This window comes from Colwellia sp. Arc7-D (assembly GCF_003061515.1).
Classification (GTDB): Bacteria; Pseudomonadota; Gammaproteobacteria; order Enterobacterales; family Alteromonadaceae; genus Cognaticolwellia.
Genome location: NZ_CP028924.1, coordinates 230,686 through 346,028, shown reverse-complemented (window position 1 = coordinate 346,028; position 115,343 = coordinate 230,686). Strand labels below are relative to the sequence as shown.

The 115,343-nt window shown below is 37.4% G+C and carries 95 protein-coding genes and 5 tRNA genes (2 of these 100 only partly in view); 44 read left to right on the top strand and 56 right to left on the bottom strand.

Going from position 1 to position 115,343, the window contains the following annotated elements; all coding sequences use genetic code 11:
* The 10 genes from DBO93_RS01485 to tsaE all read right to left on the bottom strand — a co-directional run.
* On the bottom strand, positions 1 to 503 hold the start of the coding sequence (locus DBO93_RS01485; protein ID WP_108454749.1) for an adenylosuccinate synthase. The gene continues 796 nt to the left of window position 1, outside the view; only the first 503 of its 1,299 coding nucleotides appear in the window; it begins with the start codon at positions 501 to 503; the stop codon falls past the left edge of the window.
* 126 nt (positions 504 to 629) lie between these two features.
* Entirely contained in the window at positions 630 to 815 is a 186-nt protein-coding gene (locus tag DBO93_RS01480; RefSeq protein ID WP_108454748.1) for a DUF2065 domain-containing protein, read from the bottom strand.
* 81 nt (positions 816 to 896) lie between these two features.
* Positions 897 to 1,781 (bottom strand): protease modulator HflC, encoded by an 885-nt coding sequence (hflC, locus tag DBO93_RS01475; RefSeq protein ID WP_108454747.1) that lies wholly within the window; start codon positions 1,779 to 1,781, stop codon positions 897 to 899.
* Between the two features lie 3 nt (positions 1,782 to 1,784).
* A complete protein-coding gene (hflK, locus tag DBO93_RS01470) occupies positions 1,785 to 2,936 on the bottom strand; it encodes an FtsH protease activity modulator HflK (RefSeq protein ID WP_108454746.1) in 1,152 nt (383 codons plus the stop codon).
* Positions 2,937 to 3,017: 81 nt separating this feature from the next.
* On the bottom strand, positions 3,018 to 4,304 hold the full coding sequence (gene hflX, locus DBO93_RS01465) for a ribosome rescue GTPase HflX (RefSeq protein WP_108454745.1): 1,287 nt from the start codon (positions 4,302 to 4,304) through the stop codon (positions 3,018 to 3,020).
* Between the two features lie 33 nt (positions 4,305 to 4,337).
* Positions 4,338 to 4,586, bottom strand: coding sequence for an RNA chaperone Hfq (hfq, locus tag DBO93_RS01460; protein WP_108454744.1), 249 nt, complete (start codon positions 4,584 to 4,586; stop codon positions 4,338 to 4,340).
* Between the two features lie 118 nt (positions 4,587 to 4,704).
* Complete coding sequence (gene miaA / locus DBO93_RS01455; protein WP_108454743.1) at positions 4,705 to 5,661, bottom strand: tRNA (adenosine(37)-N6)-dimethylallyltransferase MiaA; 957 nt, start codon at positions 5,659 to 5,661, stop codon at positions 4,705 to 4,707.
* 12 nt (positions 5,662 to 5,673) lie between these two features.
* Complete coding sequence (gene mutL, locus DBO93_RS01450; protein ID WP_108454742.1) at positions 5,674 to 7,632, bottom strand: DNA mismatch repair endonuclease MutL; 1,959 nt, start codon at positions 7,630 to 7,632, stop codon at positions 5,674 to 5,676.
* Positions 7,633 to 7,639: 7 nt separating this feature from the next.
* The gene (locus tag DBO93_RS01445) at positions 7,640 to 8,959 is read right to left on the bottom strand and encodes an N-acetylmuramoyl-L-alanine amidase (RefSeq protein WP_108454741.1); all 1,320 of its coding nucleotides are present in this window, start codon (positions 8,957 to 8,959) and stop codon (positions 7,640 to 7,642) included.
* A gap of 66 nt (positions 8,960 to 9,025) precedes the next feature.
* Positions 9,026 to 9,511, bottom strand: coding sequence for a tRNA (adenosine(37)-N6)-threonylcarbamoyltransferase complex ATPase subunit type 1 TsaE (gene tsaE, locus DBO93_RS01440; RefSeq protein WP_108454740.1), 486 nt, complete (start codon positions 9,509 to 9,511; stop codon positions 9,026 to 9,028).
* A gap of 364 nt (positions 9,512 to 9,875) precedes the next feature.
* Here tsaE and queG point away from each other — a divergent pair, with 364 nt between their 5' ends.
* The gene (gene queG / locus DBO93_RS01435; protein ID WP_108454739.1) at positions 9,876 to 11,021 is read left to right on the top strand and encodes a tRNA epoxyqueuosine(34) reductase QueG; all 1,146 of its coding nucleotides are present in this window, start codon (positions 9,876 to 9,878) and stop codon (positions 11,019 to 11,021) included.
* A 41-nt stretch (positions 11,022 to 11,062) separates the two neighbouring features.
* Here the strand turns inward: queG and DBO93_RS01430 are convergent, their stop codons facing one another.
* The 5 genes from DBO93_RS01430 to DBO93_RS01410 form a co-directional block, all read right to left on the bottom strand.
* Complete coding sequence (locus DBO93_RS01430; RefSeq protein ID WP_108454738.1) at positions 11,063 to 12,712, bottom strand: response regulator; 1,650 nt, start codon at positions 12,710 to 12,712, stop codon at positions 11,063 to 11,065.
* A 30-nt stretch (positions 12,713 to 12,742) separates the two neighbouring features.
* The gene (locus DBO93_RS01425; RefSeq protein WP_108454737.1) at positions 12,743 to 12,940 is read right to left on the bottom strand and encodes a DUF1289 domain-containing protein; all 198 of its coding nucleotides are present in this window, start codon (positions 12,938 to 12,940) and stop codon (positions 12,743 to 12,745) included.
* Positions 12,937 to 16,560, bottom strand: a complete 3,624-nt coding sequence (locus tag DBO93_RS01420; RefSeq protein ID WP_108454736.1) for a hypothetical protein — start codon at positions 16,558 to 16,560, stop codon at positions 12,937 to 12,939. The genes DBO93_RS01425 and DBO93_RS01420 overlap by 4 nt, the downstream gene beginning before the upstream one ends.
* A 260-nt stretch (positions 16,561 to 16,820) precedes the next feature.
* Positions 16,821 to 17,300 carry a DUF4442 domain-containing protein gene (locus DBO93_RS01415; RefSeq protein ID WP_108454735.1) on the bottom strand — a complete coding sequence of 160 codons (480 nt, stop codon included), beginning with the start codon at positions 17,298 to 17,300 and terminating at the stop codon, positions 16,821 to 16,823.
* A gap of 219 nt (positions 17,301 to 17,519) precedes the next feature.
* Positions 17,520 to 22,766, bottom strand: coding sequence for a S8 family serine peptidase (locus DBO93_RS01410; protein WP_239059066.1), 5,247 nt, complete (start codon positions 22,764 to 22,766; stop codon positions 17,520 to 17,522).
* Between the two features lie 328 nt (positions 22,767 to 23,094).
* Between DBO93_RS01410 and DBO93_RS01405 the strand changes: the two genes are divergently transcribed.
* Genes DBO93_RS01405 through DBO93_RS01390 form a run of 4 tightly spaced genes read left to right on the top strand, consistent with a single transcriptional unit; the run spans position 23,095 to position 26,271 of the window.
* The gene (locus tag DBO93_RS01405; protein ID WP_108454734.1) at positions 23,095 to 23,934 is read left to right on the top strand and encodes a MipA/OmpV family protein; all 840 of its coding nucleotides are present in this window, start codon (positions 23,095 to 23,097) and stop codon (positions 23,932 to 23,934) included.
* 5 nt (positions 23,935 to 23,939) lie between these two features.
* Positions 23,940 to 24,365, top strand: coding sequence for a DUF3019 domain-containing protein (locus tag DBO93_RS01400; RefSeq protein WP_108454733.1), 426 nt, complete (start codon positions 23,940 to 23,942; stop codon positions 24,363 to 24,365).
* On the top strand, positions 24,365 to 25,063 hold the full coding sequence (locus DBO93_RS01395) for a response regulator transcription factor (protein WP_108454732.1): 699 nt from the start codon (positions 24,365 to 24,367) through the stop codon (positions 25,061 to 25,063). The genes DBO93_RS01400 and DBO93_RS01395 overlap by 1 nt, the downstream gene beginning before the upstream one ends.
* Entirely contained in the window at positions 25,060 to 26,271 is a 1,212-nt protein-coding gene (locus DBO93_RS01390; protein ID WP_108454731.1) for an ATP-binding protein, read from the top strand. The genes DBO93_RS01395 and DBO93_RS01390 overlap by 4 nt, the downstream gene beginning before the upstream one ends.
* A gap of 52 nt (positions 26,272 to 26,323) precedes the next feature.
* On the opposite strand, the gene orn is transcribed toward DBO93_RS01390, so the two are convergent.
* Positions 26,324 to 26,869 carry an oligoribonuclease gene (gene orn / locus DBO93_RS01385; RefSeq protein WP_108454730.1) on the bottom strand — a complete coding sequence of 182 codons (546 nt, stop codon included), beginning with the start codon at positions 26,867 to 26,869 and terminating at the stop codon, positions 26,324 to 26,326.
* Positions 26,870 to 27,082: 213 nt separating this feature from the next.
* Between orn and rsgA the strand changes: the two genes are divergently transcribed.
* The 5 genes from rsgA to DBO93_RS01360 all read left to right on the top strand — a co-directional run bounded on the left by rsgA (position 27,083) and on the right by DBO93_RS01360 (position 32,485).
* On the top strand, positions 27,083 to 28,120 hold the full coding sequence (rsgA, locus tag DBO93_RS01380; protein WP_108454729.1) for a small ribosomal subunit biogenesis GTPase RsgA: 1,038 nt from the start codon (positions 27,083 to 27,085) through the stop codon (positions 28,118 to 28,120).
* Positions 28,121 to 28,179: 59 nt separating this feature from the next.
* Positions 28,180 to 29,025: an archaetidylserine decarboxylase gene (asd, locus tag DBO93_RS01375; protein ID WP_108457698.1), complete on the top strand. Its 846-nt coding sequence runs from the start codon at positions 28,180 to 28,182 to the stop codon at positions 29,023 to 29,025.
* A 45-nt stretch (positions 29,026 to 29,070) separates the two neighbouring features.
* A complete protein-coding gene (locus tag DBO93_RS01370) occupies positions 29,071 to 29,847 on the top strand; it encodes a glycerophosphodiester phosphodiesterase (RefSeq protein ID WP_108454728.1) in 777 nt (258 codons plus the stop codon).
* A 258-nt stretch (positions 29,848 to 30,105) separates the two neighbouring features.
* Positions 30,106 to 30,492 (top strand): BlaI/MecI/CopY family transcriptional regulator, encoded by a 387-nt coding sequence (locus tag DBO93_RS01365; protein WP_108454727.1) that lies wholly within the window; start codon positions 30,106 to 30,108, stop codon positions 30,490 to 30,492.
* Between the two features lie 34 nt (positions 30,493 to 30,526).
* On the top strand, positions 30,527 to 32,485 hold the full coding sequence (locus DBO93_RS01360) for a M56 family metallopeptidase (RefSeq protein ID WP_108454726.1): 1,959 nt from the start codon (positions 30,527 to 30,529) through the stop codon (positions 32,483 to 32,485).
* A 3-nt stretch (positions 32,486 to 32,488) separates the two neighbouring features.
* On the opposite strand, the gene DBO93_RS01355 is transcribed toward DBO93_RS01360, so the two are convergent.
* Positions 32,489 to 32,977 (bottom strand): Spy/CpxP family protein refolding chaperone, encoded by a 489-nt coding sequence (locus tag DBO93_RS01355; protein ID WP_108454725.1) that lies wholly within the window; start codon positions 32,975 to 32,977, stop codon positions 32,489 to 32,491.
* Between the two features lie 175 nt (positions 32,978 to 33,152).
* Between DBO93_RS01355 and DBO93_RS01350 the strand changes: the two genes are divergently transcribed.
* The 3 genes from DBO93_RS01350 to DBO93_RS01340 are packed head-to-tail and all read left to right on the top strand — an operon-like array spanning position 33,153 to position 36,320.
* The gene (locus tag DBO93_RS01350; protein WP_108454724.1) at positions 33,153 to 33,854 is read left to right on the top strand and encodes a response regulator; all 702 of its coding nucleotides are present in this window, start codon (positions 33,153 to 33,155) and stop codon (positions 33,852 to 33,854) included.
* Positions 33,854 to 35,260 (top strand): ATP-binding protein, encoded by a 1,407-nt coding sequence (locus DBO93_RS01345; RefSeq protein ID WP_108454723.1) that lies wholly within the window; start codon positions 33,854 to 33,856, stop codon positions 35,258 to 35,260. The genes DBO93_RS01350 and DBO93_RS01345 overlap by 1 nt, the downstream gene beginning before the upstream one ends.
* Positions 35,261 to 35,309: 49 nt before the next feature.
* The gene (locus DBO93_RS01340) at positions 35,310 to 36,320 is read left to right on the top strand and encodes an alpha/beta fold hydrolase (RefSeq protein ID WP_162533692.1); all 1,011 of its coding nucleotides are present in this window, start codon (positions 35,310 to 35,312) and stop codon (positions 36,318 to 36,320) included.
* A 31-nt stretch (positions 36,321 to 36,351) separates the two neighbouring features.
* Here DBO93_RS01340 and DBO93_RS01335 read toward each other — a convergent pair whose 3' ends face one another.
* The gene (locus DBO93_RS01335; RefSeq protein ID WP_204100637.1) at positions 36,352 to 37,278 is read right to left on the bottom strand and encodes a cation diffusion facilitator family transporter; all 927 of its coding nucleotides are present in this window, start codon (positions 37,276 to 37,278) and stop codon (positions 36,352 to 36,354) included.
* Between the two features lie 111 nt (positions 37,279 to 37,389).
* Between DBO93_RS01335 and trmL the strand changes: the two genes are divergently transcribed.
* A complete protein-coding gene (trmL, locus tag DBO93_RS01330; protein ID WP_108454721.1) occupies positions 37,390 to 37,854 on the top strand; it encodes a tRNA (uridine(34)/cytosine(34)/5-carboxymethylaminomethyluridine(34)-2'-O)-methyltransferase TrmL in 465 nt (154 codons plus the stop codon).
* A gap of 81 nt (positions 37,855 to 37,935) precedes the next feature.
* On the opposite strand, the gene gpsA is transcribed toward trmL, so the two are convergent.
* The 4 genes from gpsA to DBO93_RS01310 all read right to left on the bottom strand — a co-directional run bounded on the left by gpsA (position 37,936) and on the right by DBO93_RS01310 (position 40,232).
* Positions 37,936 to 38,943, bottom strand: coding sequence for an NAD(P)H-dependent glycerol-3-phosphate dehydrogenase (gene gpsA / locus DBO93_RS01325; protein WP_108454720.1), 1,008 nt, complete (start codon positions 38,941 to 38,943; stop codon positions 37,936 to 37,938).
* A 3-nt stretch (positions 38,944 to 38,946) separates the two neighbouring features.
* Positions 38,947 to 39,456: a protein-export chaperone SecB gene (gene secB, locus DBO93_RS01320; RefSeq protein ID WP_108454719.1), complete on the bottom strand. Its 510-nt coding sequence runs from the start codon at positions 39,454 to 39,456 to the stop codon at positions 38,947 to 38,949.
* Between the two features lie 65 nt (positions 39,457 to 39,521).
* Positions 39,522 to 39,782 (bottom strand): glutaredoxin 3, encoded by a 261-nt coding sequence (gene grxC / locus DBO93_RS01315; protein WP_108454718.1) that lies wholly within the window; start codon positions 39,780 to 39,782, stop codon positions 39,522 to 39,524.
* A gap of 24 nt (positions 39,783 to 39,806) precedes the next feature.
* Complete coding sequence (locus tag DBO93_RS01310; RefSeq protein WP_108454717.1) at positions 39,807 to 40,232, bottom strand: rhodanese-like domain-containing protein; 426 nt, start codon at positions 40,230 to 40,232, stop codon at positions 39,807 to 39,809.
* A gap of 264 nt (positions 40,233 to 40,496) precedes the next feature.
* Here DBO93_RS01310 and gpmM point away from each other — a divergent pair, with 264 nt between their 5' ends.
* The 3 genes from gpmM to DBO93_RS01295 all read left to right on the top strand — a co-directional run bounded on the left by gpmM (position 40,497) and on the right by DBO93_RS01295 (position 44,116).
* On the top strand, positions 40,497 to 42,038 hold the full coding sequence (gpmM, locus tag DBO93_RS01305) for a 2,3-bisphosphoglycerate-independent phosphoglycerate mutase (RefSeq protein ID WP_204100636.1): 1,542 nt from the start codon (positions 40,497 to 40,499) through the stop codon (positions 42,036 to 42,038).
* Positions 42,039 to 42,165: 127 nt separating this feature from the next.
* Positions 42,166 to 43,254, top strand: a complete 1,089-nt coding sequence (locus tag DBO93_RS01300; protein ID WP_239059065.1) for a peptidoglycan DD-metalloendopeptidase family protein — start codon at positions 42,166 to 42,168, stop codon at positions 43,252 to 43,254.
* A gap of 97 nt (positions 43,255 to 43,351) precedes the next feature.
* Entirely contained in the window at positions 43,352 to 44,116 is a 765-nt protein-coding gene (locus DBO93_RS01295; protein ID WP_239059064.1) for a divergent polysaccharide deacetylase family protein, read from the top strand.
* Positions 44,117 to 44,166: 50 nt separating this feature from the next.
* On the opposite strand, the gene DBO93_RS01290 is transcribed toward DBO93_RS01295, so the two are convergent.
* Positions 44,167 to 44,931 (bottom strand): serine protease, encoded by a 765-nt coding sequence (locus DBO93_RS01290; protein ID WP_108454715.1) that lies wholly within the window; start codon positions 44,929 to 44,931, stop codon positions 44,167 to 44,169.
* 115 nt (positions 44,932 to 45,046) lie between these two features.
* Between DBO93_RS01290 and DBO93_RS01285 the strand changes: the two genes are divergently transcribed.
* The 3 genes from DBO93_RS01285 to DBO93_RS01275 all read left to right on the top strand — a co-directional run bounded on the left by DBO93_RS01285 (position 45,047) and on the right by DBO93_RS01275 (position 47,152).
* Positions 45,047 to 45,871 (top strand): patatin-like phospholipase family protein, encoded by an 825-nt coding sequence (locus DBO93_RS01285; protein ID WP_108454714.1) that lies wholly within the window; start codon positions 45,047 to 45,049, stop codon positions 45,869 to 45,871.
* 150 nt (positions 45,872 to 46,021) lie between these two features.
* Complete coding sequence (locus tag DBO93_RS01280; protein ID WP_108454713.1) at positions 46,022 to 46,828, top strand: PEP-CTERM/exosortase system-associated acyltransferase; 807 nt, start codon at positions 46,022 to 46,024, stop codon at positions 46,826 to 46,828.
* 87 nt (positions 46,829 to 46,915) lie between these two features.
* A complete protein-coding gene (locus tag DBO93_RS01275; protein WP_275403662.1) occupies positions 46,916 to 47,152 on the top strand; it encodes a ThiF family adenylyltransferase in 237 nt (78 codons plus the stop codon).
* A gap of 457 nt (positions 47,153 to 47,609) precedes the next feature.
* On the opposite strand, the gene DBO93_RS01270 is transcribed toward DBO93_RS01275, so the two are convergent.
* Complete coding sequence (locus DBO93_RS01270) at positions 47,610 to 48,677, bottom strand: glycosyltransferase (RefSeq protein WP_108454712.1); 1,068 nt, start codon at positions 48,675 to 48,677, stop codon at positions 47,610 to 47,612.
* Positions 48,678 to 48,812: 135 nt separating this feature from the next.
* Here DBO93_RS01270 and DBO93_RS01265 point away from each other — a divergent pair, with 135 nt between their 5' ends.
* The 4 genes from DBO93_RS01265 to DBO93_RS01250 are packed head-to-tail and all read left to right on the top strand — an operon-like array spanning position 48,813 to position 52,609.
* A complete protein-coding gene (locus DBO93_RS01265; RefSeq protein ID WP_162533691.1) occupies positions 48,813 to 49,916 on the top strand; it encodes a glycosyltransferase family 4 protein in 1,104 nt (367 codons plus the stop codon).
* A gap of 31 nt (positions 49,917 to 49,947) precedes the next feature.
* Entirely contained in the window at positions 49,948 to 50,940 is a 993-nt protein-coding gene (locus DBO93_RS01260) for a hypothetical protein (protein ID WP_108454710.1), read from the top strand.
* Entirely contained in the window at positions 50,941 to 51,780 is an 840-nt protein-coding gene (locus tag DBO93_RS01255; protein ID WP_108454709.1) for a glycosyltransferase family A protein, read from the top strand.
* Between the two features lie 13 nt (positions 51,781 to 51,793).
* Entirely contained in the window at positions 51,794 to 52,609 is an 816-nt protein-coding gene (locus DBO93_RS01250; protein ID WP_108454708.1) for a glycosyltransferase family 2 protein, read from the top strand.
* A 100-nt stretch (positions 52,610 to 52,709) separates the two neighbouring features.
* Here the strand turns inward: DBO93_RS01250 and DBO93_RS01245 are convergent, their stop codons facing one another.
* The 5 genes from DBO93_RS01245 to DBO93_RS01225 all read right to left on the bottom strand — a co-directional run bounded on the left by DBO93_RS01245 (position 52,710) and on the right by DBO93_RS01225 (position 56,567).
* On the bottom strand, positions 52,710 to 53,546 hold the full coding sequence (locus DBO93_RS01245; RefSeq protein ID WP_108454707.1) for a polysaccharide pyruvyl transferase family protein: 837 nt from the start codon (positions 53,544 to 53,546) through the stop codon (positions 52,710 to 52,712).
* Positions 53,547 to 53,629: 83 nt separating this feature from the next.
* Positions 53,630 to 54,595: a glycosyltransferase gene (locus DBO93_RS01240; protein WP_162533690.1), complete on the bottom strand. Its 966-nt coding sequence runs from the start codon at positions 54,593 to 54,595 to the stop codon at positions 53,630 to 53,632.
* Between the two features lie 31 nt (positions 54,596 to 54,626).
* Positions 54,627 to 55,727 carry a DegT/DnrJ/EryC1/StrS family aminotransferase gene (locus DBO93_RS01235; protein WP_108454705.1) on the bottom strand — a complete coding sequence of 367 codons (1,101 nt, stop codon included), beginning with the start codon at positions 55,725 to 55,727 and terminating at the stop codon, positions 54,627 to 54,629.
* On the bottom strand, positions 55,724 to 56,173 hold the full coding sequence (locus DBO93_RS19075) for an acyltransferase (RefSeq protein WP_108454704.1): 450 nt from the start codon (positions 56,171 to 56,173) through the stop codon (positions 55,724 to 55,726). The genes DBO93_RS01235 and DBO93_RS19075 overlap by 4 nt, the downstream gene beginning before the upstream one ends.
* Entirely contained in the window at positions 56,163 to 56,567 is a 405-nt protein-coding gene (locus DBO93_RS01225; RefSeq protein ID WP_108454703.1) for an FdtA/QdtA family cupin domain-containing protein, read from the bottom strand. Before DBO93_RS01225 ends, DBO93_RS19075 begins: the two co-directional genes overlap by 11 nt.
* A 527-nt stretch (positions 56,568 to 57,094) precedes the next feature.
* On the opposite strand from DBO93_RS01225, the gene DBO93_RS01220 reads away from it, so the two are divergent.
* From DBO93_RS01220 to DBO93_RS01200, 5 genes are all read left to right on the top strand, one after another.
* Positions 57,095 to 58,186, top strand: coding sequence for a GNAT family N-acetyltransferase (locus DBO93_RS01220; protein ID WP_108454702.1), 1,092 nt, complete (start codon positions 57,095 to 57,097; stop codon positions 58,184 to 58,186).
* Positions 58,187 to 58,283: 97 nt separating this feature from the next.
* Positions 58,284 to 58,694 carry an oligosaccharide flippase family protein gene (locus DBO93_RS01215; protein ID WP_108454701.1) on the top strand — a complete coding sequence of 137 codons (411 nt, stop codon included), beginning with the start codon at positions 58,284 to 58,286 and terminating at the stop codon, positions 58,692 to 58,694.
* The gene (locus DBO93_RS01210) at positions 58,691 to 59,791 is read left to right on the top strand and encodes an oligosaccharide flippase family protein (protein WP_162533689.1); all 1,101 of its coding nucleotides are present in this window, start codon (positions 58,691 to 58,693) and stop codon (positions 59,789 to 59,791) included. Before DBO93_RS01215 ends, DBO93_RS01210 begins: the two co-directional genes overlap by 4 nt.
* A gap of 18 nt (positions 59,792 to 59,809) precedes the next feature.
* Positions 59,810 to 61,144, top strand: coding sequence for an O-antigen ligase family protein (locus DBO93_RS01205; protein ID WP_108454699.1), 1,335 nt, complete (start codon positions 59,810 to 59,812; stop codon positions 61,142 to 61,144).
* 2 nt (positions 61,145 to 61,146) lie between these two features.
* Positions 61,147 to 62,229, top strand: a complete 1,083-nt coding sequence (locus DBO93_RS01200; protein WP_108454698.1) for an acyltransferase — start codon at positions 61,147 to 61,149, stop codon at positions 62,227 to 62,229.
* Positions 62,230 to 62,277: 48 nt separating this feature from the next.
* Here DBO93_RS01200 and DBO93_RS01195 read toward each other — a convergent pair whose 3' ends face one another.
* From DBO93_RS01195 to DBO93_RS01180, 4 genes are all read right to left on the bottom strand, one after another.
* A complete protein-coding gene (locus tag DBO93_RS01195; RefSeq protein WP_108454697.1) occupies positions 62,278 to 63,480 on the bottom strand; it encodes a polysaccharide pyruvyl transferase family protein in 1,203 nt (400 codons plus the stop codon).
* Between the two features lie 768 nt (positions 63,481 to 64,248).
* The gene (locus DBO93_RS01190) at positions 64,249 to 64,944 is read right to left on the bottom strand and encodes a glycosyltransferase family 2 protein (RefSeq protein ID WP_108454696.1); all 696 of its coding nucleotides are present in this window, start codon (positions 64,942 to 64,944) and stop codon (positions 64,249 to 64,251) included.
* A 129-nt stretch (positions 64,945 to 65,073) separates the two neighbouring features.
* On the bottom strand, positions 65,074 to 67,044 hold the full coding sequence (locus DBO93_RS01185) for a tyrosine-type recombinase/integrase (RefSeq protein ID WP_108454695.1): 1,971 nt from the start codon (positions 67,042 to 67,044) through the stop codon (positions 65,074 to 65,076).
* 104 nt (positions 67,045 to 67,148) lie between these two features.
* Positions 67,149 to 68,084 carry a glycosyltransferase gene (locus tag DBO93_RS01180; protein WP_108454694.1) on the bottom strand — a complete coding sequence of 312 codons (936 nt, stop codon included), beginning with the start codon at positions 68,082 to 68,084 and terminating at the stop codon, positions 67,149 to 67,151.
* A gap of 233 nt (positions 68,085 to 68,317) precedes the next feature.
* Here DBO93_RS01180 and DBO93_RS01175 point away from each other — a divergent pair, with 233 nt between their 5' ends.
* The 8 genes from DBO93_RS01175 (at position 68,318) to DBO93_RS01140 (ending at position 76,557) form a co-directional block, all read left to right on the top strand.
* Positions 68,318 to 69,658, top strand: a complete 1,341-nt coding sequence (locus DBO93_RS01175) for a phenylacetate--CoA ligase family protein (RefSeq protein ID WP_108454693.1) — start codon at positions 68,318 to 68,320, stop codon at positions 69,656 to 69,658.
* Positions 69,648 to 70,793, top strand: a complete 1,146-nt coding sequence (locus DBO93_RS01170; protein ID WP_108454692.1) for a glycosyltransferase — start codon at positions 69,648 to 69,650, stop codon at positions 70,791 to 70,793. Before DBO93_RS01175 ends, DBO93_RS01170 begins: the two co-directional genes overlap by 11 nt.
* Before the next feature lie 117 nt (positions 70,794 to 70,910).
* Complete coding sequence (locus tag DBO93_RS01165; RefSeq protein WP_239059062.1) at positions 70,911 to 71,510, top strand: polysaccharide deacetylase family protein; 600 nt, start codon at positions 70,911 to 70,913, stop codon at positions 71,508 to 71,510.
* A complete protein-coding gene (locus DBO93_RS01160; RefSeq protein WP_108454690.1) occupies positions 71,510 to 72,703 on the top strand; it encodes a glycosyltransferase family 4 protein in 1,194 nt (397 codons plus the stop codon). Before DBO93_RS01165 ends, DBO93_RS01160 begins: the two co-directional genes overlap by 1 nt.
* A gap of 1 nt (position 72,704) precedes the next feature.
* Positions 72,705 to 73,229, top strand: a complete 525-nt coding sequence (locus DBO93_RS01155) for a serine acetyltransferase (protein ID WP_108454689.1) — start codon at positions 72,705 to 72,707, stop codon at positions 73,227 to 73,229.
* Positions 73,229 to 74,401, top strand: coding sequence for a glycosyltransferase family 2 protein (locus DBO93_RS01150; RefSeq protein WP_108454688.1), 1,173 nt, complete (start codon positions 73,229 to 73,231; stop codon positions 74,399 to 74,401). Before DBO93_RS01155 ends, DBO93_RS01150 begins: the two co-directional genes overlap by 1 nt.
* Positions 74,402 to 74,472: 71 nt before the next feature.
* A complete protein-coding gene (locus tag DBO93_RS01145; protein ID WP_239059061.1) occupies positions 74,473 to 75,567 on the top strand; it encodes a hypothetical protein in 1,095 nt (364 codons plus the stop codon).
* Positions 75,568 to 75,570: 3 nt separating this feature from the next.
* Positions 75,571 to 76,557 carry a polysaccharide deacetylase family protein gene (locus DBO93_RS01140; protein WP_108454686.1) on the top strand — a complete coding sequence of 329 codons (987 nt, stop codon included), beginning with the start codon at positions 75,571 to 75,573 and terminating at the stop codon, positions 76,555 to 76,557.
* A gap of 142 nt (positions 76,558 to 76,699) precedes the next feature.
* Here the strand turns inward: DBO93_RS01140 and DBO93_RS01135 are convergent, their stop codons facing one another.
* Positions 76,700 to 78,109 (bottom strand): TIGR03013 family XrtA/PEP-CTERM system glycosyltransferase, encoded by a 1,410-nt coding sequence (locus DBO93_RS01135; protein ID WP_108454685.1) that lies wholly within the window; start codon positions 78,107 to 78,109, stop codon positions 76,700 to 76,702.
* Positions 78,110 to 78,349: 240 nt separating this feature from the next.
* Between DBO93_RS01135 and DBO93_RS01130 the strand changes: the two genes are divergently transcribed.
* The 5 genes from DBO93_RS01130 to DBO93_RS01110 are packed head-to-tail and all read left to right on the top strand — an operon-like array spanning position 78,350 to position 84,086.
* Positions 78,350 to 78,973, top strand: coding sequence for an XrtA/PEP-CTERM system exopolysaccharide export protein (locus DBO93_RS01130; protein ID WP_239059060.1), 624 nt, complete (start codon positions 78,350 to 78,352; stop codon positions 78,971 to 78,973).
* A gap of 38 nt (positions 78,974 to 79,011) precedes the next feature.
* Positions 79,012 to 80,604 (top strand): XrtA system polysaccharide chain length determinant, encoded by a 1,593-nt coding sequence (locus tag DBO93_RS01125; RefSeq protein ID WP_108454683.1) that lies wholly within the window; start codon positions 79,012 to 79,014, stop codon positions 80,602 to 80,604.
* A gap of 3 nt (positions 80,605 to 80,607) precedes the next feature.
* Complete coding sequence (locus tag DBO93_RS01120; protein WP_108454682.1) at positions 80,608 to 81,465, top strand: XrtA-associated tyrosine autokinase; 858 nt, start codon at positions 80,608 to 80,610, stop codon at positions 81,463 to 81,465.
* On the top strand, positions 81,428 to 83,050 hold the full coding sequence (locus DBO93_RS01115; protein WP_108454681.1) for a TIGR03016 family PEP-CTERM system-associated outer membrane protein: 1,623 nt from the start codon (positions 81,428 to 81,430) through the stop codon (positions 83,048 to 83,050). Before DBO93_RS01120 ends, DBO93_RS01115 begins: the two co-directional genes overlap by 38 nt.
* Positions 83,051 to 83,054: 4 nt before the next feature.
* Entirely contained in the window at positions 83,055 to 84,086 is a 1,032-nt protein-coding gene (locus tag DBO93_RS01110) for an XrtA/PEP-CTERM system-associated ATPase (protein ID WP_108454680.1), read from the top strand.
* Between the two features lie 63 nt (positions 84,087 to 84,149).
* On the opposite strand, the gene prsR is transcribed toward DBO93_RS01110, so the two are convergent.
* The 4 genes from prsR to DBO93_RS01090 are packed head-to-tail and all read right to left on the bottom strand — an operon-like array spanning position 84,150 to position 91,616.
* Entirely contained in the window at positions 84,150 to 85,499 is a 1,350-nt protein-coding gene (gene prsR, locus DBO93_RS01105; protein WP_108454679.1) for a PEP-CTERM-box response regulator transcription factor, read from the bottom strand.
* A 13-nt stretch (positions 85,500 to 85,512) separates the two neighbouring features.
* Positions 85,513 to 87,570 (bottom strand): XrtA/PEP-CTERM system histidine kinase PrsK, encoded by a 2,058-nt coding sequence (gene prsK, locus DBO93_RS01100; RefSeq protein WP_108454678.1) that lies wholly within the window; start codon positions 87,568 to 87,570, stop codon positions 85,513 to 85,515.
* A gap of 3 nt (positions 87,571 to 87,573) precedes the next feature.
* Positions 87,574 to 90,618, bottom strand: a complete 3,045-nt coding sequence (locus DBO93_RS01095; RefSeq protein ID WP_108454677.1) for an efflux RND transporter permease subunit — start codon at positions 90,616 to 90,618, stop codon at positions 87,574 to 87,576.
* Positions 90,619 to 90,620: 2 nt separating this feature from the next.
* Complete coding sequence (locus DBO93_RS01090) at positions 90,621 to 91,616, bottom strand: efflux RND transporter periplasmic adaptor subunit (protein WP_108454676.1); 996 nt, start codon at positions 91,614 to 91,616, stop codon at positions 90,621 to 90,623.
* Between the two features lie 354 nt (positions 91,617 to 91,970).
* Between DBO93_RS01090 and DBO93_RS01085 the strand changes: the two genes are divergently transcribed.
* Positions 91,971 to 92,047: transfer RNA gene (locus DBO93_RS01085), tRNA-Arg, on the top strand.
* A 707-nt stretch (positions 92,048 to 92,754) separates the two neighbouring features.
* Here the strand turns inward: DBO93_RS01085 and tuf (DBO93_RS01080) are convergent.
* The 13 genes from tuf (DBO93_RS01080) to DBO93_RS01020 all read right to left on the bottom strand — a co-directional run bounded on the left by tuf (DBO93_RS01080) (position 92,755) and on the right by DBO93_RS01020 (position 109,969).
* A complete protein-coding gene (gene tuf, locus DBO93_RS01080; protein WP_108454665.1) occupies positions 92,755 to 93,939 on the bottom strand; it encodes an elongation factor Tu in 1,185 nt (394 codons plus the stop codon).
* Between the two features lie 68 nt (positions 93,940 to 94,007).
* Positions 94,008 to 96,104, bottom strand: coding sequence for an elongation factor G (gene fusA / locus DBO93_RS01075; protein WP_108454675.1), 2,097 nt, complete (start codon positions 96,102 to 96,104; stop codon positions 94,008 to 94,010).
* 140 nt (positions 96,105 to 96,244) lie between these two features.
* Positions 96,245 to 96,718 (bottom strand): 30S ribosomal protein S7, encoded by a 474-nt coding sequence (gene rpsG, locus DBO93_RS01070; protein WP_081151031.1) that lies wholly within the window; start codon positions 96,716 to 96,718, stop codon positions 96,245 to 96,247.
* Between the two features lie 110 nt (positions 96,719 to 96,828).
* On the bottom strand, positions 96,829 to 97,203 hold the full coding sequence (gene rpsL / locus DBO93_RS01065; RefSeq protein ID WP_011045492.1) for a 30S ribosomal protein S12: 375 nt from the start codon (positions 97,201 to 97,203) through the stop codon (positions 96,829 to 96,831).
* Positions 97,204 to 97,409: 206 nt separating this feature from the next.
* Positions 97,410 to 101,612, bottom strand: coding sequence for a DNA-directed RNA polymerase subunit beta' (rpoC, locus tag DBO93_RS01060; RefSeq protein WP_108454674.1), 4,203 nt, complete (start codon positions 101,610 to 101,612; stop codon positions 97,410 to 97,412).
* A gap of 105 nt (positions 101,613 to 101,717) precedes the next feature.
* Entirely contained in the window at positions 101,718 to 105,746 is a 4,029-nt protein-coding gene (gene rpoB / locus DBO93_RS01055) for a DNA-directed RNA polymerase subunit beta (protein WP_108454673.1), read from the bottom strand.
* A gap of 198 nt (positions 105,747 to 105,944) precedes the next feature.
* The gene (gene rplL / locus DBO93_RS01050; RefSeq protein ID WP_108454672.1) at positions 105,945 to 106,313 is read right to left on the bottom strand and encodes a 50S ribosomal protein L7/L12; all 369 of its coding nucleotides are present in this window, start codon (positions 106,311 to 106,313) and stop codon (positions 105,945 to 105,947) included.
* A gap of 114 nt (positions 106,314 to 106,427) precedes the next feature.
* A complete protein-coding gene (gene rplJ / locus DBO93_RS01045) occupies positions 106,428 to 106,922 on the bottom strand; it encodes a 50S ribosomal protein L10 (protein ID WP_108454671.1) in 495 nt (164 codons plus the stop codon).
* 299 nt (positions 106,923 to 107,221) lie between these two features.
* Complete coding sequence (gene rplA, locus DBO93_RS01040) at positions 107,222 to 107,917, bottom strand: 50S ribosomal protein L1 (protein ID WP_108454670.1); 696 nt, start codon at positions 107,915 to 107,917, stop codon at positions 107,222 to 107,224.
* 3 nt (positions 107,918 to 107,920) lie between these two features.
* Positions 107,921 to 108,349 (bottom strand): 50S ribosomal protein L11, encoded by a 429-nt coding sequence (gene rplK, locus DBO93_RS01035; protein WP_108454669.1) that lies wholly within the window; start codon positions 108,347 to 108,349, stop codon positions 107,921 to 107,923.
* A 463-nt stretch (positions 108,350 to 108,812) separates the two neighbouring features.
* On the bottom strand, positions 108,813 to 109,391 hold the full coding sequence (nusG, locus tag DBO93_RS01030) for a transcription termination/antitermination protein NusG (RefSeq protein ID WP_081151019.1): 579 nt from the start codon (positions 109,389 to 109,391) through the stop codon (positions 108,813 to 108,815).
* Positions 109,392 to 109,400: 9 nt separating this feature from the next.
* Entirely contained in the window at positions 109,401 to 109,784 is a 384-nt protein-coding gene (gene secE / locus DBO93_RS01025) for a preprotein translocase subunit SecE (protein ID WP_108454668.1), read from the bottom strand.
* A gap of 108 nt (positions 109,785 to 109,892) precedes the next feature.
* A tRNA-Trp gene (locus DBO93_RS01020) sits at positions 109,893 to 109,969 on the bottom strand.
* 266 nt (positions 109,970 to 110,235) lie between these two features.
* Between DBO93_RS01020 and DBO93_RS01015 the strand changes: the two genes are divergently transcribed.
* Positions 110,236 to 111,198 carry a 2OG-Fe(II) oxygenase gene (locus tag DBO93_RS01015; protein WP_108454667.1) on the top strand — a complete coding sequence of 321 codons (963 nt, stop codon included), beginning with the start codon at positions 110,236 to 110,238 and terminating at the stop codon, positions 111,196 to 111,198.
* Positions 111,199 to 111,355: 157 nt separating this feature from the next.
* On the opposite strand, the gene DBO93_RS01010 is transcribed toward DBO93_RS01015, so the two are convergent.
* The 5 genes from DBO93_RS01010 to DBO93_RS00990 all read right to left on the bottom strand — a co-directional run.
* Positions 111,356 to 113,089, bottom strand: coding sequence for a potassium/proton antiporter (locus DBO93_RS01010; RefSeq protein WP_108454666.1), 1,734 nt, complete (start codon positions 113,087 to 113,089; stop codon positions 111,356 to 111,358).
* A 766-nt stretch (positions 113,090 to 113,855) separates the two neighbouring features.
* The gene (gene tuf / locus DBO93_RS01005) at positions 113,856 to 115,040 is read right to left on the bottom strand and encodes an elongation factor Tu (protein ID WP_108454665.1); all 1,185 of its coding nucleotides are present in this window, start codon (positions 115,038 to 115,040) and stop codon (positions 113,856 to 113,858) included.
* A gap of 82 nt (positions 115,041 to 115,122) precedes the next feature.
* Positions 115,123 to 115,198: transfer RNA gene (locus DBO93_RS01000), tRNA-Thr, on the bottom strand.
* 16 nt (positions 115,199 to 115,214) lie between these two features.
* A tRNA-Gly gene (locus DBO93_RS00995) sits at positions 115,215 to 115,289 on the bottom strand.
* Positions 115,290 to 115,316: 27 nt separating this feature from the next.
* Positions 115,317 to 115,343: transfer RNA gene (locus tag DBO93_RS00990), tRNA-Tyr, on the bottom strand; it runs 58 nt beyond the window's last position.

Below are 115,343 nucleotides of genomic sequence, written 5' to 3'. Positions count from 1 at the left end.
TATTCCATAATTTCTTTTAATTTTACAGCAAATGACTCTGCGCAAAATAAATCACCAACACGTAAACCGCGACGAGCAGCTTTATCTTCATAAGCTGGACCGATACCACGACCTGTAGTGCCGATAGCTTTGCTACCACGAGCTTTTTCACGCGCTGCATCTAATGCATTGTGGTAAGGAAGAATTAACGGACATGCATCACTAATTAAAAGACGATCACGTACAGGTACGCCACGTTCTTCTAACATTGCCATTTCTGTCATAAGTGCTTTTGGACAAAGAACTACACCGTTGCCAATTAAGCATTTTACGTTATCACGTAACACGCCAGATGGAATAAGGTGTAAAACGGTTTTTTCACCGTTAATGACTAGTGTATGACCCGCATTGTGGCCACCTTGATAGCGCACTACGTATTTTGCTTTATCAGTAAGTAAGTCGACGACTTTACCTTTACCTTCGTCACCCCATTGGGTGCCTAGAACTACGACGTTTTTACCCATGTTCACATATTGGTAAGAAAATTAGGCGGGGATTCTATCAAATATCAATATTGAGTCCAAGCAAAAGTTGGTGATTTTTAGCGCGATATAAAAAAAGCGAGTGGTAGTGCACAGTTAGCAAGATAATTAATTTGCCGCCCAAAAAATTAAAAGCCCAATTATCACCAAAAAAATACCAACCTGACGAATAGCGCCAATAGGTTCATTGGCTAATTTTAAAACATAAGCGCGCCATTTATTCGGAAAAAGCGCAGGGATCAAGCCCTCAATAATGAACGCAATCGCGATAGCCATTAATAATGTAGTTAGCATTTTTCGCCCTGTTATTTTATTTTAATTACAAAAAAGCCATGACACTGTCATGGCTTTTCAATACTCGATTAAACGCTAAGCTTACTTCGCTTTTTTACTATCTTTTAGATAATTAAAGAAGTTGCTATCAGGTTTAACGACTAAGATATCACTCTTATCACTGAAACTTTTCTCGTAAGCTTCTAAGCTACGGAAAAAGCCATAGAACTCAGCATCTTGACTGTAAGAGTCAGCATAAACTTTCGCTGCTAAGGCATCGCCTTCACCACGAATTTCTTGTGCTTCTTTTTGTGCTGTCGCTAACATTACAGTAACTTTAGCATCAATTGTTGCACGAATGATTTCAGCTTGCTCTTGACCTTGTGAGCGATGTTCTTTCGCCACAGCGGTACGTTCAGCACGCATACGCTCGTATATCGACGTACTAACTTCAGTAGGTAAGTTAATCGCCTTGATACGCACATCAATGACTTCAATACCTAAATCTTCACGGCTACTTGCAGCACTTTCAAGTGCTTTCGCCATAATGTCATCACGTTCACCAGAGACTATATCTTTAATAGTACGCGTACCAATTTCGGTACGTAGACCATTGTTTACTTTCTGTTTAAGTAATGCACGTGCATTCTCAATTGAACCTGAGGTACGTAAATAGTAAGTAGAAAAGTCAACGATGCGCCATTTTACAAATGAATCGACCATTAAATCTTTCTTTTCAGATGTAACGAATCTATCCGGTGCATCATCTAACGTTTGAATACGTGCATCAAGTTTACGTACTTGGTTAATAAACGGAAATTTAAAGTGTAAACCAGGCTCATAAACTTTCATGTCGCCGGTATCACCATCACGTTTAATTTTTGAGAATTGGAAAACAATGCCACGTTGACCTTCAATTACCACAAAAACAGACGAAACCGTTAGCACAAGTATTAAGGCAATAATTGCCAATAGAAAATTCTTCATGGCTTAGTCTCTCCCATTATTGAAACGGTCATTACGACCGGATAATGTTGGTGCAGTATTATTGCTATTTGACGATTGATTTATCGTCGTCGGTGATGATGATTGTTGAATAGTACGTTGACCACCAGATTGCTGTTGCATTATTTTATCTAATGGTAAGTAAATCATGTTATTACCACCTTCAACATCAACCATAACTTTACTGGTGTTACTGTATACTTTTTCCATCGATGTAATGTACATACGCTGACGAGTTACTTCAGGCGCTGCTTTATATTCAGGTAATAGCTTGTTAAAACGAGCCACGTCACCTTCAGCATCGAGAAGTATTTGCGATTTATAAGCTAAAGCTTCTTGCTCTAAACGCTTAACACGACCACGGGCACGAGGTTCAATACCACGAGCATAAGCTTCAGCTTCTCGTAAAAAGCGAACTTCATCTTCTTGTGCAGAAATAGCATCATCAAATGCATCTTTAACTTCGTTTGGTGGACGAGCATCCTTGAAGTTAACATCAACAATGATCAAACCTAAATTATAAGGCTCGATAATTTTTTCTAGTTCTTTCCAAACAGCTTGACGAACAGCCTCACGACCACTCGTTAAAATGTCGTCCATGTTTGCGTGACCAACAACATAACGCAAAGCACTATCAAGCGATTCACTTAAACTTTCATCAGCATTAGTAACACTGAAAATATAGTTACGTGAGTCAACAACACGGTATTGAATTTCCATTTCAACACGCACAACATTCTCATCTTTCGTCAGCATAAACCCTGAAGAAGGAAGGTTACGTGTTGTTTGCATATCAACTGGAATAATACGTTCAGCGAACGTCCACTTCCAACGCAAACCTGGTTCTACCGTACCTGCGTATTGACCAAAGCGTAAAACAATACCTTTTTCAGCTTCTTTAATCGTAAAGAAACCTGCAAATACATAAACCAATATTGATATGATGAGTACAACCATGATGCCAATACTGGAGAAACTTTTTCCAGAACCGCCTCCTGATTTGCCACCACCGAATATACCGCCAAATTTATTGCCGATATCTTTTAATAAATCATCTAGGTCAGGTGGACCTTGGTTTTTGCCACCTTTATTTTTCCAGGGGTCTTTCTCATTATTCCCCGGTTCATTCCAAGCCATGCTATTCTCCGCTATAAAAATTAATGCGCTAACTGCTACACTAACGATAAAACACTGCGTTTCACGTAATATATCAGTCTGTTAAGTTTGAATAAAGTGCTCTATTTCAGCTTCATCTTGTTTTAGTAACTGATTCCACTCTCTGATAGGTAATTTTATGTTGATTAAACAATTACCTTCTTCATCATAATGTTCATTAGTAATACAATTTAACTCGTAAAGTTGACCACGAATTTTACCTGCAGATGGCGGTAAACACAGTAAATGTTGGATAATTTCTTTTCCTAATCGCTCTGAAAGCGCTTGGAATAATAATTCAATACCAACACCTTGTTGCGCTGAAAGCCACACACGAATAGGTAATCCTTGATCGTCACGGTCAATTCGCGGCTCTACATCATCTAACTGGTCTATTTTATTACAAATTAATAGTTGTGGGACTTCGTCCGCTTCTATCTCTTTTAAAACTTCTTCTACTTGTTCAATATTTTCACTGCGTCGCTCATCTGCGATATCAATGACGTGGAGTAATAACTCCGCTTCGCGTGTTTCGGTTAACGTGGCTTTAAATGCAGCAACTAAATCATGAGGCAAATGACGAATAAAGCCTACCGTATCGGCAAGAATAACACGACCAACATCTTCAACTTCAATTTTACGTAAAGTTGGATCTAAAGTGGCAAATAATTGATCCGCGGCATAAACACCCGCTTGGGTAATTTTATTAAATAGGGTCGATTTACCGGCGTTGGTATAACCGACTAAAGAAATTGTTGGGATCTCAGCTCGAGTTCTTGCTCGACGACCTTGCTGCCTTTGCTTTTCAACTTTACCTAAACGTTTACGAATATTTACCATACGTTCGTGAAGTAAACGACGGTCAGTTTCAAGTTGTGTTTCACCAGGTCCGCGTAAGCCAATACCGCCTTTTTGTCGCTCTAAGTGAGTCCACCCACGAATTAGGCGGGTACTCATATGACGTAATTGCGCTAACTCTACTTGCAATTTACCTTCATGAGTTCGAGCTCGCTGAGCAAAAATATCTAAAATCAATGTAGTGCGATCAACCACACGACATTCGCACAAAGCTTCAATATTTTTTTCCTGAGAAGGCGATAAACTATGGTTAAATAAAACAATATTCGCATCGAACATACGTACAGCATCAGCAACTTCTTGTACTTTACCTGTGCCAACAAAGTATTTTGGGTGCGGAGTATTGCGTTTACCCGTAACGGTATTTAACGCAGTAATACCAGCAGAATCAACAAGCATTTCGAACTCTTGTATATCTTCGCGGGTGTTATCATCTGGAAAATCTAAATGAACAAGTATCGCCTGCTCACCTGCTTGATACCTATCAAACAAATGAGCGACTCCATACAATACTAGCTTTTTGCATTAATCTTCTAATTCCTGATTCGATTGTGGGGCTGGCATAGTAGTTACTGCTCGCGCTGGCACTACCGTTGAAATGGCGTGCTTATATACCATTTGGCTAACGGTATTTTTAAGTAAAATTACAAATTGATCAAATGACTCTACTTGCCCTTGTAGTTTAATGCCATTAACTAAATATATTGCTACCGGAATACGATCACGACGTAACGCATTCAAAAACGGGTCTTGTAAAGATTGCCCCTTTGCCATTATTTGGCCCCTTTTGTTATTTTTAGTAAAAAATTAAATATTCAGTTCAAATATTTTATTAGAATAATTCAATAAACTAGCTGGTTACTGCGCAACTAATTTAATTATACATTAATGTCTACAGTTTGCTTACTGCCGATAAAATAAGTTTTAAATTATTTTCGTCTTCCATATGCAACCAATGTAGGTTTTGCCAACTTCTTAACCAAGTCAGCTGTCTTTTTGCTAATTGACGCGTTGCACAAATACCTTTAAAAACCATATCTTCATGAGTAAAGTCACCTGCCAAGTGTTGCCACATTTGCCGATAACCAACACAACGAATTGCAGGTAAATCAAGGTGTAAGTCGCCTCTTTCTTTCAAAGCGATAACTTCTTGTTCAAAGTTTTGCGCTATCATTTGCTTAAAACGAAGTTCAATGCGTGCATGCAAATCACTACGCTCTTTTGGTGCTATAGCAAACTGTAAAACATTTCCACTGACTATATCACCTTTTATTGCAGTTAATTGTGTCAAAGTATTACCAGACTTTCGATATACTTCGATCGCACGCGCAAGTCTTTGCGGATCGTTAGGGTGAATTCGCTCTGCAGAAACAGGATCAAAGCTTTTTAATTCTTCATGCATCGCCAGCCAGCCTTTATCTGCAGCTTCTAACGCTATGGTATTTCGAATATCTTGATCCGCTTCAGGAAGTGGCGAAATCCCTTCAATTAAACTTTTAAAGTACATCATAGTACCGCCGACCAATAACGGTATACGACCATTGGCTCGACTTTTTGCTATTGCCTTAAGTGCGTCATGACAAAAGTCAGCCGCACTATAGCTTTCGCTTGGATCCCTAATGTCGACCAATTGATGTGGATATGCTGCAAGTTCTTCTGCAGTCGGTTTCGCGGTGCCAATATCCATACCTTTAAAAACTAACGCTGAATCAACACTAATAATGTCACAAGGCAGCGCATCACATAATGCCATCGCCAATGCGGTTTTACCCGAAGCTGTAGGCCCCATTAAACAAATAACGGGAGGCTGCTGCTGGTTAATGTTTTGTTGGTTTAACACCTTGGTCATTATGGTATAAATTTACGCTAGCTGATTTATGTAAGATGTGAGGTCTATAGGGACAGAATTCAAGCGTAGTTGCTGCTCAAATTGACAATTAAAGTGACTTTCGCCATTTCGCCAGACTTGTAATGCATGGGCTTGTGTTAATTCGTCACTTACCATAAGTGCAGCCAATGCCATTTGCCAGCTAATTTCTGCATGCACTTCGTCACAGTGCTCAACATCTAACTGTTTAATTAACTTATTAAAACTATTGGCAATATCTTGATTTCTCAGTAAAGCAGGGAACTGTCGAATTTGAATTGTACTAGCGTTAATCTGGCGAATGTCCATACCAATATGTTGAAATTGATTTTCATTCATTTGTACGAATTGGGCGACTTTTTCACTAACCGATATTTTTATAGGAAGTAATAATGGCTGACTCACTAATTTTTCATGCCAGCGTTGCTTAATAGCCTGTAACTTAATTTGTAAATCAAGCTTATTTACCGACAACAAACGTAATGATTCACGCTGTTGAAAAACTAAATAATGTGGTGCCTGCCAAAACAATATTTTTGTATCGTTAGTTATTTCATTTTCCGCTGTAGTTAGATTACTCTCAGGTATTGGCATTGCTGAACTGGCTGACGCTGAGGAAGCCGTTTCTTGTATAATTGCCGGCTCTCCTACCTGTGAGTCTAACGCTATGGGTGTCATTAAATCACTGTAAGCCTTACTGGCTTGAGGGTTAACCCTATTAGTGTAATGCTGTCCTCTACTGCGCTGGTCTTGATGCTCATGATGATATTGAGGCGTTTGACTTGCCGGTTTATTACGGTCTGAAGTAGCGATGTCTTGACGTGAATCAGGTGAATCAGAGCGTGCCTTTAAAGGCGTAATAAAGCTCGAGGGTTGAGTGTCAACCTGCTGATGCACTTGTTCATTACTTGAAACAGGAAGTATTTCACCCGTAGAATTATCTACATTAAGCTCGAGCTCACTATGTAAAGCTCGGTTACAAACAGAATAAATAAAATCATGCACATAGCGCCCTTGATGAAAGCGCACTTCATGCTTTGCTGGATGCACATTCACATCTACTTCACTGAAATCGAGCTGTAAAAATAAAACAAATGCAGGGAAACTATCGCTGGGCAATAAGTCAGCATATGCTTGACGAATAGCATGATTAATAAGTTTGTCACGCATCATGCGTTCATTTACATAACTGTAACTTAGGTCATTTTGGTTACGAAAATAACTTGGCTGAGCAATCCAACCATGTAAATGTAAGCCTTCATGCTCACAGTTTATTTCAATAGCGTTATCAATAAATTTTTGCCCACACACTTGCGCTACACGTTTACTGCGCTGAGTATCTGTATTGGCACTACGAAATTGTTTAATAATTTTATGGTTATGTGACAAAACAAAGGTAATATCAAAATTTGCAAGTGCGATACGCTTGATAACTTCTTCAATATGAGCATATTCTGTTTTTTCAGTGCGCATAAATTTTCGTCTAGCAGGCGTATTGAAAAATAAATCGCTGACATCTATAGTTGTGCCGTTCGGGTGAGCAGCAGGCTTAACCGATACGGCCATATCGCGCCCTTCTGCATTCGCTTGCCATGCGGATTCTTGATTCTCAGGTTTCGACGTTAATGTTAAACGCGATACAGAACTTATACTGGCTAGTGCCTCACCACGAAATCCTAAGCTACTTATAGCCTCCAGATCATCAAGATCTTTAATTTTGCTGGTAGCATGTCGACTCAACGCTAAGGCTAACTCGGCTTTGGCAATGCCTTTGCCGTTATCAATAATACGAATACGCTTGGCGCCGCCTTTCTCGATTTCAATTTTAATACTGGTTGCGCCAGCATCAATACTATTTTCGACAAGTTCTTTAACAACAGAGGCTGGGCGTTCAACCACTTCGCCTGCGGCAATTTGGTTAGCGAGGCGAGCGGGTAATATTGCGATGGTCATACGAGCGTTAGTCTGCCTGTGGTATTTTGAGTGTTTGGCCAATTCTAACGACATTTGATTTGAGGTTATTGGCAGATTTTAATTGTCTGATAGAAACTTTGTAGCGTTGTGCAACAACAGAAAGCGATTCACCACGACTCACTTTGTGTTCACGAACACGTGTTGCCGCCATTAATGTGCCGTCAGGAGGGTTGCGAGAAAAATAATCATCAACAGCAATATATATCGCATTAGCTAGCTTTTGCTGATGACTACTGTTATTCAACCGTCTTTCTTCTTGATGATTAGAAATAAAGCCAGTTTCGATGAGTACAGACGGAATATCAGAAGACTTTAACACCGCTAAACTTAAGCGTTCAGGCTTATGCTTGTGTAATTTGGTTACTTTTTTTAACTGTTTAACCACATGCTCAGCAAAATCATAGCTACTGGCCATAGTGTATTCTTTTTTCATATCGCCAAGGGCAATGGCTAAGTTATTATCTTTGGTACTTCTAATGGTTTCTCCTGCACCGCCGAGTAACTCTGAATTTTTTTCTCTGTTTTGAATCCAACGAGCAAATTCAGAATCAGCACGACGCGTTGCTTGAACTAACACTGAAGCGCCGTTAGGTTTTGATGAGGTAAATGCATCAGCATGAATGGAGATAAGTAAATCCGCTTTTGACTTTCTCGCGAGTTCAGTTTTACGGTTATGATCAACATAATAATCGCCGCTGCGGATCATCACCGCTTTTAGCCCTTGCTTTTTATTGATCAAATGAGCAAGTTTTTGCGCTATTTTTAGGGTGACATGCTTCTCATAAGTACCTGAAGCGCCTATTGAACCGGGGTCTTCACCGCCATGACCAGCAACAATAGCAATAACAATATCGCGTTTACCTTTGCTGTTATCGTATGTAGCAATCGGTTGGCTATTCTTGTCATAAAGATCAATAACTAAGCGGTCACTGTACTGCCCTGCTGGCGCTAATGGAAATACCGACACTCTGTAGTCTTCAGCTAATTCCAATACTAATCGGGTAGTGCCTTTTTCTTTTGAACGACTGGTGCGAATTTTCTGGACTCGGCGATCCGCTTTAATGGCTGACATTAATTCAGCATTATTTGTACTATTTTTAAAGTCGATAACTAAGCGTTGTGGGGATTTTAATGAAAAATATTTAAAGTCAGGTTTATTGCTCAGATCAAAAACAATACGAGTATTTTCTGGCGCAGGCCATATTCGTACACTTTCAATACTGTTGTTTGCGTTAACCGTCGTTGCATAAACAAGCCAAAGCATGAATACAGCGGTTAATTTTTTTACAATACTGCTTAAGTGCATCGAATCTATTCCTTCGTGTATCTGCTTAAATTCTAATGCTGTTGAAACCAATGCATTAAAAGTGTTTTATTTTACCAAAAATGATAACAGTAATTCACCTAATGGCGTATTGGCTTGTAGTGACACTTGACGTTGCTCATCAAGATAAGCTAAATCAATAGTCATGTCAGCTTTTGGCAGCATACCTTGACCTTTTTCAGGCCACTCAATAAAACTACAACAATGGCTACTAAAGTAATCTCGAATACCCATGTACTCTAACTCTTCAGCGTCAGCTAAACGGTATAAATCAAAGTGGTAAACTTGCCAATCTTGCAAATCATAAGGTTCAACTAAGGTGTATGTTGGGCTTTTAACATTACCAACATGTCCCATTCCTTGCACAAAGCCACGCGTTAATGTGGTTTTTCCTGCGCCAAGATCACCATTTAAAAAAACAATAATACCTTGTTTAAGCTCTATTTTTACAATATCAGCGAGTTGTTTACCTAAAGCAATTGTCGCCAATTCATCGGCTAATATAAACGTTTGTTTTGTCACTATATTATTCATCATTTTGTTATGAGATATAAAGTATCTTATCTACTGCACAATTACCATTAATTAGCAGGTCAATTTAGGCACTATAACTCACGTTTTTGTCAGCATGTAGCCATCAGTGTTGGTAATAATATCAGCTGTATCGCTGTGAATACAGTCACACCTTTGTGACCTTGGAGAAAATATGGATTGATTTAATGCTTACACACTCAATTCTAAAAGCCCTGATCGCGAAATCATTAACTTTATATGATTTGTTTGCTATTTTATCTTCATATTTTTAGCACTAAAGCTCACTTAAATTAATCTTATAAGCGCGATGTGTTAATCTGTCACACTTTCAATATCACCTAAATTTTTTTAATATTCTGCAGCCATGACAACATCTGTTATTAATTATCAAACATTAACCGAAAAAATTAAACTTTGGGGCGAAGCGCTCGGCTTTTCACAGGTGGGCATTAGCGATGTTGACTTGTCTGAGCATGAAGCTGCTTTAACGCAGTGGTTAGAAAATAATTATCATGGCAACATGGATTATATGGCGCGTCATGGTTTAATGCGCGCTAGGGCAAAAGAGTTGGTAGAAGGTACACTTAATGTTATCAGCGTACGTATGGATTACTTACCTACTGATGCTAAGTTTGCTCGTATTTTAAAGAGTAAAGAGCACGCTTATATTAGTCGTTATGCCCTAGGTCGAGATTACCATAAATTAATGCGTAAACGCCTTAAGCAATTAGGCGAAAAAATTGAAGCTCATTGTGAAAACTTTAATTATCGTCCTTTTGTTGATTCCGCCCCAATATTAGAAAGACCTTTAGCTGAAAAAGCGGGCTTAGGCTGGGTTGGTAAACACTCGTTGCTGATCAACAAACAAGCAGGTTCGTGGTTTTTTCTCGGCGAGCTTTTGGTTGATATACCCTTAATTACCGATACTAAAGCAGAGAATAACTGTGGAACCTGTGTAGCATGTATTAAAATTTGCCCTACTCAAGCGATAGTTGAGCCTTACGTTGTTGATGCTAGGCGTTGCATATCTTATCTTACTATAGAGCTACGAGAAGCTATTCCTGAAGAGTTTCGACCATTAATTGGTAATAGAATTTATGGCTGTGATGATTGCCAATTAATTTGCCCATGGAACAAATTTGCCAAACTGGGTAGTGAAGACGATTTTAAGCCTCGACAAAATTTAGACAATATCGACTTATTAACTTTATTTGCTTGGAACGAGGCGACCTTTCTAAGTAAAACAGAGGGCTCACCTATACGACGTATTGGTTTTCAATCCTGGCAACGTAATATAGCCGTTGCACTTGGTAACGCTGACTTTTCTCAGAACAATGTAAATGCCTTAACCGCTGCACTGGCAAATGCTGAGGCTATGGTTGCAGAACACATTGAATGGGCATTAGCACAACAAGCATTAAAGCAAAAAGCGCTAGTTCAAGATAAAAACTTACGTCTAACGGCACGGTTGATTCGCTCGGTTGAAAAAGGCATGCCACGCGACGCTTAGTGATATTAATATTATGTAAAGTTTGGTTAAGTAAGAAGTCATTAATCTTTGCTGGTTACTTTTTGCCATTTCAACATTAAATCTTCAAACGTAACCAGGCTTTTCCCTTCAAGTTTATGGTGTTGCAGCTCAGCAATAATCTTTTCTGCTCCTTCCCGGAGTTCCTCTGTATCTTGGTCTTCTTGGGTAATTTTGATCATTATTTTTAACTGACTAAATAATAGTTTTATATTCTTTGGACTAAGCTTCAATGCTTGTTTTATTGCCTCAAGTGCTGGTAATAATCGATTTTTCTGAAAGTGCTCTACGGCCATGCTATTTAGTTCTTTAGCCGTAAAGTGTATTTCTTCACGTTGTTCGCTTTCTTGCGCAATATAACGTCGAACAACTTGGCTGTTTAACGAGTCTCCGGCAATTTGATTATTTATAGCAGCAAGCAAATCAATAGCATCTTCACGCATACCGAGTTCATGTAAAACTTTCACGCGATCTAAGTTATCTTCTACTATGCTAGTTGGCATAAGTGACATATGGTTATCAACCAACTTAGTCGCTTTTTCTCGTTCATTTCGAACATTGTGCAATCTGGCTTTTACTACAATGAGTTGTTGTTTAAAGTGGTTGGCATCGTGAAGATCATGTTCAAATTGCCTAATATAACGCTCGGTTTGCTGCAGTAACTCATTAGTGCTTTCATCAGGGGTTGCACACGCCAGGTCAATGCTTGCTCTAATAACATTAAGTAGTAGCTCAGGTGAGTCATGAATAGAGTTTTTCGCTTGTTGTGCAATGTTTTTAGTAGCGACATACTGGCCTTTATGATCATGCGTTAAGCGTGCTAAATCCCATGATTTTTTATTACGTTCTATATTTCGAGGAGCCAGCGCCATGGCTTTTTTAATTTCTTCATACGCTTGCTCGTAGTCTTCTTGTTCTATGAAGTACTGTGCCATCATATCGTGGGCACCAAAGCGTGTGTCAGGTTTATCAATTAAGGTTTTTAACATATCGCTAATTTCTTCTAAGCGCCCTTGCTTTAATAAAGCTTTGGCGTAACCCAAATAGACCCAAGAGTATTTATATTGTTTAAAGAGTTGAAAATAAAATTTCTCTGCTTCTTCAAATTCACGCAAAGCTAGGTATGACTCGCCTTTAATGCGGTTAATATTAGGATGGTAAAATGCGAGCTTTTCATTTTGTAGGTGGCGATCGGCAAAATAGAGTGCTTTGGAATAAGACTTTTTATCTATAGCATTGTTAATATTGAACAACACTTGCTTCACCTTTAATAGGGCAATAAAACGGCTGCGTACTTTTTTTATAGCCAGTGGCTTCGTCCAGAAGTCATCTGGTTGCAATTCAATAATAGAGTTAACTAATGACTCATTCGTTTCCGTACTAAGAAAGATTAAAACCGTAGTTTTAGTAACATGGCCTTTAAACTTTAATTCTTCTAATAAATGAAATCCGTCTTTGTCACTTTTAACATTAAAGGCGCAAATTACAATATGAAAAAACATTTCATCGCACAACCTAAGTCCGTAGTAGGCATTTTGTGCGCAACGCACTTCTTTAATACCTAAAGCGAATAAGCTCTCTTTCAAAATGCTATGAACAAGTAAATTGTCGTCTATAATCAAAACATTGAGTTGATCAAGTTGCGCTAATGTATTTTTATCGACTTCTTCCATTTTATACCTACTGGCTATTGACCTAGCACGCTATTTTTTTATCTGCTGCTGACGTTGCTCGCATAAGTTAAGTACGTTTTTCTTTGCGTTAGTATCGAGTTTACCCCAAGCCATAATTTCATCTATATGGCGAAAGCAACCTAAACAAACATCTTGCTGATTCAAACAACAATTACGAACACAAGGGCTAGCAACCGGCTCTGTTGACTGATGGTATTTTATATTCATATGGCTTCTGCAAAATCGGTTAATTCAACTATACATGGTTTTAGGTGATTTAATTGATTTTGCAATGCCTCATGTTGTTTAACGGATAATTCACTATCGTTACTATACTCATTCATTAGTAGAGTAAGATCTTCACATTGTGCTATTAAAGGCTTAGCGGCAATGACTTTCGCTAATTTAATTAACGACGATAACGTTTGATTGGCTAATGTATAATTTTTTTCATTAATCGCAGCAATAAGCGTTTGGGCATCAGCCGTAATATCAGTTAAATAATCGTCTAGCATAAAAGCAGCTAGCTCGGCAGAACCTTGATTTTGCGCATATTGATTTAAGTCAAAAGCATGTTTTGTGAAACTGCTTTCTTGTTCATGCTCATGTTTGTCATCTAATTCAACATCAAACAATTGCTCAATATCATCAATACCAACCTCTTGCTCAACCGGTATCGTGACTTTATTAACGTTCAAACTTGTTAGTGGTGATTTTTTACCTATTTCCACTTGAGCTAACACGGTATTACTTTCATTTGTGCCTATACTCATCTTTAACCAAGGTGATAATTGCGCGGTAAGCTTTTGAATATCTAACACTGGCACTAAGGGCTCAACACGCCACGTATTAGGTAACTTGTTTTTATCAATAATAGTCGCTTTTTTACTGGCACTAGAGTTTAAAATAAAAACACCACGACACGTGCTTACGGCTTCATCAATGGCGACATTAACGTCAGTAAATTCAGAGATAACCACTAAAAATCGCCCTGTTCCCCATAAGCGTTCAAGATGCTCCGGCTGAGAAACCAAAGTAAGCTTTAAACCAAGCCAATGCAGTATTCTAATTAACGGTTGATTTTTATTGGCTTCTTCTACGCCCACTAAGACCTCAACTTGGCCTGGTTCAAACCGATAAGGGAAGAAAATTTCAGGTTCAACCAATATATTCATCTGACTATTGCCCTGGAGTAACTGCTCAACATTGGCAACAAGTGCTTCACTAAACCAAGGTAGGTTACATAAAGAAAATAATCCAGATCTTTGCAAAGTTAGATAATTGAACGGCTGAATAACCAAAATTTTGGGCTGTATTTTAGTAGGCAAACTTGCGAGATGCTGTGTAATTAAGTCGTAATCTGATAAATAAACTTCCGAAGATAAAATAATGACATCAACAGAATTTTTAGTTAGGTGTTTGATGCTAAGTTGTCGCTGGAATAATAACAAGTCATGCATGGTTTCAACAACAGCTTTGCTCTTGCTCAGTGCTTGGCAAATCCTTTCACGATGAGGTTTTTCAGTTGCTATCACTAAAATCGAACATTTTGCTAACTTAACCGTTTTATCTTTACTTGTTTGGCTCAAACCTTCAGCCAGAGCAAAAGGCATGTCAAAAGTGAACTTACCTCCCTTATCAAAAGATTGGCATACTTTGTTATCAACATTAAATACCAGCTGCAAGTCCCTTAAATAGTTATCGGTAGCGTTATCATAATCTGCACTGACTTCATCATTAAACGCCAACTGGTCAATTACTTTTATTAACTGCGGCATCTGTGACGCATTATTCATCGCAAAGCTAACGCGTACTATTTGTTGAGCACTATTAACATCAATAACTTTCAGTTCAACATTAAGATCGACTCCCTGTTGCTCTGTGAACATTTTTTGGCAAATTGTCGTGAACATAGCCTGAAAAAACTCACTTTCAAGCGTTACCAAGGTGGCTAAGTTGTCATCCATATCGACATAAATATGATTACTATTTTGCGCTTGGCAAAGACATACATTTGCCAATGCGGTATGTATTTCATTCGCTAATGCGACGGTCGATAACGTTAAAACATAATCGTCACATCTTAGTTGTGCTGAGGCTCGTTGTTGCTCACTCCAGCTAAGGAGTTGATTTAGTGGCTGATAAGCATACTGTTCATTACCAGGATTTAAAGAAGAAACTTGTCGTTGAACCATAGCTTTACTTACGATAGCTAAGGTATCTTCACTGCTGTTAATAATAGCCAGTTTGTCTGTTTGATTCTGCTGTTTAAGCTGCTGCTTTAATTGTGAATTTTCATCTATTAGCGTTCTATATTCTTCTGTATCACACAAACTGCCACACCAAGTACCATCAATATATTCAAGTGTTAGTCGCATCGATTTACCTAGATTACTGGTGACAGATAATTTTTCAACACACTTGTTTTTCTTAGCATCTCTAGCGCTTGTTAATATAGCGCGAACATCAATTCGACTAAAAAAATGACGCCAATGTTTCTCGTTAGATTCGCCAGCTAATAATGCGCTTAATTTTCGCTGAAGTTTTTTTGAAGCTACAGGTAACTGCCAATAAAAATCGCTGGTATGACGCGACATAAGTGTATTATGAGCTTGAAACTGTTGCTGTTGGAGCTGAAAGTCAGCCTCACTATGTAAAGGTTGAGAAAGCTGGTTAATACTTTTAATTATGGTCGAAACCTCAAGCGCTGGTATTGGCGTTGATACCGCACCTGATGTCACTAGCTCTTCAACAACCGTTATACTTTGCCAACCAAAATGTTTGATTTTTCTCCGCAGGCTTATCAGTAAACATAGAAAAATAATGGCAATAAATAGAAAAACACCTGCAATAACACCAATATAGTATTTTGGCTCTAAATCCAGCTTTAAAATAGCTAATCCAGCCACTAGCTGTTGTTCTATAATTGAAGATTTAGGCGACTGAACGACAAGCACTTCATCAAGTAAGGGGCTAAGTTCGGTTTTTTGTCTTGCTAATTCAGTTTGTAAATCAATTGCCATACGTAATTGACCACGCCATTTTGCCAAAGTATTTTGCTCACTAAATAGCAAGGCATTAAGGACTAAAATTTGTTCTGTTAAAGCTTCTTCGTGTGGGGTTTTAGACACTAAAGTGGCAGAATGATCCAGCCAATAACTTATCTCACGTTGGGCTTTAAGTTTAATATAATCAAACTCAGCTAGATCGTATTGCAAATCAAGCTGGTTAAACATCACTAACGTATCAATCAAACTTTGATGTAATTCATGATTGACTTTTAAACTAGCAATGAGACGACTGAATGTTTTCGCGCGATTAATCGCGGTTCTAGCCGTAGATTTTTCGACGCTAATTTGTCGGAATAATGTTTTTTGTTCAACCGATTGTTCAGAAATTAACAAGGCTAAATTGTCAGCAATTAATGTTAGTTGAATGATGACATTATCTTTGAGTTGGATATTTCGTCGTTCATTTTCAGTCAACAGTGTTACATTTTCAGATTGTAACTTTAACTCCTGCAAGAGTTGTTCTAACCGTCTTCTATTATTTCGACTTGTATCAGATATTTTCTTTAAATTAGCATTCAAAGTTAAATAATTGTCTGCAAAAGTTGTAGCGTATTTACTGCTGATTATTTCACTGAGCAAGCGATCATTTTTAATCAGGAGTTGTTGGCGTTGATTAAATTGTTCAATTGCAGGTAATTGTTGATATTTAAGTTGGGTTAAATCTTGTTCATATTGATAGTAAAGCGAAAATCCAACAATAAAAAGCAGCGCAAAGCTCAACATTAATAAAGATAGTCGGCTGGTAAGTTGGCGATATAAGGGTAATGTTGAATCCATGAACGAGGACTATCCTAATTGGTCAAATACATAATGGGCAGTTTATAAAGACAAACCAACTCGATAAATTAACAGTATAGTGAAATGGTTTGGCTATATAACAGTGTATGGATTTAACGTTAATTAGCAACGATTAATCTAATAGGAGAAAGTATTTTTAAGTAAGTTAATGCAGTAAAAGTAAACGGACTTCTTTTTAAAACCGTTTACTATGCAATACAACACAACATATTATGGATTATAACTAAGTTATCAACTTATTATTTTTTAGTGACCCATGCCCATTGCATCAGGCACTCTATTGGCTGTTCACCTGACTCATCAGTAATACTTACTGCAATGTCCATAGTGCCTTTTTCTTCAGTTAGTAACGCTATTTGTTCATCTGAAATAACAGCAACGGCGGTTAAATCACCTTGCATTCTGCGCTGATAATTAATGGTCAGTGACTTTAATAACGGTAAGCATCTGTCAGGTAAGTTAATACCAAAAACGATCCCCGTAGCAGACTCAGCTAGCAGTGCCGCAGCAATCGCATGAACACCACCAATATGATTTTGAACTCGTTTACGATTTGCCATCAACATCGTCACTTGTTGAGTTTGAATATCAAGAATGCGAACCTTCGAGGTGTTCGCATATTTTACTTGCGAACAAAAGAGTTTCGTCAACAGAAATGAATGACTAAACTTAGGAAGTTTTTTAATGTTTACTATTGCACGACTAAAACGGTTTGCCATAAATACCCTTATAATATTGATCTAACTTAAGAGTGCAACATACTGGTCAGACCTGCAAGCGTTTTATAAATAATTAAGCACTTCTCGCTGTTCTTTAATAATAAACACCTTCTGTATGTAGAGTAAAACCCGACCTAATAAACGTTTTTGATACATTATCCAAACATAAAAAAGCCCCACTTAATTGCTTAAGTAGGGCTAACTATCGTTATAAATATACTAGCTCATACGTTTACGGCGTAAACCTAATAGTGCTAGTAGCATCAATGATGCATAACCTAACGAACCACCTGATGATTTTTTAACTTCTGGTGTTTCTTCATTTTCAACAATAAGTGCTGCTTCATCAATTCCGTCAGAAGCCACTGTAAGCATAAAACTCGTGCTAGCTTTATCTGATGGGTTTTCTAGATCAGCAACCGTTACAGTCACCATAGTTTCACCATCAAAGTCAGCAGCAGGCGTTATTGTAACAGTAGAGCCAGATTCATTACTGCTAGCTACACCTGTTACATTTGCACCACTTATAGTAATTGAGTTGGCAGTTTTCAATTCAGAATTATCTGCATAGTAAACATTAATATCTACAGACTCGTCTTCAGCAACCGTCATATCGTTAATATCAGTAATATCGATATTTGAAGGTGTTACCAAAGTATGCGTCATTACCATATCGGCCATACCGTCTACTTGGCTAGTTGCTGTCATCACTTGATCAGTACCAATTGCATCACGTTGAACTTGTGTCCACATGGTCACTTCGAATTGTGATGATTCTGGACCGTAGTAATCGAAACAAATCACCAAGCCATCGTGAAGTTTCTCTTGAAGATCATCTCGAGCAAACTGTTCACCTAAGAAACCACCACTAATTGGTCCACGAACATATAAAGGTCCTGTGAAACCTTGTAAACCAATACTACCACGTGCGTTTTGGGTACCAAAATCAATGTTGTCATAAGCAAAGTAAAGTTCATGCTCGTTTTTACCGTGTCGCGTATTAACATTGAAAATTAATTCGTAATCAAAACGATCATCTTTTTCTTCCCAGATAATTGGACGGTTAGGTTGCGAAGAGTCAATACCTGCATGTGCATATGTACGTGCATTATCTACTTCGATAATACCCCAACCAGATGATGTGCTTGCTAAAGAAATACCAGCCACTTCTGAGTATGTATTAATTAACGGTACACTCATCATTTCAAAACCACTAGTAGCCATTTCCCCTAAACCTCGAGCACGCCATAATGGACCAACTGATTCATATGGGAAGCTATTGTAAGGAAATACACCGTGGTATGGTGAAGGCCAACGTGAAGCCATCATATCAAAAAAGCCAGTACCACGCAGTGTGATGGCGTTTTCAACCCAATAATTCAATTGGTCAGTATTGTTGTAAAGATGGAATGATTTATAAAGACCGTTGAAAAGTACTTCAATAGGTAGCTCTATACCGCGGTCATAATTAATATTATTATTACCAACAGGGTCACCATTTTCATCGACACTTAAGTCAAAACCAGAGAAACTTGGGCCATAGTTAAACTCTTCTAAATCAACATAACCACCTGGGTTACTGTTACCAAAGTTTGGCATTAAACACATTTCGTCTTCAACGTTAGTAGTAACTATGTAACTCGGTGTTACTGTAGATGTATCTGGTTGCATACCTGAAATAGTAACGGTATTACCTTCAATAGTGACACTTTCCACCATGTCGCTAGATGAGAAGATATCTTCTTCGGTGATACTAATACCTGCTGGCATTTGTGCTGTAATAGTAAACGCACGATCAACACCAGTATCATTTGGCTGTACTTCAAACGTATACGGCACAACATCACCCGCACGAGCGATTGTTTGAGGCACATCTAAATGCACATCATTTTGACCACGCTCTAATTTAAAGGCTACTTTACCAACATTACCCGCATTAACCTCTGAAGTACCAAAATCTAATACAGAGTAATATATGTCACCCTCAACCATATCTGGCATATTAAAGTTTAATGTTGCACTTACTGTATTTTTACCATCAGTTGGTTCAACATCAAGTGTCATATCTGTTGCAATTTCATCAGCAATTACCGCAATAGTATAAGTGAATACTTCTGGCCCAATGCCTGGATATTGTTCAGTCCAGTTTGGTGCTTGACCAAGTAATCGACCTGAGTTGTATATAACCGCCCAATAAGTACCTTCTTCTGGTGAGTTGATATTACAGAAGTTATTAAACAAGATGTGATTCGAAACACATAGAATTTCTTCAAATGGATCCGGAGCGCCATTACCGTTGTAATCTTTACCAACAAAAATAGTCGCGTTACCTTTATCAGTTTGGCCTTCTAGGTCAGATTGAACCGTACCTAAAGACTCTATCATCAGACGTTTAGTACCCGCTGGCACTTCAATCATTTCAACCACTGTCGCTTCATCAATACGCATTGAAGTATCAATACCTTCAGAGCCTTTGGTCGTCCATGGGAAGTAACCATCATCATCTTTTGGTATTGCCACCGTTTTAACTTCAGCTTTTACTGGTGAGTAAACCTGAGTATAAGGTGTTGCTAATGCTGGCAATTCTATATCGTTAAATTGGAAACTACCTTCGTTTCGATGTGCTATTGCACGTAGACGAGAAGGCATACCATTTTTACTAAATTTAAAGGCAAGTGGTAGATGTGCTTCAGAGCTTGCACCGGTTGTTTCCGTTAGAATAACATCTGAGTGTAATTCTACTTCCGCATTTGAAAATAGATCTTGAGTATCCATAATAGATGCTTCAAAAACAATAGTCTGGGTGTCACCCGCTGCAACTGTAAACTCACTAGGAGATGCTTTAATGTTGACACCATTTTGTGGATATTGGCTACGAACATCAAAATTCCAGTTATAAACATCAGCATGATCAACTTTCCATGTGCCCGCTTTAGTCGCTTTAAATGTACGCGTCCATTGACAAGTCGGCTTACATTCAAAATTAACTAATTGTGGAATATTTAATCTATGTACTTGTCCACCGTTGTTCGGGTTAGCTGCACGGAAGTTTTCAATGCTTTCATCCATGATCAAACCCGTATCAATTGCTTCAGCAACGTTTATACGGCCCGCACCTGCTCGGTAAATAAAGGCATCACCGATATCACCATCAGCTTGATTGAGTCGTCTATATTTAACAACATTATCAGCCGTCAACATTAATGCAGATTGTACTTCTGTTGGTGTCCAATCTGGATGTGCTTGACGAATAAGTGCCATAGCACCAGCAACATGTGGTGACGCCATTGATGTACCGCTTATTGCGATATAATCTGCCGACCCGCCAGCTTCAGTAAATGGATGTTCATCGGCATAAGCAGCATAAATATTAACACCTGGTGCTGCTATCTGTGGAATAAGCATTTCAGCCGTTGAATTACTTGGACCGCGCGATGAAAAGTTGGCTAACCAATCGCCATTTGCTTCATCGTGCTCATTCCCAATAAACGTTTTCCCTAGGGAGATCATATGGCCTTTTTCTGAATAAGAATCAAGCCAGTCTTCTAAACCATAGTTATAGCCGTCGTCACCATATGAGGTCACTTCGCCATGCCATTGTTCATAAGTCAAATGGGCAGAAGGTAATGAATAACTAGAGATAGGCGTACTGTCACCCTTAGCATAATTGAACATAATGAAACCGTCTGCACCACCAGCTTTAACGTTGTCTGATTTAGCAGTACGTGCAATACCATTAGCATCAGTCAGGCTATTTCGTGCACACACAACGATTACGTTTGTATCACCCTCTGCTGCACCAACGATAGCCGAGCCATCTTTATAGAAATTAAAGGTGTCAGGTGCGTATTCTGTACCACAGTAACCGCTAGAATCACGGTCACCATTCATATCATCATAATCTTTCGCCCAAACAACAACACCCGTTATTTCGGTTTCATTGACTGAGCCACCCACACGACCAGATTCACTCCACCAAGGCACTTCACTGCCTAAGTCGCTTCCATCACTGTCTTGTGCAAAACCAGCAAAAGCAATAGGTGTCTCTACTTTTGTTTCTCGGTCATGTGTAGTTGCAGCAACACTAGCTAGCCAAGGTGAAGCATGATCGATTGAGCCAAAATATTCAGCAGCACCATCAGCTTGACCACCATTACCTGCTGCTACTGCAACAGAAATACCAGCTTCACGAGCAGCTAAGAAACCTAGTTCAGTACTATCATCCCACGGTGAGCTATTGTCTTGGCCACCAATTGAGAAGTTAATAACATCAACGCCATCTTTAATGGCATCTTCAATACCACCAATGATAGCTTCCCATGGACAACCAGCATAACCCGCGTCATTTGTTGCATGACAAACCTGATAAGCAACTACGTTGGCATGTGGCGCAACGCCAGAAAGGTTGAACATATCTTCTTTAACTAAGGTACCGTCAGAGGTGTTGACAAATTCTGGTAGCACGTAGTCAACATCTTTTAATACATTACCCGCCGCTGTCGAGGCAACGTGAGAACCATGGCCTTGATAATCTTCACCGATGGCAGGAAAACCTGGGATCATTTCTTCAAATGCATCAGTAATGACATCATAGGTACGAATACCTAACAGTTTGTCGTTACATAGGTTTTCTTGTCCTTCAACAGCACAAGCACCAGCATAAACTCCGGCGCCCCATGGGTTGGTATGGTCGTATCCATCATCACCAATATCAGCAAAAGAAGGATGGTCACTATTGATACCTGTATCAATAATACCCATGATAATGCCTTCACCTTTATATTCGATGCCCGCATCGGTGTTACCAGACCAGACTTTATCCGCACTTATTTTTTGTGGGCCAGCATCTGTATGTAACTGATAGGTTTTTGCTCGATGAACAAAAGCTACATGCGGAAGCTGAGAAACACGTCGTGCTTCATCTTGTGTCATCTCAACTGAAAAAGCATTTACCGCAGTGGTAAATTGCTTACGCACTTTTTTCGCGCCAACAACCTGACTCATGGCGTTAATTGCAGCACCCTGCTTTTCCATTAAGAAATTGCTATATGTCGTAATACGATCTGTGGTTGCTTTACCAGCTTCATATAAACTCGATACACCAACTTCTTTTGACAACACTTTAACGTGTGTTGCCGCTAAGCCTTTAATACCACCTTCATACAAAGATACTGGCTCATTAAGTAAACGCACAACATAAATATGCTCACCGAATAAATCGGCTTCTTCTGCAAATTTGTTTTGTTGGTTATTTAATTGAACATTGAGGCCATCAGCTTCTAGCATGCTATCGGTAAAAGCTTGACCGCTTGAATTGACTTGTAATTGGTTAATCTGCTCTTGCGTTAGGTTAGGTTGTTGCAGCGTGTTGATTGTATCCGCTGGTACCAAACTCGCAGCAACATACATTGAGCCAGCCCCATATAGGGCAGCGGCCAATGCAATAGTTATGCTGTTTTTAGTCACGTTGTTAACTCCATTGATTAGTTTTTATTTTGACCACTTCTTTAGAAGTGTTGCGTAATATATAACCAAGATTAAAGGACTAGAGTTATGTAATTTATGTAGCGTTTTGTATCATTTTAAGCCACGTATTAAAGTGACAAAAAATACTTTTTCGATAGATTAAAATGAAATATTAATTTCCAGCCTAATGAAAATGCAGGTCGCAAATACACTGCCAGTATCTACTTTAGAATAAGGATACTTTTGTAGGGTTTTGTACAGATGGATTTCAAAAAAATTAAAACTTTGCTAATCTAACATTATAAATATATTTGAGTAATTTTCTTCTGTGTTCACTAAAATTTTAACTATTCTGTTATTAATGATTTGTTTTTTTTCCTCTTCAAGCTTTGCGTTTGAACAAGAGATTGAAAGCAATGAATTTAACTTATCCATATACTTAGGCAAAGGCCGTATCGAGACGCCCCTTATTGATCGTGGTGATCTGAGTGTTAATATTTTTCCGTCAATTACTTATTATGGAGACAAATTTTTTATTGATGGTACGACAATAGGTTATAGCTTATTAGAAACAGATAATTTACTTATTGATGTTGTCGGGTTATTAAATGAAGACGGCATGTTTTACCACTTTGATAGCAATAAAAATTACACTCTCGCGAACATTCTTGGCTACAACCCTGGTACTGTTGGTAACAAATTCCCTGATTTATCCGGTTTTGCGACAATTGAACGAGATATTTCTTATCTTGGTGGTATCAGCTTTACTTTTATGACCGATTACTTCAACACACGTGTCGGCTACTTCCATGATGTTACCAATGTGCACAATGGCAACGAACTACACCTTAGCATTTCTAAAGGCTTTAACTTTGAATGGTTTAACGCGTCTATTGAATTAGGGCAAATTGAAAAAAGTATCAATCTGGTGAATTATTATTATCAATTTACCGAAGCCGAACTCCACGTTTTTAAACGCAGTGGATATACCGCAGAATCAGGAACCAATCGCTATTATAAGGTAAATGTTGAAGTGCCAATAAGTGAGTCCTTTTCACTTGTGGCTGCCGTCAAACATACACTAATAGGCGATGAAATTCGTGAAAGCATTCTCATTGATAAAGGTAACTTTATCACCAGTTTTATTGGCTTAAAGTATCAGTATTAGGTGTGATGATGAAAGTGATTATATTCAAATACATAGTTACTTCTATCTTTTTACTGCTCAGTAGTGCCGGTTATAAAATAAATGCGCAAGAGCTGGGTCAACTCAATAACCAATCTATTGCCGTCAATATTCAACCACAAGTTTGTGTTGTTGAAAAACAAAATCAACGCTGTAAAGAAATGTTAGTGTTAAAAATTAATTATAAAATTCATCAACGATTTTGTGTCTTCAATCGTAGTACGCCGAAAATAAAAACATGTTTTGCCCCAGAAGCTTCTGAACAGTTTATTTTTCAAGTAGACACAGATAAAACCACTCACATTATCATCGAAGATGAAGAAAGCCGACTTCCATTAACTTCAGCGATATTGAAAGTCGTGCAGTATCGTCCAGTAAGAAAACGCAGAAATTATGGTTGGAACTTTTTTTAATGCCACAAATACTTTGTAAACTATTACTCATAGAGGATGACCTTCCATTAGCATCACTGATTTGTCAGTATTTACGGGCTAAAAAGTGTGATGTAGTACATATTAGTACGGGTGCGGAAGTTAGCTTGCTGGTCAATCACCACGACTTTGACATTGTCATATGTGACGTGATGTTACCTGACATTAATGGCTTTGAGCTACTTAAAATTATTCAACAAAAAATGCACTGTCCTGTTATTTTCCTAACCGCACTTGATGATGACAAAGATCAAATTCACGGATTAGAAATTGGCGCAGCAGATTATGTAGTAAAACCCATTGAACCAGCGGTTTTATTAGCTCGTATTAACGTGCACATAAGAGAGCATCATAAAAGTACCTCATTGAAAAAAATTCGTTTCGATGATTTTGTCATAGATGCAGTTGCGAAGAAAATTAGTGTCGCTGGCGAAGTATTACCTTTTACCATTCAAGAGGTTGATGTACTTCACTTACTCGCCAATCATCATAACGATATCGTTGCACGAGAGGTACTATTTAAACACATTGTTGGCCGAGATTATGATGGTCTCGACCGCGCTATAGATTTAATCATGAGTAGATTACGCAAAAAACTTATCGACTTAACACTACCTCAACTGACTATTCGTTCGATACGAGGTAAAGGCTACATGTTAAATATAGATACCTCGAAATGAAGTACCAATTTTTTCGCTTATACGTTTTATTTGTTCTGATATCTGCCGCTATTATTTTTTCGTTTAGTGAAATATATACTTTTGTAAACAACAAAAACACTAGCTACCAAATTGATATCGAACAAATTTTTGAACAAAACAAAGATTCAAAAAAAACGATAACGATGGAAAATATCGCACGTAATAGCATTGCCTTACCTAACAGTTTAAGCACTTTACTCGATAACGGCTATGTTATAAAACTGGCGAATGAAGACGGTTTAGAATTTTATTATAAAAAGAACAACGCTGAAGAAATTAGTAAATACGGCCCCTTTTATCAACCAGAAAAAACTGATGACATTGAGTCTTTTTATGTGGTTTTGGTTTTTTATTCTGCACTTGCCTTATTATTACTTTGTTTTATTTGGCCGCTATTTAGAGACATGGCTAAATTACAAAACAGTGCCACTGCTTTTGGTGAAAAGCTCTCCTTTGTAAAAATTAAATTAAGGCCATCATCCCCAATATATCCTTTAGCTAACACCTATAATAAGATGGCCAATCAGATTGTAGAAACCATGCAAATGTATCAAGACTTATCGCGAACAATGGCACATGAAATACGGACACCATTATCCAGAATGAAATTTCTGTCAGAAATCATTTCTTCAACGGTTGAGGCTGAACATACCGAACGATTAAACAAAGATATTATTGAAATCCAAGAATTGATGAAGGAATATTTATCATTTGAGCGTTTGGAAAATCATCAATATTTAAAAGCTAAAAAAACCATTAATGTCCCTGATTTTCTTGATGGTTTGGCACAAAAATATCAATATATTGATAGTTCAATCACGATCCAATTTAACACCAAAGTCGTCAGTGCTTATTTCAATGATAAAACCATGACAATCGCACTACAAAACTTGATTAATAATGCTTTGAGATATGCACACAGCCAAATAATTGTAGAATTTTCAATTATCGGTGGCCGATGCTTGTTAAGTGTTTCCGACGATGGCGCTGGTGTAGGAAAAGAAGCGGAAAAATTGGTACAACCTTTTATCAGAAAAGAACCTGATAAAGCGACAGAAACGGGTTATGGTTTAGGTTTATATATTGCTCGAAAAGTACTTATTTGGCATCAAGGAACGATAAGATTAGCAAATTCATCGACACTATCAGGTGCACAAATCACCTTAAGATGGCCAAACAGAGCCTAAACAGTCGACTCTGTAATGCCATGGAAAACATTGAACAGTTGACGAGAAAGCATTAAAGCTTAAAAAAGTGTTGCTGATAAACCTTAAGTTCCGCAATCGACTCACGGATATCATCCATGGCTAGGTGGGCACCGGTTTTAACCACTTTGTCTAATACTTCTGGCTTCCAGCGTCGTGCTAACTCTTTAATTGTACTGACATCGAGATTGCGATAATGAAAATAATCTTCAAATTCAAGCATGTATTTATTAATAAAGCGTCTATCTTGTCCAATGCTGTTGCCACACATAGGTGATTTACCTTTCGTGACATAAGGCTTAATAAATGCCAAGGTTTCAGCACTCGCTTGCTCAATACTCGTTGTACTTTCACGACACCTTTGTGTTAACCCTGATTGGCCATGATGCTCGATGCACCATTCATTCATATTATTTAAAACATCATCACTTTGATGAATAGCAAGCACAGGACCTTCAGCTAACACATTGAGTTGGCTGTCGGTAATTATTGTCGCAATTTCTAAAATAACATCTGTCTTAGGTTCAAGGCCTGTCATTTCTAAATCTAACCAAATTAAATTGCTGTCATTCGCGCTCATTGTTATCCCTAAGTTAATTACTTATTATCAAGTTAGCTCCAATTATCAAAGCACTTACACGATGTAGTGTCTGTAAAAGGCGCAATTACACATGCATTTATATAATGCTTGGGTATATAATACGTCAGAATGTAGCATGATTAAAATTATTTGTCGGTAGCCTTATCAGAATAATACATAAATGCTGAGATAACATAAAAATGAGACTAACTTGTGGCTAAAGCCAAAAAACTGACCAAAGGTCAAGCACGGCAGATCAAAGCTAACCAAAGTAAGAAGTTACGTAAATCTACTGAAAAAGTTCAATGGCAAGATGATGAACTTGCTGCAGCCGAAACAGGTACTGTTATTAGTCGCTTTGGTCAACATGCTGACGTTGAAAGCAGCGACGGCATTATTTTTCGTTGTAATTTACGTCGCAGCATTTCGTCTTTAGTTTGTGGCGATAAAGTACTTTGGCGTAAAGGCAAAGAAACCCAACATAGTATTTCTGGTGTTATAGAGGCAGTTCACGAGCGAAATTCAGTACTGAGTCGACCCGATGTTTATGATGGTGTTAAACCCATTGCCGCCAACATAAGCCAAATTTTAATTGTTTCCTCGGTATTGCCTGCCTTTAATGCTGACATTATCGATCGTTATTTAGTCGCCGCAGAACAAACAGGTATAACACCGGTTATCCTCTTAAATAAATTAGATTTACTCGATGATAGCAATCGTGAAGAGATTGAAAAGCAATTAAATATTTACCGGAAAATAGGATACCAAGTTACTTACGTGAGTAACGAAACGGGTGAAGGTATTGCTGAGTTAAAATTACAGCTGAGCCAACATACCAGTGTATTTGTTGGTCAATCAGGTGTGGGTAAATCAACGCTGACCAATACATTAATGCCAGAGTTAGGAGTAATGACTAAAATTGTTTCAGAAAACTCAGGGCTTGGGCAGCACACCACAACGGTTGCTCGACTGTATCATTTTGAACAAGGTGGCGATTTAATTGACTCACCCGGTATTCGAGAGTTTGGCTTATGGCATTTATCACCTGGGCAAGTAAGTAATGGCTTTATCGAGTTTGACGAATATTTAGGTACCTGTAAGTTTCGTGACTGCAAACATCAAAACGATCCTGGCTGTGCATTAATTGCGGCTAGAGATGAGGGCAAAATTTTCCCGGAACGTCTTGCCAGTTTCCAAAAAATATTAGCCAGTTTAGGTGATAACACCCTAACCTCGCGCTTTAATGATTAAAACAAAAAATAAATTAAGGAAAAACAGTGTTAGATAAAATTAAAATTGCTTTGCAATACATGATGCCAAAACACGCTATCTCAAGACTTGTAGGTAAATTCGCTGCCGCTGAAGCCGGCTGGCTAACCACTAAAGCGATTAGCTCCTTTATTAAAGCTTATGAAATCAATATGGCTGAAGCAAAATTAAAAAATGCCACTGATTTTAAAACTTTTAACGACTTTTTCACTCGTGAACTTGAAGACGGTGCTCGTACCTTTATCGAAGATGCCAGTACGGTTTGTTATCCAGTTGATGGTGCTATCAGCCAACAAGGTCCGATTGAGCAAGGCCAACTTATTCAAGCAAAAGGCTTTAATTACAGTTTAGAAACCTTACTCGGTGGCGATAAAGCAACAGCAGCGCCTTTTCAAGACGGTGAGTTTTCATGTATTTACCTCGCCCCTAAAGATTACCACCGCATTCACATGCCAATTGCTGGCACCTTGCGTGAGATGATCTATGTACCAGGCGATTTATTTTCAGTTAACCCGTTAACTGCTAATAATGTGCCTAATTTATTTGCCCGTAACGAACGTGTTGTCGCTATATTTGATACCGAACATGGTGCAATGGCAATGGTACTTGTGGGCGCAACCATTGTAGCCAGTATTGAAACAGTATGGGCAGGTACAATTACACCGCCGGCCGGTAAAGATGTATTTCGTTGGCAGTACCCGACAGAGGGAGCAAGTGCTATAACCTTGGAAAAAGGTGCTGAAATGGGGCGTTTTAAATTAGGCTCTACCGTTGTAACTACCTTTGCGCCAAACATGGTGAAATTTAATCAAGCAGCCGGACCAGAAACCGTTACCCGTCTTGGTGAACATTATGCAGATTTAGTAAACAAAAATGAAAGTGCGTAAGTTACTCCCTTTGACTAAAGCCCTCAACACAGAGATCTTTAGTCAATGAAAATTATTGCACATAGAGGTGCTAGCGGTGAATTTCCTGAAAACTCACTGCTAGCATTTGAACAAGCCATAATACAAAACTGCGATGCTATTGAGTTTGACGTACAATTTCATCAACCTAGCGAAACTTTTATTCTTCTTCATGATAGTTACCTTGATGTTGATGTTGATGTTAAAAAAAGCAAAAGCCACACAATTGATAGTACAACAGGCAATATCAGCGAAAAAGTACATTTCAATCAATTACCTCTTAATGAGCTTTTAAACACTGCCACTGATGCTAAATATAAAATTTGTACGTTAACTCAAGCGCTAGAATGCATTAAGGGTCAATGCCAGATTAATATTGAATTAAAATCAGCAGCACAAGGTGCTCAACTTTTAGATCAAATTCAAAGATTAAGTCACCTATTAGTACAAGCAAAAACACAACAGTTAATTACTTATCAGCAACTTGTTATTTCATCGTTTAATCACCATGCACTTTTATTGGTAGCAGAACATTTACCTGAAATAACAACAGCAGCGCTCATCGCTTGTTGTCCCATTACCTACGCTGAATTTTGTAAAAAATTAAACGTTAAGATGTTAAACCTTTCGATTGAATGCCTAAACCCAGAAATTGTTAACGACGCACACCATAGAGGGTTGCAAGTATGGGTTTATACTGTCGATAATGTCGTTCAAATAAAGCAATGTCTTGCTTACCAAGTGGATGGCATATTTACCAACTTTCCACAGCGAACACGCGAAATAATTTCGACATTGAATTAGCACAAAAACAATAAAAGCATTACCTCCTGTCGGTTGTTTTTTTAAGATTAAAATTGAGCAATCTAGCATTTGCTATTGCTCATTTATTCAGCGCAAGATAGGATGGGTGATATATGATACGAGTAAGTTCGTATATTGACACAAAAACGCTGCAAATAATGCAACATAGCAATACCAAGCTGATGAACGAAAATAGCGTAAGCTTACGCCAATCGGTTTAGTACATTAATTAAAGATAAAATTACCTAAGGAATCTCAATGTCACGAGATAAATCAGATATTAAGCCTACAGAAGCTGAGCTGACGTTGCTTAATATACTTTGGAGAATGGGACCCGCTACCGTTCGACAAATCCATGAAACGGTAAGTCAAACACAAACGACTGGCTACACTACCGTATTAAAAATACTACAAATAATGCACGAAAAAACCTTAGTTATTCGCGATGAAAGCAACCGAGCACATGTTTATGCTCCGGCAAATAGTGAAATGGTCACCCAATCTTCTTTATTAAAAGACTTAGTATTAAAAGCTTTTGGTGGTTCTACGTCAAAACTCGTCATGCGTGCGTTAGATAACTCAACCAGCAAAAAAGAAATTGAAGATATAAGACAGTTACTTAACGAATTAGAACAACAATCTTAATTAACTTATGACTTAAAAGGTAACTTAAATAGGCATGTTTCAGGAAAGCTTAATTAATAATCCATTATTAGCTGCTTTAGCCATTACTCTTATCCATTTTTTATGGCAAGGAGTACTTGTTGCTGCGGTATTAAAAGCTTTACTGTCGTTAATTTCTTACCAAAAATCTCAACTACGTTATGCATTAAGTACGTTAGCCATGCTAGCAAACCTTATTTTACCCGCGGTTACTTTTTTCCTAGTTTATGATATCGACTACCGTCAAGTAACACACCTTGTGTATGCTTTACCTTTGCTTGATCAAAGCTTATATCTAGAGCAAATACAGACTAATGTTTGGTACATAGAGTGGTTAGAGTATTTACCATTATTGACCATTGTATGGCTTAGCTTCGTTATCGTATTAGCTCTTAAATTAATCATAGAATTATATAATGTAAATCGCCTACCTTTACAGGGCTGTTCTGCAGCTGATGCTACGTTGCAAAAGCGCTTTGATAGCCTAATTACGAAAGTTGGCTTATCAAGACACATACCTTTACTGCTTTCTAGTAAAACAGATGTACCTATGGCTATTGGTTGGTTAAAACCTGTTGTGTTGCTTCCCTTTAGTATGATCTCAGGATTAACCCCACAACAATTAGATATGCTGTTACTCCATGAGTTAGCTCATATTCGACGTCATGATTACTTAGTTAACTTTTTACAGACTTTGGTCGAAATTACATTATTCTTCCACCCTGGTGTGCGATGGGTTTCAAAACAAATGCGCAATGAGCGAGAATATTGCAGCGATGACATTGCGGTACAACACTGCGGCAGTCCACTCGCCTATGCACATACTCTGGCTGATACCGCGTCGTTATGCGTAAAGCATCGTCATAATACTATTCCCAACATGGCAATGGCAGCTTCTGGCGGAGATCTAAAACAACGGGTTGTTCGCCTGCTAGATCATCAACAACATTGTACAAAAACAAATGACTCAGGTAAGTGGTTAGCATCGATTAGTATTTTACTTACGGTTATTTTTCTTTTTTCAAAATACTCGCTAACGCTACCCATTATTGATTTACAATCAGGCAGTATTTCATTGTATAATTCTGCGGCTAAAGTTAATAAAAACTGGTCATTAGAAACAGCGATGATTATTGAGCAAGACAATAACAACAGCTCACTTGCAAGCCGTTTATTGGCTATAGATAATTCCACTAGTGCTGATTCATCTTCAATACCTTCTCAGAATCGCAAAGCACAAAAACTTAATTCAACGCTTCAACCTATCACTAAAGCCCCGTTGAAGTCGCAAGGCGTTGTCAGTGAATACACAACAAACCCTTATTACAATGAACTCCCCTTCGTTGATATGAATGTAAGCGATAGAAAAAATATTACCCAACACCAAGCTGAGTTAAGTGGCGCTTTAGTGACTAACCAACCACAAACAAAAACGCGTACTAAATCAATGTCAGATTTAGCCTTTGAGCGTACAGATTCAAAACAAAACATTGACAAAAACAATGCTTACTCCAAGCAAATTAGTACCTTGTTAAATGAACCAATAACGCCAAGTGATGACGTAATCACCGCGTTAAATAAAACTCAAGCTAGCAATTATTATCAAGCATCAAATCCCCTGAAACTGACGGCTAATATCAACCGTTTCAATCAAGCAAAATTAAGCAATAATACATCTGAAAACAAAGGTTTTCAGCTTAATATGGTTGCGGCTAAACTATTAAATTCTGCAGACCCTAAATATCCTATTTCTGCAAAAAGAAAAGGTATTGAACTAGAAGTTATGGTTGAGTTTGATATTGACCGAAATGGCTTGGTCAAAAATATTGAATTTGAATCAAAAAGTAAAGTGAACTACTTTCGAAGTGCCATTCGTAATGCAATGGAAAAATGGCGCTTTCTACCAGCCAAAGAAAATGGCCGCGCGGTAGAAAGCAAAATGTCTAAAATATTTTCGTTTAGTCTTTTAAATTAAACCTTAGCGGTGTTTACGCATTGTTAAATATTTTGACTGTTGCTCTGGCGTTAATACTTGCAAAATAGCATGGCGACGCTTTGCTTTTTCCATTGCCACCATTTTAAAATTTTTCTGATACTTGTCATAAATAACACTAAACTTAGTTTCGTCAAACTTGCCTGCTTTAAGCAATGAATTCATTTGTTCTTTAAAGCTAGAAAGTGATTTTTCATCTGCTTTCCTGTCTTCTTTCATCGCTACATAAATAGCCTTAATCTCATTACGTTGCTCAGACGTTAAATCCAATTTTTTCGCTAATCGATGCAAGTGTTTTTTCATCTTATCATGGTGTTTATTGCTGATTTCGCCCTCTATTTGGCTCTTTTCAATGTTATGAGCTTCACTTTTGTGGCCCATAGCATTAACATTAAGGCTACTGATACCACCAAGCACAAGTAGGCTGATCACAGCGTAAGGTTTGATTGTTGAATATAGTTTTTGTATTTGCATAATGTTGTTCCTCAATTAATTCACCATCATTATAATTTGTGCAACGAAAAGAAACGCAAACCAACGTAAATGTTTTGTAAAGATAGCAATTCGCTTTAAATTTATACGTTATCATGTCCTCTCGAATCAATAAGTTGATTCGTTCGACATAAACAAGTGATTAGCGAGAGCAACAATGAATAAGCACAAACTTTTATTAATCGACGATGACAAAGAGCTTGCTGAGTTGTTAACTGACTACCTTGCCACTGAAGGTTTCGATCTTATCTGCTGCCATGATGGAATTTCAGGGTTAGAAAAAGCATTTGACGATAAAATTTCGCTAATTTTACTCGATGTTATGATGCCAGGCTTAACCGGTTTTGAGGTATTAAAAGCGTTAGGAGGCAATCACAAAACTCCGATTTTAATGCTAACGGCTAAAGGTGATAATGCCTCCCGAATATTAGGATTAGAACTTGGCGCTGATGATTATTTACCTAAACCTTTTCAACATCGTGAATTACTCGCACGTATTAACGCCATTCTTCGTCGAATAAACATCGTTAAAAATAGCAAAGAGCAAAGCTCAGTGCTACAAGTTAACGGCGTAAAACTTAATCATGCAACCCGAGAAGTCAGTTGTCACGACCAGTTTATTGAGCTTACGGGTACCGAATACCAAATTATTGAGCATTTAATGGCAAAACCAGGCGAAATTGTCAGTAAAATTGAAATTTCAGAGCAGGTATTAAAACGTAAATTAAGTGCTTTTGATCGCAGTATAGATATGCATGTGAGTAATATTCGACGTAAACTCTTACCCTTTAGCCCTAATGACAAACTTAAAACTATTCGTGGAGCAGGCTATATTTTCTTAGCGGGAGAGTTAATTTAATGTTTAAAATACCGAGAAAATTCTCCTCTATAGGCGCTAAGCTGTTTATCTGCTTTTGGTTAATTATTATTTTAACCATTAGTATCACGCGATTAGTATCTGAACAATTTAGAACAAAAAGCTTTATTATCCCAACTCATCACTCCGATGTAGCCAAAGTAGAGCGAATCAAGCAAAAATTAACACTTACACCCGTAGATACAACCGAGAAATTGCTATCAACGTTATCAAGAAAGCCAGGCCGAGAATTACTGTTAAAAAATACTAACACCAATGAAGTCTTGGCTTCTGACAAATGGCAAATAGCTAGCTTACAAACATTTTTAACGCAAAATAATCTCGATAACCTTACGACAATTAAGTTTGAATTCTACCGTATGACCGGACCAGTTAACGTTGATGTTGCAGGTACTCCCTATCAAATTTATCTCGCTACAATCGACAGAAAACGCCTACCTGGCAACATAATACAACGTATTCCTACTTGGCTTCGTTTAGCTATTCCTATTTTTATTAGCTCTATTTTACTGTGGTTACTAACACGATCATTCACCAAACCGCTTATTGCCATGCAAAAAGCAGCGGCAAGTTTTGGTGATGGTGAATTCAATGCTCGCATTCCTTTAATTGCACAGCGTAATGATGAAATTGGTGCTTGCGCGGCAAGCTTCAACTTAATGGCAGAAAAACTAGCGCAGAATATTGGCTCGCATCAACGCTTGATGGCAGACGTTTCGCATGAGCTACGCTCACCTATGACTCGCTTGCAAATCGCTCTTGGTCTTGCCCAGCAAAACAATATTTCACAGGCTTTATTACATAAACATTTGCAACGATGTGAACTCGAAATAGCCAGACTCGATGAAATGATCTCAAGTGTATTATCCTTATCAAGGTTAGAAAACACCATCAGCCAATTGGAGTTAATGGCCGTAGATCTAAAGCAACTCTTAATCTTGTGTATTGAAGATGCGCAATATATGGCTAATGAGAAATCGATTAATATTCACTTTGACTATCAAGGAACCGCGTTACTGCAAGCCGATCCGAACTTATTGTCTAGTGCCCTTAATAATATTTTGGTTAACGCGATAAATTATAGCCATAAAAACCACCAGGTAACGGTTAACTTAACTAAAACAAGCACGTCATTTATTATTGAGATTATTGATACGGGTACTGGTGTTCCCATTGAAGACTTACCTAAGTTATTTGAACCTTTTTATCGCGTTGCTCAAGCGCGTGATCGTGCAACAGGCGGCACAGGATTAGGCATGGCGATAGCAAAGCAAGCCATTGTTGCGCATAATGGCATCATAAGTGCGCAAAACAATAACCAAAATGGTTTAACGGTTATCATTGAATTACCGATAGTGATCAGTAAAAATAATACACATGAAATTTAAATTACTATATTCATTAGTCTTTTTTTGGCTATTTTTAGGAACTCCATTAATGGCTAATGAAATTAGCGAAGAAAGTAAGCGAGCACTCACACCAAAAAAAGTTGCCGCTATTACAGCTTTTTGGAAAACAGTGCAGCAAGCGGCATTCACAACCGACGACAATATTAGTATTGCTTATGCGACTAATTTTAAACGGCCTGATAAACCTTACATTGTTATTGTTCCTGGCCGCTCTGAAAGCTATCTTAAATATCAAGAATTAGCGTTTGATCTCGACAATCAGGGTTACGACAGCGTCATTATAGATCATCGTGGACAAGGGCTTTCTGCACGTTTAACCCCTAACCGTTTTCAAGGTCATATTGATAAGTTTGATCAATACGCTCAAGATTTGCACCACTTACTTAACGTGGTTTTACCATTACAATATCCTGAGCATAATAAACAGGCTTATATGTTGGCGCATTCTATGGGCGGAGCCATTGCTTTAAGATATTTACAACTCTATCCAAGTAAAATCAAAGCCCTAACATTAAGTTCACCAATGATAGCTATATCAAGAGGCGGTACGCCAAATTGGCTAGCAACATCACTGATAAAAACAGGCGCTACTTTAAACCGTTGGTTTTCAGACACTCCATGGTATTTTTTTGGCCAAAACGATTTGAATAAAAGTACGTTTGAAGAGAATCGCTTAATGCACTCTTTACCACGCTTTGAGCGTTTTCAAGCGTTATATAAAGCACAGCCAGAATTAAAATTGGGCGGGGTAACATTTAACTGGTTGGAGCAAGCTATTCTTAATTCAGACAACTTACTTATTGATATTGATAAACTATCGCTACCCATACAAATGCTACAAGCGGGCAGTGAACATATTGTAGATAATGAAGCTCAACTTCATTTTTGCCAGCAACTGCATAAAGCTAATGAAAGCGCTTGCCCAGAAGGTCAACCTGAAATCATCGCAGGGGCTTATCACGAACTTTATTTTGAACTAGACCAATACCGTGACATAGCAATAGATAAAACCATTGCGTGGTTTAAGTCACATCAATAGTACTTTAACCACGCCTTTTTACTTCAGCTAACTAAATTCGTTTAATGTCATCGGTATTATCTTGATGATTAGCAGCAGACAACGGGTCATGATGAATAAACACTTCACACGGTGCTAGCGCCTCTATAATTTCAAGTTCAATAGCCTCACCTATGGTATGAGCCTCTAACAAGGACAACTCGCCATCTAGCTCTAAATGGAATTGAATAAATCTGTCAGGACCTGCTTGTCGTGTTCTCAACTCATGTAAACCATGCGTACCTTCATGCGCTAAGACAATTTTCTTTATAACCGACAGCTCTTCTGTAGTTAACTCATGGTCCATCAGTTGATGGACACTGGTCCAAATTATTTTACCTGCGCCCATTAACAAAAATATAGCCACCGCAACGGTAAAAAATCCATCCGCTTGTAACCAATAACCTTGGCTTAAAAACAATGCGGCTAACACACCTAAATTTAGAATTAAGTCAGACTGATAATGCAAAGCATCGGCACTAATCGCAACAGACTTTGTTTGGTGAATAACATACTTTTGCAGTACCACTAACATCAAGGTCATAACAATGGCAATTATCGAAACAATAATACCGACTTCAGTTCTCACCACTTCTTGTGGATTTATAATGCGATCAACACCATTAAATACCAATAACAATGCTGATCCTAAAACAAATGCCGCTTGTACTAAGCCCGCTAAACTTTCTGCTTTACCATGACCAAATTTATGCTCTTTATCGGCTGGTGCTAAAGCGAATCGCAAGATCACCACATTCATAATAGAAGCAAATAGATCTAAAATAGAATCAGTAGCAGAGGCCAGCATCGCGCTAGCATCAGTAACAAAGAATGCATAGAGCTTCAGCACTACAAGAATCAGTGCGGTTGCTGTGGCGGCAAAAGCAGCCAACTTAACCAAGTATGCATATTGGTTAGAATCTATCTTGTTGTCCGGCACTGAAATCTCCTAATGAATAAAGTTTAATTAATATTATAAAAGCAAAGCTTAAGCATTCGCCCTAAGGCCTGTATAATACCATTTAATTATACAACTTATTAAGCACTTGCTATGTTAGATGTCGTTTTATTTCAACCTCAAATTCCACCCAACACCGGCAATATTATTCGTCTATGTGCCAATACAGGTTTTAGATTGCATCTTATTGAGCCGCTTGGCTTTGACCTAGAAGATAAAAAACTACGCAGAGCTGGTCTTGACTATCATGAGTTTGCAGCGCTTAAACGTCATGCAAATTATCAATCTTTTATTGAATCTGAACAACCTAAGCGCGTATTAGCCGTAACCACAAAATCTACCGGTTATTATGGTGATATAAACTTTCAGGCAGGTGATTACCTTTTATTTGGTTCTGAAACGGGTGGTTTGCCTGAAGATGTTAGGCAGCAAATACCTGATCAAGATAAAATAAGAATACCCATGTTAAAAGACAGTCGAAGTATGAATTTATCAAACGCAACCGCTGTTATTGTTTATGAAGCGTGGCGTCAATTAGGCTTTGCAAATTCAGTTTAATAGACTGACCGTACATCCTGTACATAAAAAAGGCATATAAACTAAGATTTATATGCCTTTTTTATAATCTTGCAACGCACGCTATTCGAATTTACGGTCACGCGATAATAAATCGGCAGCGGCCAATCTTGCATCTTTGCCACAATAAAGCACCTGATAAACTTGCTCTACAATAGGCATTTCAACACCCATTCGTTGGGCTAGCATGTAAACTTCTTTAGTGTTTCGGTAACCTTCAACCACTTGTCCAATATCAGCAATGGCTTGCTCAACACCCGCGCCGCCACCTAAGGCTAAGCCAAAGCGACGATTACGTGATTGGTTATCTGTACACGTTAAGACTAAATCACCTAACCCTGCCATGCCCATAAAGGTTGATGGCTCTGCATTGAGTGCACAACCTAATCGAGTCATTTCGGCCAAACCACGGGTAATTAAAGCAGTACGTGCATTCGCGCCAAAGCCAATGCCATCAGCCATGCCGGCACCGATTGCAATAACGTTTTTAACCGCACCACCGAGTTGAATGCCAATAAAGTCTTTATTACTGTAAACACGAAAAGTGCGTTCACAGTGTAATAGATTCGATATATCGTCAACGAAAGCATCGTCTGTTGAAGATAAAGAAATGGCCGTAGGTAATCCTGCTGCCATTTCTTTAGCAAAGGTAGGTCCAGAAAGAACAGCTAACGAAATATCATCACCTAAAATCTCTCGAGCTACATCTTGCAATAAGCGCCCTGTATCGTGCTCTAAACCTTTTGTTGCCCAAACTAAACGAGCATCTTTTCTAAGAAAAGGTTTGATTTGCGTTAGCATTTCACCAAAAACATGGCTAGGTACGACTAATAAAATATTTTTACTGGCAGCGATCACACTGGCTAAGTCATTAGTAACGACTAATGCTTCAGGAAAAGAACTTCCCGGTAAATATTTTTCATTCGCACGCGAACTCGCCATTTCAGAAACATGATTTTCATCACGTCCCCAAAGCAATGTTTTATGGCCATTTCGCGCTAAGCATATTGCCAGCGCTGTACCATAAGAGCCAGCGCCAATAACCGAAATTGCGGCAGAATCAGGGCTCATAAATTAATGAGTTTCTGTACTTGCTGGCGCTTGGTCAGCATTTGCTTGTGCTGCACGCTGTTGTACATAATTTGCAAATAATGCTTCAAAGTTTACTGGTGCTAAATTAATTTGTGGGAATGAACCACGACTAACTAGGTTGGCAACAGCTTCACGAGCATATGGGAATAATGTTGTTGGGCAAAATGCGCCAATAGTATGGGCTAATTGCGCTTCTGGTAAGTTACCAATAGTAAAAATACCTGATTGCTGTACTTCAGCTAGAAAAGCCGTTTGCTCTTCAACTTTAGCCGTAACAGTTAACGACAATGTTACTTCATAAGTATCATCACCCAATTTAGTCGACTTAGTATCAATATCTAACTGTACTTCAGGCTTCCAGTCTTTTTGAAAAATTGCTGGAGAATTTGGCGTTTCAAATGAGATATCTTTTGTATAAACACGTTGAATAGCAAATTGTGGAGCTTGTTGCTCAGTTGTCGCTTCTGCGCCGTTTTGAATTTCGTCAGCCATGTTGTTCTTCCTTTATATTTTTACGCCATTATTTATTGGCATTTTATTCTAAGATATTTTCACTTTTACGCAGAGGCCAAAAGTGAAGCTAATTTTTCTTGAGCATGTAATGCAAATAAATCGTCACAACCACCAATATGGTTATTGTTAATAAATATTTGTGGCACGGTTGAAGCGCCCTGACTACGTTTAATCATTTTCTCACGCAGTGGTGCATCACCGTCTATTTTTATTTCGTTGTACGCAACGTTCATATCATCGAATAAAGCTTTCGCTCTCATGCAATAAAAACAAGTCGCTTTAGTATATATATCAACTGCCATTATGATAACCCGTTGTTTTATTGTGAATTACTTAGTTACAGGTAAACCTGCACTTAACCAAGCACTCATTCCACCTTTAAGAATACTCACTTTAGTGAAACCCGCTTTTGCTAGCTGATTAGCCACTTTACTTGCACTAAGACCAGCACTACATACTACAATAATGGGTTTATCTTTGTGTTTTTCAAGACTAGTGAAGTCATTTTTACTGACTTTTTCATTGCCAAGATGCACTGCATCAACAATATGTCCGGCTTTAAAGTCTTTTTCACTACGGCTATCAACCACAACACCCGACTCTCTATTAATTAAAAAAGTCATTTGTTGCGTACTTAATTGCTTAATAGGTGACATTTGAATTTTGATAGTAATGACAATAATCATTAAAACAATAACCAACCAAGCTCCACTAAGTAAAGGCTGGCTCATTGCGAAAGTAATAAGTTGATCCATAAGTTTTACATTCTAATTAACTAAAAATTTTCCACAGTATACAGGCTAATAAACTAAACCCAAACTGAACTTTTCATACAAAAACACAATAATGAAATAACTTTGCATATATCATTGGTTTTTGATCTTAAAACTGAAACATTTTGTCTAAACAGACAGAAGATATTCACATCGTGTCTTGATATACTGCTGCTGAAAATTATTTTCAATGATCTATCGCTCGTATTACTTTTATCTATCTTTGCTCGTATAAAGGAAGTCATAATGCCAAACAAGAAGTCTACTGTTCTTATTATTCTAGATGGTTGGGGATATAGAGAAAACACAGAATCAAATGCTATTTTTCATGCCAACACCCCAGTATTAGACAACTTAATAGCTAACAAGCCCAATATGTTGATAGAAACCTCTGGCATGGCGGTAGGTTTACCAGACGGACAAATGGGCAACTCTGAAGTTGGACATGTCAATTTAGGCGCTGGGCGTATTGTTTATCAAGACTTCACTCGAATTACTAAAGCAATTAAAGATAAAGAATTTCAACAAAACCCAACGTTAGCGAGTGCAGTTGAAAATGCCGTAAGTAACAATAAAGCAATTCACGTTTTTGGTTTGCTCTCTCCAGGCGGCGTTCATAGTCATGAAGATCATATTTTTGCCATGTTAGAAATGGCTGCAGAAAAAGGTGCTAAGGCAATTTATTTGCATGCATTTTTAGATGGCCGCGATACACCACCGCGCAGTGCAGAAGCCTCACTTATCAAAGCACAAGAAAAATTTTCAGCATTAGGCTGTGGCCAAGTAGCCTCAGTTATTGGTCGTTATTATGCTATGGACAGAGATCAGCGCTGGGATCGCGTTGAATCAGCTTATAATTTAATGGTTTCAGGACAAGCTGAATACCAATACAGTAAAGCAACTGACGCTTTACATGCCGCTTACGAGCGTGACGAAAATGACGAATTTGTCAAAGCTTCAGCCATTACCAATGCCGAAGGTAATGTCATTCAAGTAGAAGATGGCGATGCCATGATCTTTATGAATTTTCGAGCCGACCGCGCACGTCAATTCACCCGTTGTTTTACCGAACCAACGTTCACAGGTTTTAAACGCCAGCAACAACCTAAACTTGGCAGCTTTGTGATGTTAACCGAGTACGCTGCTGATATTGATGCTCCATCTGCTTTTCCAAAAGTCGAGCTTCACAACGTTTTAGGTGAATGGCTAGAAAAACATAACAAAACGCAACTGCGCATTTCAGAAACTGAAAAATACGCCCACGTCACCTTTTTCTTCAGTGGCGGTAAAGAAGATACCTTCAAAGGTGAAGAACGAATATTAGTGCCATCACCACAAGTGGCTACTTACGATTTGCAGCCTGAAATGAATTCCACCCTATTAACTGATAAATTAGTAGCAGCTATTGAAAGCGGCGATCACGACTTTATTGTTTGTAATTACCCTAATGGTGATATGGTTGGTCATACCGGTGACTTTGATGCTGCCGTAAAAGCTTGTGAAGCGGTTGACAGATGTATAGGCCGCATTGTTACCGCGTTAGAAAAAACAGGTAGCGAGTGCTTAATTACCGCCGATCACGGCAATGCTGAACAAATGCTAGATAACGAATCAGGACAGGCACATACCGCCCATACTTGTGAACCTGTACCTTTAATATATTTTGGCCGAAAAGCAGCAATGGCAAAATCAGGCGCACTTAGTGATATTGCACCGACAATTTTATCATTGATGGATATGCCTCAACCTGAAGAAATGACAGGACATAACTTATTAACGCTGACTTAACGTAAACGTGCTTTTTATTGTGCCTTATAACGACAACGCTAGATGCTTATCAATAAAACTTAGCCAGTATAATGCTGGCTATGTTTTTTGCATTGGCTTAATCATACTGTGCTTATCGTTTAATACTTTGGCTCAAGCAAGCGCGAACAACAGTGCAAAAACAAATCAGCAACTTAGCGATATCCAACAAGCTATTAATCAACAAAAACAAAGCCTATCAAACACAAATATTAAAATCAGTGATCTAGAACAACAGCTAAAAACTGATGATCTAGCAATAGGAAAAATAGCTAAAAGTTTATCAAATACCACCAGTGAATTAACCGCTACAGAAAATAAATTAGCTGAACTAAGTGCCGAAAAAAAACAACTTGAACTGGCTAAAAAGCAACAAGAAGAAATACTCGCCAAACAATTACGAGCCGCTTATTCTACGGGTCATCACGACTACATCAAGCTAATACTTAATCAAGAAAAGCCTAGTAATGTACAACGCACTATCACCCATTATCAGTACTTAAATACGGCGCGTATTAAAGAAATTGAAGCATTTAAAAGTACCATTACGCAATTAAATGACGTTACACAACAATATCAGCAACAAGCAGAACAATTAACACAGTTAACACAAACACAAAGCCAGCAAAAACAAATTCTCGAATTATCAAAAATCAAACAAAAACAAACTTTAAAGGCTTTGAATAAAAAAGCACTTACAGAACAGCAAAAACTCGCCAAACTGGAGCGAGAAGAATCAGCATTAGTCTCCTTATTAAAAAGAATGGCTGCCGATGCTGCAAAAGCTAAACAGGCAGAAAATTTAGTCGGACTGAGTAAATTAAAACGTAAGCTCAGTTGGCCGGTAAAAGGGCGAATCAATCATAGTTTTGGTTCAAGTAAACAAGGCTATTTAAAATGGAAAGGCGTATTTCTTTCAGCGCCAATTGGTCGTGAAGTAAAAACTATTCACAACGGCACAGTTTTATTTTCAGATTGGTTAAAGGGTTATGGACTGGTTACCGTTGTTGATCATGGTGATGGATACATGAGTTTATATGGCCATAACCAAGCCTTACTAAAATCGGTGGGTGACCGTGTTGAAGCGGGTGAACCTATAGCCTTAGTTGGCCAAAGTGGTGGGCAAGCTAATTCAGGACTTTACTTTGAAATTAGGCACACAGGTATTGCAGTTAACCCCAAACTCTGGTGCAAGTAATTTTGTTTACTAATTCAATTATTATCTATTGAACTAGTCGATTTTGCCCACTTGAACTGCTATTCTCACTAACGACTTATAATAAGAAAAACTTACCGTGCTTAAATTATTTTCCAAATTTATATTGTTATTAAGCTTACTTTCTCCTGCCTTACTTTTTGCTCAATCAGCGCAAGTAGCGATTATTATTGACGACATTGGCTATCGAAAAAGTGATGCACAAGCGCTTTACTTACCTGGCAATATTAGTTACGCCATTCTACCTCATACCCCTTACGGCAAAAGGTTAGCGCTAAAAGCACAAGCGAAGAATAATGATGTTATTTTGCATATCCCAATGGAATCAAAAAATGGTAAAAAGCTAGGGCCTGGCGCGTTAACCAGTGAGATGAATGAAAATGGCATTCGTGAAAGTTTAAGTCATGCTTTTGCTGAAATTCCTTTTGCGTTAGGTATTAACAATCACATGGGCAGCAAGCTTACTGAATTGTATCAACCAATGGCTTGGACCATGCAGTTTCTAAAAGAACGAGATTTAGTCTTTATAGATAGCGTGACCACTAGCGATAGCCAAGCTGAAGACGTTGCTATTAGCTTTGGTGTACCCAGTTTACATCGACATATATTTCTCGATAACAAACTCGACCACAACTATATTCGCCGACAGTTTAAACAATTAATTCGAGACGCTAAACGCTATCAGACTGTGGTGGCTATTGCTCATCCACACCCTGAAACGATAACGTCTCTGAAAAAACTTCTGCCTTTACTCGCACAAAACAATGTTGAGCTTGTGCCAATATCTACATTGCTTAACCGTAAACTAACAACACTTAACCTACAAGTAAATGCTGAAGACTGAACTATTTTAACATTTTAAATGTGTAAATTTTTTTGACAGTTCAATGTTAACTAACTCTTTATATTATGTTTTTTAAGTAGCTTATGAAGATACTTTACGGGTATCGCATAAGTAATGCCACTGGGTTTACTGATCACAGTTTCTTTACTTTGCTGAACAAAAACCTTATTAATTACACCAACAACCTCACCCGTTTTAACATCATACATAGCACTACCACTATTGCCTGGATAAGCCGTTGCATCTAGTTGATAGACTAAATAGGGATCTCTTAAACGTTTCAGCATAGCAATACTAATTTGTCTTGAGTCATCAACCGGGATAATCGTCGGTGTTACTGCCGCAATTATTCCACGGTGTGTAACCGGATAAAGCCCAAGTACCGCGCCAATAGGAAACCCCGTGAATGCGATACTACTACCCTCTTTAATAAAGTCATTCTTTGCTAAGGTTAATGCGGGTAACGCTTTCCCTTCTATTTTAAGAATAGCTAAATCATGCTCTTCATCAGTAGCAACTAATGTTGCTAATCTAACCTTAGCTGCTGGTCCTTTCCCGGTAAATACGGCTAGTTTTTGTAATAAATTATCATCTAACTCGGCATCAATAACGTGATTGTTTGTCACGATGTAGGTTCCATCCCCAACCACAAAGCCGGTACCATTAAGCTGGTTTTTCTGCCGTCCTGTTGGCGTATAAACACCAATTCCTACAACAGACGGTTTAACCATGCTGACGGTATCAACTAAATTAGCGTAGGTTATTGAGCTACAAAGTAACCCAATCAATATTAATGATTGTAATAATCGTTTCATATTTTCACTCTTTTTTAAAAATTTCACACATTACCTGAACTTAGCATACTCTTTGGCTAGCGATTTCGAAATTATTACCCATAATTAAATAATATAATAGAAGGAGATATGTTTAGTGGCGAATAATATAGTACCGATTTTAGCCGGCGGAGGCACACGTTTACCCGCGCATATTGGCGTACTGCAAGCTTTAGATGATTTGAATATCAATTTTACTCACCTTGTTGGCGTTTCTGGTGGCAGTATCATTGCCAGCTTTTATGCTGCTGGCCTTACAATAAAAAAAATGAAAAAGATTGCTCTAACCACTAATTATAATCAATTTAAAGGCTATTCAATAGTAAGTTTAATTCGTAATGGCGGCTTAAGTTCTGGTGATGTTTTTGAACAATGGGTCGATAAGCATCTAGACGGAAAAACCTTTAACGACCTGGATTGCAATCTTTATATAGTAGCGACTGATGTAAAAACAGGTCGTCCGGTAATTTTTGATCGTAAAAGAACACCCGGGATGAAAGTATCTTTGGCCGTACGTTTTTCTATGTCGATACCACTGGTGTTTAGTTTTAAAAAATTTGGTAGTCACTTAATGGTTGATGGCAGTATTTTATCAGAAGATGCCCTACATAGAGATTGGGCCATGGATGGCACACCCGTACTGTGTTTTCGTCTGCGCGGTGAACATGAATATGACGAACTGAAAACAGATGGTATGTTCCCTATTATCAACTACGTTACTTTACTCATTAGAACCTTTATGACCACGATATCACGCGAATATATCAACGATGCATTCTGGCATAACACCATTATTATCAATGCTGGCCTATCCTCAGCCGTTGATTTTGGTATGAGTGAAGAGAAAAAACTCGAATTATTTGATATTGGTTACCATACTGCAATGGAAATAGTACCAATTAAAACTAAGCATGGTAGCTAAACTCTTAAAAAATAAACATTATTAATAAATACTTAACAAATATATTTCATAATACATACATAAAATGCTAAATTAATTCTACAGCTATCAAAAAATATATTAATGGTTATTACATCTAACCGAATAAAATGCTAAGAAACTGAGAAAATAATGAATTGGAGTAAGAAGTTACTAGACACCCCAGTAATTGGAGGTATAACCAAACGCATTGCATCAATGAAAATTAATCATGATGCGATGAATATTGCTGAGCATTTTACCCAATTCCTACAACCAGAGTTTGCAAGTAATGATGAACTGCGTGATGAAGTTTTCCGTATTCGCCACAATGTATACTGTGAAGAATTAGCTTTTGAAAAAGTAAAAGCTGAAGGCAAAGAACAAGATGAGTTTGACGCTCAATCAATCTTCTCAATGATCAAACATAAACCTTCTAATACCTATACCAGTTGTGTGCGAGTAGTTAAATCAGCGAACGAAACTGAACTACTTCCCATAGAAAAATACTGCTTAGACGCTATACAAAATAAAGAATTACACCCAAGTAACTTTCCACGCCATGAAATAGCTGAAATATCTCGCCTTGCGGTTAAAGCTGATTTTAGACGTCGTAAAACGGATAAATTTAGAGGCTCAGCCATAGGTGCCATTAATGAACCTACTTACTCAGAAACAGAACTACGCTGTTTTCCGTTCATCGCTATCGGCCTATACATGGCCGCAGCGACAATGAGCATGGAAACAGGTGTTAAACATGTTTACGTCATGATGGAGCCAAGACTTGCACGTAGCATGAAGTTTGTTGGAATAAACTTCATTCAACTTGGTGAAGCTATTGATTATCATGGGTTACGTGCACCTTATTATATTAATGCGAGTATATTTATGAATAATTTATCACCTGGCTTCAAATGCCTATATCAAGAAATACAAAGAGAAATTACTAACCAACTTTAATTGAGCTTTCTCAAACTAGCTTTTTTAACTATTATTATTGTCTAATCATTCTCAATACATTTAAGTTTTTAGTAAATAAGGATCCTCATGTTTAACTATGAAGAAGCATTCTCTCGAAATATTGGCTGGGTTACTCAGGAAGAACAACAAAAACTTAGACATACTAAAGTTGCCATAGGTGGCTTAGGTGGCGTTGGTGGCGATCACACAATAGTGCTAGCGCGCTTGGGTATTGGAAATTTCCATATTTCTGATCTTGACGAGTATTTTACTAACAATGCACAAACCAGATATACATTCTTTAAAGTTATAATCATTAAATAACTTAGAAACCCCTATTCTTCTCGCTTCCTGTAATAAAATAATGTCAGGTTCCATGCTAAAGCCGATAGAATCAAGCTCGTTTTTTGACCCTCCACCACCAATATTAGCACTAAGTATTGAAATTTCTGAGCTAATTGATGTAGACGTTGATGCAGAATAAGGTGTGGGTGTAGAAAAATATGAAGCCACACTAGGTAACTGAAAGTCTAAATAATTGAGTGATAACAAAATCAAAAATGAACAAAACTGCAATTGACGTTTTGACAAATAACGCCAGAAAACAAACAAACTAATAACACAAACTAATAACCACCAGCGTGGACCAAACAATAATGCATATTTAGGAATAATCAGTAGTTCATTAGTTGGCCACCAAGGTAACAGCGTAACCAATAAGCACATGAAACAACAAAATATAAAATAAGGCTGGCTTAAGCGCTGCAATATAGAGCGCATGCTATTTTTCATAAAGCTCAGCATATTTTTTAGCACTAGTCTCTAATGAGAAATTCTCTTTAATATAAGAAAAAGCACAATCTCCTAAGGTATTAATTATCTGTGCATCTTCAGCAAAAGAAATGAGTAAACTCGCTAACGTTTTATCATCTCTATAATCGAATAAATGACCTGTTTTACCTTCAATCACTAACTTAGGATTACCGCCAACATTCGTTGCCACAACAGGAATACGATTCGCCATAGCTTCAATAATAACCATAGACAAACCTTCAGTTTCAGATGTTACGGCTAACACATCAAAACTAGAATAAATTTTATCTCTGTCGTTCACCATGCCATGAAAAAACACCTTCACTGGCCAATGCTGTTGTTCATCATAGTCTTGTAAAATAGACAAACATTCACCATCACCAAAATAATGAATCTCCAAGTTCTCTTGTACTGACAAAGGTAATAGTGAGGAAGCCTGCAATAAAGTTATTTGGCTTTTTAATGGGATCATTCTCCCAACTGACCCTACACGTAAAACTGCACTTTCAGGTTTAGCTTTTTCAATGGGCTGTATAAGCACACCATTATCGATTACTGAACTTTGAACTGTCTTCCAGTCATGAGTTTTCTGAAAATTATCAGCACCTTCCTGAGATACAAAAGTGATGGCATCAACAAATTTTTCAGCTTTTAAATGTAACTTAACCCAATGCGAACCAGCTAAAGGTGCAGCACCATGACGTGTATAAATACACTTGGCACTTAAAAAAGGAAGTAAAGGATAAATAAATTTTAACGCATGAGGAGTATGTACATGTATAACATCGCATTTTCTCAATTGTGAAAACACTTTCGCCAACTTAATAAAAAGCGAATGTTTAAAACTAAAAACGGGGGTATTTAACTGATGGCATTCTTGTTCTAGATCCTCACCAGGTTGGCCCAATGAAATAATAACAGGCGCAATATCATTATTTTTTTGAACTTCACATAAATCAATCACAAAGCGTTCGGCACCACCAATCTTTAAACTTCCAACAACATGTGCAACTTTTATCACTACAAACTCATCCATTTTCAACTTATCTAAACTTATTCAGCTAAATCAGTTATATTTATATTGCTCAGTTTCAATGTAGAATAGTAATTGAGTTTTTGTATGATTGATACGTTGAAAATAAATATATCTGACCCAATTCAAGGAAGTAGTATGCCCTCTCAACCCCAATTGAGAATTCTAGAAGTAGTACAAAGTTTAGAAAAAGGAGGTCGAACAAAACGATTTTCAGATACAGTTTTCGGTTTACGAGAACATAATCAGTACGTCATACCACTTTGCTTATCGAAGCCTGAATCATGGGTTGAAATACCTGAACTCCAAATTATTGAACGCCAAAAAACTTCAGCTTGGCAATTAATTACTCGCATTCGACAATTAATAAAAAAACACGACATTCAGCTTATTCATGCCCACTGTGAATTGAGCCAACTTTATGCAGGTATTGCAGGCTTTACTTGCGGCGTTCGTACCATAGGTACTTTTCATCGTTCTGACTTAAGTAAATATCAGCCGAGTAAAGTTAATACATTAATTAAACTTATACTTTCACATTACATTGCTGTTTCACACGATAGAATATCGTTATTAACGCAAAACTTAGCCTTACCCCAGAACAAATGCCACGTGGTTCATGGAGGGGCAATTATTGAAGCAGCGCCCACTGAAGCATCAATTTCACATGCCAGAAGCACCTTGAAAATTCCTGACGAGCAACTTGCCCTATTAAGTCTTGGGCATTTAGGGGTAATAAAAGGACATCAAGATACTATTACCGCACTATCTTCATTGGTCACACATCATCAAAATATACATTTATACATTGCAGGCGATGGTAGTAAAGAAGAAAAAAGCATTTTAGTAAAACTAATAAAACAGTTAAGACTTGAAAGTTTTGTTACCTTTTTAGGGCAAATTAATAACGCCCCCCTTTGGCTCGAAGCCTGTGATATATTCGTACAACCGTCAATTGAAGAAGCATTTGGGCTGGTGTTTGCAGAGGCTGGAGCCAAAAGTAAACCGATTGTTGCCACCAACGTTGGTGGTATAAAAGAAATAATTATTGACAAAGAAACAGGGTATTTAGTCGCGCCAGCTGCACCAGAAAAAATAAGCCAAGCCTTAAGAAAGTTGTTAGAATCACCCGAAGAAAGAAAACTATTTGGCAAAAATGGCTATCAGCGAATATCAACTCAATTCTCGATTGACAGCATGGTAAACAAATACCTCACTATTTTTAACACCGTAGTTAAATAATTTTTATTTGAGCACAGCAATGGATAAAACAATGGACGAAGTCAAAATTACCGTAGTTATTACACCACGAGACCGTTATTCAGGTGTTATCGAGTGTATAGAAAACTTGTACAAAGTTACAACACAACCCTTCTATTTAAAGGTGCTCGACCTTGCTTATCCAGCAAGCATTAAACAACAATTAACACAGCTAATTGCAACCAAAAATAATGCTGAAATTGTTGAAATGGGCCTTATAATTCCAATGGAAGCAATGCGGAATATTCGCGATAAAATTACTACGCCCTATACCATGTTTTTAGATAACGACTCAAATGTAACCGCAGGTTGGGTTGAGCCTTTATTAGAAGTTGCTCAGCAAGAAAAGGCTGCCATAGTTAACCCAGTGACACTAGAAAAAGAAGGTGTTGATAAAGGCGCAGAGCTTAGAAACCACCTTTACACCAATGAAATTCGTGTTGTAGACGTTAAAGGTACTGACTACTTAATAGAAGACAAACATTACCGACGTGCATTACCCGAAGATATTCCAAAAGAAGTACGTCCGTCAGAAATGTTTGAACTCCACGGTGTTTTATTCGAGACTGCATTTTTACAAGCAATAGAAATACCACAAATGGTTATTCGTGAGCATATCGACATTGGTATGCAAGCAAAGAAAATGGGCCGAAAAATTCTAACACAGCCCAAATCAGTCGTAATATTTGACAACCTAGGCACGCGCATGGAACTAGACGACATGAAGTTCTTCTTCTATCGTTGGGGCAGAACACTTACTTGGCAGGCATCACGTTTATTTGAAGATCGCTGGGGCTATAACTTTTATGCGGAACAATCAATGTACCATTGGGTATTCCGTCGCCGTATATTCTTATTTTGTCGCTGGTTGCATATCCCCATAGGTGTGGCTAATAACATTACCCGTGTAGCCGCCAAAATTAAAACCACCTTTAAGCCAGTATGGGATCCTTTAAAAGACCCAATAGGGAAATCTGAAAACTTTTATACCACTAAGGAATTTTAAATGGCAAATACAATAAGCGTAGTTATCCCCTTTTTTAAGCGACAAAAAATATTCGATGAAACAATACAATCTGTATTTGCCCAAACACTCAAACCTCTCGAAATTATTGTGGTTGATGATTGCTCTGGCGGTGACGCAATTGAGTTTTTAAAACAATACGAACCTCAAATTACCATCATTGCATTAGAAAAAAATGTAGGAGTATCAAAAGCCAGAAACATTGGCGTTAAAGCAGCTAAAGGTGAATATATTGCATTTTTAGACAGTGACGATTATTGGAGTGTCGACAAATTAGAAAAACAATATAATTACATGCAAAATCATCCAGAGGTTTCATTAACACATACTGGTTGCAGAGTGTTTTATCCTGACCAAACAGAAAAAACATACATAAAAAAACCACTTAATCTATTATTTACGCATTTAATTAAAAACAGCCATGTTACCCCACCAAGTGTAATGATAAAAAAACAAGTCTTTGAAGATATTGGTGGATTTGACCCAACATTTAGACAAACTGAAGATTACGAATTATCAATGAGGCTAATAACTCAAGGACACCTTATTCATTTCATCCCTGAGGCACTTACGCATGTAAGACTTGGAACGAATGATAAAATATCTTCTAATTGGAAAGGTTTTTTTAAGGGGCATGTTGGCGTAGTCCAACGTTACAAAAAAAATTATGTTAATGAGATTGGAATACTAGGTTATTACTACTGCATTGTTAATTACATTGAAAAAACGGGTTACAAACAAGGTAAAATATTTGGTAAGTTGCTTATATTAATTGCCCGCATATTAAAATTAATATTACCAAAACCAGCGTTGTTTAATTAAGTAATTAGTTGTCATGAATATTAGCGTTATTATCCCTTTCTTTAATGGTTTCGACTTTTTCGCCGAAACCTTACTATCGATAGCGCGGCAAACATATAACGTGCAACAAATTATTGTTATAAATGATGGTGGTGGTCATGAAGCGGAAGAGTTTTTAAGTAACTTTAATGGCATTAAAATAATCAACTTAGAAAAAAACCAAGGCCCTTCAGCAGCTCGAAATATCGCAATAAAGCTGGTAACTTCAGAATGGATAGCCTTTTGTGACGCCGACGATATATGGCAACCATCGAAATTAGAGCAGCAAGTTAAATTTATGTCTGAAAACACTATATTTTCAGCTTGCCACACAGGCGTAACAACGTTTAACCAAGAAGGTGATATTGCAACTTTTATTGACAAGCCTTATGATTTACAACTAAGTGAAGCCATAGAGATAAGCTACGTAACCCCTCCTTCATTATTAATAAAAAAATCGGCATTAGAGCAAGTAAACTATTTTGACACACAATTAAAGTGCTCTGAAGACCATGATTTAACCATCAGAATTCTAGAACAAGGTTACAAAATAGGTTTTGTAAACCAACCTTTAATAAAGGTGAGACGGATGAATCACGGTAACATAACGTCAAATGGCAGAAATATATTAAAAGGTAACCTCCAGCTATTTAAAAAGAATTATCATATATACAAAAGGTACGATGGCGCGAGAACACTTTTTTTATATAGGGCTTTTATGACTGCTGGGGGTAAATCACAAGGACTTGAAAGAAAAATTTTGTTTACCATAGGGAAAGTTATATCATTAACGAATCCACATTTAAGATAAAACTATCACAATAGCTCTTTCCTTATAGGCTAACTAGCCACTTAAAGGGGTTGGGTTACCCCTTTACAATATTTAATCTGCTTTCATGATGCCAATAATTTCATTTATCTAGCAATTGAACGATTATACTTTCTAATTCAATTATTTTGTCTTTAATTTTTTCTTCACTCTTGTCAGATATAAAGCTGGTAATATCAGAAAACTTTGTTTTTTCTTCAATTTTTAAAGCAGCTTGCTCATAATCAATCGCAGTATTATAATCTCTAAATTTAAAACCATCTCCAATAACTTTACTAGATAACTCAATCCAAACATTTGGAATATTTAAAGAATCAGCAACGATAATACCATGTAAAGATGATGAAAGTATTAACTCGCACTCTGCAATCTGTTTTGTAACATTTTGAGCAGAATCCCTAACATCTATTACTGTACATTTATCATCGCCTAGGTACTTTTGCATAGTGTTTAACCAAGGGTGCCCTTGATCAACATAATGAGGAACAAAACCAACAGCGTATTTTTTTATCATTACCTTTTTGATTATTAATTTGTTAGCTAGTAAACCAAAGTCACCTAAAGGTGTAGCATTAGATAAACCAAGATTACTTCTTGTGAATTCACCTCTAACAGCGGCAAAAGAGGCTTTCTCAAAATGCATTTTTTCATTTTTCATAAGCCCTGTACCAAGAAAAACACCTTGAAAATTTGGTGGTATCATTCCAAATAAACTACCTACACCAACAATTTCAGATTTTTCAGGTTTAGACTCAAGGGCGGTAACACCGTAATGCTGAAACAATTCAGGAGTAAATAAATCGCCAAAATTAACTCTTCCTGTCCACCAAAAAGCGTTAACGCCATTATTATATACGCTAGCCTTTGCCCTTATTAACAGCTTAGTACTTTTTCTTTGTACTTTAGTCAAAAATTCCATAATCTAACCTTTAATTCCAAGTTACTATAAACTTCAAGTCTTTAAATGAGCTCATCTAGATATACTTAAATATTGACAACACCTTAAATATATATTTTTTTCATAATACATTTTATCAACAAGATGCACTTTTCTTTTATCGAAAAATTCCTATCATATAAAATGTTGTTTATGAAAAAATTAAAAGTGTATTTTTTGATTGATAATTGGTTACGCAAATTTGATTTGACCCTTCTAGAATGGTTTGTTGCAACCCAAGACTGTAACTTTTCGCTTAATGCTTTATCTACAATCCCTTTTTCTAAAGCTACACCCAAATCAGCAAGATACTGATTAGAAATATGACTTATATTCATATATGGAAGGTATTTTGGCCCAGAAAGATTCTCACCATGAACCCTATACTTTATCGCTATTTCTGATGAAATAGCTGCCTTGCCTGTTAGTAGGCCTCTTATAATATAGGGCGTATCCTCTGTTGGGCATTCTTTATTGAGATCACCATAATAATCATATAGTACTCTCCGAAAGCCGCGCGATGCACCACTGAAGGGTATTCTTTTACCTGATAAGTATTCCTCAAGTGTAAACAGTTTTAATCCTTCATACCCAACTCGTGTTCCACTTGATGTTATATTGCCTTTTTCATCAATTCGTTGGTCATTGAATGATACAAAGGAAACTTCAGAATCGCCCATTATTTCAACTGTTCTGCTAACCCTGTTAGGAAATGATATATCATCACCCGCAGCAAGTAAGATAATATCGCCTTTAGCTATTTTAAGCAGTTTATTTAAATGAGGAACTAACCCCATATTAGTATCATTTTTGTTTAACAGTATAGTTTTATTACCTTGATATTGTTTAATTTCCTCTTTAGCAAGATCAAAAGTAGAATCTGGAGAGTGGTCATCAGAAATAATAAACTCTATGTTCGAATAATCTTGCTCCATAACTCCTTTAATAGCTTCCTTTACATAAGGTTCATGCTTATATAGTAATAATATTAATGAAACTAATGGTTTATTATTTTTTTCTAAACTATTCAACTTACTATCGCCCCTTATTGAATTACCATCTTTATTGGAAGTTATTTAGTACTTCTATTACTCTAATAACTTCTTTTTTTAGCATTACCGGACTTAATGGGATACTTAATACTTCCTGATGTAAGAGTTCAGAAACAGGCCAAACGGTCTTGTTCCATTCTTTATAAGCATCTTGCTGGTGGGGAGGGATCGGATAATGCACTAAAGACTCGATGTCATTCTCCAACATGTAAGCAGCCAATCGTTTACGCTCACTACTCCTAATAACAAATAAATGCCATACGTGGGATTGCATGTCGTTTATATTAGGTAAGATCAACAATGGATTTTTTATGCCATTTTTGTAAGCAAAAGCCACGTCTCGTCTCAGAGAAATTTCAGGATCTAAATGCTTTAATTTAACTCTTAGCATAGCTGCTTGCATTTCATCTAACCGACTATTGATACCTTTATAAATGTTTTTGTATTTTTCATGAGAACCGTAGTTCCTTAATGCAGATATGGTATTAACTAATTCTATATCACTGGTGGTTACTGCTCCTGCATCGCCTAAAGCTCCCAGATTTTTCCCGGGATAAAAGCTAAACCCTGCAGCATCACCTAAGCTGCCTACCTTACGGCCTTTATAAAGTGCACCATGTGCTTGCGCACAATCTTCAATCACTTTAAGGTTGTGTTTTTTCGCTATAGCATTAATTTCATCCATATCATTTACTTGCCCGTATAGATGAACGGTTAATATAGCCTTGGTCTTCTCAGTTAACTTTTCTTCTATTAAGGCATGATCAAGATTGTAAGTGTATTGATTGGGTTCAACTAACACTGGCACCAAACCATTCTCTGATATCGCTAATATCGATGCAATGTAGGTATTTGAAGGTACTATTACTTCGTCACCTTTTTTCATCACTCCCATTTCGATATACGCTCTAAAAATTAAAATCAAAGCATCTAAACCATTTGCAACACCTAAACAATGATTACTGTCACAATACTTCGCAAACTCTTTTTCAAACGCTTTAACTTCACTCCCTAAAATATACCAACCCGAATCTATAACTCTTGCACATGCTTCTTTTAGTTCTTCTTGGTATTGGCTATTAATTTTTTTTAAATCTAAAAATGGGATCATTTTATTACCTCTTTAGCAGGGTTACCAACAACAAGTGAGTGCGCTTTAACGTCTTTAGTAACAACTGCACCAGCCCCTATCATGGCAAATTCACCTATGGTTATACCCGGGAGAATTGTTGCATTAGCCCCAATAGATGCTCCCTGTTTAACCAATGTTTTTAAAAATTCATTAGGATACTGTTTTGACCTAGGGGTTTTATCATTAGTAAAAGTTACATTGGGACCAATGAACACATCATTTTCCAACTTGATCCCATCCCAAAGCTGAACGCCACTTTTAACGGTAACATTATTGCCAACAGCAACATCGTTCTCAATTAAACAATGGGAACAAATATTGCAATTATCACCTATAAGAGCATTTGGAAGAACAATACAAAATTGCCAAACATTTGTACCCTTGCCAATATTTAATGATTGAACATCTGCCAACTTATGAATCATTATTAGCCAACTTTATAAATTCATCATAATTGCGCACATAATCGGTTTCATCATAAATTGCGTCAGCCAAAACAACAAGCACACAATCATCTGAAAAGTCGAACATTTCACGCCACACAAGAGAGTCAATAAAAAGGCCTTGTGATGGTTTATCCAATGGTACTTCAATTTTTTCTTTACCATTATCTAACATAAATCGACAAGAACCTTTCACGACGATCGCTAATTGCTTCAGTTTTCGGTGAGCATGAAAACCTCGCCGAACATCTTTGCTAGTGTTAAACATGTAATAAACCCTCTTAATTTCAAAGGGTATATTTTTATCTTCTTCAAGTGAGACTAGTGCCCCTCTTTCATCCCCATGACTTTGGAACTGTATCAGTTTAATATCCATCTTTAGCATCCATAATTTTCTCTACAGCAACGAAGAGCACTTAAAATTTAACGAGTACATGAAAGTACCATATAGCTCTACTTCCAATAATATTATTCAAATCAATTGTTTCTATACAACGGTAGTGAATACCCAGCCCCAAACTACAGGATTAATATGAGAACAATAAATGAGTCTTCAACTTTGGCCCACAATTGACATTAGTTTTATTAAATATATAGTTATACACATTATATACAGAATAAATAATGAAGAATATAGTCATATTATTAAAACAACTGATTTACTGAAAGTACAATTATGAGCACAATCTAACTCAAGAATAGCAATATCAAATTAATAGTTATTAATATCGATCCGTGGAACTGATATAGTGCTGCCTTCTTTCCTTATTTATCTGTTAACTATGATTAAAACAACTTATTGAAATAAACAGCATTAAATATACTGACAAACTAAACATTTAAGCCAGTACAAAAAACACCTCTCTGCGAAGAGGCGTTCAATTTACGTAAGATACGAAACATATGACAGCTATGATTAACCACAATAATATCAATTTAACGTTAATCACAAAATATGACCAGTTAATTCCTTTACTGTCTAAGTTTAAAAGCCTAAATCCTCCTTCCCCCCTATTTGGCCCCTGTGACTTACTAAACACTTGGTATAGTTGTTATTGGCAAAAGCAATGGGAGATACAATCTTTCGCTTATTACCAAGCCGATAAATTAATTTGTTTAGTACCCTTTTTCATAGAAAAAAGTAAATTCTTTCCCTTTACCAAAACACTATATTTAGTTGGGCAAGGGGAACCTGAACATACTGAAGTCGCGCTTGAGTATTTAGATGTATACATAGAGCCAGGTTATGAGCACACTATTTATCCTTTGCTTATTAAGGAAATAAACAAATTAAATTTTGATCAATGCGTCGTTAAAGCAGTTTTCAACGATTCACATTTAGCTAAAATAATGCCACATATTACAGGTAATTTAACCCAGCAGCACTTTGCACAATACAAGGTTAAAAATACTCAATGGCAATTAGCACAGTTAAGTAAAAATACCCGTTCGCGTATTAATCGCTGCAAAAACCAATTGACTAAACTTAGTGCAACTGCTCGCTGGCTTAATGTCAAAGAATACGACAACACATGGGAGTTACTAAAAAGCTATCATCAAAGTCGTTGGCAAAATAAAGGCAAAATAGGTGCGTTCGCTGCCACTGAATTTAATGAATTCCATAAAGCATTACGTGAAAAAAACAGCAGAAAAATAGCAATGAGCGCGGTTTTTATTGGTGAGCAACCTATCGCCATTCACTATTATTTAGTTACCGATGATACTTACCACTTTTATCAAAGTGGTTGGGACGAACAAAATTATGCAAAATTGTCACCTGGCCTATTTCTACACTATTGGTCGATAACTCATTGTCCTAAAAATAATTACGACTTTATGATGGGTGGTGTAAACAATAGCTATAAAGCAAAATTTAATGCGGATTCTCGTGCTATGTTATCGATTACGGTTGTTAAAAGTCCAATAAAGTTGTTTTTTAGTAAGGCTTTTAATAAGCTCGTTCGCCTATTTTTTTCACCATTTATCGGCAAATAAATGTTATAAACACTTATTACTATAAAAATTGAAGTCAGCTAGCGCATTAACTTTCTTTTTCCTTATAATTATCTGACAAAAGCTACTATACCATTCAATGAAAAAACAATTACTTACTAGCTCGCTATTTCGGTTTCTTGAACGTGGAATTGTCGTAATAACGTCTTTTTTACTTACGCCCTTTTTTATTAATGAATTAGGCAGTACGCACTATGGTTTATGGCTGTTAATTTTATCCATATTAGGCTGGTTTAATGTTGTTGACCTAGGTTTTCCGCAAGCGATACAGCGCCAAATAGTACAAGCTTTAGAGCTAAATGATAAAAAACGCGTGAATGTAATTTTTTCAACGGGCTTGGTACTTTTTACGGTTTTAGGTGGCTTATCTGTTTTAACCTTAGTTGGCTTAACCACAGTACCAGCTATTTTTGGTGTCGAAGGCATAGACCAAATTACCTTAGTCGACATTTTACTCGTGCTGTCAGTCAAAGTGTTATGGGTTTTATGATGAACCCTTTTCATGGTTTTTTTTCCGGTATGTTACGTTTCGATATTGATGCAAACATATCGTCGTTAAACGCGTTAGTAAAAGCAGTTTTGGTATTTTTACTTTTGTCAGATTTAAATATTTGGGGTGCTGTTGTCGCAACACTCGCCAGCGATATATTAACCAACACCCTAAAAATTTATTATGCTAAGCGATTATTTCCCGACCTCAGGTTTAGCCTTAAACTCGCCAGTAAAAAAGAAATAATCGATTTATTTTCCTATTCAAAACACTTGGTTATTAATGGTATTGCTAATACTATTGGCAATAAATCACAACCAATAATTATTACGCAACTATTCGATTTACCATCTTTAACGTTAACGAGTATTGCCAGTAATTTAATTATGCATACGTCGGCATTCATTAGCTCGATAACAGGTGTTTTTTCACCTTTATTTAATAAAAAAGCTGCCCGTAACGAAAATATGGAGTTGCTCTTCAATCAAACGACTACTATTAACTTATTTTCTTCAACTGTGTTATTTTTATCGTTATTTATTTTTGGTAAAGTTTTTATCCTTTTATGGGTTGGGCAAGAATTTGAATACGCAGTAAATCTATTGTACTTAGGTGTTATTTCAGCTTTGTTTGCCACTTTTAGTAAATCCGCTAATACAGTTTTATTTGCACAAGCGAATCATAAATATATCTCAGTTATTACTATTGCGTCGGTGGTTTTAGGACTTACTTTAGCTATAGCTTTAGGCTTGAAATTTGGACTTATCGGTATGGCCGCAGGAGCTGTTCTTAACAGCTTTATTTTTAATATTTTTGCCAAAATAGTATTGTTTAAAAAATACAATAATTTTAATATGCGCGGGCTTTATTTGTGTTTATCAAAATCGGTGCTTATTACCGTTATTTTAGGTATTGCCGGAAGCTATTTATTAGATTATTTAACTGTTGATACTTGGTTAGAGTTTTTATTATCCGCCACGTTAGCTTTGCCTTTTATTGTACTTATATGTTGGGTGTTGTTACTTGATAAGGCCATTAAAAAGACTTTACTAACTTATGCTATTGAACGTATACCTCCGAACTTTAAAAAAAATTGATAAAGGAACTTTAAAGGTATGGCCCGTCACTTCCCAAAAACAGTAGAGAATGACTCTGGATTAGCTTTCTTCTTTTTATTTTTGTATACAGCATCTGTACTTATTCGACCTCATGAAATGTTTTTAGTAAGTATTGAGTGGATAACGATTAAAGTTTTTATAATTATTGCATTTGTATCTACGCTTGCAACCCAAAGACCTCTTAAAATATTGCCTCAACATTGGATGCTTCTTGCATTAGTACCTCTCATTATTATGTCAGGTTTTTTCAATGGTTCTGGGATGATAGGTATTGAACAGTCAGAACGGATATTTATAAGTGCATTAATTCCACTATTTTTATATTCAAACTGTATAACTACGATCAAACGACAACACTTACTCATGATGATCTGCTTGGCTGCAGCTTTATTGATGGTACATAATGGTCATGTTCAACAAACTGGAATTAATGGTGCTGGATGGGCTTTCGATACTTTCTCTGTTGGGTATATAGGCTTAGGTGAACGACGTATAACCTACCTGGGATTTTTTAACGATCCTAATGATATTGGTATGTTTTTAGTAATGAACATTCCCTTTGTTATATATTTCTTTAAAACAGGAAATCCTATTACAAAAATATTAATGCTTCTTGCATTATCTGCACTATTATATGGTGTATACCTAACGGGTTCACGTGGTACAGCTTTAGGTGCAGGCGCGTTAATAGGTGTGTATTTAGTGGTTATGAACGCTGGTCCAAAATTGTTTATTGCCATCGCAGTTCTTGCACCAATAGCAGCAACGGTTGTAGCTTCCCTGCAAAGCAATATAGATGCTTCTGCTGATGGTCGCCTCGAAGCCTGGTATGCCGGAGTACTCATGCTATTACACAATCCTATTTTGGGTATTGGCATGGGTCAATTTCTAGAAGAGCATGGGCTTGTTGCACATAATTCCTATATACATGTTGCTGGTGAACTAGGGGTACCTGGTTATTCCCTTTGGGGTGGCGCGCTAATTTTCACCGTATTAACGGGGTATTTAATTATTCGAGATCAAATAGTTAATAATAAATTAAAAGATATTGAAAAAATAGAAAGATCAGCTGATGAAGCAGCGGAAATACTACTTAATAAAACGTTATTTTTTTCTTTAATGGGCTTTATGATAACCGGATTTTTTATAAGTAGGATGTTTACTTTAATATTGTTTATTTTCTTAGGGATGGCCATTGCTTCACATATGAGATTAATAAAAATAAACCCTGCTTACGCTATAAACTTCACGAATCAACTTGCAATGAGGTCAATGTTGTATTGCTGGTCAATTATTGTTGCCGTTTATATCGCATTAAAGTTAGGTCTTTAATTTTGAATATTAAGAATAAAATTACACTTCGTAATGTAATAGATAGTAAAAATAACAATTTTAATTTAATTCGAATGTTTGCTGCTTTGGCTGTTATTGTTAGTCACAGTTATGCTCTTTCATTAGGTGACAAAAGCCTGGGAGCATTACAAGATTTACTTGGAGTTAGCTTAGGAACTATCGCTGTAGATATTTTTTTTATCACAAGCGGCTTGTTAGTCACTCGCAGTTTATTAGTTCGAACTGATCTAAAGATTTTTATCGTTTCAAGAGTTTTGAGAATATTTCCAGCATTAATTATTTGTGTGATCTTTTGTGTTCTTTTAGGTGCATATCTATCAAGCTTTTCATTACAGCATTATGTTCAAGATCCAGAGTTATTAAATTTTATAATTTATAATTCCACAATTATTGTAACTGATTATCAAGAATTACCCGGTGTATTCTATAACGCGCCATTAGACAGAAGTGTTAACGGCTCACTTTGGACTTTACCGTGGGAACTTCGAATGTATGTTTTGCTGTGTTTAATTGGTGTTTTTTGTGTTTTATTAAAAAAAATAAATATCAAATTTGAAATGCATTCATACATCATAGTGTTAATTGCTATCTGCAGCACCAGTTTATATTTTTATTTTCACTTTCAAGAAAACTTTCATTGGTTTTATTATAAGTTTTTTAGATTTTCATCTGCATTTTTTATCGGTGGAAGCTTATATGTACTGAGGAAATATATTTCGCTGAATATTAAATGGGTATTGGTTCTCATATCTGTACTGTTAATTGCTCTTTTTATCAGTAAAGCAATGTTCTTTGTGGCTTATATTCTTACAATGCCATATATAGTACTTTGTGCTGCATATTTGCCAACAGGTATAATATTAAACTACAATAAACTAGGTGATTTTTCGTACGGCACATATATTTATGCATGGCCAATACAACAAACACTTACGACAATAATAAACCCTATCTCCCCATATGAAATGATTTTTTGGTGTATACCTACCACTATATTTTTAGCTATTCTGTCATGGTATGGTATCGAAAATCCTACAATGAAATTTAAAAAACATTTTGTTTAATAGACCCTCAATCAAAATTCAATAATGATTGAGGGTCTATTAAACTAATTATGAATCAATGCTTTTTGTAAAATTATTAAAGGCTTCATTAGCGATAATTCCTGCTTGATTTTGAGCCTTTATAAATTTATCTTTATGAGAGTCTGATTTATCTAAAAACTCTTCAAGCAACATAATTAATTTTTCACTTTCTTTTATCTGTGACTGCAAGCTTAGTGAATATTCGCTTAACCCTAGCATATCCATCATCGCCTGCATTTTATGTTCATAACTTAAACATATAGCTGGTGTGTGATTATTAATTGCAAATATGACTTGGTGGAGACGAGCAGATATTGCGAAATCAGCTTTTTTGATTATAGCTTGGTAGTCATCTGTATCTAATTGGTCATCAACAATAATACAATTATCTTTAAATTTATCTTCAATTAAAGTTTCAAAATAATTACGATCATCTCTTTCAATCCCCCTGCTATAAGTATGAGGAAGCATAATCACAGTTTTCCCTTTGTTGATAATAATTGATATCACATTTTGATAAAGCTTATCTAACTGAGTTTGGGATTCTTTATTGAAATCTGGGTGCCAATTATCAAACTTGGAAGGTACAAAAACCACAAAGTCTTTAGCTACACCTTTGATTAACGCACTATTGAAATCTTTCTTTGGTGTATTACTGTATACAACATCAATAGCAGGGAAGTAACTTAAACCTAGCATCCCAGCAAGCTCCTGACTTTTTCTTTCCCTTAATCCGTTGAACCTAGATTTTTGCAGATATTTAATGGCATATTGAATAAAAAGTCTATCATCATGAGACTTATTTACAAACTTACCAATTGATCTAGAGTATATTGAATATTTTACTTTTAAAGAATCAGCTAAAGCTAAGCCCCAAAGAACTCGCCAATCTTGATATGCTCCTATTTCTAATCCTCCAGGAGAGAGGATAGCCATATCAGCATTTTTTAAATGTTTGATATATTTAGAGTAGCCAGAAAAACAACTTAGTAGTTTAAATAAAAATGGAAATTTTAAACACATTTTTGTAATTCGCCATAAATTTGGTAAGTGTATATCTATACAATTAACCTTCTCAACTCTATCAAACAAAACATCATGATCTTTAGTGGTAAATAAACATTCAATAACAGCTGTTGGATACTTCTGACTTATAAGAATGACAAGTGCCTTGAAAGCAGCTAAATCACCTTTGTTTTTTGTGGGTTGGTTTAAAATAACAAATTTCATTACTCTGTGGATCCTTGTTTTTTATGATGTTTGTAAATTTGACATATGAGACTTAACTATCATTAGATTTGAATAAGGTTGTCATTACCAAAATTGAATTTTTCTCTAAAATATATAATATAGCCTTACGCCCATAAAACCTTAATAACAATGTTGATCATATCTTCACTAATCAAGATGGGTTTCAATATAATTACAGCAAATATAATACAAAACCCATTCAATATTAACACAATAAATAATTTACCGATTGAAGCTTAATTAATCTTTAATAAATGCTGTGGCGCTTTAAGACTATAATAAATGTAAGTGGAACCCCTACAGTTCAAAAAAAGCCCCTAAGCCATGGCACCAAACTCAATACTATATAAAATAGAGTCAGTAACTATAGTAATCAAAATTAATACACAACAATTATTACTCAGAAAAGTTGTTTTCGCGTTAGTTTTTTCAGGGCTTATGGGATGTTTTGTGCCAAGAATGACTTACAATTAAAGCATAAAAAATTTGCATGGCAACACCACCGAGTCTCATAAGTGTATAACTTTTGGCTTTAATTCGTTTAAATTTTTATTTGTTATTTTTTTCTGCGATTTTACGTTTCGTTTTTTGCAGTGTATGCCAAATAAAATTTTGTACTACTTTTATGAACCACCCTTTTAATAAGAATGGAATATTTTTTTGTGTTCGATGTGTGCGAATAAAAGTATCACCCGCTAAATTATAAAAACCTGAAAAGATGTAAGATTTAGCATACCTTATGTGTAACTATTGCTTTATTAATGCCCAATTTGCACTTTTATTACGTGTTGCTGCAATGCTTTCAATTTTATTTAAGCAAACGACTTCAGCCTCATGCATTTTCTCATCGTTTAATGAGTAATTGTCACCATGAAAAACGTGTACCGCAAGGTAATCTGCAACAAAGTCGAATTCACACACCATGGCTAACTTAAGCCAAAGGTGCCAATCGTCTACTCCCATTAAAGCCCTGTCATCGTCAAAGCCATCAACTTGCTGTAAGTAACTTTTTCGAACAACTGCAGTACAGCAAGTTAGCATATTTAATTGAACTAATTGCTCAAACACTTTACCTTTGTGCTTGTTTTTAAAACCAGACTTTGATTGCTTTTGATACAAAATATAATCAGTAATAGCGCCACAGTAAACTAGGCCTACGCTATTATTTTTAAATAATGGTATTTGTTGACTAAGTTTTTTTGGTAGCCATAAGTCATCTTGATCACAAAAGGCGATAAAGTCACCTTTGGCTTGCGCAATACCGAAGTTTCTAGCATTTGCTACACCACCATTTTGATTAAAAAATGGCTTAATTCGTAAGTCTTGCATTGCAAGCTGGGTAGTAATAGCTTTTGAATTATCTTTGGAGCCATCATCAACCAAAATGAGTTCAATATTTTCGTAATCTTGAACTAATATCGATTGAACAGTTTTTCTAGGTATTGAGCATCGTTATATACGCTATACACTTTTCTAATCATGTTGCGGTTCGGTCTACGCTATATTGCTGATCAATTATAATTGCTGTTTATTTATCCTTAAAGTCAAGGCTGTAATTTGACACTAAATTAATTAACACTTACCTAAATGTATTGGATAAATAGTGCTAACTTCTGCTTGTTTCAACTGTGTGTTAACGCTGTTTTTACGGTAAAGCACTAACTGAGCAGGTTTAATATATCCTGCTATTTTTTCTAAATTATTCAATTTAACGCCTTGTTCCAACAAAAAAACAAGATAAGTATGTCGCAAGTTTTCTAGGCTAATGCCTTCTGGTTCAATTAACTCTGCGTCATGAGCGCTATTCGTGACTAAATACCCTAACTCTTCATGCGTATAACTTTGATCAAATATACTGTCTTGTATATTTTTATACTGAATAACTTCAGCAGCTAGCACGCAAACTTCAGGTGATAGTGCTATATTTCTGGCGAACGCCCCGTTAACTTTTAGCGTGTTTTTTTCTCCATCAAAGTCTAATAATTTAATTGCTAATAACTCTTCAATGTTGACCCCGCCTAACACTAACAAAATAACAAGTTGTCCCTGTTTGCTAGCAAAACCAACTAGTTTTTGACATTCGTTAGCACTTAACAATCGAAGATTTCCCGTGGTAGATTTTTGTTCAATCAGCGCTTGATTTTCGGAGGTTTGAGCCTCTTGTTGCTTAAGCATCTGACACTTATTACTCATGTCATGAGGAACTACGGTATAGTTTGAAAAAACTGTTGGTGCTTGTTTTTGTCGTACGATACAACTAAATAAAAATAACGCTAAAAGTGCTGCAACCGCCGATATTAAAAGGGCAATTAAAGAGTCTCTTTGATTATTAGGGGCAATAGGGTAGCTAGGCACAAACGGATATTCTAAAACGGTAAGCTTTGGTTTTCCTACCTGCAAAATTTCTTGCTCTAGCAAGCTATCTTTTAAGCCTTGTGCTTGTGTTACTAACTGATTTAAAGAATCGTTCATACGAATATATTCTTTTAAATTATAGTTAAAGGCTTGTGCTTCTGCATTTAGGGTATTGAGTTGTTTGCTTAAAATACTTACCTTCTCTTTTGCCACCAGCAAATTGTTTTTAGCTTCTTTTACGAAAAGCGTGTGACTTAATAGGCTGTCTTCTTCTAATTGATCTTGAAAATTTAAAAGCGACTTTTGCAACAAGATTATATTAGGATCTTTCTCCATATATTTGCGTGTGTATTTTTCAGATAATTCAGCAAGTTCATTTTCAATATTAACTATATTTTGCCTAACTATAGCTATAGCAGCTTCATCTTTAGGGTGCATAATTAAGCTTTTTTCTTTTTCCTCAAGGTTGATACGGTTAACTATCTCTTGCAGGTTAAGGTGGTCTTGCTCAGCTGTATGTAACAGTTTTTCTAATGATTTTACTTTATTCAAAATTTTATTTTCGTTACGCTCGAAAGATACAATATCGTTATCTTGACTAAAGTTAACTAATGCTGTTTTTTGCTGAGATATTTTTTCCTCTAGCGCCTTAAGCATGTTACTTAGTCTCAATATACTGTCAATATTATTGTTTTCATTTTCTCCGTTGAAAGCCTTCAGATATACCTCTAACCAAGCAGATAAAATCGGTTTCAATTGTTCAGGGTCACTTCCTGTTGCCTTTAAATTAATAATTTGGCCACTTTGCAACTCGACACTGAGCATGTTACTCAGTAATTCCACATTACTTTGTATACCGTAATTATGACGTATGCTGTAATTAACGGCTTTTAATATTCTATTACTGGTGAGGCGCTGCTGGTTTTGTAAACTGTCTAGCAATAAAGTAGAAGAAAATTTTCCACCGACCATCTGCACTGTGGAAAACTGAATAGTAGACTGACTCTGAAAAATACTTTCTCTCGTCCAGATAAAAATTAGCGATAAAATAAGGACAGATAAGAACGCACCTGCCAGCACTTTCCATTTTTTCGTTTGTAAAATTTCGTTTTGAACGTTGGAATCTAGTTCTTTATTATGAGCTTGATATACAGGTGATATTACATCTAAATTCCGATCAAAAGTCACTAGTTGATACTCGCTGGCGTGGTTTATGAAGTCAAAGCATGAAGGAATATTAAAAAGCTAACGTAGTCTAATATCATACTCAAAAAGGGTAGATATACAAGTCATTAACGCGTGAAAAAATTACGTTTAGTTTTTTGCAGTATATTCCAAACAAAATTTGGTACTACTTTTATGAACCACCCTTTTAATAAGAATGGAGTGTTTTTTTGTGTTCGATGTGCGCGAATAAAAGTATCACCCGCTAAATTATAAAAACCTGAAAAGATGTAAGATTTAGCATACCTTATGTGTAACTGTTGCTTTATTAATGCCCAATTTGCACTTTTATTACGTGTTGCTGCAATGCTTTCAATTTTATTTAAGCAAACGACTTCAGCCTCATGCATTTTCTCATCATTTAATGAGTAATTGTCACCATGAAAAACGTGTACCGCAAGGTAATCTGCAACAAAGTCGAATTCACACACCATGGCTAACTTAAGCCAAAGGTGCCAATCGTCTACTCCCATTAAAGCCCTGTCATCGTCAAAGCCATCAACTTGCTGTAAGTAACTTTTTCGAACAACTGCAGTACAGCAAGTTAGCATATTTAATTGAACTAATTGCTCAAACACTTTACCTTTGTGCTTGTTTTTAAAACCAGACTTTGATTGCTTTTGATACAAAATATAATCAGTAATAGCGCCACAGTAAACTAGGCCTACGCTATTATTTTTAAATAATGGTATTTGTTGACTAAGTTTTTTTGGCAGCCATAAGTCATCTTGATCACAAAAGGCGATAAAGTCACCTTGGGCTTTCGCAATACCGAAGTTCCTAGCATTTGCTACACCACCATTTTGATTAAAAAATGGCTTAATTCGTAAGTCTTGCATTGCAAGCTGGGTAATAATAGCTTTTGAATTATCTTTGGAGCCATCATCAACCAAAATGAGTTCAATATTTTCGTAATCTTGAACTAATATCGATTGAACAGTTTTTTCTAGGTATTGATCACCGTTATATACAGGCACAACAACAGAAACTAAAACTTGCGACACAAAACTTCCCTTTTATTTACTTATCTATGCTGTTCGCACAGACTATAATTTGAGCGGGACTTTGCCCACGGGTTCAGCGTATAAAATAGCCATAATAATGACTGTTTTTTTATTTCTGACAATTTAACTTTTTTATTATCTGAGAATATTACTATAAAAGTGTTACTTTCTATAATTAATTTGTTAAATTCAATCGATTAATGCTACTCATGATAACAGGATAATTTTTACTGATGTATACCTCAATTTTTCGTCATTTTTTAATGCCGACATATGAACTTCTTAAAGGTAAAAATCTTGTTGAACACATATCCAATTATGAACAACACTTATTGTGGACCCCTAAAGCGTTAGAGCAACATCAGTGGCAAGAGTTACGTAAACTACTTGAGCATGCCTTCGCACATACTAGCTTCTACCCCAAACTTTGGGCTAAGGTCGGCGTACATTCTATTGATGACATTACTTCAATGTCAGATTTTGCCAAATTACCTTTAATCACTAAAAGTGATATTACCGAGCATTATCAGGATATTGTTGCGACTAACTCAAGTCAAAACATCAAAAAGGCCACAGGTGGCTCGACCGGTCAACCATTTCGTTTTGAGCTAGATATAGACAGTAACACTCGTCGAGAAGCTATTATGTGGCGAGGTTATGGTTGGTTAGGTGCTGGCTTAGGACAAAAAACTTTATACCTTTGGGGGGCTGACATTGGTCAACCAACCTTATTGAAAAGTTTAAAAAATACGCTATATCATAGATTTTACAATAGGAAAATGCTTAATTCTTTCGCAATGAATTCTAACAATATGCATACCTATGTAGATGATATAAATAGTTATAGGCCTACCGCATTGGTTTCTTATGTAAATCCTTTATATGAATTAGCGCGCTATATTATTGCAGAAAAATTAACGGTATTTTCTCCAAAAACAATTCTGACAGGCGCAGAGCCATTACATGAATTTCAAAGAGAAGTTATCGAAAAAGCTTTTAATTGTGAAGTTTACGACACCTTTGGCTGTCGTGAATTTATGTTAATGTCAGCAGAATGCCAAGAACATAAAAATTTGCACATTAATAGTGACCATTTAGTGGTAGAAACTGTTAATGAAATGGAGCAGTCAATTACTGGTGAGTCTGGCGACTTAGTGGTTACCGATTTATATAATTATGGTATGCCGTTAATTCGATATGTTAATGGCGATAGAGCGACTTTAATTGACCAACCTTGTGGGTGCAAAAATCCTTTACCAATCATGAGTAGCATAGATGGTCGTAAACTCGACATTATTAAAACTGTGACGGGTAAATCAATTCCTGGCGAACTTTTTCCGCATTTATTTAAAGAATTTATTGGTATAGATAAATTTCAAGTTAAACAAAGTGACATAACGAGTTTACAGATATTGTTAATTACCAATAAGCACTTTACTGAACAAAACAAACTTGATATTGCCACCGAGATAAATAAATACGCAGACAATGAATTACAACTAGTGTTTAGCCAAGTTGATGAAATTCCGTTAACCGCCAGCGGAAAACATAGGGTTACCATTTGTGAAGTTTAACGAAGACAAACCATCTTTAGTTATATTAACTAATTTGTATCCGTCACCCTGGGAGCCTAACCGAGCAACATTTAACCGTCAGCAGTTTGCACAACTCGATGATGACTTTAACAAAAGTGTTTTGGTGCCAGTAGCTTTTCCAGATTGGTTTTCACATAGAAAAGAGTTTAAACAAACAGAAAGCTTACGATACGTACCTTATTTTTATCTGCCAAAATTTGGTCGCCGATTTTATAGCGCGATGATGTTTATCTCGATCATTTTGCACTCTGGCTTATGGTTAGTACGTAAAAAACCTAAAAAAATACTCGCAAGCTGGGCTTTTCCAGAAGCTGTAGCTGCTAGTTGGATTAGTAAGTTATTTAGCGCTGACTTCTATTTTAAAGTTCACGGTAGTGACATTAACTTGCATGGAAAAATTCCTGCCCGCGCTAAGCAAATTGTTAAGGCGAGTAAAAGCGCTTTAGGCATTTTGTCTGTTTCACAAGCTCTTGCTGATGAGATGATAACGATGGGGATAGATAAAGAAAAAATTCGTGTTATTTACAACGGCGTTGATCACCAAAAATTTCAATTTCAGCATGCTATAGCGAACAAACAATCCGACGATTATATTTTATATGTTGGCAATTTAAAGAAAGAGAAAGGTGTCATTGAATTAATTAAGGGATTTGCTGCAATTAGTAAAAAATACCCAACGCTTAAATTGTTATATGCTGGGCCAGGTAATTTACGCAGCGAACTTACAAACCAAGCAAAAGATTTAGCTATTAGTGACAAAGTTGTTTTATTAGGTGGTGTTGATCATAACCAATTACCTAAACTTATTAGCCAAGCTCGTATACTAGCCTTACCGAGTTATAACGAAGGTGTACCAAATGTTGTACTTGAAGCAATGGCTTGTGGCACTCCTGTTTTAGTAACAAATGTTGGTGGTATTCCTGAAGTTGTAAATGAAGAGGTTTGTGGCAAAATAATAGAAGCAAAAAGTTATTCGGCAGTATCTGAAGGTTTGGATTATATATTATCAACCACATGGAATAAGTCTAATATACAACTGCATAGCCAACAGTTCTCATGGCAAAACAATAAACGTCAACTGCTTAAAATGTTAATGAGTATTAATCAATGTTAACATTCAAAGGTATGATTATTACTTGTTACTGTTACAATGTAATTTTATCTAAATTTTAAATAACGGAACTCTATTTGAATGCTGCTTAAATTAAAATATCTTCTCAGGGCTATTATCTTGCCCGACCGTTTATTTTTGTTGAGCAAAACTCAAAAAGAAAAGACATTGTATTTAACTTTTGATGACGGACCTGTTCCAGGTGTTGTTGAGCGACTGCTTGATTTACTCGATAAATATCAAGTTAAAGTGACATTTTTTATTCTAGGTAGTCGCGCAGAAAAAAATCCTGATTTACTTCACGAGATACATAAACGCGCGCACACCCTTGCAAACCACTCGTATAGTCATCCAGAATTTCATAAAATTTCACATGCTGAAAAAATGATAGAAGTTGAAAAAACCAATTTAATTATCAAACAAATTACGGGTGAATCTTGTACATTATTTAGAGCACCTCAAGGCCGTTGGGATATGCATTTAATATTTGCACTGCTACTAAAAAAAATAACCGCCGTACATTGGAGCCGAGACTCTATGGACTTTTTAAAAGAGCCTGCAAATAAAATTGCAGATCGTTTTTTAGAACAACCGGTTAAGTCTGGTGATATAATTTTATTTCATGACGACCATGAGCGCTGTATTGATGCACTTGATGTATTAATTCCACAATGGCTTGCACAAGGTTATAGCTTTAGCGCACTGGAGAACAAACAATAGTGAATATACTATTTCATCATAGAACTCGCGGTAGAGGTGCAGAAGGTGTACATATTCGCGGAGTTGTTAAAGGCTTAAGACAGTTAAACAATAACGTTGATATTCTTTCACTACCTGGTGCAGAGCCTGAAGCGGAAGAAACAAATACAGCGACTGAACAAGTTAAGCAAGCACCAACAAAGAAAAGCAGCTTTTCTATACTTTCCGATCTTACAAAACATGTACCCGAGTTTGTATTCGAGCTTTTTGAGCTTGCGTTCAATTTAATCGCGGTAATACGCTTACGAAAAACCGTAAAAGAAAAAAATATAACCCTTATTTACGAACGTTATTCGTTATTTATGTTTTCTAGCGTTTGGTGGGCAAAACGTCATAATTTACCCATAGTGCTAGAAATTAATGACTCTTGCCAAGTTCAGCGGGTTCGTTCGTTAACTTTTAAAAAACTTGCTGCAAAAATAGAAGCTTGGATTTTTAAAAATGCGACAGGCCTAGTTTTTATTTCAACACGTTTTAAGGAAGTGGCAGAGCAAGCCTATGGTGAAATTGCCAATTCTGTTGTGTCACCCAATGGTGCTGATTTAGATAAATTTATTATTAATGAGTCTGAAGGTTCAGCATTAAGAAGTAAGTTAGGTATTGAAGATAAAATAGTTCTTGGTTATGTCGGGGCATTTGTTCATTGGCATGGGATTGACTGGTTTGTCGATTTAGTTTGTGAAAAATTAAAACAAACTCCTGATCTGGTTTTATTACTGGTTGGTGACGGTGTTGCTTTTGATGGAATTAAAAATAGAGTTATTGAAGCGGGTGTAGAATCACAGGTTATATTACCTGGTAAAGTTCCACATCATGAAGTTTCATCATTTTTATCAGCCATGGATTTAGGTATTTTACCTGATTCAAATGATTATGGCTCACCGATGAAATTATTTGAATTTATGGCCATGGGCAAAGGCATGATAGCGCCAGATTTTGGGCCTATCGCTGAGGTTGTTCAAGACAATAAAACAAGTTGGTTGTTTCCAGCAGGCGATCGACAAGCCTGTATAGATAAAGTTTTTGAAATTGTTAATGATAGAAATGCGCATAAAACCGTTAGCATAAATGCTCGTGACTATATAGAAAGAGAACGTCAATGGAAGCATAACGCTGAGCAGTTATTATCGCTCGTTCAACGAGATATAAATTAAAATGCGCGATTTAAAGGCCGACTTAAAAAGAAAACAACAAATTTTTGCCCAAGATGGTGCAGATGTCAGTATGCTGAGAATTTGGATGGCTGACGGTACAAGCGCTAATGTTTTGTATAGATGTATGCGTTGGTGTGCCACGCATAGACTTGGTTTATTGGCTTACTTTTTCCAATGGGCTAATAAATTTATAAATGGTTGTGTTATTGGCAGTGGTGCTAATTTCGCCTCTGGCTTCGTTATTATGCACCCAGTTGGTATCGTTATTAATTCTAAAGTGGTAGGTGGCAATAATATTACTTTAGAAAGTGGCGTGGTTATCGGTGATGAAAAGGGGCAGTCTCCCGTTTTAAAAAATAATATCTTTGTTGGTGCAGGCGCGAAGATTATTGGTTTGTTAACAGTTGAGGACGACGTAAAAATCGGTGCGAATGCTGTTCTAACTAAAAATGCAGATAAAGGTGCAACGATGCTGGGAATACCCGCCAAGGCATATGTAAAAAAAACTAACGGAGCAAACAATTAATGGAAACGTTATTTTGGGTTTGCATCGCTATAATTATTTACAGTTATTTTATCTATCCATTAATATTATTTACTTTTAGTGGCATTACTCAAGCTTTTAGCGACACTAAATATTTGTGGAGAAAGCGCCAACGACGAACAATAGACATTGAAAATTATCCTTCGGTTTCTATTATTATTGCTGCTTATAATGAAGAGTCTTGCATAAAAGCGCGAGTAGAAAACTTATTAAGCCTAGATTATCCAAAAGAAAAGTTAACGTTATTAATTGGTTCAGATGGTAGTCGTGATAAAACCGCCGAAATATTGTCGGAATTTGATAGCGAAAAACTGCAAATACATATATTTACAGAAAATCGTGGAAAGATGAGTGTTTTAAACGATTTAGTTGAAAAAACATCTGACGATATCATCATATTTTCTGACGCTAATACACATTTTCAAGCGGATACTATTCAGCAATTAACTCGCCACTTTAACAATGAAAAAATTGGCGCGGTATGTGGGGAACTTCATTTAGTTGATGGTGACACAGGCGACAATAAAGACAATGTATATTGGCGTTACGAACAAATTCTAAAATTTCACGAATCTAGAATGAACGCACTGCAAGGTGCCAATGGTGCTATTTATGCCATTAGAAAATCACTTTTTATTCCTTTACCTGCTAATACTATCGTTGATGACTTTCAAATAGCGATGAATGTTGCTAAGCAAGGCTTTCGTTTAGTTTATGACCCTGAAGCTATTGCCATTGAAGAAATAGCGCCTAACCTTACCGAGGAAGAAGGCAGAAGAGTACGTATTGGTTTAGGTAACTATCAAGCTTTTTTCAAGATGTATTGGGCCTTAAATCCTTTATTAGGTTGGCGTTTTGTCGCTTATTTTAGCCATAAAGTATGCCGCTGGTTTGTGCCACACTTAATGTTGATAGCCTTAGTTGCCAATGTTATGTTACTCGATAATATTTTTTATCAAATAGTCTTGGCGGCGCAATTAATATTTTATACTTTGGCTTTTTATGGCATAAAACAACAAGCAAAGGGTAAGAAAACATCAACGCTAATAGCACTTTTAGCATTTTTTGTAGCAATGAACCTGGCATTAATGCGCGGCTTTATTAAATATTTTAGTTCCAACGTGCAAGGAACTTGGCAAAGGACAACTCGCTAGTGATCATTTTATTTTTATTTTTCTTTATATTAGCTTCATACCTATTTTTTCTTATTTTAAAAAAGAAAAACATGCAAGAGTGGTTGCCACAATATATTAAGCAGCAAATGAGTAAGTCTTTGCACGATGATGCAAATACAAAACATATAATCTTCTCTTTTGTCGACCATTACGAGCCACAATGGGGCAAGCCGAATAGTATTGATATAGAACGTAGCCGTGTGGACCGTTGGTGCGCTGAGTACCCTGCAATGGCAAGTAAGCACGTTGACGCGAATGGTATACATCCACAACATACATTTTTCTATCCAGAGGAAGAGTATCGTGTTGAGCATTTAGATAAAATAGCTAAATTATGCCGTGAAGGTTTCGGTGAAATAGAAGTTCACTTACATCATGATAATGATACGTCTGAAAACTTAAGAGCTTCTATTACTCAGTTTTGTCATGTTTTACATAATGATCATGGCGCTTTGTCACACCACCCAGACACAGGTCAATTAATGTATGGCTTTATTCATGGTAATTGGACCTTAGATAACTCAGGTCATGACGGTAAACTTTGTGGTGTGAACGACGAACTTATTGTTTTAAAAGAAACCGGTTGTTACGCAGACTTTACTTACCCGTCGGCTCCACATGGTACGCAACCAAAAACAATTAACAGCATATATTACGCAAAAGATGATGCGCTTAAACCTAAATCTCATAATACAGGTGTTGATGTAAAAGTTGGTGGAAGTCCATGGGGTGATCTTATGATCGTTAATGGACCATTAATGCTTAATTGGAAAAAATTAAAAAAAGGAGTTTTCCCACAAATTGAAAACTCTGATATTCGAAAGGGTATGGAACCTACTGAAAAGCGTGTTGATTTATGGGTAGAAGCCAATGTTCATGTTAAAGGTAAACCTGATTGGGTATTCATTAAAGTTCATACCCATGGCACACAGGAAAGGGATATGGACGTTCTATTAGGGAAGCCTGTCGATGATATGTTTTCTTATTTAGAGGCTAAATATAACGATGGTGAACGTCACCAATTGCATTACGTTAATAGTAGGGAAATGTTCAATATGATTAAAGCAGCTGAAGCCAATGAGATTGGCTCTCCTCACCAATATCGTGATTATATTTTACCAAAACCTAGTTTTATTGCGAAATAGCTCATGCTACTTAAGAAAGTTAAAACCAGATTATTTCGTCATCTAGGCATGACGAAAACATTATGGCATTACCGTAAAAATGGCATATATTGCTTTAATTTTCACCGCATAGGTGACGCTGAAAAATGCAAGTACGATCCTAATGTATTTTCATGTAATGCTGACGACTTAGAAAAACATCTTCATTTTATCAAACATAATTTTGAGATTATCGATCAAAAGCACTTTATTGAATTAGCAAATAATGGCCAAGTAATTAACAAAAAATTCGCCTATATAACCTTTGATGATGGTTACTTAGATAACTACGAATTGGCTTTTCCTATTTTAAGTACTATGAATATTCCGGCAACTTTCTTTGTCGCTACAGGGTTGATAGAATCAAAAGTAATACCATGGTGGGATGAAATATCTTGGCATATAAGACAGTCTAACTTAAATGAGCTTAGATTATCTTCGTGGAATAAAACGATCGTATTATCAGCAAAAACGATTAACAAAAGTATTCAAGAAGTGTTGAGTCAATTTAAATCGACATCGACACCTATAGAGGCGCAGTTAGTAGAATTGCGTGAGAAAACGGGCTTAATACTATCAGACTATGTAAGTGAATTTTTGAGCTGGGATAATATAGTCGAAATGGACTCTGCCGGTATGACTATTGGCGCACATTCGCATTCTCATCGGATATTTTCTAGCTTAAGTGCAAAAGAACTGTCACATGAATTATATCACGCAAAAATGTTGTTAGAAGAAAAACTAACTAGCAAAGTACTTTCCATTTCTTACCCTGTTGGTAATGCGTCAACATATAACAAATACATGTTTGACGAAATAGAAAGCCAAGGTTATCAACTTGCCTTCTCTTTTCGTTACTTTATCAACCAACAAGTAAGCACCAACAAGTTTCAATTAGGAAGGTTTTCTATTTCTGAACCATTTGATGAGATTAGATTTATGGAGTTATGTCTTAATGCTCCTACACTTTAGTTTTAAAACTATTGTATTTTAGCTGTCTGACTTCAACTGTTAGCTATCAAGAATGAACTTTCAGATTTGAGTTACCAACCATCAACGTTAAGATCTCAATTAAAAGAAATATCTTCACATCACAGATGATTGGTAGCCTATATTACCTTCCTTTGCCAAACAACACTATTTCTACGGTTCTTATTAATATAAGTAAATCCAACATAAAACTGCGATGTTTAATGTAGTACAAATCGTATTTAAGTTTTTCTAAAGAGTCTTTTTCTGTTGCACCGTAAGGGTATTTAAGTTGTGCCCAACCGGTTAAACCAGGTTTAACATTATGACGCTCATTATAATATGGAATGTTTTTAATTAGCTGTTGAACGAATTGAGGGCGCTCTGGGCGAGGCCCAACAAACCCCATATCTCCAACCATTACATTATAAATTTGTGGCAATTCGTCAATGCGATATTTACGAATAGCTTTACCAATACGTGTTGTTCTATCATCATCTTTGGCCGCCATTTGCGCGCCATTTTTCTCTGCATCGATTCGCATGCTTCTAAATTTAACAATATTAAATGCTTGTCCATCCAAACCTACGCGCTCTTGCGAATAGAATATAGGTGCTTTCATGCCATCTTCAAGCTTGATTAACAATGCAGTGATAAGCATTACAGGCCATGTAACAAGAAATAAGAAGAAGCCCATAGCCGCGTTAAAAATCCAATCGAGAGTGTTTCGTAAATGATTAGCAGAAGCAAAACCATTGGAATATATAACCCAGCTCGGATAAATTAAGTTAACCGCAATCTGGCCTGTTTCACGCTCAATAAAGTCGAGAATTTCGGTTATTTCAACACCTCTAATTTTACAGGCAAAAAGTTCGTCAACTGGCAAATTTTCTCGACGCTCATCATTGGCAACAACGATTTCATCAATTTGATGTTCAAGGGCGTAATTTACCAACGAGCAGTCTAAATTAATTCTATTTTCGTTGACAATGCCATGATCCGCATCACCGTTCATAACCACAAAACCGTGCATGAAAAAACCTTGACGATCAACGTCGCGACGCATACGTTTTTCTATGATTGAGGCTCTTTCACCTGCCCCTAGTACCAAAATATTACGCTTGTTAAAACCAAAAAAATCTATTTGTAATGTAAAGTACCTAACACCACAGACCAAAAATAAGCTTGCTAATGAAGCAACCGCAAGTAACTCAATGGCTAAAGATCCTGAACCGTAAAATGGGTTAACTAATGAAACAATGAAAAAACCTATCGCTATCGAAACAAGTAACCTTCTAATGACACCTCTTAAGTTTTCTCTTAATTTAGAGTCATAAAGCCCCATGGCTAAGCATGATAACTGTACTACTAAAGCAAAAACCACAGAATGTATAAATAAAATGTTCATCGGTATGCTTTGCGTATCATGTACTACAAACTGAAAGACTTTATTTAAGTATAAGCTGAGCAAAAGTGCGCCAGCAAAGCAGACAAACTCGATTAAGACTAAAGACTTACTACCCGCAGATAAATCACGAAATTTAGGGCTAGACATTAGGTAAGAAAATTCCTTTCTAGTGAGAAAAAATAGTTCAGTAATAGATGTTTTTATTTTTTAAGCTGTATATTAGAATTGATTCACTGCTAAATGTAAACAATAGACTAATTTAAATACAACAATTACAATCCGATTACAGAAATTAATAATGTGCATCAATTGTGAAAATCAAATACAATCAATCAGCTTATATAAAAATCGGTTGTAAATAATAAGGTTAAAACCATGGAAAAACGCATGACTAATACATTAAAAGCGATTCTATTTCTATCTCTTGGTTACATTTTAACTGGGTGCAGCTCAGCTACATTACCAACTGCCAAGCTTCATCAGTCAAATACTGTTGATGTAGACTCATACAAATATTTAATTGGTGCCGGCGATGTCGTTAATATTTTTGTCTGGCGCAACCCTGAAGTTTCAGGCACGTTTGTCGTTCGCCCAGATGGTATGATAACCACGTCACTGGTAGAAGACATACCTGTATCAGGGAAAACACCAACAGAGCTTGCTCGCTCTATTGAAACCATACTAGGAACATATTTACGCGAGCCCGTCGTTACGGTAACAGTAAATAATTTTGTTGGACCTTTTAGTGAGCAAATTCGTATTATTGGTGAAGCAGCCCAGCCTCAATCGGTAAATTATATTCAACATATGACATTATTAGACGTTATGATCCGTGTCGGTGGCTTAACCGAATTTGCCAATGGTAACGGTGCAATACTCGTACGAATAGAAAATGGCATACAAAAGCAATACGACATATTTATTGAAGACTTAATTAAAAATGGGGAAATATTGGCTAACGTTGATGTATTACCTGGCGATATTATTGTAATACCTGAAACATGGTTTTAAACGCAATACCTTTTTTTTACCTGTTTTAGAGGTCAGGAATGCAAGAAATTATAGAACTAATTGTAGATTATCTTAAAGGAATATGGCTTAAACGTCGTTTTATTATTATATCCACTTGGTTAATATGTCCTGTGGCATGGGTTTATATTTCTCAACTCGATAATGTTTATGAGTCTGATGCTAGAATCTACGTTGACACTCAATCTGTGCTTGGCCCACTGCTAAAAGGATTAACCGTTAAGACTAATCCTGAAGTGCAAATTCGACTAATGATTAAGACACTGTTAAGTCGCCCAAATTTAGAGCGCATTACCCGTATGACTGATCTCGACGTGCAGGCTAGCACCCCAGAAGCTTATGAGTCATTAATTGATGGATTAAAGTCTAAAATAAAGATTAGAAAAACAGGTGGTCGAAGCGACAATATATATACTATTACCTACGAAGATAAAAATCCTGAAATGGCGAAAAATGTAGTTAATTCAGCTTTAACTGTATTTATAGAAAATACTTTAGGTGAAAATCGTAGCGATTCTAATTCAGCCCAGAAATTTATAAGTACTCAAATTAAAGACTACGAAAATCGGTTATTAGCTTCTGAGTCTAGATTAACTGAATTTAAACAAAAATATAGCGGTGTTTTACCTGGTCAATATGGTGGTTATTATCAAAAGTTAAATATTGTTAAGGAACAGCTCAAAATTACCGAGTTAAATTTACTTGAGCAAGAAACTCAATTAAAGTCCGCAAAAGCACAATTGAGTTCTTCGCCGTCAAGTAGCGATAATGCCCAAAATAATATTATGAACTCAAATAGTATTCAAACCACTTATGACGAGCGTATTGCTGAATTAGAAGCCACTTTAGATTCGTTACAATTGCGTTACACTGAAATGCATCCCGACGTAAAAGAAGTTAAACGTAGACTTGATCACCTGAATAACCAACGTTCTCAAGAGATTAGTGAATATTTAAATGCGACTAGTGGTAGTGATAACAATAAGCTCTCAACCAGTCAAAATCCTGTTATTCAACAATTACAAATACAAGTAAATCAATTAGAAAATTTAGTCGCCTCAACCACGGTTCGAGTGAATAATTATCGTAAGCAAGTTAATGAACTAGAAAGTAAAATTCATATACTGCCGGAAATAGAAGCTGAGTTAACCTCGCTTAATCGCGGTTATGAAATTACTAAAAGTAAATATGAGGAATTACTCAATCGTCAGGAAACAGCGCAATTAGCACAACAAGCAGATGAAACTACGAACCCAATACAGTTTAGGGTTATTGATCCTCCGAGAGCTTCAACAGAGCCTGTTGGTCCGAAACGTCTATTGTTTTTAGTAGGTTCTACTGTCTTTGCTTTTGGTGTTGGTGTTGCCCTTTCACTATTATTTAGCCAAATTAATCCCGTGGTAACTTCTAGTAGCCAAGTATCAAAAGTTACTGGTATACCAGTATTTGGTATCGTATCTGCGACAGAAAATCTTGGCCTGAAGCGTTGGCATAAAAGGAAAACAATATTTTTTATTATTTCTAATAGTCTGTTATTAATATTATTGGCATTTTTTATGCTTTATGCCATAGCGCCCGATGTTATATTAGCGCCGATTAGAGGGGTTTTATAACTTATGAGCATTATTGAAAAAGCGTTAGCCAAACAGCAGCAGAAAAACACGGATGAATCTGTTACTTCTGACCAAGCATCTCCGCAAGAGCAAGTTAAAAACCAGGCTGTAGATGTAGCGTCAAAGACTATATTGGCACTTGATAAAACAAGCCTAGCAGAGCGTGGTTACTTAATTGATAACGGCACCCGAAAAAGTATAAAAGACGAGTTTAGACAAATTAAGCGTAAATTGCTCAACAATGCGTTTGGTAAAGCATCAAAAACTTTGCACCATAGTAATTTAATTATGGTTAGTAGTGCAAAACCCAATGAAGGTAAAACTTTTGTTGCTATAAACTTAGCCTTAAGCATTGCCTTAGAACAAGATAAAACCGTACTACTTATTGATGCTGATGTTTTGCGCCCCAGTGTTGTTCGTGAATTAGGTGTTCAAGATAATCTAGGTATTATTGACTATTTATTGGGTGAATCAGAACAAGTAAGCGATATAATTTACGACACAGATATAGATAAACTAAAGTTAATACCTGCAGGGAAACCACACCATTTATCTAATGAATTGTTAGCCAGCGAAAAAATGGCAAAATTTGCTACTGAATTAGCTAACCGTTACCCTGATCGTATCGTTATTTTTGACTGCCCGCCCTTGATAGGCACCACAGAAACACTAGTATTGGCAAACTTAATGGGACAAGCCCTGATAGTTGTTGAAGAGTCAAAAACTTCAATTGCTGATATAAAAGCAGCAACAGAACACCTCAATGAAAATTTAGCTTTGGGGCTAGTACTTAATAAAGCAATAAGATCTCATAAGGATTTGTATGGCTACTACGGCTATGGGTATGGCACACAAAACTAGACTCAGTGTCGTTTGTGTTGCATTAGTTTGCTCTAATTTTGCTTTTGCAGGTGACTGGCAATTTGATCCCAACATTACAATTGATGAAACCTATTCTGATAACGTTGGTTTAACTACTATCAATGAACAATCTAGCTTGGTAACCCAAGCTGGTTTAAGTTTAGCTTCCACCTATAAAGCGCAACAGGCAGTATTTAATTTTTCATCTCAAAGTACTTATGCTTTATATAGTCATAACCATGACCTTGATAAAGACTATCACACTCTAGCGAGTGATTTAAGACTCGAACTTTGGCCCAACGGTATTGTTGCTTACGCTGGGGTAAACGTTTCGAATCAATCACGTAATCAAAGTAGAAATGCCTTAGCTGATATTGTTTCTGGTGATACCGTTCAGGTAGAAACTTATAACGGTGGTCTTGAATATAATATCAATAATAGTGCTTATACTATTAACTCTTCACTCGGTTTTTCACAAACTAACTCAGAAGATAATATTGGCAATCGAGATAGTGTAATAATTAAATTAAACAGTACAAATGGTAGAGGTGCTCGACATGTTTTTTGGGAAATGCAGCATAATTATCAAGAGCTAACTAATGATGAACTCAAGGGCGAGCAAAGCCAAAGTGAAGCCATACTTGGCTTGATCACTGATTATAGCCTTAACCCCTATTTTCGTTATTATAACGAGGAAAATAGTGGCGATATTAACACTTCAAATCGTTCATTAGAGTCAAACTCTTACGGCTTAGGTGTTCGCTGGTTAATTTCGCCAAGACTGCGCTTAGATGCATCCTATAATGAGCCAATTGGCAATAATTTAGACGTAGACGGCGATGAACAAAAAGCCTATGTTAATGCCGCTATGCAATGGCAACCCTCACCTCGTACAAAGTTTTCGGCAAACATTTCTGAGCGTTTTTATGGTACCAGTTATGGACTTGACTTGACCCATAGAAATAGGCGCTTAACAAACACCCTGAGTTATGTGGAAGATATTCAAACTTTTACCCGTAATAACTTTGTTGCAAACGTTGTTGGCTTCTATTTTTGTCCTACAGGTAATCTAACTGCAATTGAAGATTGTATTATCAAGGATGATACAAGCATTTTTCCTAACAACCCTAACACCCCAGATAACCCAGGCTTGCAAATAGTACCGATACAAAATTTTACCCTAGCAGAAGATAATGTTTATTCACTCAATAAAACTTTGAGCTGGACCTCTACACTTAGCCTGCCTCGCACAACAATTAGTATTAATACTAATCAGCAAAATAGAGAGAACCTTGAAAGCCGTATTGAAGACGAATCAAGTGGAGCAAGTTTTAACATTAAGCGCAATGTAAGTGGCCGTTCTAGTGTTAGTCTAGACTTATCTTATACAGGGTCAAATTTACAAATTGATACTGAGTTTGAGCGAACAGATCATTATCGACGTTATCAACTGAGTTACGATAGATCAATTAATAGCGAACTATCGATTAGTTTAAAATTGAGCCACCTGAACAGAGGCTCTGATAACGCGCTTTTAAATTACGAAGAAGGCCGCGTTAGCGCCAAAATAACCAAAGGTTTTTAGCAGTATGTATGAAAATTACTATGGTTTTAAAGAAAGACCGTTTCAATTAAGCCCAGATCCAAGATTTTTTTTCGCTTCTAGTCATCATCAACGCGCCTTGTCTTACCTACAATATGGTTTAGATCAAGGTGAAGGCTTTATTGTGGTAACCGGACCCATTGGTACCGGAAAAACGACTATTGCCCGCAATTTACTTAATAACTTAGCGGACAAAAGTATTGTTGCTGCACAGCTTGTTACCACTAAACTTAACCCTCAAGAATTGCTCGAGTTAGTAGTTTCCGAATTTAATATTACTGTTGAAGGTAATAGCAAAGCTGATTTACTGCAAGGTATTGAGAAGTTTCTTATTCAATTACATCAACAAGGAAAGCGTGCATTATTAATTGTTGATGAAGCACAAAACCTGCCAAGTGAAACCGTAGAAGAGTTACGTATGTTGTCTAATTTCCAGTTAGATAATAAACCTTTGATTCAAAGTTTTTTACTCGGTCAAGAAGAACTTAAAGGCATTATTCAAGCACCAAATATGGAGCAATTTCGTCAACGTATTATTGCTTCTGCACATTTAAAGCCTTTATCAAAAGAAGAAGTTAAGAAATATATTAACCATCGATTACATCAAGCAGGTTGCAATAAAGAAGATTTGTTTTCTGATGCAGCCTTTGAACTTATTCATGAGAAGACTTTAGGTGTACCACGAAAAATTAATATTTTTGTTGATAGATTACTTTTGTTCGGCTTTTTAGAAGAGCTCAAAAGTATAAACTCAGCGGCGATTAATGAAGTAGCTAAAGAAATGGAAGTAGAGCTAACGGGTTCATTAAACGCGGCAGAATTGGCCAGTAATGAACCAAACCAAGTAGTTGTTAATTCCTCTGAGAAAGTAGAGAGTATCAAAGAAATTTTACGTGAAGTAGAAGAAATATTAGAAGGAAATATCAAACAAAAAATAAAAATGGCGCGTTATGTCGATAAAATGCTTAAACATAAAAGCCGTATTTACACTGATACAGATACCAGTACCGAAGAATAGTAATCTAATATTAAAATAAAAACCGCCTTTAAGGCGGTTTTTTTGTGTTACATATAGAGTACGTTAATCGTTAATCTTTAATTCATATTTTTCAATTAGCGAATAAAGTGTTGGTCTGGTTACACCTAATAAATCTGCAGCTTTAGACATATTACCTTCAGAAATTGCATAAGCTTTTTGAATGGCGATTGACTCAGCTTGTTCGCGAACAACACGCAAGTTAAGTGATAGCTCAAAGCTTTTGCCTTGATTATCAAAAAAGCCTAAATCTATCGCGGTTACCTGTGTGCCTGTGGTCATAATTACCGAGCTTTTCACTTTATTTTGTAACTCTCGTATATTACCAGGCCACTTGTGTTCTTTAATGGCACTTAAAGCGTCTTCAGAGAAGCTTTTAACGTTACGTTTATATTCTGCAGCATAATGCTGCAGAAAGTATTGAGAGAGGATTATAACGTCTTCATCGCGATCGCGAAGTGGTGGAATATTTAAAGTGATTTCACTTACTCTATAAAATAAGTCTTCACGAAACGTTTTATCAGCAACCATTTGTTCAAGGTTTTGATTCGTTGCACAAACTACACGAACATCTACTGAAATTTCTTGTCTGCCGCCTAAACGCTCAATACATTTTTCTTGTAAGAATCGTAACAGTTTAGCTTGCAGGCTATAAGGCATATCGCCAATTTCGTCGAGAAATAATGTACCGCCTTCTGCACATTCAATTTTCCCTTTTGTAGCTTTATGTGCTCCAGTAAATGCACCTTTTTCAAAACCAAACAATTCGCTCTCTAACAACGCTTCTGGAATAGAAGCACAATTTATGGCAACAAAAGGTTTATTTTTACGGTCGCTAGCTAAGTGCACTGCATTTGCCGTAACTTCTTTACCTGTACCACTTTCGCCCAACAGCAATGCAGTGATTGATGTTGGCGCAATGCGCTTAACCATCATTCTTAAACGTTCGATGCTTTCACTATTACCAATAATACCTATATCACTGCCACCAACCGATCGCATTTTACGGTTTTCTTCTTCAATAGCCGCGACACTAAACGCCCGAGCTACAATGACATTAATAACTTCAGTTTCTATTGGCTTTTGATAAAAGTCGTAAGCGCCAGCTGAAATTGCTGCCAGTGCGTTGGTTCGGTCATCATTGCCGGTTATTACAATCACTTTGGTATGTGGGGCAATAGTTAAAATTTCTTGTAAGGCTGCGAGTCCTTCTGACGCATTTGCCTCGTCAGGTGGCAGCCCTAGATCTAAAGTAACGACTTTGGGCTCATAACGGCGCACCGCAGCAACCGCACTTTCACGATCGCCTGCGAGCACTGCATTGTAATCAGATAAGCTCCACTTTAATTGTTTTTGTATACCTTTATCGTCATCTACTATTAACAACTTTTCCATTCTTATTGGACCCTTATAGTAAATCTTGTCCGCTTATCGCGCCTGAAGTTCTTCTTGGCAAATCAATAGTAAACATTGTGCCTTTTTTTAGCTCACTTGTAACTTTTATAATACCGGCCATATTTTCAATAAACTGCTTAGCTTCAAATACACCTATCCCCATACCGGCATTACCTTTAGTGGTATCAAAGGGTTTAAACAATCGATTTTTAATAAACTCTTCACTCATTCCACTGCCATTATCTTCAATAATAATTCTGACAATGCGCTTTTTTTCAACAGCTGTTACTTTTATCAAGCCATCACTTGCTGTAGCTTCTTTTGCATTTTGTATTAAATGATGCATAACTGATTGAAAGGATTCGTTATCAATAAAAGTAGAGCAATCACCTTCCTGCTCAAATTCAACTTTGGGTAAGCTTAAGTTGCATTGCTCAACTACTTTTTTAATCGTTATGGCTAAATCAGTTTGGCTATGTGATGACTGCTCGACTTGTTTTTTTCTCAATTGTGATAAAACTTTCACTAATCTTTGTGTTGCAGACTCAACCGTTTCAAATACATCATTAATAAACTCTGGATTTTCTCTATGTTTTTCGGCATTTGCAGTAACTAACGCGAGTTGCGCCTGTACATTTTTTAAATCATGAACTAAAAATGCTGACATACGATTGAATGCATCAAACTGCTTAGACTCACTTAATTTGTCTGTTGCTTCATATAAAGATACAAAGTTTCCTAGCTGTTTCGATATCGCAAATAATAAATCTCTATCTTCCCAATTTAAGCGTTTTAGCTCTTTTTCATCGGCTAGTACAAACAAACCATAAAAAGCTTTTCCGATAAAAATAGGCACTATTATTTGAATATTATTAGAACGAAAGAGTGCTACGTTCAAGGTTAAATCAGGGTATAGCAAAGGTGATTTTTCATATTCATTTACATCAACAATCCAACCTTGCTGATGACAAAACAAACCAACTGATAACAAGTGCTCTTCAACTTCCTCATTAATTTCCAGTCCTTGACTGTACTGAAGCTGATAGTGCTGATTAGAGAATTTTTTAATGATTGCTCCACGAGATGCTTCAACCTTAGACATCATAATTTGGGTCGCCATTTGATAATGACTTGCTCCACTTGTGGTTTCAATTTTTTCAATCAGATTTAACCACTCGTCTCGATATTCGTATTTATTGGCGAAAAAGTTTTTTGCTATAAAGACTTTAACCCGACGCCTTAAAGACTCAGTGATCAGTAAAGCAACCAGCACAATACCACTGAGCATTAAAAAGCCTATGCTAACTAAGTTGCCCCACTCTCCACCAATAAAATTAATAATATAACCGGCGACAGACATTAACAGTAAGTAAGCACCCGCTATCATCAACATTGAACTATAGAAAACAACATTACGTGAAACAAAGATACGAACTTCACCATTTTTAATGCGACGAATACTGATTAACAGCAAGGGTGTAACAAGAAAGGCTAAATAGCCTCGGCTAAACCAGAAATCAAAGTCTATGCTATCAACCATCGTAGCTTGTGCGTAAATAACAAAGTCAAAAATAGCCACACTGGCCAGAGCAACCACTAATGGCCAAATAGCCCAACGTACTTGTAAATCAGCATTGCGAAATAGTTGTTCAAGTAAGACTAACATCCACAAATTTAAGATGATAAACAGTAAAAATATATATTCATAGGCATAGCCTAACCAATAACTGGCTAGCCAAGAGCCAAACATGAGTACTAGCCAAACACCAACATATTGTCGAACATAATAATTACTCACTAGTGCCTTAAGGCTGCGGTGCTCGGTATTAAACAAAATAATTAATAATGACCAACAGGCAATTTTAAACCCGTCTACTAGCATTGCCCACTGCAGGCTGTAACCCAGTTTAATTTGAAGTGCAGCAATTAAGTTGCTACTTAACGTGACTAAAGCACAGAACAAAACTGCACGTGCAACCAAGCTATGGTTGCGTGCTGCAATAATGAGAAGCGCAAATAAGGCATAAACACCTGCTGCGAGGGAGAATCCAATTAAGCCGTAAAAATCCATGATTTATTCTTTTATTATTTTAGCTGTTTCTGTTTTTGTAAATAACTCGGTCAGTATTGGCACAATAATAAAGCTCGCTATCGCAGAAACACATAAACCAGAAATAATAACCACACCTAGTGGTTGCCACAAACTGCCACCAAAAAGTGTTAGTGGTAGTAAACCGCCAATGGTAGTGATAGTGGTAAGTAATATCGGGGTAAAGCGTGTTGAGCTAGCCAATAGAATAGCTTCTTTTTTAGCTAAGCCTGTCGATAAATTACGATTGGTTGTATCGATTAAAATAATGGCATTGTTCACTACTATACCAAACAAACTAATCAAACCAATAAATGCCATCATCGAAAATGATAAATTGGTTAAATATAAACCTAAAATAGCACCTGTCATCGCGAAAGGGATAGAGGTAAAGATAATTAACGGCTGTAAAAAGGACTTAAACTGTAAAACTAAAATGGCAAAAATACCGATTGCCGTTATTAACATAATTTGTGACAAACCAGCGAACGATTCTTGTCGAGATTCCTCTTCGCCACCTAGAATGTAATACATACCTGCTGGTAATTCGTAATTATCAAGATAATTAACCACTTCACTGGTTATTTCTTGCACTGAATAACCTTGTGCAGCATCAGCAGACACTCTTGCCATGCGTAATTTTTGATAATGGAAAAAGTCTGTACGCCCTTTTTGTAGTTTAATCTCGACAAATTGGCCTAATGGTATGCTTTCACCTAATTGATTCACTATCGTGATGTCAGAAAGGCCATTTAGGTCGCTTTTGGGTCTCCGAACTAAAATAGGGTAGTTTTCACCATTGATGTCATTAAATTGGCCAATAAATGTGCCTGAAAGTGCGGTTTGAACGGCATTATCTAACTGGTTTATATCAATGCCAGACAAAGCTGCTTTATCATAATCTATCGCTATGGCTAATTCGGTATTAGCGATACCAATGGGGTTATCTAAATTGATGGCGCCTGATATTGATGCCATTTTAGATTGTAAGTCACCCGCAACCTTCTCAAGATCGGCCAATGATTCACTGATCAACCTGACGGTAATAGGTTGGTCGGTTACCGGGCCTTGGGTAAATTCTTTTACCGTAACTTTGGCTTGTTTCCAAGTTGAAAACTCTTTACGTAATGACGCGACCAAAGCATTAACTTCGGCTTCTTCATATGCCTTTAAAACCAGTAGTACTTGACCATAGCTCGATACACCACGTTTTGGAATTTCATTGTAGTATATCCGCGGGTTAGAGTTACCGACGTTTAGTGCAATTTTTTCAACATAAGGCTGAGTTTCAATAAAGTCTGTCATCGAGTGCATTACATCATTAGTGTAATCTAATGATGAGTTTGCTGGTGTTTCGACATCAATTAAGAGCATTGATTTTTCAGCTTTCGGAAATAAACTTACACCGACTTGGCCAAAAAGAGAGGCCATTGCGAATAAAGCAATGAAAGCAATGATTAGCATGATTAATTTTACATTCATTAATCGGCTGAGCCCACGCACATAGTATTGCTCAGCAAATCCATTAGCATAGTGTTGTAACGTTTTAAATTTACTGGGTTTGTGGCTAAAAAATTTACTCGCAAGTAAAGGGGTAAGTGTTAATGCAATGAGTAGCGAGGCTAACAACACCAGTACTACAGTTACAGGCATTGAACGGACAAAATCGCCAGTGTCGCTCGCTAACATCAACATAGGCAAAAAAGCTAACATTGTGGTGACTGTGCCACTTGTTATGGCCCAACCGACTTTACTGGTACCAGATGCCGCTGCATCGGCTAATGAAGCTGAATTTTTCTTTTCACGATGAATACTTTCTGTGACAACAATAGCATTATCAACTAACAAACCTAACGCAATGATTAAGCCTACGATAGACATTTGTTGTAAACCAAAACCTGCAAAGTCTAACCAGCCAATAGCCACTAAAAAAGATAACGGTATAGCAACGATAACAACAATCGCCTCACGTATACCTAAAAATATCAGCGACATAATGCCGACGAGCACTAGGCCTTGCCATAAATTATCAAAAAACCCGTTTACCCGGTTTTCAACACCATCCGACTGTTTAAAAAGCGTGTCGATTTTTATCGAATCAGGCAGGGTTTGCTTAAAAGCCAAAATTTCGTTATCAATTGCTTGGGTGAGCGCAAATATATTGGTGTTTTTTCTTTGCTCTGCAGTCAAAAATATCACTGGCTTACCATCATAGTAGGCCAGGTAATTAGCTTCTCGATTTGAAAATTCGACATGCGCAACATCTTTTAGTCTAATAATTGCACTATTATTTGAAAATACCACCGTATTATTCAATTCTTCTATTTGCTGGAAATTGCCGCTAGTTTTAACATTAAAACGCCGAGTGTTTGCATCCACAAAGCCAGGTGTAATATTAACAGCGCGTTTTTGAAGTACGCTATTAATGGTTGCGATGCTAATGCCATAGTGCTTCAGCATGGCTAGGTTTAAATCAACCGCAACAACTTGTGTTGGGTAACCCCAGATATCCGCTTTTTTTACTGCTTCAATAGCTTCTAGGCGCTTTTCTAATTGCTTCGCATGAAACTCCATGCTTTTATAATCTGTTGTATCACTCCAAAGTGCCAATTGAATAATAGCTACACTGGTTGGTGTCGCTTTTAGGACTAAAACATCTTGAACACCTTCAGGTAATGTTGGCTTTACTATCGATACTGCTTGCTTAACTTCGTTGTAAGCCTCATTTGGGTCACTGCCATATAAAAAGGTTACCTCAATGCGAGCACCACCGTTTTTAATTTGTGACTCTACTTTTTTAATCCCTTCGATTTCAGCGAACTCTTCTTCGAGAGGGTCAACCACTAACGTTTCGATATCCGTTGGTGATGCGCCTGGGTAAATAATTTCAAGTAAGGTAATCGGAATATCAAATTGCGGGTCTTCTGAACGCGGCATTTGAAAATATGAAACAATACCAACAAGTACTAAGAGGACAACGATTGTAAAAGTAAACTGGGCATTTTTTATTGCAATGCGAGGGAGTTGCATAATTACTTATTCCCAATCTTAGAATAATTTTGCCAACCCGTAGTCATAATTATTAATGCTTCATCATCACGATTTGCTTTCAAGTAAACATAATCATTATCTATCTGAAACACCTCATAACTGTATTGTTTAAAATCTGTACTCTGTTGTGTTTGTGCAATAACGATGGCTTTGCCATCATCATCTACAGCGACAAGTGCTGATATAGGTAACCTATAAACAAACGTATTACTATCAAAAGCAATAGTTACACCGGCAAGTTGTCCTGCGATCATACCTGCTGATATTTTTATTTTAGGAAGTAGTACCTCTATTGTGAACAAGTTACTATTACCTTCGGCCATAGCGGGCATTTTACTTATCACACCTTCAACAATACCCACATGACTTAATGTAACGCTGACTTTTTGATTTAGTCTTACTTGTGCAACCTCTTGACCTGTTAAAGCTACTTTTACTATCCATTCAAGCTTAGCAATTGTTAACGCTGCTTGGCCCGGACTCTGCAATTCACCTAACTCTGTGTTACGAGACAAAACAACACCTGAAAACGGTGCGTATATTTGTGCTTTCTCTAAATTGTAATGCGATGATTGATATGCAGATCGTAATACTTCAACGTCAGTAGTAGCTGTGTCTAAATCGCGCTCTGAGCCTAGATTAGCATCCATAAGTTGACTCATGCGCTTAACTTCACGCTCGGCTTGTAATAATTTTGCATAATTCGATGTTTTTTGTTGTTTCAATTCTGTTACATCAAGCGACGCTAATAATTGCCCTTTATTAAACTTATCTCCTTCATCTACTGCTAATAGATTTAGGTAGCCACTACTTTTAAAAGAAAGCGCTAATGTCCGCTTATAATCTAGCTTACCCGTACGTTGTATGGTGTCGCTGTACAACTCTGCACTGATGACTTCTGTATCGTAGGACTGTGCCACCAAAGGATTCATCATTGATATAAGTAGAAAGGTAAATACAACTGAGAGAAATTTCATAATTAAGTGTTTACTTATAGGGTGTTGAGATAATAGTTATTATAGCCTTTACTTTAGGCATCTTCATGACGAAAGTACATCTTTTTCCCTAATTCTGTTGACAATGTTAAGAGTAAACACAGTATTTATTGAGCTAATAGCCTAACAAAAACTAAGCATTAAAAGCACAGACAAGCATCATTTACTCACAATTTTAAAATGTAGCCAACACAAGAGAATTTGTCTTCAGAAAAACACTAATTTTCTAGACATGATCAGCGTTAAACTATAGTATTTGCCGCGCTTTATTCTTTTCAATAACTGTATATTATATTGATGCTAGATTTGAAGTAACTCTAAGAAGTAAATAATAAACCACCCGTAGCTCAGCTGGATAGAGTACACGCCTCCGAAGCGTGCGGTCACAGGTTCAATTCCTGTCGGGTGGGCCACTTTTGTGAGAATATAGTCATTATTTCTTTTATGGGTATTTGTTAATTTCTAGGTTATCAAATTCAACATACTAAACCGTTATTTGATCTATGGCTTTTAAATTATGTATTTTAACTTAAGGGATTAGTACCGAGTAAATCATAAAAGAAAGAAGGGAAAAACAGAGGAAATCATCCATGATCAACACTCCCTGTTTTATTCATCCTTGTAGTAGCTTCTTGCCACTTTACTTCATCCTGAAGTATCCAACAAAGCATCCTGCCTCGTGTTGTTGCCAACACCAACAATACTAGATCAATATATATATAATGCAAATTTGTCGATGATTTAATTTTCAAACTTACAAATGTCTAGCCTTAGATAACTGATAAGTCACACATAACACTACTATTTAACATCAAATATATTACTGAATCACCTAAACAAAAAGAGCTTATATACCACTTAAGAATTAGATTAAGCTGCCTTTTACATAATAAAAAATGATTAGCTAATTTGCTTAAAACAAAAACGACGCCGAAGCGTCTCTTTTAAGGTTTGGTGTCTAAAAATTATTAAGCAATACATCCGTTAAGGTAAAAGCGATACAACACCTGCACCAAAAACTCGACGCCAAGCTTCTTTGGATAAGCCCTGAAACTGGCTCTACTGAAAACAAAAAAGGATGCCGAAGCATCCTTTTTTTAAGTTCTAGTGTGATCTAAAATTAAGCAATAATTTTAGATACAACACCAGCACCAACAGTACGACCACCTTCACGGATTGCGAAGCGTAAACCTTCGTCCATCGCTACTGGGTTGATAAGCTCTACAACAAACTTCAAGTTGTCGCCTGGCATTACCATTTCAACACCTTCAGGAAGCTCTACAGCACCTGTGATATCCGTTGTACGGAAGTAAAACTGTGGACGGTATCCTTTGAAGAATGGCGTATGACGACCACCTTCATCTTTCGATAACACGTATACTTCTGATTCGAATTTAGTGTGAGGTAAAATTGAACCAGGTTGACATAAAACTTGACCACGTTCTACATCTTCACGCTTAAGACCACGTAAAAGAACACCACAGTTCTCGCCCGCACGACCTTCGTCAAGAAGTTTACGGAACATTTCAACACCAGTACATGTTGAAGTTTGAGTATCACGGATACCAACAACTTCTACTGAATCGCCAACTTTAACGATACCGCGTTCAACACGACCTGTTACAACTGTACCACGACCTGAAATTGAGAATACATCTTCGATAGGCATGATGAATGCACCGTCGATTGCACGCTCTGGCTCTGGAATGTAAGTATCAAGTGCATCAGCAAGTTCGATTACTTTCGCTTCCCATTTCTCTTCGCCTTGAAGAGCACCAAGTGCTGAACCTTGAATTACTGGTAAATCATCACCTGGGAATTCATATTCAGAAAGAAGTTCACGAACTTCCATTTCTACTAGCTCAAGTAACTCTTCGTCATCTACCATGTCACATTTGTTCATGAATACGATGATGAAAGGTACGCCAACTTGACGTGATAACAAGATGTGCTCACGTGTTTGTGGCATAGGACCATCTGTAGCAGCAACTACTAAGATAGCGCCATCCATTTGTGCAGCACCTGTGATCATGTTTTTGATGTAATCAGCATGGCCAGGACAATCTACGTGGGCGTAGTGACGGATTGCAGTATCGTACTCGATGTGAGAAGTATTGATTGTAATACCACGCTCACGCTCTTCAGGAGCATTATCGATTTGTGCGAAATCTTTAACTTCACCACCGTGAACTTTAGTTAATACTGCAGAGATAGCAGCTGTTAAAGTTGTTTTACCGTGATCAACGTGTCCAATAGTACCAACGTTAACGTGCGGTTTATTACGTTCAAATTTTGCTTTAGCCATTTTTCAATTACCTTAAAGTTTATTAAAAGCCCGGCCATAAGACCGAGCCAGACTTTCAAAAAGCCTTACTAAGATTCAATTATTTTGTCGGCAACAATTTTTGGGGCTTCGCTATATTGCTGAAACTCCATCGAATATGATGCTCGACCTTGAGTTGCACTACGTAATGCCGTAGCGTAACCAAACATTTCAGATAGCGGCACAAGTGCATTCACTACCTTAGAACCAGCTGGACCTTCGTCCATGCCATCGATCATGCCGCGACGACGATTTAAATCGCCCACAACATCACCCATGTTTGCTTCTGGCGTAATAACTTCAACTTTCATCATAGGCTCTAGTATTACTGGTGATGCTTGTAGCACCCCCTGTCTAAAACCTATTGATGCAGCGACTTTAAACGCCATTTCGTTTGAGTCAACGTCATGAAAAGATCCGTCGTAAAGCGTGACTTTGATGTCTAATAACGGGTAACCCGCTAACACACCACTGTCCATCTGCTCTTTACAGCCTTTTTCAACTGATGGGATAAATTCTTTTGGAATTGTACCACCAACAATTTCGTTAACAAACTCGAAGCCTTCACCTTCTGGTAAGGGCTCCAATTTCAACCAAACATGACCAAATTGACCACGACCACCTGATTGACGAACAAATTTACCTTCCACTTCAACAGTTGAGCGAATAGTTTCTCGATAAGCCACTTGTGGATTACCGACATTACATTCAACACCAAACTCACGTTTCATGCGTTCAACTAAAATATCGAGGTGTAATTCCCCCATACCTGAAATGATGGTTTGACCCGTTTCTTCATCAGAGACAACTCTGAATGACGGATCTTCTGCGGCCAATTTACCTAACGCTATTGCCATTTTCTCTTGGGCAGCGACAGTTTTTGGCTCAACTGCTACAGAAATTACAGGTTCAGGAAATTCCATTCGTTCAAGCGTTATAGCATGATTTACATCACACAATGTGTCACCAGTAGTAACATCTTTGAGGCCAATAGCCGCAGCTATATCACCCGCTCGAACTTCTTTTATTTCCTTCCGGTCATTTGCATGCATTTGCACAATACGACCAAAACGCTCTTTTTTGCCTTTAACAGGATTGTATATACTGTCGCCAGTTTTTACCACTCCTGAGTAAACGCGAAAGAACGTTAACGTACCGACAAAAGGGTCAGTCGCGACTTTGAATGCTAAAGCAGCAAATGGTGCTTTATCATCAGCTTCGCGTGAACCTTCAGTTTCGTTTTTGTCATTATTAATACCTTTTATCGCGTCAACATCTGTTGGCGAAGGTAAAAATTCTATGACAGCATCAAGTACTGCTTGTACGCCTTTGTTTTTGAAAGCAGAGCCACAAGAACAAAGAACTATTTCATTGTTTAGCGTACGGGTACGTAGCGCAGATTTTATTTCTGCTTCAGATAAATCACCTTCTTCAAGGTATTTATCCATTAATTCTTCAGAGGCTTCTGCAGCTTCAGAAACAAGGTTTTCATGCCAATGATCGGCATCTTCTTGCATATCTGCTGGGATATCTTCATAGGTGAAGGTCATACCCTGGTCACTTTCGTTCCAGTTAATGGCTTTCATCTTTATTAAGTCGATAACACCAGAAAAGTCATCTTCAGCGCCAATTGCTAAATGAATTGGGACTGCATTTGCTTTTAAGCGAGAGTTAAGTTGCTCAACAACAGCTAAGAAGTCTGCACCAGTGCGGTCCATCTTATTAACAAAAACTAAACGTGGAACAGAGTATCTCTCCATTTGACGCCAAACAGTTTCTGTTTGTGGTTGAACTCCTGAAGATGCACACAATACTAATACTGCACCGTCTAATACACGTAATGAACGTTCTACTTCAATCGTAAAATCTACGTGACCAGGGGTATCAATAATGTTGATATGGTGATCTTCAAATTGTGCTTCCATCCCTTTCCAGAAACAAGTAGTAGCTGCAGAGGTTATGGTTATACCACGCTCTTGCTCTTGCTCCATCCAATCCATAGTGGCTGCGCCATCATGAACTTCACCGATCTTATGTGAAAGACCAGTATAGAAAAGTACCCTTTCTGTTGTTGTCGTTTTACCGGCATCGACATGAGCACAAATACCAATGTTACGGTAACGCTCAATAGGGGTTATACGTGCCACAATTACTTCCTCTTTCTGAGGTTTACCTCAGATTATAAAACAGTTGTGGCTATCACTTTGTATCAACATTGACACTCGATGATAACCACGGCATTACACTTCTAACTAGTAAACTAACAATTAATGCTAGTTTATAGTTTCTACCAACGGTAGTGAGCGAATGCTTTGTTAGCTTCAGCCATACGGTGAACGTCTTCACGTTTCTTAACCGCTGAACCTTTGCTGTCAGACGCATCTAACATTTCGTTAGCTAGGCGCTGAGCCATTGATTTTTCACCACGTTTACGAGCTGCTTCAACTAACCAACGCATGGCTAGTGCATTACGACGCACAGGACGAACTTCAACTGGAACTTGGTAAGTAGAACCACCAACACGACGAGACTTTACTTCCACTTGTGGGCGGATGTTGTCTAACGCTGTTTCGAATAACTCAAGATGAGATTTCTCAGTATTCTTCTCAGTTAAAATGTCTAATGCACCGTAAACAATTTTTTCTGCAGTAGATTTTTTACCATCAACCATAAGGATGTTGATGAATTTTGCTAAAAGTTCGTTGTGGAACTTAGGATCTGGCAATATTTTACGTTGCCCTACGACGCGTCTTCTTGGCATCTTAATTCTCCGTTATATTCAGGATAAACCCAAAATGTAATATGTTATTTGGCCTTACTTAACGTTTCTATTCTTTTTACTTATCTTTTGATAAGTACAGAAAGGGAAACTTAAGATTTAGGTCGTTTAGCACCGTATTTAGAACGGCCTTGTCTTCTATCGCTTACGCCAGAACAATCTAGTGCGCCACGAACGGTGTGATAACGCACACCCGGTAAATCTTTAACACGACCACCACGAATCAAGATAACGCTATGCTCTTGTAAGTTGTGACCTTCACCACCGATGTATGAAGTAACTTCGAAGCCGTTAGTTAAACGAACACGAGCAACTTTACGTAATGCTGAGTTAGGTTTTTTTGGTGTAGTTGTATACACACGAGTACATACGCCACGACGTTGTGGACAAGCTTGTAACGCTGGTACGTTACTTTTAGTTACTTGTCTTACACGTGGTTTACGTACTAATTGGTTAATAGTTGCCATTAAATAGCTCCCGATTAGTTAAATTTGTGTAAATTCCAATCAATGGGGAAATTTACACCCTTATAAACGTGAAAATCCGCGACCTTATATCCAATACACAAATGTACGGAATATAGGGTCGCGGAATTCTATAGGTCAAGCTTTAACCTGTCAAGCTTTACTCGCAATAGACAGGTTAAACATTGCTCTTAACCGATTTATCAATACTAAGATAAATCTGCGTTCAAAGCATCTGTTAGTGCTTGCGCTGCGTCGTCAGCTGATACTGTAACTTCTTCAACAGGAACGGCGTTTTTAGCACGCGCGCGTTCTTGATGATAAGAGTAACCTGTACCGGCTGGGATTAAGCGACCAACAATAACATTCTCTTTCAAGCCACGAAGTTTGTCTTTCTTACCAGCTACTGCTGCTTCAGTAAGTACACGCGTCGTTTCTTGGAAAGATGCTGCCGAGATGAATGACTCAGTTGCTAATGATGCTTTAGTAATACCCATCATTTGCATTTCGTATTCAGCTGGTTGTTTGCCTTCAGCTTCTAACTCACGATTAGAGATATTCACACGGGCAACTTCTAGGATTTCACCTTTAAGGAAGTTACTATCACCAGCGTCTAAAATCTCACATTTGCGGATCATTTGACGCACGATAACTTCAATGTGCTTATCGTTAATCTTAACACCTTGTAAACGGTATACTTCTTGTACTTCGTTAACAATGTAGTTAGCTACTGGTGCAACACCACGTAAACGCAAGATATCATGTGGAGACTCTGGACCATCGGCAATAACTTCACCTTTAAGTACAGATTCACCTTCAAACACGTTTAGTTGACGCATTTTAGGGATCATCTCTTCGTATACATCACCACTTGGTTGAGTGATAAGTAAACGCACTTTACCTTTAGTTTCTTTACCGAAAGCAATAATACCTGTCTTCTCAGCTAAAATAGCTGGAAGCTTAGGCTTACGCGCTTCAAATAAATCTGCTACACGTGGAAGACCACCAGTAATATCACGAGTTTTTGACGATGCTTGTGGGATACGTGCTAGCGCATCACCAATACCAACTTCTGCACCATCTTCAAGGTTAATAATCGCGTTACCAGGTAAGAAGTATTGTGCCGGTATTTCTGTACCAGCTATCATTACGTCGTTGCCTTTAGCATCAACTAACTTAACCGCTGGGCGCATTTCTTTACCTGCAGTGTTACGTTGACCAGCTTCTGTAACTACGATGCTTGATAAACCAGTAAGTTCATCAGTTTGACGAACCATAGTTACACCATCGATAAGTTCAACGAATTGAACCTTACCACCAACCTCAGTGATAATAGGATGCGTATGCGGATCCCAGTTAGCGATGATGTCGCCAGATTTGATTGCTTCGCCATCTTTCTTATTAAGAATGGTACCGTAAGGAACTTTATAACGCTCTTTCTCACGACCAAGCTCATCAATTACTGTCAGTTCAGATGAACGTGAAGTAATTACTAAGTTATCTTCAGGGTTAGTTACAAATTTAGCATTTTGTAATTTAAGTGTACCAGTGTTCTTAACTTGTACATTGTTCTCTGCTGATGCACGCGATGCAGCACCACCAATGTGGAACGTACGCATGGTTAACTGAGTACCAGGTTCACCGATAGATTGTGCTGCCACAACACCAATCGCTTCACCTTGGTTGATCATATGACCACGAGCCAAATCACGGCCGTAACAATGAGCACAAATACCAAAATCTGTTTGACAAGTAATGATTGAACGAACTTTCATTTGATCAATTGAGTTTTCTTCAATGAAATCACATAAAGCTTCATCAATAAGTGTATTACGCGGTAATAACACTTCATCAGTACCTGGTTTAACAACATCTTCTGCTACAACACGACCAAGAACACGTTCACGTAACGGCTCAACAACATCACCACCTTCAATCAATGGTGTCATTTGTAAACCGTCTAATGTTCCACAATCATGTTCAGTAACAACCAAATCTTGTGCAACATCAACTAAACGACGAGTTAGGTAACCCGAGTTAGCTGTTTTCAATGCCGTATCAGCCAAACCTTTACGCGCACCATGAGTAGAGATGAAGTATTGTAATACGTTCAAACCTTCACGGAAGTTAGCGGTGATTGGTGTTTCGATGATTGAACCATCTGGTTTAGCCATCAAACCACGCATACCTGCAAGCTGACGAATCTGAGCGGCACTACCACGAGCACCAGAATCCGCCATCATGTAGATTGAGTTGAAAGAGTCTTGCTCTTCTGGCTCACCTTTAGCGTTAATCACAGTTTCTTTTGATAAGTTGTCCATCATCGCTTTCGAGATTTTCTCGTTGGCAGAAGACCAAATATCAATAACTTTGTTGTATTTCTCACCCTGAGTTACAAGACCTTGCTCGAACTGAGTTTGAATTTCTTTAACTTCTTCTTCTGAATCTTCGATGATGGTGTATTTCGCCGCTGGAATTACCATATCGTCGATACCAACTGAAGCACCCGCGATCATCGCGTAGTGGAAACCTGTGTACATAATTTGGTCAGCAAAGATAACAGTATCTTTAAGACCTAAGTTACGGTACGCATGGTTAATCAGTTTTGAAATTGGTTTTTTACCTAATGGCTGATCAATAAGATCGTAAGGCATGCCGTCTGGACATACTTGCCATAAGATTGCACGACCAACGGTAGTATCGCGAAGCTTAGTAACTGGCTCAAAAACACCTTCAGCATTACGTACATGTTCAGTAATACGAATTTTAACGCGAGCATGTAGCTCAGCAAAACCAGTACGGTAAGCTTTTTCAGCTTCTTTGATGTCGGTAAATACCATACCTTCACCTAAACCATTTACACGATCACGTGTTAGGTAATATAAACCTAATACAACATCCTGTGATGGTACGATGATTGGATCACCGTTAGCTGGAGAAAGTACGTTGTTCGTTGACATCATCAACGTACGTGCTTCCATTTGTGCTTCGATTGTCAACGGTACGTGTACCGCCATTTGGTCACCATCGAAATCGGCGTTATACGCCGCACAAACCAATGGATGCAAATGAATCGCTTTACCTTCAATCAATACAGGTTCAAACGCTTGGATACCCAATCTATGAAGTGTTGGTGCACGGTTAAGCATAACCGGATGTTCACGAATTACTTCGTCAAGTACATCCCAAACTTCAGCGCCTTCACGCTCTACTAATTTCTTAGCAGCTTTGATTGTTGTGGCTAAACCACGCGCTTCTAATTTACCGTAAATAAATGGTTTGAATAACTCAAGTGCCATTTTTTTCGGTAAACCACATTGATGCAAGCGTAATGTTGGACCAACAGTAATTACAGAACGACCAGAATAATCTACACGTTTACCTAGTAAGTTCTGACGGAAACGACCTTGCTTACCTTTGATCATATCGGCAAGTGATTTAAGAGGACGTTTGTTAGAACCGGTAATTGCGCGACCACGACGACCATTATCTAGTAATGCATCAACAGATTCTTGCAACATACGCTTTTCGTTACGTACGATGATATCTGGTGCTACTAGGTCAAGAAGACGTTTTAAACGGTTGTTACGGTTAATAACTCGACGGTATAAATCGTTTAAGTCAGACGTTGCAAAACGGCCACCATCCAAAGGAACCAACGGACGTAAGTCTGGTGGTAAAATTGGTAAAACGTTCATGATCATCCACTCAGGCTTGTTGCCCGATGCTGCGAATGCTTCCATTAATTTTAAACGTTTAGTGATTTTCTTACGTTTTGTTTCTGAACCGATTTCAGGTAATTCTTCACGCATTTGCGCTACTTCACCGTCAAGGTCGATTTGTTGTAATAGCGCAAGTACCGCTTCAGCACCCATTAGGGCGTCAAATTCGTCACCGTGTTCTTCTAACGCATCAAGATATTCTTCTTCGGTTAAGATTTGGCTTTTCTCTAATGTCGTCATACCTGGTTCGGTAACAACATAAGATTCAAAATAAAGCACACGCTCAATATCACGTAATGTCATGTCTAATAATAGACCGATACGTGATGGCAATGACTTTAAAAACCAAATATGAGCAACTGGGCTTGCTAATTCGATATGACCCATACGGTCACGACGAACTTTTGTTAATGTAACTTCAACGCCACATTTTTCACAAATTACACCACGATGCTTAAGACGTTTGTACTTACCACAAAGACATTCGTAGTCTTTTACTGGGCCAAATATACGCGCACAGAACAAACCATCACGTTCCGGCTTAAAAGTACGATAGTTAATCGTCTCAGGTTTCTTTACCTCACCAAAAGACCATGAACGTATCATGTCAGGTGAAGCTAGTCCGATGCGAATACCATCGAACTCTTCTGTTTGATTTTGTTGCTTAAGAAACTTAAGTAAATCTTTCACACACTATCTCCTGTCGGAGTTAAATACCGGAGAGAACAGTAATCTGTTCTCTCCATGTACTGACTTAGAGCGTTAGCTAGAAGTCAGCAATGTAGCTGTCGTAGCCTAGTCCTGATCTAATTCGATGTTGATACCCAACGAACGAATTTCTTTCAACAATACGTTGAATGATTCAGGGATGCCCGGTTCCATACGATGATCACCGTCAACTAAGTTTTTATACATCTTAGTACGACCGTTTACATCATCTGATTTAACCGTAAGCATTTCTTGCAAGGTATAAGCAGCACCGTAAGCTTCAAGTGCCCATACTTCCATCTCACCGAAACGCTGCCCACCAAACTGTGCTTTACCACCAAGAGGTTGTTGCGTTACTAGACTGTATGAACCAGTAGAACGCGCATGCATTTTGTCATCAACTAAATGGTTCAGTTTCAACATGTACATGTAACCAACAGTCACTGGACGCTCAAAGTTACGACCAGTACGGCCATCAGTAAGCGTAAATTGACCACTTTCAGGCATATCAGCAAGTTTGAATAAGTCTTTAATCTCACGTTCACTTGCACCATCAAATACTGGTGTAGCAATTGGAAGACCTGCACGTAAGTTGCCTGCTAAACGCATAATTTCATCATCCGAGAATGAATCAATATCAACTTCTTGGCGAGATTCACCTAAGTTGTAAACTTCTTTTAAGAATTCACGTAATTTATGAATTTCTTGTTGAGCTTCCAACATACGGTTAATTTTCTCACCAATACCACGTGCAGCCATACCTAAATGCGTTTCTAGGATCTGACCAATGTTCATTCGTGATGGTACACCCAACGGGTTAAGTACTACATCAACTGGAACACCGTGCTCATCGTAAGGCATGTCTTCAACAGGTACTACGTTTGAAATAACACCTTTGTTACCATGACGACCGGCCATTTTATCACCTGGCTGAATACGACGTTTAACGGCTAAATGTACTTTAACTATTTTCAATACGCCTGGCGCTAAATCAGCACCTTGTGTGATCTTACGACGCTTAACTTCATATTTCTTATCAAAGTCAGCTTTAATGTTGTCGTATTGTTCAGCGATTTGCTCAAGCTCAGATTGTTGACCTTCGTCGCTTAAGTTTTGCACTAACCATTTGTCACGAGACATACTGTTTAGATCAGATTCATTCAAACCTGAGGCTAACAATAATTTCTTCGCACGAGCGTAAATGCCATCTTCAAGAATACTAAACTCATCACCCAAGTCTTTCTTAACTTGTTTAAGTTGCATTTCTTCGATTTCAACAGCACGCGCATCTTTTTCTACACCATCACGGGTGAAGATTTGTACATCGATGATAGTACCAGACACTGAATTAGGAACACGTAAAGAACTGTCCTTAACGTCAGCGGCTTTTTCACCAAAGATTGCTCGTAAAAGTTTTTCTTCTGGCGTTAATTGTGTTTCACCTTTAGGAGTAACTTTACCCACTAAGATGTCGCCACCGTTAACTTCAGCACCAATGTAAACAACACCTGCTTCATCTAATTTAGATAACGCAGACTCACCAACATTTGGAATATCAGCAGTGATTTCTTCACTACCAAGTTTAGTATCACGAGCGATACAAGTTAGCTCTTGAATATGAATCGTAGTGAAACGATCTTCAGTAGCTACACGCTCAGATAACAACATTGAATCTTCGAAGTTGTAACCATTCCAAGGCATGAACGCGATACGCATGTTTTGACCAAGTGCCAATTCACCCATATCGGTAGAAGGACCATCAGCTAAAACATCACCACGAACAACAGGCTCAGCCATACGACACAATGGACGTTGGTTAATACATGTGTTTTGGTTTGAACGGGTGTATTTAGTTAAGTTATAAATATCGATACCGGCTTCACCAGCATGCATTTCATTTTCATTAACTTTAACTACGATACGTGATGCATCTACGTAAGCAACAACACCGCCACGCTTAGCAACCACTGTTACACCAGAATCAACAGCAACAATTTTTTCCATACCTGTACCAACAAGCGGTTTATCCACTTTTAATGTTGGAACAGCTTGACGTTGCATGTTCGAGCCCATCAAGGCACGGTTAGCATCATCGTGTTCTAGGAACGGAATCAAAGATGCCGCAACTGAAACGATTTGTTGTGGTGATACATCCATATACTGAACTTGTTCAGCAGACATTAGCGTAAATTCGTTTTTATGACGACAAGCAACTAAGCCTTCAACTAATTTACCATCTGCATCAACTTCAGCAGTTGTCTGTGCAATCACGAAGTTACCTTCTTCGATTGCCGATAGATAATCTATATCATCCGTGATCAAGCCATCAACGATTTTACGATATGGAGTTTCTAAGAAACCGTAATCGTTAGTACGTGCGTAACATGAAAGCGAGTTGATCAAACCAATGTTTGGACCCTCTGGCGTTTCAATTGGACAAACACGACCATAATGCGTTGGATGTACATCACGAACTTCAAAACCTGCACGTTCACGAGTCAAACCACCTGGGCCTAAAGCAGAAATACGACGCTTATGCGTTACTTCTGATAGCGGGTTGTTTTGATCCATAAATTGTGACAATTGTGATGAGCCAAAGAATTCTTTAACGGCAGCAGAAATCGGCTTAGCGTTAATTAAATCTTGTGGCATGATCGCATCTAAGTCACCTAGACTTAAACGTTCACGTACAGCACGTTCAACACGTACTAGACCAACACGGAATTGGTTTTCTGCCATTTCACCAACAGAACGGATACGACGGTTACCAAGGTGATCGATATCATCAACTTCGCCTTTACCATCACGTATACCGATTAAAGTTTTCATTACAGAAATGATATCTTCTTTCGACAATACGCCTGTACCAACGTCATCAGCATTACCAACACGACGGTTGAACTTCATACGACCAACTGTTGAAAGGTCATAACGTTCTAGTGCAAAGAATAAGTTATTAAATAACGTATCTGCTGCGTCTTTTGTTGGTGGCTCGCCTGGACGCATCATACGGTAAATTTCAACTAACGCTTCTAAGCGGTTTGTTGAGTTATCTACACGAAGTGTGTCTGACATGTATGAACCAACATCAAATTCGTTCATATATAAAGTAGATAATACTTTATGTCCGGCTTGGCTTAACTCAGCTAACATTTCTAAGGTGATTTCAGCATTAGCTTCAGCTATTACTTCACCCGTAGATTTGTCGATATAAGCTTTAGAAAGTACTTTGCCTACAATATATTCAGCAGGTACTTCTAGCTTTTCAAGTTTAGCTTTTTCTAAAGATCTAATATGACGAGCAGTAATACGACGACCTTGCTCAACTAAAACATCACCTTTAGGGAGTTTTATGTCGAAAGTAGCCGTTTCACCACGTAAGCGTTCTGGAATTAAATCCATTACTAGCTTATCGCCTTTAATAGTAAAATCTGTTGTATCGTAGAAGATATCTAATATTTCTTCAGTCGAGTACTCTAAAGCACGCAAAATTATTGACGCCGGTAATTTACGACGACGGTCAATACGAACAAATAAGTTATCTTTTGGATCGAATTCGAAATCTAACCATGAACCACGGTAAGGAATAACGCGAGCGTTATATAACACTTTACCTGATGAATGTGTTTTCCCTTTATCATGATCGAAAAACACACCTGGAGAACGGTGTAATTGAGAAACAATAACACGCTCTGTACCATTGATGACAAACGTACCGTTGTCAGTCATTAATGGTATTTCACCCATGTATACTTCTTGTTCTTTGATATCTTTTACTGTGCCTGCCGCCGCTTCTTTATCATAAACGACTAAGCGTAATTTAACGCGTAATGGCGCAGAGTAGGTGATACCGCGGATTTGACATTCTTTAACGTCAAATAACGGCTCGCCCAAACGATAGCTTACGAATTGTAATTCTGAGCTACCAGAATAAGCTTTAATTGGAAAAATAGAATGAAATGCAGCCTCTAGGCCTGTTTCACCTGTTGGATCAATATCAATAAACTTACGGAAAGATTCGAGTTGGATTGATAACAAGAATGGATAATCCATTACTTGAACACTTTTACCAAAGTCCTTACGAATACGTTTCTTTTCAGAGTAAGAGTAAACCATGGGGTTCCTCAGCTTGCTGGTTATGGCCGAATCTGCCTTTAAAAAGACAGGATATTGCAGTGATACTTTTTTTATCAAGCATCAAATAATGCACTGTTTTGGTTTAAAAAAAAACCACTTTCTTTAGCGCAAAAAGGCCGGTGACGTTTAAATCACCAGCCATTGCCTTTTCAGGCAAATAATCTGTTTAAAAACAGATTATTTGATCTCAACAGAAGCACCTGCTTCTTCAAGAAGTTTCTTAAGCTCTTCAGCTTCAGCTTTTTCTACGCCTTCTTTGATCGCTTTAGGAGCCGATTCAACTAGGTCTTTAGCTTCTTTCAAGCCAAGGCCTGTAGCGCCACGAACTGCTTTGATTACAGCAACTTTCTTCTCACCGAAGCTAGTCATTACTACGTCAAATTCAGTTTGTTCTTCAGCAGCACCACCAGCGTCACCGCCAGCAACAGCAACAGCAGCAGCAGCAGATACGCCAAACTTCTCTTCCATTGCTTCGATTAGTGCAACAACGTCCATTACTGACATTTCAGCAACTGCGTTTAGGATATCGTCTTTAGAAATAGACATTTTAAATTTCCTGTTTTTTAATAAACAGCCTTTGGCTGTTTGAAATAACTATAAATACAAAAAGTGCGAATTGTGCTCTGCTTATGTTTAAGTAATAGCAGAGGTAAACAATTATTAAGCAGCTTCTTGCTCTTTCTGATCGCGTACTGCAGCAATAGTGCGGACAAGTTTGCCTGCAGATGCTTCTTTCATAGCGCTCATTAAACGTGCAATTGCTTCGTCGTAAGTTGGTAGCTTAGCTAACATGTTTACGTCTACTACATTACCTTCAAATGCTGCTGCTTTTAATTCAAATTTTTCGTTAGTTTTAGCGAAATCTGTGAATAAACGTGCTGCTGCACCTGGATGCTCGTTTGAAAATGCAATTAATGATGGACCAACTAATGTGTCAGAAACACATTCAAAGTCAGTACCTTGTAATGCACGACGTGCTAACGTGTTACGGATAACTTTCATCCATACGCCGTTTTCACGTGCTTGCTTACGTAATACAGTAATTGCTTCAACTGAAACACCGCGTGAATCCGCGACTACAGCTGATTGAGCGCCATTGGCAGCTTCTTGAACTTCAGCAACAATTGCTTTTTTGTCATCAAGATTGATAGCCATTGGCTTTACTCCTGGTTCACCGGCAATAAAAAACCGGTATTTACTATCCCTAAGCTAATTAAATTATCTTAGGCCGTTACGGCGAGGACCAGAATTAGGAAATACTGGGTAATCACCATCTACGTAGGAAATATTAAGCTTTCGACGAAGAATCGTCTCAGCTCCTACGGTCTTTGACGGGGTTGTCTATAGCAAATACATGCTAATAATTAGACAACACCTACCAAAATTTAAGGGGCGAAATTATAGTCTACAATTTCGCCCTTGTAAAGTATCGATTTTCGACACCTTACAGAAAACTATACTGTCAAGCTAGCTTGGTTAACGGCAACGCCGGCACCCATAGTAGTTGAAACAGAAATTTTCTTAATGTACTGGCCTTTAGCATTAGCTGGTTTTGCTTTTTTAAGCGCTTCCAATAATGACTCAAGGTTTTCCTGCAATTTAGCATCTTCGAAATCAGCCTTACCAATAGTAGTATGGATGATACCGTTTTTGTCATTGCGGTAACGGATTTGACCCGCTTTAGCATTGTTTACAGCAGTAACAACATCAGGAGTCACAGTGCCAACTTTAGGGTTAGGCATTAAACCACGTGGGCCTAAGATTTGACCTAGTTGACCAACAACACGCATAGCGTCTGGAGTAGCGATTACAACGTCAAAATCCATATTACCGGCTTTAACTTGTTCTGCTAAGTCTTCCATACCTACGATGTCTGCACCGGCTTCTTTCGCTTTATCAGCGTTTACGCCTTGTGTAAATACAGCAACACGAACATCACGACCAGTACCGTTAGGTAATACAGTCGCGCCACGTACGTTTTGATCTGATTTACGAGCATCAATGCCAAGGTTAACTGCAACATCAACGCTTTCACGGAAGTTAGCAGTTGCTAGTTCTTTTAATAAAGAGATAGCTTCAGCGATGTCATATTCTTTTAATACGTCTACTTTTTCACGGATAAGACGAGCGCGTTTAGATAATTTAGTCATTGATTAGTCCTCTACCACTAAACCCATTGAACGAGCAGAACCCGCAATGGTACGCACTGCAGCTTCCATAGAACCAGCAGTAAGATCAGCTTCTTTTACCTTAACGATTTCTTCAAGTTGTGCTGTAGTAACAGTACCAACTTTTTCAGTGTTAGGGCGACCAGAACCACTCTTAACACCAGCAGCTTTAAGAAGTAAATAAGCAGCAGGTGGAGTTTTTGTTTCAAACGTGAAAGAACGATCAGCATATACAGTAATTACTACTGGAACTGGAGCGCCTTTTTCCAAAGAATCTGTTTTTGCGTTAAACGCTTTACAGAATTCCATGATGTTAACACCGTGTTGACCTAGTGCAGGACCAACTGGTGGTGACGGGTTTGCTGCACCAGCAGCAACTTGTAGCTTGATTAAAGCTGTGACTTTTTTAGCCATGGTTTTAATACCTTTAGTATGGGTTCAAACGCTGATAATTAAAACCAGCTCCCCGTTAACAAAAAATCGATTCTCTCTTTATCAGATAAAATCGGCAGCGGATTATATATTATTAAGTAGCGCAAGCGCAAGGTCAGTTATGATATTTGTATAAAAAAAGAGCGAAAGCGATTAAACGAGTTGTAGGATGGTGCTCAAAGCGATAGCAGAGATAAAAAATTTCCCTAAGAAACGGGCAATCGATTACGTTTTAGTAACGATAAAAGAAGTCGATTTAAGGAAAGTTTAGAATGGAAATAATAGCGTTTGTCCAGGCTATGCTTATTTCACTTTTACTAAGCGGATACTTAATGAGTTAAATTGCTATTACATTTCAGTGAAACAACAAATAAAAACCTCGATATCAAATTTTTTCCATAAAAAAACCAGAGTAAAAACTCTGGTTTCTTAGAAGTAGCTAATATTAACCTTTTTCGACTTGACCAAATTCTAAGTCAACAGGTGTTGAGCGACCGAATATAAGTACTGATACTTTAATACGGTTTTTCTCGTAATCTAACTCTTCAACAACACCATTAAAGTCAGCAAATGGACCATCAATAACGCGTACCACTTCGCCTGGCTCAAACAATGTTTTAGGTTTAGGCTTATCAGTATCTTCAAGACGTTGTAGTATACGATCAGCTTCTTTTTGAGTAATAGCTGCAGGTCTTTCTTTAGTGCCGCCAATAAAGCCTAGTACACGAGGTACACTTTTAACTAAATGCCAAGATTCATCGTCTAATTCCATATGAACTAGTACATAACCAGGGAAGAATTTACGTGCGCTTTTACGCTTTTGTCCAGCACGCATTTCAATAACTTCTTCAGTTGGCACTAAAATTTCACCAAACTTTTCTTCTAAACCATGAATGCCAATATGCTCAAGCAATGTCTTTTGAACACGGCCTTCATAACCTGAAAACGCTTGTACTACATACCAGCGTAATTTAGGGTTATTGTTTTTTTCAGGCGTATCTGTAATTGTAATTTCTTCAGTCATAACGCTACCTTAACCTACTTTTAATCCAGTTATTAAACCTACTACCCAGAAAAGAACTGAATCTAAACCCCAAAGCAATAACGACATAATTAATGTTGCCACTAATACAATACCCGTTGTTTGAACTGCTTCTTGACGAGTTGGCCAAACTACTTTACGAACTTCAGTGCGAGACTCTTTAGCAAAGTCTACTGCATTACGACCTTTAACTGTTTGCATAGCAACAAGTCCAGCAATAACAATAGCAGCAACTACTGCTATAGCGCGAACAAGAACTGACTGCTCAGCAAAAATGTAATTACCGACAACTGCGCCAGCTAAAAGTAAAACAATTACGCCCCACTTTAAAAAATCAAACGAACCACTTGGTTCAGTTTCAGTACTTGCATTCATATATACTACCTGTAATTACATGCCTAATCTAAGACAAAGCACCTCGATATTATCGAGGTTAAAATCTAAAGCCCCTATTATTTAACTAATAAGCACTTTACTAAAAAATGGCAGGGGTAGAGAGATTCGAACTCCCAACCGTCGGTTTTGGAGACCGCTGTTCTACCAATTGGAACTATACCCCTTCAATTTGTACTTACACTTACCGAGTGATTCTTAGTTGTTTGGGAATTAAGAGTGACTCTAGAAGTGAGGCGCTATTATACTAATCAAAATATTTTACTCAAGGACTATTTTCCAGTTATCTCAATAACCCTCGAGTGAACGTACCATTAGTTACCATAAAACGTTGAAAGCACTATCAACATTGCATGATAAGCGCCTAATGCTTGATATTAACGCTGAGATTAGATATTTTGTTTTTCAAATTTTCAATAATAACTGATCCCCTATGCTTTTAGCGTTACTCGAAGATAAACACTTTGGAAAATTAGCCCCTAAAACAGTGTTTAAATTAGCCAATAGTAATGCTGAATTCTCTAACCTTTGGCTGGTTCACTCAATAAGAAGTAATTGCTCAATCAAGGAGTTATCTTTAGCTATTGCAGCAAGTATCCAATGGAATACACCTGCAATTAAGTCACTAGAGGCATTTATTGATGTTAAAACTGATATAGCCATTGAACTTGATGACGAATATAACGATGCTATTGCCTATTCAGAGCAAATGATTAACAACTTTTGTACTAAGAGGCAAAGAAGCGTACTCAGCCAACTGGTAGCTATGGCCGAATTAGTTTCGCCTCCTGAGCTTATCGGCACAAACAAAAGCACTTACAACATGCCTTTTAAAGCTGAACAACTCAACACTATTATATCGACTTGCGCGCCATTACTTAAAGATGTGTCTCTGTTTGGCGGTGAGGGTAAAAATAGCAAAAACGAAAAGATCAGAAATAACACGCATTATCCTACACCACTTCCAAACGACTCTGTAGCACTTGCTCTGCTTGAAAACTTACTCGCTAAAGCAGCTGGTCTTCCTATTTCATTTGCAGAGCCGCCTGTTGTTTTAAAATATCAACCTGAACAATACTATCAGTGGCACTACGATCATATTTACCCGCATACAGACTCAATTGCTCAACACATTTCACAATTTGGTCAAAGAGTTAAAACAGCAATATTCTATTTAAATGACGGTTTTACCGGAGGGGAGACTGAATTTAAAACGCCGTTAACATCAGTGCAACCTCAAATGAATAAGACCTTAATCTTTGACAATTGTGATAAAGACGAAAACAGAGATGTTTCCAGTATCCACAGAGGTAAAGCCGTTACTGCTGGTGAAAAATGGATTGTAACGCTCTGGTTTCGAAATAAACCTTTCTGGTTACGTGCGGGGCTTCTGTAAGTTTACAATACGCTACAGCAACACTTTATAAAATGCATGTTATGTAAACAAACAGGTTTACATAAATTCTGGCTAGCTGCGTTTTCTAATAATTTATTAGGGCTAGCCAATTTTTCACCACTGCGTTTTTCAAAGTATAAATTGAAAGAAAGTATAGTTACTTTATACCCGCTTTAACTTGCTTTTCATTAACCAAAATACCGACGGTAATAATGCGTTGATTCACCATTTCTCTTACATATAACTTAACATTTCCAAGTTCTAAGACAGTATTATCAGTTGGTTGCCCAATATGTTTAGTCTTTATGACTTGTTCTAAAGTCTCTTGGGGGTCTTCAGTAATATCAATCCCGTATGAATGAGTGATATCAATAACTTGCGTGGTGCCTTTAACCCTCAGCTCTTGTGCAGGTAAAATATTTTCTGCTTCAACTTTTTTTCCTGAAAAAACGCTATCAACAAATGCTCTCGTTGCTGGTTTAAGCACAATAAATAGCTGATCTTCAGCTTGTAAAAGCGTTGATCCTCGTGGTGTAATAATATTGTTACTACGAGAGATCATCGCCATAACAGTACTTTCAGGCAAAGCTAGTTGCGAAATACGGCTGCCTACAGCGCGAGATGAACTACCCAAAGTATATTCAACAATATCAGCATCAACATCACCTAACGCTGTTATTTCTAATGTTGCGGCAGGCGTTACCGGAGGAGGCAAGGTTAGTTTAAGCTTCCTTGCCATCCAAGCTAAACTTGAACCCTGTAGAGTAGCTGAAATGAGTACCACAAAAAATACTACATTAAAAATTAAAGCAGCACCTGGCAAACCAAATATTAAAGGAAATATTGCGAGTATAATCGGTACAGAGCCTCTTAAGCCTACCCAAGATACCAAGGTCATTTCACGAAGATTAAAACCGAAAAGAGCCAAAATAGGCATGACAGCAAGTGGTCTTGCAATAAAAATCAGTACAAAAGCAATAATTAGCCCTTCAAGCCACACGTCTAACAATGAAGTTGGAGTGATTAACAAACCGAGCACAACGAACATCGTTATTTGACTTAACCAAGCTAAGCCATCGTGAAACAAAAAAGTACTTCGTTGAAAAACAAACCGACTGTTGCCAATAACTACACCCGTGATAAAAACAGCTAAAAAACCACTACCACCAATGTTGGCGGTAATTCCAAATGAAAGTAAACCACATGCAGCAACTAATACCGGGTATAGTCCTGCAGCAACTAATTGAATACGGTTAATTAGTCGAACAGATATCCAACCCACAGCCAATCCAACAGCGATACCTAAGCCCATTTGTGATAGAAACATCACCAACAAACCCGTACCGGGTGTCATGTCATTCACTAAAATTTCGAGTAAACCTATCGTTAAAAATATCGCCATAGGATCGTTAGACGCACTTTCTATTTCTAGTGTCGCTTTTAACTTACCCGTTAAGTGAATGCCGGCATTACGTAATAATGAGAAAACAGCGGCGGCATCTGTTGACCCGACAATTGCGCCAAGTAACATACCGTGTAGTAAAGAAATACCTAAAATATAGGCGGCTGCGTAGCCGGTGATAGCGCCCGTAATAAGAACACCGAAAGTAGCAAGAGCAGATGCAGGCTTCCAAACAAGTTTAATAGCTTTAAACGGAGTTTGTAGACCGCCATCAAACAATATTAACGCTAGTGCTAGCGTGCCTAAGGAGTGAGCAGCCTCTGCGTTATCAAATAGAATTCCGCCAGGGCCATCTTCACCGGCTAGCATACCAACAATTAAAAAAAGTACTAAGACAGGTAAACCTAAACGCGCTGATAATTTACTTGAGATTATACCTAGTAAAATCAATACCGCGGCCAGTAATATGACTTGATCAATAAAAAACATCTATCACTCCATTGATAATAAAGGGGAAAGCAAAGCTTATAACTGCATTATATCTACTGTAATAGTTCTGTTTTACTTAAGAGCAACGAACTTTAACCAAAGTACAATGAAAAATAACTTATCAACTAACTATGACAATAATAATAAAAACCCCTGAAATGTTCATTACTATTGTTATAACGAACAGGAAATTCTCTTTTTTATTTTATCAAAATATAGCCATTTATAATGTATCATTTTGTCTCTTCTGAAGCGTCTATTTGACCCAAAAAGCTAGCTACCCCTACTTAAACCTCACTCTATGGCCTGATGGATATAACTATATTCCTTGTTACTATTGATAGCTCTTCCATAAACAAAAAAGACGCCGAAGCGTCTTTTTTAAGGTTTGGTGTCTAAAAATTATTAAGCAATACATCCGTTAAGGTAAAAGCGATACAACACCTGCACCAAAAACTCGACGCCAAGCTTCTTAGGATAAGCCCTGAAACTGGCTCTATTCAAAACAAAAAAGGATGCCGAAGCATCCTTTTTTTAAGTTCTAGTGTGGTCTAAAATTAAGCGATAATTTTAGATACAACACCAGCACCAACAGTACGACTCTCAGCTGCGCACCAGAGGTGCTTGCGAAAATCACTAAAAATAGTCCATTAGGACTATTTTATTAACGTATTTCCTCATCACGGATAAACCCATGAAGCTGCTCGTACTGAAAACAAAAAAGACGCCGAAGCGTCTTTTTTAAGGGTGTTTCTGAAATTAGCTATTAAGCAATAATTTTAGATACAACACCAGCACCAACAGTACGACCACCTTCACGGATTGCGAAGCGTAAACCTTCGTCCATCGCTACTGGGTTGATAAGCTCTACAACAAACTTCAAGTTGTCGCCTGGCATTACCATTTCAACACCTTCAGGAAGCTCTACAGCACCTGTGATATCCGTTGTACGGAAGTAAAACTGTGGACGGTATCCTTTGAAGAATGGCGTATGACGACCACCTTCATCTTTCGATAACACGTATACTTCTGATTCGAATTTAGTGTGAGGTAAAATTGAACCAGGTTGACATAAAACTTGACCACGTTCTACATCTTCACGCTTAAGACCACGTAAAAGAACACCACAGTTCTCGCCCGCACGACCTTCGTCAAGAAGTTTACGGAACATTTCAACACCAGTACATGTTGAAGTTTGAGTATCACGGATACCAACAACTTCTACTGAATCGCCAACTTTAACGATACCGCGTTCAACACGACCCGTTACAACTGTACCACGACCTGAAATTGAGAATACATCTTCGATAGGCATGATGAATGCACCGTCGATTGCACGCTCTGGCTCTGGAATGTAAGTATCAAGTGCATCAGCAAGTTCGATTACTTTAGCTTCCCATTTCTCTTCGCCTTGAAGAGCACCAAGTGCTGAACCTTGAATTACTGGTAAATCATCACCTGGGAATTCATATTCAGAAAGAAGTTCACGAACTTCCATTTCTACTAGCTCAAGTAACTCTTCGTCATCTACCATGTCACATTTGTTCATGAATACGATGATGAAAGGTACACCAACTTGACGTGATAACAAGATGTGCTCACGTGTTTGTGGCATAGGACCATCTGTAGCAGCAACTACTAAGATAGCGCCATCCATTTGTGCTGCACCTGTGATCATGTTTTTGATGTAATCAGCATGGCCAGGACAATCTACGTGGGCGTAGTGACGGATTGCAGTATCGTACTCGATGTGAGAAGTATTAATTGTAATACCACGCTCACGCTCTTCAGGAGCATTATCGATTTGTGCGAAGTCTTTAACTTCACCACCGTGTACTTTAGTTAATACCGCAGAGATAGCGGCTGTTAGTGTTGTTTTACCGTGATCGACGTGACCAATAGTACCAACGTTAACGTGCGGTTTATTACGTTCAAATTTTGCTTTAGCCATCTTAAAATACCTCTGGGTACATTAAATAAATTAATTTATTGTGTTAAACATTGATTAATCTATAGAAGGTCTAAAGAAGAAGTGGTGCTGATAGGCAGATTCGAACTGCCGACCTCACCCTTACCAAGGGTGCGCTCTACCAACTGAGCCATATCAGCATTTCTCTATAAAGACTGGAGCGGGTGGCGGGAATCGAACCCGCTTCATCAGCTTGGAAGGCTGAGGTAATAGCCAGTATACGACACCCGCTAATCTATCAGATTATCTCTGTTAAAATGGTGGAGGGAGGTGGATTCGAACCAC

Excerpts from the sequence above, each read along its gene's own strand:
- DBO93_RS01480 (WP_108454748.1), bottom strand. The coding sequence starts at position 815 with ATGCTAACTACATTATTAATGGCTATCGCGATTGCGTTCATTATTGAG.
- hflC (WP_108454747.1), bottom strand. The coding sequence starts at position 1,781 with ATGAAGAATTTTCTATTGGCAATTATTGCCTTAATACTTGTGCTAACG.
- hflK (WP_108454746.1), bottom strand. The coding sequence starts at position 2,936 with ATGGCTTGGAATGAACCGGGGAATAATGAGAAAGACCCCTGGAAAAAT.
- hfq (WP_108454744.1), bottom strand. The coding sequence starts at position 4,586 with ATGGCAAAGGGGCAATCTTTACAAGACCCGTTTTTGAATGCGTTACGT.
- miaA (WP_108454743.1), bottom strand. The coding sequence starts at position 5,661 with ATGACCAAGGTGTTAAACCAACAAAACATTAACCAGCAGCAGCCTCCC.
- mutL (WP_108454742.1), bottom strand. The coding sequence starts at position 7,632 with ATGACCATCGCAATATTACCCGCTCGCCTCGCTAACCAAATTGCCGCA.
- DBO93_RS01445 (WP_108454741.1), bottom strand. The coding sequence starts at position 8,959 with ATGCACTTAAGCAGTATTGTAAAAAAATTAACCGCTGTATTCATGCTT.
- tsaE (WP_108454740.1), bottom strand. The coding sequence starts at position 9,511 with ATGAATAATATAGTGACAAAACAAACGTTTATATTAGCCGATGAATTG.
- queG (WP_108454739.1), top strand. The coding sequence starts at position 9,876 with ATGACAACATCTGTTATTAATTATCAAACATTAACCGAAAAAATTAAA.
- DBO93_RS01430 (WP_108454738.1), bottom strand. The coding sequence starts at position 12,712 with ATGGAAGAAGTCGATAAAAATACATTAGCGCAACTTGATCAACTCAAT.
- DBO93_RS01425 (WP_108454737.1), bottom strand. The coding sequence starts at position 12,940 with ATGAATATAAAATACCATCAGTCAACAGAGCCGGTTGCTAGCCCTTGT.
- DBO93_RS01420 (WP_108454736.1), bottom strand. The coding sequence starts at position 16,560 with ATGGATTCAACATTACCCTTATATCGCCAACTTACCAGCCGACTATCT.
- DBO93_RS01415 (WP_108454735.1), bottom strand. The coding sequence starts at position 17,300 with ATGGCAAACCGTTTTAGTCGTGCAATAGTAAACATTAAAAAACTTCCT.
- DBO93_RS01400 (WP_108454733.1), top strand. The coding sequence starts at position 23,940 with ATGATGAAAGTGATTATATTCAAATACATAGTTACTTCTATCTTTTTA.
- DBO93_RS01395 (WP_108454732.1), top strand. The coding sequence starts at position 24,365 with ATGCCACAAATACTTTGTAAACTATTACTCATAGAGGATGACCTTCCA.
- DBO93_RS01390 (WP_108454731.1), top strand. The coding sequence starts at position 25,060 with ATGAAGTACCAATTTTTTCGCTTATACGTTTTATTTGTTCTGATATCT.
- orn (WP_108454730.1), bottom strand. The coding sequence starts at position 26,869 with ATGAGCGCGAATGACAGCAATTTAATTTGGTTAGATTTAGAAATGACA.
- asd (WP_108457698.1), top strand. The coding sequence starts at position 28,180 with ATGATGCCAAAACACGCTATCTCAAGACTTGTAGGTAAATTCGCTGCC.
- DBO93_RS01370 (WP_108454728.1), top strand. The coding sequence starts at position 29,071 with ATGAAAATTATTGCACATAGAGGTGCTAGCGGTGAATTTCCTGAAAAC.
- DBO93_RS01365 (WP_108454727.1), top strand. The coding sequence starts at position 30,106 with ATGTCACGAGATAAATCAGATATTAAGCCTACAGAAGCTGAGCTGACG.
- DBO93_RS01360 (WP_108454726.1), top strand. The coding sequence starts at position 30,527 with ATGTTTCAGGAAAGCTTAATTAATAATCCATTATTAGCTGCTTTAGCC.
- DBO93_RS01355 (WP_108454725.1), bottom strand. The coding sequence starts at position 32,977 with ATGCAAATACAAAAACTATATTCAACAATCAAACCTTACGCTGTGATC.
- DBO93_RS01350 (WP_108454724.1), top strand. The coding sequence starts at position 33,153 with ATGAATAAGCACAAACTTTTATTAATCGACGATGACAAAGAGCTTGCT.
- DBO93_RS01345 (WP_108454723.1), top strand. The coding sequence starts at position 33,854 with ATGTTTAAAATACCGAGAAAATTCTCCTCTATAGGCGCTAAGCTGTTT.
- DBO93_RS01340 (WP_162533692.1), top strand. The coding sequence starts at position 35,310 with ATGGCTAATGAAATTAGCGAAGAAAGTAAGCGAGCACTCACACCAAAA.
- trmL (WP_108454721.1), top strand. The coding sequence starts at position 37,390 with ATGTTAGATGTCGTTTTATTTCAACCTCAAATTCCACCCAACACCGGC.
- gpsA (WP_108454720.1), bottom strand. The coding sequence starts at position 38,943 with ATGAGCCCTGATTCTGCCGCAATTTCGGTTATTGGCGCTGGCTCTTAT.
- secB (WP_108454719.1), bottom strand. The coding sequence starts at position 39,456 with ATGGCTGACGAAATTCAAAACGGCGCAGAAGCGACAACTGAGCAACAA.
- DBO93_RS01310 (WP_108454717.1), bottom strand. The coding sequence starts at position 40,232 with ATGGATCAACTTATTACTTTCGCAATGAGCCAGCCTTTACTTAGTGGA.
- gpmM (WP_204100636.1), top strand. The coding sequence starts at position 40,497 with ATGCCAAACAAGAAGTCTACTGTTCTTATTATTCTAGATGGTTGGGGA.
- DBO93_RS01290 (WP_108454715.1), bottom strand. The coding sequence starts at position 44,931 with ATGAAACGATTATTACAATCATTAATATTGATTGGGTTACTTTGTAGC.
- DBO93_RS01280 (WP_108454713.1), top strand. The coding sequence starts at position 46,022 with ATGAATTGGAGTAAGAAGTTACTAGACACCCCAGTAATTGGAGGTATA.
- DBO93_RS01275 (WP_275403662.1), top strand. The coding sequence starts at position 46,916 with ATGTTTAACTATGAAGAAGCATTCTCTCGAAATATTGGCTGGGTTACT.
- DBO93_RS01270 (WP_108454712.1), bottom strand. The coding sequence starts at position 48,677 with ATGGATGAGTTTGTAGTGATAAAAGTTGCACATGTTGTTGGAAGTTTA.
- DBO93_RS01265 (WP_162533691.1), top strand. The coding sequence starts at position 48,813 with ATGCCCTCTCAACCCCAATTGAGAATTCTAGAAGTAGTACAAAGTTTA.
- DBO93_RS01260 (WP_108454710.1), top strand. The coding sequence starts at position 49,948 with ATGGACGAAGTCAAAATTACCGTAGTTATTACACCACGAGACCGTTAT.
- DBO93_RS01255 (WP_108454709.1), top strand. The coding sequence starts at position 50,941 with ATGGCAAATACAATAAGCGTAGTTATCCCCTTTTTTAAGCGACAAAAA.
- DBO93_RS01250 (WP_108454708.1), top strand. The coding sequence starts at position 51,794 with ATGAATATTAGCGTTATTATCCCTTTCTTTAATGGTTTCGACTTTTTC.
- DBO93_RS01245 (WP_108454707.1), bottom strand. The coding sequence starts at position 53,546 with ATGGAATTTTTGACTAAAGTACAAAGAAAAAGTACTAAGCTGTTAATA.
- DBO93_RS01235 (WP_108454705.1), bottom strand. The coding sequence starts at position 55,727 with ATGATCCCATTTTTAGATTTAAAAAAAATTAATAGCCAATACCAAGAA.
- DBO93_RS19075 (WP_108454704.1), bottom strand. The coding sequence starts at position 56,173 with ATGATTCATAAGTTGGCAGATGTTCAATCATTAAATATTGGCAAGGGT.
- DBO93_RS01225 (WP_108454703.1), bottom strand. The coding sequence starts at position 56,567 with ATGGATATTAAACTGATACAGTTCCAAAGTCATGGGGATGAAAGAGGG.
- DBO93_RS01220 (WP_108454702.1), top strand. The coding sequence starts at position 57,095 with ATGACAGCTATGATTAACCACAATAATATCAATTTAACGTTAATCACA.
- DBO93_RS01215 (WP_108454701.1), top strand. The coding sequence starts at position 58,284 with ATGAAAAAACAATTACTTACTAGCTCGCTATTTCGGTTTCTTGAACGT.
- DBO93_RS01210 (WP_162533689.1), top strand. The coding sequence starts at position 58,691 with ATGATGAACCCTTTTCATGGTTTTTTTTCCGGTATGTTACGTTTCGAT.
- DBO93_RS01205 (WP_108454699.1), top strand. The coding sequence starts at position 59,810 with ATGGCCCGTCACTTCCCAAAAACAGTAGAGAATGACTCTGGATTAGCT.
- DBO93_RS01195 (WP_108454697.1), bottom strand. The coding sequence starts at position 63,480 with ATGAAATTTGTTATTTTAAACCAACCCACAAAAAACAAAGGTGATTTA.
- DBO93_RS01175 (WP_108454693.1), top strand. The coding sequence starts at position 68,318 with ATGTATACCTCAATTTTTCGTCATTTTTTAATGCCGACATATGAACTT.
- DBO93_RS01155 (WP_108454689.1), top strand. The coding sequence starts at position 72,705 with ATGCGCGATTTAAAGGCCGACTTAAAAAGAAAACAACAAATTTTTGCC.
- DBO93_RS01150 (WP_108454688.1), top strand. The coding sequence starts at position 73,229 with ATGGAAACGTTATTTTGGGTTTGCATCGCTATAATTATTTACAGTTAT.
- DBO93_RS01145 (WP_239059061.1), top strand. The coding sequence starts at position 74,473 with ATGCAAGAGTGGTTGCCACAATATATTAAGCAGCAAATGAGTAAGTCT.
- DBO93_RS01140 (WP_108454686.1), top strand. The coding sequence starts at position 75,571 with ATGCTACTTAAGAAAGTTAAAACCAGATTATTTCGTCATCTAGGCATG.
- DBO93_RS01135 (WP_108454685.1), bottom strand. The coding sequence starts at position 78,109 with ATGTCTAGCCCTAAATTTCGTGATTTATCTGCGGGTAGTAAGTCTTTA.
- DBO93_RS01130 (WP_239059060.1), top strand. The coding sequence starts at position 78,350 with ATGACTAATACATTAAAAGCGATTCTATTTCTATCTCTTGGTTACATT.
- DBO93_RS01125 (WP_108454683.1), top strand. The coding sequence starts at position 79,012 with ATGCAAGAAATTATAGAACTAATTGTAGATTATCTTAAAGGAATATGG.
- DBO93_RS01120 (WP_108454682.1), top strand. The coding sequence starts at position 80,608 with ATGAGCATTATTGAAAAAGCGTTAGCCAAACAGCAGCAGAAAAACACG.
- DBO93_RS01115 (WP_108454681.1), top strand. The coding sequence starts at position 81,428 with ATGGCTACTACGGCTATGGGTATGGCACACAAAACTAGACTCAGTGTC.
- DBO93_RS01110 (WP_108454680.1), top strand. The coding sequence starts at position 83,055 with ATGTATGAAAATTACTATGGTTTTAAAGAAAGACCGTTTCAATTAAGC.
- prsR (WP_108454679.1), bottom strand. The coding sequence starts at position 85,499 with ATGGAAAAGTTGTTAATAGTAGATGACGATAAAGGTATACAAAAACAA.
- prsK (WP_108454678.1), bottom strand. The coding sequence starts at position 87,570 with ATGGATTTTTACGGCTTAATTGGATTCTCCCTCGCAGCAGGTGTTTAT.
- DBO93_RS01095 (WP_108454677.1), bottom strand. The coding sequence starts at position 90,618 with ATGCAACTCCCTCGCATTGCAATAAAAAATGCCCAGTTTACTTTTACA.
- DBO93_RS01090 (WP_108454676.1), bottom strand. The coding sequence starts at position 91,616 with ATGAAATTTCTCTCAGTTGTATTTACCTTTCTACTTATATCAATGATG.
- tuf (WP_108454665.1), bottom strand. The coding sequence starts at position 93,939 with ATGGCTAAAGCAAAATTTGAACGTAATAAACCGCACGTTAACGTTGGT.
- rpsG (WP_081151031.1), bottom strand. The coding sequence starts at position 96,718 with ATGCCAAGAAGACGCGTCGTAGGGCAACGTAAAATATTGCCAGATCCT.
- rpsL (WP_011045492.1), bottom strand. The coding sequence starts at position 97,203 with ATGGCAACTATTAACCAATTAGTACGTAAACCACGTGTAAGACAAGTA.
- rpoB (WP_108454673.1), bottom strand. The coding sequence starts at position 105,746 with ATGGTTTACTCTTACTCTGAAAAGAAACGTATTCGTAAGGACTTTGGT.
- rplL (WP_108454672.1), bottom strand. The coding sequence starts at position 106,313 with ATGTCTATTTCTAAAGACGATATCCTAAACGCAGTTGCTGAAATGTCA.
- rplJ (WP_108454671.1), bottom strand. The coding sequence starts at position 106,922 with ATGGCTATCAATCTTGATGACAAAAAAGCAATTGTTGCTGAAGTTCAA.
- rplA (WP_108454670.1), bottom strand. The coding sequence starts at position 107,917 with ATGACTAAATTATCTAAACGCGCTCGTCTTATCCGTGAAAAAGTAGAC.
- rplK (WP_108454669.1), bottom strand. The coding sequence starts at position 108,349 with ATGGCTAAAAAAGTCACAGCTTTAATCAAGCTACAAGTTGCTGCTGGT.
- nusG (WP_081151019.1), bottom strand. The coding sequence starts at position 109,391 with ATGACTGAAGAAATTACAATTACAGATACGCCTGAAAAAAACAATAAC.
- secE (WP_108454668.1), bottom strand. The coding sequence starts at position 109,784 with ATGAATGCAAGTACTGAAACTGAACCAAGTGGTTCGTTTGATTTTTTA.
- DBO93_RS01015 (WP_108454667.1), top strand. The coding sequence starts at position 110,236 with ATGCTTTTAGCGTTACTCGAAGATAAACACTTTGGAAAATTAGCCCCT.
- DBO93_RS01010 (WP_108454666.1), bottom strand. The coding sequence starts at position 113,089 with ATGTTTTTTATTGATCAAGTCATATTACTGGCCGCGGTATTGATTTTA.
- tuf (WP_108454665.1), bottom strand. The coding sequence starts at position 115,040 with ATGGCTAAAGCAAAATTTGAACGTAATAAACCGCACGTTAACGTTGGT.